The organism is Nocardia tengchongensis, assembly GCF_054781395.1.
This window is the reverse complement of the sequence record NZ_BAAGUM010000006.1, coordinates 1649136-1761782: the sequence shown is the minus strand read 5'-3', so window position 1 is coordinate 1761782 and position 112647 is coordinate 1649136. Positions and strand designations below refer to the sequence as shown.

The 112647-nt window shown below is 68.5% G+C and carries 110 protein-coding genes, 2 tRNA genes and 1 riboswitch (1 of these 113 cut by a window edge); of the genes, 66 read left to right on the top strand and 46 right to left on the bottom strand.

From position 1 onward, the window contains the following. A protein-coding gene (locus ACYVKL_RS19115; RefSeq protein WP_379165090.1) for a helix-turn-helix domain-containing protein crosses the window boundary here: on the top strand, positions 1-827 show its 3' portion. Its footprint begins 424 nt before the window's first position; the window shows 827 of its 1251 coding nt (coding positions 425-1251); its start codon lies off the left edge, out of view; its stop codon occupies positions 825-827. Between the two features lie 18 nt (positions 828-845). Here ACYVKL_RS19115 and ACYVKL_RS19110 read toward each other — a convergent pair whose 3' ends face one another. Next, the gene (locus ACYVKL_RS19110; protein ID WP_379165088.1) at positions 846-2198 is read right to left on the bottom strand and encodes a serine hydrolase domain-containing protein; all 1353 of its coding nucleotides are present in this window, start codon (positions 2196-2198) and stop codon (positions 846-848) included. Positions 2199-2447: 249 nt separating this feature from the next. Between ACYVKL_RS19110 and ACYVKL_RS19105 the strand changes: the two genes are divergently transcribed. The 3 genes from ACYVKL_RS19105 to ACYVKL_RS19095 all read left to right on the top strand — a co-directional run bounded on the left by ACYVKL_RS19105 (position 2448) and on the right by ACYVKL_RS19095 (position 6347). Further along, the gene (locus ACYVKL_RS19105; RefSeq protein WP_379165086.1) at positions 2448-3716 is read left to right on the top strand and encodes an AAA family ATPase; all 1269 of its coding nucleotides are present in this window, start codon (positions 2448-2450) and stop codon (positions 3714-3716) included. Positions 3717-3734: 18 nt separating this feature from the next. Next, on the top strand, positions 3735-4808 hold the full coding sequence (locus ACYVKL_RS19100; RefSeq protein WP_379165084.1) for a tetratricopeptide repeat protein: 1074 nt from the start codon (positions 3735-3737) through the stop codon (positions 4806-4808). Between the two features lie 84 nt (positions 4809-4892). Further along, the gene (locus ACYVKL_RS19095; RefSeq protein WP_213558919.1) at positions 4893-6347 is read left to right on the top strand and encodes a catalase; all 1455 of its coding nucleotides are present in this window, start codon (positions 4893-4895) and stop codon (positions 6345-6347) included. A 43-nt stretch (positions 6348-6390) separates the two neighbouring features. Here the strand turns inward: ACYVKL_RS19095 and ACYVKL_RS19090 are convergent, their stop codons facing one another. Further along, positions 6391-6993, bottom strand: coding sequence for a TetR/AcrR family transcriptional regulator (locus ACYVKL_RS19090; RefSeq protein ID WP_379165082.1), 603 nt, complete (start codon positions 6991-6993; stop codon positions 6391-6393). Between the two features lie 101 nt (positions 6994-7094). Between ACYVKL_RS19090 and ACYVKL_RS19085 the strand changes: the two genes are divergently transcribed. Then, the gene (locus ACYVKL_RS19085; protein ID WP_379165080.1) at positions 7095-7820 is read left to right on the top strand and encodes an SDR family oxidoreductase; all 726 of its coding nucleotides are present in this window, start codon (positions 7095-7097) and stop codon (positions 7818-7820) included. Between the two features lie 18 nt (positions 7821-7838). Here ACYVKL_RS19085 and ACYVKL_RS19080 read toward each other — a convergent pair whose 3' ends face one another. Then, the gene (locus ACYVKL_RS19080) at positions 7839-8579 is read right to left on the bottom strand and encodes a TetR/AcrR family transcriptional regulator (protein ID WP_379165078.1); all 741 of its coding nucleotides are present in this window, start codon (positions 8577-8579) and stop codon (positions 7839-7841) included. 156 nt (positions 8580-8735) lie between these two features. On the opposite strand from ACYVKL_RS19080, the gene ACYVKL_RS19075 reads away from it, so the two are divergent. Beyond that, positions 8736-10277 (top strand): MFS transporter, encoded by a 1542-nt coding sequence (locus tag ACYVKL_RS19075; RefSeq protein ID WP_379165076.1) that lies wholly within the window; start codon positions 8736-8738, stop codon positions 10275-10277. A 78-nt stretch (positions 10278-10355) separates the two neighbouring features. On the opposite strand, the gene ACYVKL_RS19070 is transcribed toward ACYVKL_RS19075, so the two are convergent. The 3 genes from ACYVKL_RS19070 to ACYVKL_RS19060 all read right to left on the bottom strand — a co-directional run bounded on the left by ACYVKL_RS19070 (position 10356) and on the right by ACYVKL_RS19060 (position 12754). Then, positions 10356-10547, bottom strand: coding sequence for a hypothetical protein (locus ACYVKL_RS19070; RefSeq protein WP_379165074.1), 192 nt, complete (start codon positions 10545-10547; stop codon positions 10356-10358). Between the two features lie 63 nt (positions 10548-10610). Beyond that, positions 10611-11636 carry a phosphotransferase family protein gene (locus ACYVKL_RS19065; protein WP_379165072.1) on the bottom strand — a complete coding sequence of 342 codons (1026 nt, stop codon included), beginning with the start codon at positions 11634-11636 and terminating at the stop codon, positions 10611-10613. Positions 11637-11638: 2 nt separating this feature from the next. Then, positions 11639-12754: an Rv3169 family protein gene (locus tag ACYVKL_RS19060; protein ID WP_379165070.1), complete on the bottom strand. Its 1116-nt coding sequence runs from the start codon at positions 12752-12754 to the stop codon at positions 11639-11641. Positions 12755-12853: 99 nt separating this feature from the next. Here ACYVKL_RS19060 and ACYVKL_RS19055 point away from each other — a divergent pair, with 99 nt between their 5' ends. After that, on the top strand, positions 12854-13459 hold the full coding sequence (locus ACYVKL_RS19055) for a TetR/AcrR family transcriptional regulator (protein WP_213558925.1): 606 nt from the start codon (positions 12854-12856) through the stop codon (positions 13457-13459). A gap of 432 nt (positions 13460-13891) precedes the next feature. Here the strand turns inward: ACYVKL_RS19055 and ACYVKL_RS19050 are convergent, their stop codons facing one another. Further along, the gene (locus tag ACYVKL_RS19050) at positions 13892-14656 is read right to left on the bottom strand and encodes an MFS transporter (RefSeq protein WP_379165067.1); all 765 of its coding nucleotides are present in this window, start codon (positions 14654-14656) and stop codon (positions 13892-13894) included. A gap of 124 nt (positions 14657-14780) precedes the next feature. On the opposite strand from ACYVKL_RS19050, the gene ACYVKL_RS19045 reads away from it, so the two are divergent. Continuing rightward, positions 14781-16445, top strand: a complete 1665-nt coding sequence (locus ACYVKL_RS19045; protein ID WP_379165065.1) for a PKD domain-containing protein — start codon at positions 14781-14783, stop codon at positions 16443-16445. 1 nt (position 16446) lies between these two features. On the opposite strand, the gene ACYVKL_RS19040 is transcribed toward ACYVKL_RS19045, so the two are convergent. Together ACYVKL_RS19040 and ACYVKL_RS19035 are read right to left on the bottom strand one after the other, a co-directional pair. Continuing rightward, positions 16447-17442 carry a TIGR03617 family F420-dependent LLM class oxidoreductase gene (locus ACYVKL_RS19040; protein ID WP_379165787.1) on the bottom strand — a complete coding sequence of 332 codons (996 nt, stop codon included), beginning with the start codon at positions 17440-17442 and terminating at the stop codon, positions 16447-16449. Between the two features lie 152 nt (positions 17443-17594). Then, positions 17595-19229, bottom strand: a complete 1635-nt coding sequence (locus ACYVKL_RS19035) for a GMC family oxidoreductase (RefSeq protein ID WP_379165064.1) — start codon at positions 19227-19229, stop codon at positions 17595-17597. A 205-nt stretch (positions 19230-19434) separates the two neighbouring features. Between ACYVKL_RS19035 and ACYVKL_RS19030 the strand changes: the two genes are divergently transcribed. Continuing rightward, positions 19435-20667: a cytochrome P450 gene (locus ACYVKL_RS19030; protein ID WP_357190062.1), complete on the top strand. Its 1233-nt coding sequence runs from the start codon at positions 19435-19437 to the stop codon at positions 20665-20667. A gap of 62 nt (positions 20668-20729) precedes the next feature. Further along, on the top strand, positions 20730-21194 hold the full coding sequence (locus tag ACYVKL_RS19025) for a glutathione peroxidase (protein WP_246598590.1): 465 nt from the start codon (positions 20730-20732) through the stop codon (positions 21192-21194). Here the strand turns inward: ACYVKL_RS19025 and ACYVKL_RS19020 are convergent, their stop codons facing one another. Both ACYVKL_RS19020 and ACYVKL_RS19015 read right to left on the bottom strand, forming a co-directional pair. Continuing rightward, entirely contained in the window at positions 21195-22559 is a 1365-nt protein-coding gene (locus tag ACYVKL_RS19020; RefSeq protein ID WP_379165061.1) for a cytochrome P450, read from the bottom strand. A gap of 106 nt (positions 22560-22665) precedes the next feature. Then, complete coding sequence (locus ACYVKL_RS19015; protein WP_379165786.1) at positions 22666-23229, bottom strand: TetR/AcrR family transcriptional regulator; 564 nt, start codon at positions 23227-23229, stop codon at positions 22666-22668. A 119-nt stretch (positions 23230-23348) separates the two neighbouring features. On the opposite strand from ACYVKL_RS19015, the gene ACYVKL_RS19010 reads away from it, so the two are divergent. Then, complete coding sequence (locus ACYVKL_RS19010) at positions 23349-23762, top strand: hypothetical protein (RefSeq protein ID WP_379165059.1); 414 nt, start codon at positions 23349-23351, stop codon at positions 23760-23762. Here the strand turns inward: ACYVKL_RS19010 and ACYVKL_RS19005 are convergent. From ACYVKL_RS19005 to ACYVKL_RS18975, 7 genes are all read right to left on the bottom strand, one after another. Beyond that, positions 23759-24817, bottom strand: coding sequence for a hypothetical protein (locus ACYVKL_RS19005; protein WP_379165057.1), 1059 nt, complete (start codon positions 24815-24817; stop codon positions 23759-23761). The two genes, ACYVKL_RS19010 and ACYVKL_RS19005, sit on opposite strands and share 4 nt — an antisense overlap. A 105-nt stretch (positions 24818-24922) precedes the next feature. Beyond that, the gene (locus tag ACYVKL_RS19000; RefSeq protein ID WP_379165055.1) at positions 24923-25789 is read right to left on the bottom strand and encodes an LLM class F420-dependent oxidoreductase; all 867 of its coding nucleotides are present in this window, start codon (positions 25787-25789) and stop codon (positions 24923-24925) included. Positions 25790-25804: 15 nt separating this feature from the next. Beyond that, positions 25805-27277 carry an FAD-dependent oxidoreductase gene (locus tag ACYVKL_RS18995; protein ID WP_379165053.1) on the bottom strand — a complete coding sequence of 491 codons (1473 nt, stop codon included), beginning with the start codon at positions 27275-27277 and terminating at the stop codon, positions 25805-25807. 33 nt (positions 27278-27310) lie between these two features. Next, a complete protein-coding gene (locus tag ACYVKL_RS18990) occupies positions 27311-27637 on the bottom strand; it encodes a carboxymuconolactone decarboxylase family protein (RefSeq protein WP_379165785.1) in 327 nt (108 codons plus the stop codon). A 95-nt stretch (positions 27638-27732) separates the two neighbouring features. Further along, positions 27733-28611 carry an NAD(P)-dependent oxidoreductase gene (locus tag ACYVKL_RS18985; protein ID WP_379165051.1) on the bottom strand — a complete coding sequence of 293 codons (879 nt, stop codon included), beginning with the start codon at positions 28609-28611 and terminating at the stop codon, positions 27733-27735. Further along, positions 28608-29360 carry an SDR family oxidoreductase gene (locus ACYVKL_RS18980; protein ID WP_213558936.1) on the bottom strand — a complete coding sequence of 251 codons (753 nt, stop codon included), beginning with the start codon at positions 29358-29360 and terminating at the stop codon, positions 28608-28610. The genes ACYVKL_RS18985 and ACYVKL_RS18980 overlap by 4 nt, the downstream gene beginning before the upstream one ends. An 11-nt stretch (positions 29361-29371) precedes the next feature. Then, complete coding sequence (locus tag ACYVKL_RS18975; protein WP_379165049.1) at positions 29372-30844, bottom strand: aldehyde dehydrogenase; 1473 nt, start codon at positions 30842-30844, stop codon at positions 29372-29374. Between the two features lie 232 nt (positions 30845-31076). On the opposite strand from ACYVKL_RS18975, the gene ACYVKL_RS18970 reads away from it, so the two are divergent. The 9 genes from ACYVKL_RS18970 (at position 31077) to ACYVKL_RS18930 (ending at position 40247) form a co-directional block, all read left to right on the top strand. Next, entirely contained in the window at positions 31077-32282 is a 1206-nt protein-coding gene (locus ACYVKL_RS18970) for a cytochrome P450 (protein ID WP_379165047.1), read from the top strand. After that, positions 32283-33077, top strand: coding sequence for an SDR family oxidoreductase (locus tag ACYVKL_RS18965; protein WP_379165045.1), 795 nt, complete (start codon positions 32283-32285; stop codon positions 33075-33077). It begins immediately after the preceding gene. A gap of 2 nt (positions 33078-33079) precedes the next feature. Then, on the top strand, positions 33080-33283 hold the full coding sequence (locus ACYVKL_RS18960; RefSeq protein ID WP_379165043.1) for a ferredoxin: 204 nt from the start codon (positions 33080-33082) through the stop codon (positions 33281-33283). After that, positions 33280-33843 (top strand): nuclear transport factor 2-like protein, encoded by a 564-nt coding sequence (locus ACYVKL_RS18955; protein ID WP_357190080.1) that lies wholly within the window; start codon positions 33280-33282, stop codon positions 33841-33843. Before ACYVKL_RS18960 ends, ACYVKL_RS18955 begins: the two co-directional genes overlap by 4 nt. Next, complete coding sequence (locus tag ACYVKL_RS18950) at positions 33840-35093, top strand: hypothetical protein (RefSeq protein WP_460772298.1); 1254 nt, start codon at positions 33840-33842, stop codon at positions 35091-35093. Before ACYVKL_RS18955 ends, ACYVKL_RS18950 begins: the two co-directional genes overlap by 4 nt. Positions 35094-35118: 25 nt before the next feature. Continuing rightward, a complete protein-coding gene (locus ACYVKL_RS18945; protein ID WP_379165039.1) occupies positions 35119-36729 on the top strand; it encodes an acyl-CoA synthetase in 1611 nt (536 codons plus the stop codon). A 65-nt stretch (positions 36730-36794) separates the two neighbouring features. Then, entirely contained in the window at positions 36795-37508 is a 714-nt protein-coding gene (locus tag ACYVKL_RS18940; protein ID WP_379165037.1) for an acetoacetate decarboxylase family protein, read from the top strand. Further along, a complete protein-coding gene (locus ACYVKL_RS18935) occupies positions 37505-38275 on the top strand; it encodes an SDR family NAD(P)-dependent oxidoreductase (RefSeq protein WP_379165035.1) in 771 nt (256 codons plus the stop codon). The genes ACYVKL_RS18940 and ACYVKL_RS18935 overlap by 4 nt, the downstream gene beginning before the upstream one ends. A 190-nt stretch (positions 38276-38465) precedes the next feature. Then, positions 38466-40247 carry an ABC transporter ATP-binding protein gene (locus ACYVKL_RS18930; RefSeq protein ID WP_379165033.1) on the top strand — a complete coding sequence of 594 codons (1782 nt, stop codon included), beginning with the start codon at positions 38466-38468 and terminating at the stop codon, positions 40245-40247. Between the two features lie 85 nt (positions 40248-40332). Here the strand turns inward: ACYVKL_RS18930 and ACYVKL_RS18925 are convergent, their stop codons facing one another. Beyond that, a complete protein-coding gene (locus ACYVKL_RS18925; protein ID WP_357190090.1) occupies positions 40333-41154 on the bottom strand; it encodes a crotonase/enoyl-CoA hydratase family protein in 822 nt (273 codons plus the stop codon). Positions 41155-41291: 137 nt separating this feature from the next. Here ACYVKL_RS18925 and ACYVKL_RS18920 point away from each other — a divergent pair, with 137 nt between their 5' ends. The 4 genes from ACYVKL_RS18920 (at position 41292) to ACYVKL_RS18905 (ending at position 45906) form a co-directional block, all read left to right on the top strand. Next, positions 41292-42881, top strand: coding sequence for a succinic semialdehyde dehydrogenase (locus ACYVKL_RS18920; protein ID WP_379165030.1), 1590 nt, complete (start codon positions 41292-41294; stop codon positions 42879-42881). A 204-nt stretch (positions 42882-43085) separates the two neighbouring features. After that, positions 43086-43271 (top strand): hypothetical protein, encoded by a 186-nt coding sequence (locus ACYVKL_RS18915; protein WP_379165028.1) that lies wholly within the window; start codon positions 43086-43088, stop codon positions 43269-43271. A gap of 29 nt (positions 43272-43300) precedes the next feature. After that, on the top strand, positions 43301-44719 hold the full coding sequence (locus tag ACYVKL_RS18910) for an N-6 DNA methylase (protein WP_379165026.1): 1419 nt from the start codon (positions 43301-43303) through the stop codon (positions 44717-44719). After that, positions 44716-45906 carry a restriction endonuclease subunit S domain-containing protein gene (locus ACYVKL_RS18905; RefSeq protein WP_379165024.1) on the top strand — a complete coding sequence of 397 codons (1191 nt, stop codon included), beginning with the start codon at positions 44716-44718 and terminating at the stop codon, positions 45904-45906. Before ACYVKL_RS18910 ends, ACYVKL_RS18905 begins: the two co-directional genes overlap by 4 nt. A 32-nt stretch (positions 45907-45938) precedes the next feature. Here the strand turns inward: ACYVKL_RS18905 and ACYVKL_RS18900 are convergent, their stop codons facing one another. Beyond that, a complete protein-coding gene (locus ACYVKL_RS18900; RefSeq protein ID WP_379165022.1) occupies positions 45939-46550 on the bottom strand; it encodes a YbhB/YbcL family Raf kinase inhibitor-like protein in 612 nt (203 codons plus the stop codon). Positions 46551-46686: 136 nt separating this feature from the next. On the opposite strand from ACYVKL_RS18900, the gene ACYVKL_RS18895 reads away from it, so the two are divergent. Together ACYVKL_RS18895 and ACYVKL_RS18890 are read left to right on the top strand one after the other, a co-directional pair. Then, positions 46687-47547, top strand: a complete 861-nt coding sequence (locus tag ACYVKL_RS18895) for a helix-turn-helix transcriptional regulator (RefSeq protein ID WP_379165020.1) — start codon at positions 46687-46689, stop codon at positions 47545-47547. 54 nt (positions 47548-47601) lie between these two features. Further along, the gene (locus ACYVKL_RS18890; protein ID WP_379165018.1) at positions 47602-48048 is read left to right on the top strand and encodes a nuclear transport factor 2 family protein; all 447 of its coding nucleotides are present in this window, start codon (positions 47602-47604) and stop codon (positions 48046-48048) included. A gap of 74 nt (positions 48049-48122) precedes the next feature. On the opposite strand, the gene ACYVKL_RS18885 is transcribed toward ACYVKL_RS18890, so the two are convergent. The 6 genes from ACYVKL_RS18885 to ACYVKL_RS18860 all read right to left on the bottom strand — a co-directional run bounded on the left by ACYVKL_RS18885 (position 48123) and on the right by ACYVKL_RS18860 (position 53993). Further along, a complete protein-coding gene (locus ACYVKL_RS18885) occupies positions 48123-48647 on the bottom strand; it encodes a hypothetical protein (protein WP_379165016.1) in 525 nt (174 codons plus the stop codon). Between the two features lie 303 nt (positions 48648-48950). Further along, a complete protein-coding gene (locus tag ACYVKL_RS18880) occupies positions 48951-50402 on the bottom strand; it encodes an amidase (RefSeq protein ID WP_379165014.1) in 1452 nt (483 codons plus the stop codon). 283 nt (positions 50403-50685) lie between these two features. Continuing rightward, positions 50686-50759 (bottom strand) — tRNA-Pro (locus ACYVKL_RS18875). 64 nt (positions 50760-50823) lie between these two features. After that, positions 50824-51615: a DUF8017 domain-containing protein gene (locus ACYVKL_RS18870; RefSeq protein WP_379165012.1), complete on the bottom strand. Its 792-nt coding sequence runs from the start codon at positions 51613-51615 to the stop codon at positions 50824-50826. 284 nt (positions 51616-51899) lie between these two features. Beyond that, a complete protein-coding gene (locus ACYVKL_RS18865; protein ID WP_379165010.1) occupies positions 51900-52949 on the bottom strand; it encodes a DUF8017 domain-containing protein in 1050 nt (349 codons plus the stop codon). 78 nt (positions 52950-53027) lie between these two features. Next, complete coding sequence (locus ACYVKL_RS18860; RefSeq protein WP_379165008.1) at positions 53028-53993, bottom strand: metallophosphoesterase; 966 nt, start codon at positions 53991-53993, stop codon at positions 53028-53030. Between the two features lie 83 nt (positions 53994-54076). On the opposite strand from ACYVKL_RS18860, the gene ACYVKL_RS18855 reads away from it, so the two are divergent. Beyond that, a complete protein-coding gene (locus ACYVKL_RS18855; protein ID WP_379165007.1) occupies positions 54077-54541 on the top strand; it encodes a GatB/YqeY domain-containing protein in 465 nt (154 codons plus the stop codon). A 72-nt stretch (positions 54542-54613) separates the two neighbouring features. Here ACYVKL_RS18855 and ACYVKL_RS18850 read toward each other — a convergent pair whose 3' ends face one another. After that, entirely contained in the window at positions 54614-56983 is a 2370-nt protein-coding gene (locus ACYVKL_RS18850) for a penicillin-binding protein (protein WP_379165005.1), read from the bottom strand. Positions 56984-57284: 301 nt separating this feature from the next. Between ACYVKL_RS18850 and ACYVKL_RS18845 the strand changes: the two genes are divergently transcribed. Continuing rightward, positions 57285-57608, top strand: a complete 324-nt coding sequence (locus ACYVKL_RS18845; protein ID WP_033089817.1) for a WhiB family transcriptional regulator — start codon at positions 57285-57287, stop codon at positions 57606-57608. A 126-nt stretch (positions 57609-57734) separates the two neighbouring features. Here the strand turns inward: ACYVKL_RS18845 and ACYVKL_RS18840 are convergent, their stop codons facing one another. Together ACYVKL_RS18840 and ACYVKL_RS18835 are read right to left on the bottom strand one after the other, a co-directional pair. Beyond that, positions 57735-58910 carry an ATPase BagB gene (locus ACYVKL_RS18840; protein ID WP_379165003.1) on the bottom strand — a complete coding sequence of 392 codons (1176 nt, stop codon included), beginning with the start codon at positions 58908-58910 and terminating at the stop codon, positions 57735-57737. A 2-nt stretch (positions 58911-58912) separates the two neighbouring features. Beyond that, positions 58913-59932, bottom strand: a complete 1020-nt coding sequence (locus ACYVKL_RS18835) for an ATPase BagA (RefSeq protein ID WP_379165001.1) — start codon at positions 59930-59932, stop codon at positions 58913-58915. Between the two features lie 182 nt (positions 59933-60114). On the opposite strand from ACYVKL_RS18835, the gene ACYVKL_RS18830 reads away from it, so the two are divergent. The 3 genes from ACYVKL_RS18830 (at position 60115) to ACYVKL_RS18820 (ending at position 61645) form a co-directional block, all read left to right on the top strand. After that, positions 60115-60279, top strand: coding sequence for a Sp36 family protein (locus tag ACYVKL_RS18830; RefSeq protein ID WP_213558954.1), 165 nt, complete (start codon positions 60115-60117; stop codon positions 60277-60279). Continuing rightward, positions 60279-60734 (top strand): RidA family protein, encoded by a 456-nt coding sequence (locus ACYVKL_RS18825; protein ID WP_357190111.1) that lies wholly within the window; start codon positions 60279-60281, stop codon positions 60732-60734. Before ACYVKL_RS18830 ends, ACYVKL_RS18825 begins: the two co-directional genes overlap by 1 nt. Before the next feature lie 104 nt (positions 60735-60838). Then, on the top strand, positions 60839-61645 hold the full coding sequence (locus ACYVKL_RS18820) for an MBL fold metallo-hydrolase (RefSeq protein ID WP_379164999.1): 807 nt from the start codon (positions 60839-60841) through the stop codon (positions 61643-61645). Between the two features lie 68 nt (positions 61646-61713). Here the strand turns inward: ACYVKL_RS18820 and ACYVKL_RS18815 are convergent, their stop codons facing one another. Together ACYVKL_RS18815 and ACYVKL_RS18810 are read right to left on the bottom strand one after the other, a co-directional pair. Then, a complete protein-coding gene (locus tag ACYVKL_RS18815) occupies positions 61714-62388 on the bottom strand; it encodes a Crp/Fnr family transcriptional regulator (RefSeq protein ID WP_213558957.1) in 675 nt (224 codons plus the stop codon). 271 nt (positions 62389-62659) lie between these two features. Beyond that, complete coding sequence (locus ACYVKL_RS18810) at positions 62660-62887, bottom strand: hypothetical protein (protein ID WP_081986109.1); 228 nt, start codon at positions 62885-62887, stop codon at positions 62660-62662. Between the two features lie 307 nt (positions 62888-63194). On the opposite strand from ACYVKL_RS18810, the gene nth reads away from it, so the two are divergent. The 4 genes from nth to ACYVKL_RS18790 are packed head-to-tail and all read left to right on the top strand — an operon-like array spanning position 63195 to position 66490. Continuing rightward, on the top strand, positions 63195-63875 hold the full coding sequence (nth, locus tag ACYVKL_RS18805; RefSeq protein ID WP_213560782.1) for an endonuclease III: 681 nt from the start codon (positions 63195-63197) through the stop codon (positions 63873-63875). Beyond that, positions 63872-64531 (top strand): TlpA family protein disulfide reductase, encoded by a 660-nt coding sequence (locus ACYVKL_RS18800; protein ID WP_379164997.1) that lies wholly within the window; start codon positions 63872-63874, stop codon positions 64529-64531. The genes nth and ACYVKL_RS18800 overlap by 4 nt, the downstream gene beginning before the upstream one ends. A 40-nt stretch (positions 64532-64571) precedes the next feature. After that, positions 64572-65300: an NUDIX hydrolase gene (locus ACYVKL_RS18795; RefSeq protein ID WP_379164995.1), complete on the top strand. Its 729-nt coding sequence runs from the start codon at positions 64572-64574 to the stop codon at positions 65298-65300. After that, on the top strand, positions 65297-66490 hold the full coding sequence (locus tag ACYVKL_RS18790; protein ID WP_379164993.1) for a MarP family serine protease: 1194 nt from the start codon (positions 65297-65299) through the stop codon (positions 66488-66490). Before ACYVKL_RS18795 ends, ACYVKL_RS18790 begins: the two co-directional genes overlap by 4 nt. Positions 66491-66560: 70 nt before the next feature. Here ACYVKL_RS18790 and ACYVKL_RS18785 read toward each other — a convergent pair whose 3' ends face one another. The 4 genes from ACYVKL_RS18785 to acs all read right to left on the bottom strand — a co-directional run bounded on the left by ACYVKL_RS18785 (position 66561) and on the right by acs (position 71458). Next, positions 66561-67511: an alpha/beta fold hydrolase gene (locus ACYVKL_RS18785; protein ID WP_213558960.1), complete on the bottom strand. Its 951-nt coding sequence runs from the start codon at positions 67509-67511 to the stop codon at positions 66561-66563. Between the two features lie 23 nt (positions 67512-67534). Beyond that, positions 67535-68044: a phage holin family protein gene (locus tag ACYVKL_RS18780; protein WP_213558961.1), complete on the bottom strand. Its 510-nt coding sequence runs from the start codon at positions 68042-68044 to the stop codon at positions 67535-67537. A 41-nt stretch (positions 68045-68085) separates the two neighbouring features. After that, the gene (gene nhaA / locus ACYVKL_RS18775; protein WP_379164991.1) at positions 68086-69312 is read right to left on the bottom strand and encodes a Na+/H+ antiporter NhaA; all 1227 of its coding nucleotides are present in this window, start codon (positions 69310-69312) and stop codon (positions 68086-68088) included. 199 nt (positions 69313-69511) lie between these two features. Next, entirely contained in the window at positions 69512-71458 is a 1947-nt protein-coding gene (acs, locus tag ACYVKL_RS18770; protein WP_379164989.1) for an acetate--CoA ligase, read from the bottom strand. A gap of 180 nt (positions 71459-71638) precedes the next feature. Between acs and ACYVKL_RS18765 the strand changes: the two genes are divergently transcribed. The 5 genes from ACYVKL_RS18765 to ACYVKL_RS18745 all read left to right on the top strand — a co-directional run bounded on the left by ACYVKL_RS18765 (position 71639) and on the right by ACYVKL_RS18745 (position 77694). After that, a complete protein-coding gene (locus tag ACYVKL_RS18765; protein WP_379164988.1) occupies positions 71639-73246 on the top strand; it encodes a peptide ABC transporter substrate-binding protein in 1608 nt (535 codons plus the stop codon). Positions 73247-73250: 4 nt separating this feature from the next. After that, on the top strand, positions 73251-74177 hold the full coding sequence (locus ACYVKL_RS18760; protein WP_213558963.1) for an ABC transporter permease: 927 nt from the start codon (positions 73251-73253) through the stop codon (positions 74175-74177). Positions 74178-74190: 13 nt separating this feature from the next. Continuing rightward, entirely contained in the window at positions 74191-75150 is a 960-nt protein-coding gene (locus tag ACYVKL_RS18755; RefSeq protein WP_246598288.1) for an ABC transporter permease, read from the top strand. Continuing rightward, positions 75147-76817 carry a dipeptide ABC transporter ATP-binding protein gene (locus ACYVKL_RS18750; protein WP_379164985.1) on the top strand — a complete coding sequence of 557 codons (1671 nt, stop codon included), beginning with the start codon at positions 75147-75149 and terminating at the stop codon, positions 76815-76817. The genes ACYVKL_RS18755 and ACYVKL_RS18750 overlap by 4 nt, the downstream gene beginning before the upstream one ends. Before the next feature lie 130 nt (positions 76818-76947). Beyond that, a complete protein-coding gene (locus tag ACYVKL_RS18745) occupies positions 76948-77694 on the top strand; it encodes a Fic family protein (RefSeq protein ID WP_379164983.1) in 747 nt (248 codons plus the stop codon). A 469-nt stretch (positions 77695-78163) separates the two neighbouring features. Here the strand turns inward: ACYVKL_RS18745 and ACYVKL_RS18740 are convergent, their stop codons facing one another. Further along, positions 78164-78964, bottom strand: a complete 801-nt coding sequence (locus tag ACYVKL_RS18740; protein WP_379164981.1) for an HAD family hydrolase — start codon at positions 78962-78964, stop codon at positions 78164-78166. A 437-nt stretch (positions 78965-79401) separates the two neighbouring features. On the opposite strand from ACYVKL_RS18740, the gene ssd reads away from it, so the two are divergent. The 8 genes from ssd to ACYVKL_RS18700 all read left to right on the top strand — a co-directional run bounded on the left by ssd (position 79402) and on the right by ACYVKL_RS18700 (position 84825). After that, positions 79402-80820 carry a septum site-determining protein Ssd gene (gene ssd / locus ACYVKL_RS18735; protein ID WP_379164979.1) on the top strand — a complete coding sequence of 473 codons (1419 nt, stop codon included), beginning with the start codon at positions 79402-79404 and terminating at the stop codon, positions 80818-80820. Beyond that, positions 80817-81011 (top strand): hypothetical protein, encoded by a 195-nt coding sequence (locus ACYVKL_RS18730; RefSeq protein ID WP_379164977.1) that lies wholly within the window; start codon positions 80817-80819, stop codon positions 81009-81011. Before ssd ends, ACYVKL_RS18730 begins: the two co-directional genes overlap by 4 nt. Further along, positions 81004-82200, top strand: coding sequence for a TadA family conjugal transfer-associated ATPase (locus ACYVKL_RS18725; RefSeq protein WP_379164975.1), 1197 nt, complete (start codon positions 81004-81006; stop codon positions 82198-82200). Before ACYVKL_RS18730 ends, ACYVKL_RS18725 begins: the two co-directional genes overlap by 8 nt. Before the next feature lie 375 nt (positions 82201-82575). Further along, positions 82576-83244: a hypothetical protein gene (locus ACYVKL_RS18720; protein ID WP_379164973.1), complete on the top strand. Its 669-nt coding sequence runs from the start codon at positions 82576-82578 to the stop codon at positions 83242-83244. Further along, positions 83241-83837 carry a type II secretion system F family protein gene (locus tag ACYVKL_RS18715; protein WP_379164971.1) on the top strand — a complete coding sequence of 199 codons (597 nt, stop codon included), beginning with the start codon at positions 83241-83243 and terminating at the stop codon, positions 83835-83837. Before ACYVKL_RS18720 ends, ACYVKL_RS18715 begins: the two co-directional genes overlap by 4 nt. Positions 83838-83912: 75 nt before the next feature. After that, on the top strand, positions 83913-84107 hold the full coding sequence (locus ACYVKL_RS18710) for a DUF4244 domain-containing protein (protein WP_246598591.1): 195 nt from the start codon (positions 83913-83915) through the stop codon (positions 84105-84107). Positions 84108-84142: 35 nt separating this feature from the next. Then, a complete protein-coding gene (locus ACYVKL_RS18705; RefSeq protein WP_379164969.1) occupies positions 84143-84457 on the top strand; it encodes a TadE family type IV pilus minor pilin in 315 nt (104 codons plus the stop codon). Next, positions 84454-84825, top strand: coding sequence for an Rv3654c family TadE-like protein (locus tag ACYVKL_RS18700; RefSeq protein ID WP_379164967.1), 372 nt, complete (start codon positions 84454-84456; stop codon positions 84823-84825). Before ACYVKL_RS18705 ends, ACYVKL_RS18700 begins: the two co-directional genes overlap by 4 nt. A 359-nt stretch (positions 84826-85184) precedes the next feature. Here the strand turns inward: ACYVKL_RS18700 and ACYVKL_RS18695 are convergent, their stop codons facing one another. Next, positions 85185-87518: a DEAD/DEAH box helicase gene (locus tag ACYVKL_RS18695; RefSeq protein WP_379164965.1), complete on the bottom strand. Its 2334-nt coding sequence runs from the start codon at positions 87516-87518 to the stop codon at positions 85185-85187. A 498-nt stretch (positions 87519-88016) separates the two neighbouring features. On the opposite strand from ACYVKL_RS18695, the gene ACYVKL_RS18690 reads away from it, so the two are divergent. From ACYVKL_RS18690 to ACYVKL_RS18670, 5 genes are all read left to right on the top strand, one after another. Next, positions 88017-88220 (top strand): cold-shock protein, encoded by a 204-nt coding sequence (locus tag ACYVKL_RS18690; RefSeq protein WP_029925108.1) that lies wholly within the window; start codon positions 88017-88019, stop codon positions 88218-88220. 243 nt (positions 88221-88463) lie between these two features. Next, positions 88464-91448 carry a type I DNA topoisomerase gene (gene topA, locus ACYVKL_RS18685; RefSeq protein WP_379164963.1) on the top strand — a complete coding sequence of 995 codons (2985 nt, stop codon included), beginning with the start codon at positions 88464-88466 and terminating at the stop codon, positions 91446-91448. Positions 91449-91509: 61 nt separating this feature from the next. Next, entirely contained in the window at positions 91510-92016 is a 507-nt protein-coding gene (locus ACYVKL_RS18680) for a DinB family protein (protein WP_379164961.1), read from the top strand. 42 nt (positions 92017-92058) lie between these two features. After that, positions 92059-93273 (top strand): DNA polymerase III subunit delta', encoded by a 1215-nt coding sequence (locus tag ACYVKL_RS18675; RefSeq protein ID WP_379164959.1) that lies wholly within the window; start codon positions 92059-92061, stop codon positions 93271-93273. An 82-nt stretch (positions 93274-93355) separates the two neighbouring features. After that, positions 93356-93431, top strand: a tRNA-Thr gene (locus ACYVKL_RS18670). Positions 93432-93501: 70 nt separating this feature from the next. Here the strand turns inward: ACYVKL_RS18670 and ACYVKL_RS18665 are convergent. The 3 genes from ACYVKL_RS18665 to ACYVKL_RS18655 all read right to left on the bottom strand — a co-directional run bounded on the left by ACYVKL_RS18665 (position 93502) and on the right by ACYVKL_RS18655 (position 95965). Next, positions 93502-93885, bottom strand: a complete 384-nt coding sequence (locus ACYVKL_RS18665; protein WP_379164957.1) for a hypothetical protein — start codon at positions 93883-93885, stop codon at positions 93502-93504. Between the two features lie 202 nt (positions 93886-94087). Then, a complete protein-coding gene (locus tag ACYVKL_RS18660) occupies positions 94088-95152 on the bottom strand; it encodes an NAD(P)H-dependent amine dehydrogenase family protein (RefSeq protein ID WP_379164955.1) in 1065 nt (354 codons plus the stop codon). A gap of 24 nt (positions 95153-95176) precedes the next feature. After that, complete coding sequence (locus tag ACYVKL_RS18655) at positions 95177-95965, bottom strand: SDR family oxidoreductase (protein ID WP_357190147.1); 789 nt, start codon at positions 95963-95965, stop codon at positions 95177-95179. Between the two features lie 133 nt (positions 95966-96098). On the opposite strand from ACYVKL_RS18655, the gene ACYVKL_RS18650 reads away from it, so the two are divergent. From ACYVKL_RS18650 to ACYVKL_RS18640, 3 genes are all read left to right on the top strand, one after another. After that, positions 96099-96728: a TetR family transcriptional regulator gene (locus ACYVKL_RS18650; RefSeq protein WP_357190149.1), complete on the top strand. Its 630-nt coding sequence runs from the start codon at positions 96099-96101 to the stop codon at positions 96726-96728. Between the two features lie 112 nt (positions 96729-96840). Next, complete coding sequence (locus ACYVKL_RS18645) at positions 96841-97305, top strand: DUF2752 domain-containing protein (protein ID WP_213559006.1); 465 nt, start codon at positions 96841-96843, stop codon at positions 97303-97305. Between the two features lie 18 nt (positions 97306-97323). After that, the gene (locus ACYVKL_RS18640; RefSeq protein WP_379164952.1) at positions 97324-97527 is read left to right on the top strand and encodes a hypothetical protein; all 204 of its coding nucleotides are present in this window, start codon (positions 97324-97326) and stop codon (positions 97525-97527) included. A gap of 18 nt (positions 97528-97545) precedes the next feature. Here the strand turns inward: ACYVKL_RS18640 and ACYVKL_RS18635 are convergent, their stop codons facing one another. Both ACYVKL_RS18635 and ACYVKL_RS18630 read right to left on the bottom strand, forming a co-directional pair. Continuing rightward, the gene (locus ACYVKL_RS18635) at positions 97546-98859 is read right to left on the bottom strand and encodes an aminotransferase class V-fold PLP-dependent enzyme (RefSeq protein WP_379164951.1); all 1314 of its coding nucleotides are present in this window, start codon (positions 98857-98859) and stop codon (positions 97546-97548) included. A gap of 68 nt (positions 98860-98927) precedes the next feature. Continuing rightward, positions 98928-99041, bottom strand: a riboswitch (SAM riboswitch). Between the two features lie 63 nt (positions 99042-99104). Then, positions 99105-99953, bottom strand: a complete 849-nt coding sequence (locus tag ACYVKL_RS18630) for an SAM-dependent methyltransferase (protein ID WP_379164949.1) — start codon at positions 99951-99953, stop codon at positions 99105-99107. A 54-nt stretch (positions 99954-100007) separates the two neighbouring features. Here ACYVKL_RS18630 and ACYVKL_RS18625 point away from each other — a divergent pair, with 54 nt between their 5' ends. The 3 genes from ACYVKL_RS18625 (at position 100008) to ACYVKL_RS18615 (ending at position 102150) form a co-directional block, all read left to right on the top strand. Continuing rightward, positions 100008-100469, top strand: coding sequence for a MarR family transcriptional regulator (locus ACYVKL_RS18625; protein ID WP_379164947.1), 462 nt, complete (start codon positions 100008-100010; stop codon positions 100467-100469). A gap of 165 nt (positions 100470-100634) precedes the next feature. Continuing rightward, complete coding sequence (locus ACYVKL_RS18620; RefSeq protein WP_379164945.1) at positions 100635-101303, top strand: biliverdin-producing heme oxygenase; 669 nt, start codon at positions 100635-100637, stop codon at positions 101301-101303. Positions 101304-101517: 214 nt separating this feature from the next. Beyond that, complete coding sequence (locus tag ACYVKL_RS18615) at positions 101518-102150, top strand: LysE family translocator (protein ID WP_379164943.1); 633 nt, start codon at positions 101518-101520, stop codon at positions 102148-102150. Between the two features lies 1 nt (position 102151). Here the strand turns inward: ACYVKL_RS18615 and ACYVKL_RS18610 are convergent, their stop codons facing one another. The 3 genes from ACYVKL_RS18610 to ACYVKL_RS18600 all read right to left on the bottom strand — a co-directional run bounded on the left by ACYVKL_RS18610 (position 102152) and on the right by ACYVKL_RS18600 (position 103595). Continuing rightward, the gene (locus tag ACYVKL_RS18610; protein WP_379165784.1) at positions 102152-102616 is read right to left on the bottom strand and encodes a flavin reductase family protein; all 465 of its coding nucleotides are present in this window, start codon (positions 102614-102616) and stop codon (positions 102152-102154) included. A gap of 150 nt (positions 102617-102766) precedes the next feature. Further along, positions 102767-103240 (bottom strand): YbaK/EbsC family protein, encoded by a 474-nt coding sequence (locus ACYVKL_RS18605; protein ID WP_357190161.1) that lies wholly within the window; start codon positions 103238-103240, stop codon positions 102767-102769. A 40-nt stretch (positions 103241-103280) separates the two neighbouring features. Beyond that, on the bottom strand, positions 103281-103595 hold the full coding sequence (locus ACYVKL_RS18600) for a 2-oxo-4-hydroxy-4-carboxy-5-ureidoimidazoline decarboxylase (protein WP_460772262.1): 315 nt from the start codon (positions 103593-103595) through the stop codon (positions 103281-103283). A 149-nt stretch (positions 103596-103744) separates the two neighbouring features. On the opposite strand from ACYVKL_RS18600, the gene ACYVKL_RS18595 reads away from it, so the two are divergent. Then, complete coding sequence (locus tag ACYVKL_RS18595; protein ID WP_379164939.1) at positions 103745-104566, top strand: crotonase/enoyl-CoA hydratase family protein; 822 nt, start codon at positions 103745-103747, stop codon at positions 104564-104566. Positions 104567-104648: 82 nt separating this feature from the next. Further along, positions 104649-106304: an MDR family MFS transporter gene (locus ACYVKL_RS18590; protein ID WP_379164937.1), complete on the top strand. Its 1656-nt coding sequence runs from the start codon at positions 104649-104651 to the stop codon at positions 106302-106304. Between the two features lie 48 nt (positions 106305-106352). Here ACYVKL_RS18590 and ppa read toward each other — a convergent pair whose 3' ends face one another. Continuing rightward, entirely contained in the window at positions 106353-106844 is a 492-nt protein-coding gene (ppa, locus tag ACYVKL_RS18585; protein WP_357190166.1) for an inorganic diphosphatase, read from the bottom strand. 134 nt (positions 106845-106978) lie between these two features. Between ppa and dacB the strand changes: the two genes are divergently transcribed. The 5 genes from dacB (at position 106979) to ACYVKL_RS18560 (ending at position 112594) form a co-directional block, all read left to right on the top strand. Further along, positions 106979-108439 carry a D-alanyl-D-alanine carboxypeptidase/D-alanyl-D-alanine endopeptidase gene (dacB, locus tag ACYVKL_RS18580; RefSeq protein WP_379164934.1) on the top strand — a complete coding sequence of 487 codons (1461 nt, stop codon included), beginning with the start codon at positions 106979-106981 and terminating at the stop codon, positions 108437-108439. 13 nt (positions 108440-108452) lie between these two features. Further along, positions 108453-109526 (top strand): zinc-dependent metalloprotease, encoded by a 1074-nt coding sequence (locus ACYVKL_RS18575; protein WP_379164932.1) that lies wholly within the window; start codon positions 108453-108455, stop codon positions 109524-109526. A gap of 60 nt (positions 109527-109586) precedes the next feature. Then, the gene (locus tag ACYVKL_RS18570; protein WP_379164930.1) at positions 109587-110714 is read left to right on the top strand and encodes a tRNA lysidine(34) synthetase; all 1128 of its coding nucleotides are present in this window, start codon (positions 109587-109589) and stop codon (positions 110712-110714) included. A gap of 55 nt (positions 110715-110769) precedes the next feature. After that, on the top strand, positions 110770-111327 hold the full coding sequence (gene hpt, locus ACYVKL_RS18565) for a hypoxanthine phosphoribosyltransferase (protein ID WP_213559014.1): 558 nt from the start codon (positions 110770-110772) through the stop codon (positions 111325-111327). A 379-nt stretch (positions 111328-111706) separates the two neighbouring features. After that, positions 111707-112594: a LysR family transcriptional regulator gene (locus tag ACYVKL_RS18560; protein ID WP_213559015.1), complete on the top strand. Its 888-nt coding sequence runs from the start codon at positions 111707-111709 to the stop codon at positions 112592-112594. Positions 112595-112647: the final 53 nt, after the last annotated feature.

The following is a 112647-nucleotide window of genomic DNA, read 5'->3' as shown; positions in this document are numbered from 1 at the left end:
TCGAGGTGGGCGGCAGCCTGCTGGAACTGATTCCGGACCTCGAACACGCCGCGCGGGCGAACACCCCGCGGCGGGCGGAGGTGCTGACCCAGCTCTCGCGCGCCTATCAAGTGGCCGCGACCGCGTTCACCCGTCAGGAAGAGGTCGACGCGGCGTGGGTCGCGGCCGATCGCGCATTGTCCGCGGCCGAGGAATCCGGTGACGCGCTTAGCGTCGTGGCCGGAACCTACCGCATGGCGCAGGCCTTCCTGCGCCTGCAACGACTGGAGCAGGCCGAACAGGCGGCACGGGTGTCGGTGGCGGCGCTGGCCGCGCGGGCGGCGGCCGAGCATCCGCAGCCGGAAGTGCTGTCGCTCTACGGATCCCTGCAGCTCATGCTGGCGGTGATCGCGGCGACCGACGGGAATCGCACGGCGGCTCGCACCGGGCTGGCGGCGGCGCGCTCCGCCGCCGACCGGCTGGGCGAGGGCCGCAACGATTTCGACACCGAGTTCGGTCCGACCGGGGTCGCCGTGCACGCGGTGGCCGTGGCCGTCGAACTGGGCGACGCCGGTGAGGCGCTCGATACCGCGCGCACCGTCGACGCGTCGATCCTGTCGCCGGAACGCCAGGCCCGCTTCCTGGTCGATGTCGCCCGCGCGCACGCGCAGCGGCGGCAGGCGGCGGAGGCCTTGGAGGCGTTGCTCGATGCCGAGCGACTAACTCCCGAACTGGTGCACACCGATCACCGCGCCCGCGAAGTGGTGCGAGATCTGCTGCAGTTCGCCGGTCGCCGACCGGCAGAGGAATTACGGGAGCTGGCCGGGCGGGCCGCGGTCACTCCCTGACGGGGCTGTCGTCGGAGGTCAGCGCACACCCGGTGTGCGCGGGTCGGAGCCGACGCATGCCACCAGCAGGCAGCCCGGGGGCGCGTCGCTGAAAGGTGGGGCGAGCGGAATGTTCAAGCAAGAGAGCGCGGTACAGCCGGGATAGGCGTCCGCGCCGACGCCGAACACGGCCAGCGCGATATCGGTGTCGAAGTAGGAGCCGTAGTTCACCTGCAGCGGCGTCTCCACATAGGGACCCGGATCCGGGATGGGGTTGTCGCGGAACGCGGCCAGCAGGCGACGGAAGAACTCGTGCGCCGGTTCGGCGCCATACTGCAACAGTCCGCCGGGGCCCTGCGAACTGTGGACGCCGAAGGTGCCGGTCCACACCACCATGAGATCCAGGCTGGGCACCACGAAGACGTGCTGCAGGCCGAATCCGGACATGGAATAGGTGTCGGCGGGCAGGAATTCGGGATTCTCCGCGCAGCCGGGGCCGACCCAGAACAGGTAGCCGTAGCAAGAGTTGGTGTCCGACGGGGTGAGGGCCCGATCCAGGTAGGCCCCGGACACGATGGTGCGACCGTTCCAGCGGCCGTGTCCGGCGACCAGCATGCCCAGTCGCGCCAGATCGACGGGCGGGATGAACAGGTGCGCGTAACCGTAGGTGTGGCCGGACCGGTCCCGGGCCCAGTAGTAGTCGTCGCGTCGAATACCCAGGGGGTCGAACAGTTCCCGCTGCGCGAATTGCTGAAGGGGCTCGCCGACGGCCAATTCGATCACGTAGGACAGCAGGTCCACATTGCGCTGACTGTATTGGAAAGCGTTGCCCGGTGGGGTGTCGAACGGTACGCCCAGGGCTTGGATCGCGCTGAACGGATCGATGGGGATGATGCCGGTGATGCCCTCGGTGGCGACGCCGACGCGCAGTCCCGATGTCTCCTGCAACAGATTCCGCACCGTGATGGCGCGATGCCCCGCATCGCCGACACCGGGCGGGAGATACCGGTCCAAGGGCGCTTCGAGATCGAGTTTCCCTCGGTCCCAGGCGATTCCGGCGAGCAGCGAGACGACGCTCTTGGTGACGCTCCAGACATTCCACGGCACGGAATCGGTTTCGGCATTCGAGGGGCCGGTGCCGATCAGGCAGTTGTGCCGGAACACCTGGACGTTCAAGCGATTTCGGGAGGCGGCGAAGTCGAGGGCGTTGGCCAGCAGGCCGGCGTCGACCCCGGTGTCCTCGGGTGTGGCGCGTTCGAAGGCGCGGCCGCTGGGTGCGGCGCAGCCGACCGGCTCGGTCGCCGCGGTCGCGACGCCACCGCCGGTCAGCACGCTGCCCGTCATCAGTGCCGCCGCTATCGCGGCGGCCATCCCCCTGCGCATGCGCCGCATGGGGTTCAGGCTATCCCGGAAAGTTGAAGCCGACGCCCAACAAGCGCCTCTCGGCGAGTGGTCGCTCGTAGCGACGAAGGGTGCGGCCCGGGGCTGTTCCGACGCCGGCAATGGTGATCAACCGGGGGCCCGCCGGATCTATTCCGGCTCCGGCATTGTGATCTGGGTGACGGCGGCTCGATGGTGTCGGCTGTCACCCGGAGCGTTTAGCATTCGGCGAAGAAAACTTGCGTATCTCTTGGGGGAGCTGTGACCGACGATCCGGTGATCGCCAATCTGCTGACCGTGCTCGACGCCAATCCCGAGCTGTTGCCGGTGCGGATCAGCGTGATCGAACTGCTGGCCGCTCGCGGGCAGTATGCCGAGGCGCTGTCGCAGTGCGCGACGGCGCTGGCGCAGGATCCGGTGAATGCACAGGTGAAAGCGCTGTTGCAGCGGTGCACGGCGGCGCTGGCGGGTGCCGGATCCGAGGAATCGGCCGCGGCCGCAGCGGTTTCCGCGGCCGCGCCGGCCGCATCCGATTCGGGTTTCCGCGACGCCTCCGGTTATGACTGGGACGCCGCGGAGGAGCAGGTCGGCGATATCATCCAGCCCGCGTTCGTGAACGAGCAGCCGGAGCCGTACGCGGAGGGCGATGTCGGTCTGTTCGAGCGCCCCAAGCTGACCCTCGCCGATGTCGGTGGCATGGAGCAGGTCAAGCAGCAGCTGGAGTTGTCGCTGCTGGGCCCGGTCCGAAATCCGGAACTGGCCAAGGCCTTCGGCACCAGCGCGCGCGGCGGCCTGCTGCTGTACGGCCCACCCGGCTGCGGCAAGACCTTCGTGGCGTCGGCGATCGCGGGCGAACTGGGCGCGAACTTCTACGCCATCGAGATCGCCGACATCCTGAACTGGTACACCGGCCGTAGCGAGCACAATCTCAAGCAGGTCTTCCGGACCGCGCGCCGCAAGGCTCCCTGTGTCTTGTTCTTCGACGAGATCGACGCCCTCGGCCACAAGCGCAGCCACCTGTCCGGCTCCAGTTCCCTGCGTTCCACCGTCAATCAGCTGCTCACCGAAATGGATTCGATGACCAGCGACAACGAGGGCGTCTACATCATCGGCGCCACCAACCACCCCTGGGACGTCGATGTGGCTCTGCGCCGTCCCGGCCGCTTCGACCGCATGGTCCTGGTCGCCCTCCCCGACCTCGAGGCCCGCGTCTCGATCCTGCGCCACCACCTGAAGGACCGCCCGATCGAGGGCATCGACCTCAACGCCATCGCCGCCCGCACCGAGCACTACTCGGGCGCCGACCTGGCCCAAATCTGCAAATCCGCAACCCAACTCGCCATGGCCGACTCCATCCGCACCGGCGCCGTCCGCCCGGTCCGCATGGACGACATCGCCGCCGCCCTGACCCACACCCGCCCCAGCACCGGCGCCTGGTTCGAATCCGCCCGCAACGTGGTCGAATTCGCCAACAACGACGGCAGCTACGACGAACTCGCCGCCTACATGCGCGCCCGGAAAGACCACTGATCCGGAATTGCTGATCGGATGAGCGAGAAGATCGAGAAGGCGCGGGTGCTGGCGGATCTCGGGCGGTATGACGGGGCCCGGGAGATGTTGGGGGAGGTGCTGGCCAGTGAGCCGGAGCATCCGGTGGCGTTGGCGGAGATGGCCAGTCTGGCGTATCGGGAGGGGGAGTACGGGCGGGCGCTGGAGTTCGCGGGGGCCGCGCTGCGGGTGTCGCCGGACGAGGTGTTCGTGTGGCGGGTGCGGGCGCTGGCGGAGTTGCAGGCGGCGCGGGGGCTGAGTGGGGACGCGGCGGTCGAGGGGCGGGGGCGGGCGGTCGCGGCGGCTCGCCGGGCGGTCGAGTTGGAGCCGGAGGATGCGGACAATCTGCGGATTCTGGCTGCTACACAACGGGATACCGATCCGGCGGCGGCGCTGGCGAACCTGGACCTGGCGCTGGAGCTGGATCCGGACGACACGCACGCACATCTGCTGCGCGGATTGACGTTGCGGCGGAACGTGCACGGACCGGAGGCGCTGGCACAGGCCGAGGAGGCTTTCCGGGAGGTGCTGCGGCTGGAGCCGGAGAACGCGGAGGCGCTCTACGAGCTCGCGGGCATCGCCTTGGATCGGGGTGATCGGGAAGCGGGTACGGAGCAATTGCGGCGGGTGGCGCAAGTGGATCCGGACTACGGGGACGCGGTGCGTGAGCAGCTGGCCTGGCTGGCCGAGCAGGATGCCCTCCGAGCTCGGGCCGCGCAGCAAGCGACCACCGCGGGTGGTGCCGGCAACCCCTACGTGAAGCGGAAAGTCGTTGCGCCGGTGCCTGTTCCGGCGACCAGCTCCGGCGGAGGCAGCCGCTTCGGCCGGTGGATAGCCGCGATCGCGGTGCTGGCGGTGATTCGCCTGGGGGTCGCCGCCATGGGCGCGGACCACGATTCGGCGCCGGCCACGACGCATCACCCGCCGCCGCTCTACACCGCGCCGCCGACGTTCCCGTCGTACCTGCGGCAATACCCGCTCACCGTCCCCCCGATGCCCAGCTGGCTCGAGCACCCGCCCACCTACATCCCGCCGCCGAACTTCCCGACCTATCGCCCGCCGGCTCCGCGTTAGGGCCCGGACTGTATACACCTTTGTTTACTCAGTCCCTGCTCAGTTTTCTTGACTAGTTCCAGAAAACTGGGCAGGCTCGGATTCATGACCAAGGCGACGACCACCAATTCCGGCGCCCCGGTGCCCAGCGACAACGAATCGCTCACCGCGGGCGCCCAGGGCCCGATCCTGCTGCACGATCACTATCTGATCGAGAAGCTCGCGCACTTCAACCGGGAGCGGGTCCCGGAGCGGGTGGTACACGCCAAGGGCACCGGCGCGTTCGGTGAGCTGGTGGTGACCGGGGATGTGAGCCGGTACACCAAGGCGGCGCTGTTCCAGCCGGGCACGCGGACCGAGTCGCTGGTGCGGTTCTCGACCGTCGCCGGCGAGCAGGGCAGCCCGGACACCTGGCGCGACCCGCGCGGATTCGCGGTGAAGTTCTACACCACCGAGGGCAACTACGACATCGTCGGCAACAACACCCCGGTGTTCTTCATCAAGGACCCGATCAAGTTCCCCGACTTCATCCACTCGCAGAAGCGGCTGCCGGGTTCGGGCCTGCGCGACGCGACCATGCAGTGGGACTTCTGGACCCTGCGGCCCGAGACCGCGCACCAGGTGACCTGGCTGATGGGCGACCGCGGCATCCCGGCCACCCTGCGCCACATGGACGGCTTCGGCTCGCACACCTACCAGTGGATCAACGAGGCGGGCGAACGCTTCTGGGTGAAGTACCACTTCAAGACCGATCAGGGCATCAAGACCCTGACCCAGGCCGAGGCCGACGAGCTGGCCGGTAAGGACGCCGACTACCACCGTCGCGACCTGTACGAGGCCATCGAGCGCGGCGATCACCCGAGCTGGACGCTGAAGGTCCAGATCATGCCGGTCGCCGAGGCCGACAACTACCGCTTCAACCCCTTCGACCTGACCAAGGTCTGGTCGCAGCAGGACTACCCGCTCATCGAGGTCGGCCGCTGGACCCTGAACCGCAACCCCGCGAACTTCTTCGTGGACATCGAGCAGGCCGCCTTCGCGCCCTCGAATGTGGTTCCCGGCATTGCCTTCTCGCCCGACAAGATGCTGCTGGGTCGCGTCTTCGCCTACGCCGACGCGCACCGCTACCGGATCGGCGCCAACCACGCACAGCTGCCGCCGAACCGCGCCAAGGCCGCGCCGGTGAACTCCTACTCGCAGGACGGCGCCATGCGCTCGGGCCACAATGCCGCGAGTGTCCCGGTGTACGCGCCCAACTCGTTCGGTGGTCCGCACGCCGACCCGGCCCGCGCCATCGACGACGGTGCGTGGGCGTTCGACCCCACCATGATCCGCGCCGGATACGTCACCCACCGCGAGGACAACGACTTCGCGCAGGCGGGCACCCTGGTCCGTGAGGTCATGGACGACGACCAGCGGGATCGCCTGGTGGGCAACGTGGCCGGGCACATCCTGGGCGGCGTGCGCGAACCCGTGCTGAGCCGCGTCTTCGACTACTGGAAGAGCGTCGACGCCGAACTCGGCAAGCGCATCGAAGTGGCGGTCCGCGAACAGCTCTGACCAACTCTCGAGGCCCGCGTCGCCCTGGGCGGCGCGGGCCTTTTCATGTGTTCCCGGCCAGCATCGAGTCGGTGAGCCGTTCGGCCACGGCGGTATCGAGGGGTGCGTGGCCGAGCAGGAAGCGATACCAGAACATGCCGTAGAACTGATCGACCATGAGGTCGAGGTCGGCGTCATCGGACAGTTCACCGCGGTCGCGTCCCCGCTCGAGGAGCGCACGGACGGCCTGACGTCGTTGCGCGGTAAAGGTTTCCAGTAGTTCGGCCAGGTGCGGGTCGTGCGCCGCCTCGCGAACCAGGGTGCGCAGGGCGGGCGCGGTCGAATCGCTCTGCGCGCCACGGAAGGTCGAGTCGATGACCGTGAGCAGGTCGGTGCGCACCGAACCGCTGTCGGGCGTCGGCACGTGCAGGGCTGATCGTTCGGTGAGCGCGTCCAGCAGCAGTGCGCCCTTGGACGGCCACCAGCGATAGACCGTCTGTTTGCCGACCCCGGCCGCCCGCGCGATGGCGTCGATGGTGACGGGCGCGCCCCCGGATTCGCCGAGCAGCCGGAGTGCCGTGTCGAGGATGGCCTGGTGGGTGGCCTCGTTGCGGCGGCGGCCGGTGTGGGGTCGCTCGGGGTTCGGCTGCGGCCCTGTGGTTTTCATCGACATCCTCCTGTGGCGCAGCTCACTCGATTGTCGAGACTAAAAGTCTCGGTTCCACTGTTGTCGAGACTATCAGTTCCAACAAACTGGAGGTTCCGGCAATGACCACAACACAGCGCGTCGTCATCATGGGTGGCAGCTCCGGCATCGGCGAGGCCACCGCCGCCGTCTTCGCGGCCGCGGGCGCCGAGGTCGTCATCACCGGCCGCGGCCGGGACAAACTGGACGCCGCCGTGGCCCGCATCGGCGGCGATACCACCGGCTACGTGGTGGACGCCACCGATCAGGCCGCCGTCGACGCCTTCTTCGCCCGGGTGGGGACCATCGATCACCTGGTGATCTCGGTGAGCGGCTCCGCGGGCAGCGGCCCCTTCGCCGAACTCGATCTGGAGCAGTTGGCCGCCGGCTTCGACGGCAAGTTCTGGCCGCAGGTGCGCATCCTGAAAGCGGCGCTCCCGCACCTGGATTCGCGGGGTTCGGTCACGCTGGTGACCGCTGGCTCGTCCCGCTCGGCCTTCCCCGGCACCGCGGGCCTGGCCGCCATCAACGGCGCACTCGACGCCATGGTTCCGCCGCTGGCGGTCGAACTCGCCCCGCTGCGCATCAACGCGGTCTCCCCGGGCGTGGTCGATACCCCGTGGTGGGACCGGGTTCCCGAGGCGCAGCGCACCGCCCTGTTCGACGGTCTGGTGGCCACCACCCCGGTGGGCCGGGTCGGCCGCCCTGAGGACATCGCCCGCGCCATCCACCTGCTGGCCACCAATGGCTTCATCACCGGCGTCGTACTCGATGCCAACGGCGGCACCAGCCTGGCGACGGGTCGCTGAATCCGCCTGCTCGGCAACCTATTTCCCGGTTGCCCGGGCGCGTCGCACTTCCAGCCCGTCGAGGATGAGCCCGAGTTCGTCATCGAAGAAGTCCTCCCTGGACTGGGCGACGTCGATGTCGCTCATGGTCCCGTGGCGCTTGCTGATGTGCGGATAGCTCTGTGTCGCTTGCACGGCCATGGTCATGAAGTTGGCGAACCACTCCTGCTGGTCCTGGCCGCTGCGGGCGATGGTGGTGACCATGGCGGTCTCGCCGCTGGTGGTGCCGAGCACGTAGGACCAGATGGCGTTGGCGGCACGGTCGGCGGAGTAGTCGTCGAAGCCGACCGCCTCGAGCAGGGCGAGCATGGTCTCGGACAGGCGCAGCAGGTTCGGGCCGAGATAGGCGAGTCCGGCGCCGGTCATGGCGGTGCTGATCCACGGGTGCCGCAGGATGGCCGCCCGGATGTCGCGGCTCAGGGTGAGCAGTTCGGCGCGCCAGTTCTCGGCGACGCCGGGGAGCATGGGTACGTCGCCGAAGGCCTCGTCGATGGCGAGTTCGAGGATCTCGTCCTTGTTGGTGACATGGGTGTAGAGCGAGGTCGCGCCCGCGTTCAGGCGGCTGCCGAGGCGTCGCATGCTGAGGGCGTCGTAGCCCTCGGTATCGAGCAGGGCGAGTGCCTCGGTCACGATCTGTTCCCGGCTCAGCGCGGGTTGATCCTTGCGCTGTCGTTCCGGCCGGGTCCATACCGACGAGAACTCCTGTGCCTTGGCCGCCATGGCTCTTCCTCCTTCGTCTGTGGGACAGCATAACCCCAGCTAGAACGCCGTTCGTTCGAACGCACGCTGTTCCTTCTTGCGAACAGTGTACGGAGGTCGTACAGTGTTCGACAACGCCGCACAGTGTGCGGAACGGCTTCTCGAAGGGGACTCGAAATGACTGCGAAGGAAATGGCCGAGGCGCTGACAGCGCCTGTGGCGCAGCGCGATCCGAAGCGCTGGCTGATCCTGGTGGTGCTCTGCCTGAGCTCGCTGGTGCTGGTGATCGACAACATGGTCCTCACCGTCGCCCTGCCCCAGATCGCCACCGACCTGCACGCCGGCCCGCAGGCCCTGCAGTGGGTGATCGACTCCTACATCCTGGTCTTCGCGGGCCTGCTGCTCACCACCGGCAGCCTCTCGGATCGCTTCGGCCGCAGGCTGGTGATGGTGCTGGGCCTGGTCCTGTTCGGCGCGGCCTCGCTGCTGGCCGCCTATGCGAGCAGCCCCGAGATGCTGATCGCCGGACGCGTGGTGATGGGCATCGGCGGTGCGCTCATCATGCCGAGCACCCTGTCCATCCTGATCACCGTCTTCGATGAGCAGGAGCGGCCGAAGGCGATCGCGGCCTGGAGCAGTGTGGCCATGATCGGTATGGTCGGTGGCCCGGTGCTGGGTGGCGTCATGCTCGAACACCTCTGGTGGGGTGCGGTTTTCCTGCTGAACGTGCCGATCGCGGCGGTCGCCATCGTGGCGGCCATGACCCTGATGCCGGAGTCCAAGGGTCCGGCCCGCCCGACCGATCTGCCGGGCATGGCGCTGTCGATCGTGGGCACCGTCGCCCTGGTGTGGAGCATCATCGAGTTCCCGACCAAGGGCCTTGCCGGAACCTGGGTTTCGCTGCTGGTCTCCGCGATGTTCCTGCTGGCCTTCTTGATTCGCGAACTGAAGGCCGAGCACCCGATGGTGCCGATGCAGCTGTTCCGCAACCGCGTTTTCACCGGGTCCAGCTTCTCGCTGGTGCTGGTCACCTTCGCCAATGCCGGTCTGCTTCTGTTGCTCACCCAGTACCTGCAGTTCGTGCTCGGCTACTCGCCGACCAAGACCGCGCTGGCCTTCACCCCGCTGGCCTTCGCCGCACTGGTGGCCCAGGGCGTCGGCGCGGGTCTGGTGCAGAAGCTGGGCGTCCGTCCCCTCACCCTGCTCGGCATGCTGGTGCTGGCCGCCGGTTCGGGTGTGCTGGCCTCGCTGGGCACCGACTCCGGCTTCTGGAGCGCGGCCCTGGCCATGGCGCTGGTCGGTGCGGGCGCCGGTCTGGCCATGCCCGCCGCGATCGGTGCGCTGATGGGCGCCATCCCGCCGGAGCAGGCCGGGGTCGGCTCGGCGCTGAACGACACCATCCAGCAGACCGGTGGCGCGCTGGGCGTGGCGGTACTGGGCGCGGTGCTGGCCGGAACCTACACCGACGGAATGCCTTCCGACGCTCCGGCGGCGGCGCGCGACAGCATCGCGGGAGCCTTCGCCACCGGTGACGGCGCGCTGCTGACCGCGGCCCGCGAGGCCTTCACCCACGCCATGTCGACCACCTTCCTGGCCGGCGGTGCGGCGGTGCTGGCCGCCACGGTGATCGCCTTCTTCCTGATGAAGGGCGCGAAGGCGGCCACGCCGGAAGGGATTCCGGCCGAGGCGACCGAGCCGGAACTGGTCGAAGCCCGGTAACCGCGACAACCTCCGAAACAAGAATCCGCCCCCGGCTGTAGGCCGGGGGCGGATTCGTTGTCGCACTTGCTCCGTGACTTATGCCTGCTTGTCCTTGGCCTGCATGCCCACCGCGACCAACGCCACCAGCACCCCGACGGCGCCGAGCACGATGCCGAAGCCTGGCTGCATGTTGTCGGCCCAGGCCAAGATGATGAAGTGCATGTTGGCCTTTTCCAGGAACAGCGAGCCGAAGCCGAGAATCGCCATCCAGACACCCAGACGCAGCATTGAGGAACCCCCCCGATCGAAATGAAATGTGCCGCGACAGCGTATCGGGACGGCGCGGAACTTTCAGCCCAGTAATTCCTCGATGCGGGCGGTGCAGAATCCGGTGATGTTCATGTCCGGCGGCAGCTGCACGCGATGGGTCATGCGCAGCAGCGGAATCGACAGCAACGCGGCCGAGAAGATCTCCTGATACTCGAGATTGCGGACCGGGGTGCCGGTGCGCTGCTCGTAGTAGGCGATGGTCTCCGCGCGGGAGGGCGTGCCCGGCAGCGCGGGATGGCCTTCGTAGGTGCTGCTCGCCCAGTCCAGGAACAGCAGCCAGGCCAGATCCGATTCGGGCGCGCCGAGGTGCGCGATCTCCCAGTCGAGTACGCCCCGAACCTGGAAGTCCCGGTCGTAGAGGATGTTCGACATGCGGGCGTCGCCCCAGCAGAGGCAGGGCGCGTCCGGCTCGTAGAGATGTTCGCGCAGGTACGCGATGGCGCGTCGGTAGGTTTCCGGCGGCTCGCCCTCGCAGGCCCAGGTCAGCGCCGCGTCGAGATAGTTGACCCCCTGTTCGACGACCCCCGCGCCGTGTTGCGGATAGGCGAGGAAGTCCAATCCGAGTGCCCGCCAATCCAACTGGTTGACCTGGGCGATGGTGTCCACGCATCCCCACCACATGCGGGCCCGCTGCTCCGGCGTGGCCTCGAAGTAGTTTCCGGCGGCGTGATACGACGGATAGTCGCTGGGCGCCTGCCCTTCGAGGCGATTCATGACGAAGTACGGGCTGCCGAGCGGATTGTCGTCGCGTTCCAGCCACGCCACCGTGGGCACCGGCAGCCCGGTGCTCGCCAGCCGCTGCATGACCAGCACCTGGCGCAGCAGGTCGTAGTCGGGGAACAGCGACATGTCGGGTGGCCGCCGCAGGACCAGGGGGGTGGCGCCGGAATCGTCGTCGACGGTGAAAAGGTAGGTCTCGGTGGCGAAGCCGCGCTCGGTGCGGGCCAGATCGCGGACCCGTGCCTCGGCGGACACCGAAAGATGTTTGCGCAAGGCCGGTTCCAGAGCTGCGCCCAGGTGCTCGGCGGGAATTCGGGTGGCGCTCAACGTCAGTACCCCGCGTATCCGTAGCGCGCGTTGCGGCCCAGGAACACCATTTCGACCAGCCCGTACCCGACCTTGCCGGCGGTCTCGATGCGGCAGAAGGTCTCGCTGAGCATGCTGACCTGTTTCAGATCGGCGGTATCGGTGAGGTCGGCGGTGAAGCCGTCGCTCCAGTCGCGGCCTTTCCACAGTCCGGAGGCGTAGCCGCGGTAGTTGTCGTATCCCGCGAGGCCGGGCCAGAAGTCGGAGACGGGCGTGATGGTGAATTCGCGATCGCTGCCGTCGGCGGCGCGCACGGTGAAGCTGCCGCCGCTGACGATGCGGAAGTCGTCGCGGAAGGTGAGGGCGTGGTTGGTGGTGGCGATCGGCGCGGGCGGCCGCCCGGAGTCGATGGGCGCGAGGACGGTCCCCTCGAAGTGCCAGCGTTGTCCGTCGGCGGTCTCGCGCTGCGCGAAATGCACCAGCTCGTCCTCGAATTGGAAGATTCCCATGTAGTAGAGGACGCCGTCGGGGATGTCGCCGGGCTGCAGGCCGTCGCCCTCGCCGAGGCTGCCGCCGCCACCGCCGTGCCGGGTGCCCCAGGAGTGGTCGCGCCCGAACCACCAGGTCTCCGGATCGATCTCGTAGCGGGTGCTCGCGACCTCGATCCAGCCGGACACGCGCCCGTTCTGGTAGTAGCGCCGCGCGTCCTCGCGGACCCGGCCGCGGCTGCGGAAGAAGGCGGGCTCCTGTTCGTAGGCGGGGAACTGGGCGTCGAAGTCGAGTTGGAGCCGGACGCCGTGCTCGTTGTCGCCGAGGGTGGCGCGCACCTTGCGCAGCGGTTCGACGATCTCGTACTTGTAGGGCCCGACCTGCCAGTCGGCGATGCCGTCGTAGCGGTCGCCGATCTCGCGGGAGAGCCGGACCACGTGCGCGGTCTTGCCGCCGACGGTGACCATGGCGTACGCGTCGAGCACATTGCGGTTGGGGTAGCGGGCCATGCCGGTCATGACGCTGATCTCGCCGGTGGTGTCGAAGCCGTACAGGACGACGCGTTCGGTCCAGCGCAGGTCGCTCTGCTGGACGTGGTCGAAGGTGGTGGGGAGCTGGTGGGCGAGGAGTTCGTCCTGGGGCGTCAGCATCGGTGCCTCCTGAATTAGAATACGAGGCGTAGCGTATTTCAAATACGACAGCGATGTAACCTGTTTCAGAATTTGCCACCGAGCGAGAGGGGAGCCCCGTTGACCGCAGCCGGGACCACCCGTACCGGCCCCGGCCGGCCCCGTGACCCGCAGTTGGACGCGCAAGTCCTCGCCGCGACCCAGGAACTGCTGGTGCGGGACGGCTACCAGGCGACCACCATCGCGGCGGTGGCGCGGCGCGCCGGTGTCGTCACCACCTCGATCTATCGCCGCTGGCCCGGGAAGCGGGCGTTGGTGGAGGACGCGATCTTCGCCCTGGACACCGAGAATCACCCGGCCGCGACCGGTGATCTGCGTGCCGACCTACTGGCGTGGACGCGCCTTTTCCTGCAGGCGGCCGCGCACCCGGCGGCCCGCTCGGCTATTCCGGGTCTGCTCTCGGAGTATCACGATGACCGGGAGAGCTATCGCCGTCTGCTCGACGGCGGTGAGCGTCCCACCATCGCGGCGCTGCGCGAGTTGCTCGGGGCGGCCGCCGAATCCGGTCAGGCGGCCGGGGATTGCGACGTCGAGGCGATCTTCGAATTCCTGCGGGGTGCAACCTTGATGCGCGCCCTCACCCATGGGACCGAGGATGCGGACCACTTCAGTCGCCGGATTGCCGACGCCCTGTACGCGGTCGCGCAAACTCCCACGTCAGATTAGGCCCCACCAGTAAATCAAGCAGGCCAGTGCCAATACGACCAACGTTTCCATCGTCAATCCCAATCTTCTTGGCGCTCCGGCCTTCCATGATGCCGTGGGCAGGCGGCGAAGGCCACATATCGGACTATCAAGATCACCGACTGTTGCCTGATCGCAAAGAACCCGCCGTATTCGTCACCCCTCGTGGACGGACTCGGCGGGTTCTCCGGCGGCCTACCACCCCCTTCGCGGCAGGCCGGCTCCCAACGACATGCCGGTTGGTTGGTTTGCTGTGGGCGGCCCGCCACCCCTCGTGGACGGGCCGACCCCAGCGTTTCCCGCCTCCGGATGGTGGCTCGTTGGGTCCGCCGGTGTGATCCGGCGATGGACACAACGATGCCCAGCCGCGCTTGGCACGGCCTTAACAAGATCTTGTAATAGTGAAAAGCCCTGCTAATAGCTGATTTTCGCGACCACGAGCTCCGCATTCCGGCGCAGGTCGCGACCGATCCTCAGGGTGAAGAGCAGGACCGCCACGGCGGTGAGAGCCAGCAGTATGTAACCGACGGTGTATTCCTCGCCGGCGCTGTACACCGCGCCCATGACCAGCGGCGGGAAGTAACCGCCGAGTCCGCCGGCCGCGCCGACCAGACCGGTCACCGTGCCGACACGCGCGGGATCGACCAGCTTGGCGATGAGCGCGAACACGCCGCCGGTGCCGAGGCCGAGGAAGAAGGCCATGAGGATCAGACTGAGCCCGGCGGGGATCTCGGGTTGGGGCTCGAACGCCGGCACGATCGCCATCACCGCCGCGCCCGCGAACGATATGACCAGCACCCGGATCGGTCCGATCCGGTCGGACAGGGTGCCGCCGAGCGGGCGGGCCAGCACGCCCGCGATGGAGAAGCCCGCGGTGCGCAGACTGGCCTCGGACTGCGAGAACTCGTACACGTTCCTGAGCACCGTCGGCAGGTAGGTGGAGAACGCGACGAAACCGCCGAACGCGAGCGCGTACAGGATGGAGCCCTGCCAGGTGGCCTTCTGCTTCAGCGCGTCCATGATCCGCGGCAGGGCCGGGGTGGCGACCAGCAGCGATTGTTGGCCGGGCGACAGGTCCAGTTGCTTGGTATAGCTGCTCGATAGCGGACCGATCAGATTCCAGGCCCAGAAGGTCAAGGCGAAGGCGATTGTTGCGAGTGTCAGATTTCTCGCATTCATCCCTTTTGTCTAACAGATGCGCAGGTAGAGCGGACTAAATTCGGCCATTTCGGCGCGCCTCACGGTGCCGTGCGGCCCCGTCCGCACCATGTCTGCTGTCAGCTTGCGGATCCAGGAGGAGCATGTGAAGTTGTGGCGATCCCGCCGGTGCCCGGCGGCTCTGCTGCCGGCCCTGGCGGGCGTGATCGCGGTCGCCGGAGTCGTGGCCCAGGCCGGGCAGCCGTTGCCCGCGCGGGCCGAGCCGTCGAGCGACCTTCCCCTCGTCATCGACGTCAGCGCACCGCAGGACGGCCAGTGCACCGGCCCGCTGCGCGGCACCACCGCCGTCTACTTCCCGCCGGGCGTCGGCTCGCACGCCGAGGTGGAGTGGCGGATTCTCGGTGGCGGCCAACCGATTCGGAGCGGTATCACCGTGGTGCAGAACGACGTGATGACGGTCGGCTTCGACATCCGCCACGACGAGCTGCCCGCCGACGGCCTGCTCCGCGTGGACGCCCGCGCCCGCGTCCCGGGCGGGGAGGTCGGCGGCTACGGCAAGCCGTGGAACTTCCGGGTGAACCGGGATTGCCGTCCGCTGCACGTGGTCTCGGTCGGCGACTCGGTGCTGTGGGGCCAATCGGTGCTCGGCGGCGCGAGCCAGGACCGCAAGCACCGGTTCGCGACCGTGTTCGCGGACGCCCTGGGCGCCCGTACCGGGCGCGGCGCCACCCTGCACGACTACACCGCCTCCGGCGCGGCCCTGGACGCGCCCGCCGAGCACCCGAGCGGCAAGTGTCCGGGCGGCGACGCCACCCTGGACGTGTTCTGCCAGCTCGCCAAGGCCACCGCCGACGCCACCGCCAACGGGTACCCGGTCGACCTGGTGCTGCTCGGCGGCTGCCTCAACGACCTGGACCCGGTCTTCGGCATACCGGTCGGCGTCACCCCGGGCACCCAGGATCTGGCGGCCGCGGTGCACCGCGAATGCGGCGGCGTGGGCGCGGACGCGGTGAACCCGGCGGCCGCCGTGCCCTACTTCAGCGGGGCCGCCCTCGGCTACGGCGGGCGCGGCATGCGTGATGCCGTCCAGGCCGCCCACCAACTGCCGGGCATGCCGAAGGTGCTGGTGGGCAACTACTTTCACGGCTACGACGGGGAGCGGGTGCCGGAGTCGCTGACCCAGCGCTGGTCGGAGTTCGTGCGGGTGTCCTCGGAGTTGTTCCGGCAGGCCGCCGCAGATGCCAATGCGGCCGCGGGGGAGGAGTACGCCGCCGCCGCGGATGGGCTCTTCACCCAGGAAGCCGTGCCGGTCGTCCCGGATGCCGCACCCGGCGCCCGGGACATCGCCCAGCCCGTCGACCGCACACCGGCCATGAACCCGCTCGGCGACGAGGCGGTCTCGCTGCGCCTGCTGGCCTGCCCGCCTGCCAACGAGCTGCCGCAATGCCGGGCGATCCCGTCGGTGACACCCGCCGACCTGGACGCGGCTCGTAAATACGCGGAGGCGTTCCTGTTGAACCCGCGTATCAGTGAATGGTTCGGCGGCAGCGAACCATTCGGTGACGGCTTCACCGCTTCGAAGGTGACCGCCCCGCCCGGGAACGCGGTCAGTTTCGATGCCGCGCGGGCGGGCGGCGCCATCCGCCGCTACGACTGGTACTTCGGTGACGGCTCGCACGAGACCACCGTCGATCCGGCCGCCTCGCACGTCTACAACGGTCGCGGCCCGAACCTGCCGCGGCTGGTGGTCACCGACATGACCGGGCACCGCAGTCTGTACGAGCTGGCCCAGCCCATCACGGTGGGCTGAGTCAGGAGTGGAGCGCGGCTACCAGGGCGGCGATGGCGTCATCGCTGACCTGGTAGCCCGGGAAGTAGCAGCAGACGCGAGAGGCGGTGTCGCCGAACCGGGTTCGGATCTGCTCGGCGCAGGCGGCGGGCGTGCCGCTGACGGTGAGGGCGTCCACCATGGTGTCGTCGATCAGCCCGGCCATCTCCCGCCAGCGCCCCTGCTTGGACAGCAGGTTGAGCTCGGGTTGCAGGTCCGCCCAGCCCTCGACTTCCAGCACCGGGCGGTAGGCGGGCGTGGAACCGTAGAACGCCAGCAGGTTTCGCACCGCCCGGCGGGCCGTGGCCAGCTCCTCGTCCGTATCACCCATGGCCACAATGGCTTCCACGATGATCTCGAACGGCCGGGTGGAGTCTCCGCGTCCCTTGCCGACCGCGGCGAGGGTCCGCTCCCGGAAGTGCCGCTCGGTGTTGAACGGCATGACCAGCAGTCCGTCCGCGACCTCGGCCGCCATCGCGGTCATGCGCGGACCCAGCGCGCCGACCAGCACCGGTGGCGCGCCGAAGGGATTCGGCCCCGGATCGAACTGTGGTGGCATCAGCGTGTGCTGCCAGAACCGCCCGCGATAGTCGAGGCGCTCCCCGTGCTGCCAGGCGCGCAGGATGGCCTGCACCGCGAGCACCGCGTCGCGCATTCGCTCCACGGGCTCGGACCACACACTGCCGTAGCGCTTTTCGATGTGCGGCCGGATCTGGCTGCCCAGGCCGAGCCGGAATCGGCCGCCCGACAGCGCCTGCAGATCCCACGCGGTGTGCGCGAGGTGCATGGGGCTGCGCGGGAACGCCATGGCCACATTGGTCATGATGTCGGTCCCGGCGGTGGCGGCCAGGGTGAGCGGCGCGAACACGTCGTGCGCGCCCTCGAAGGTGAACACGCCGTCCACCCCGAGGTCGCGCAATCGCGCGGCGCGCGTGGCGGATTCGGCGAGTGGCGCGTTGAGCCACAGATCGACGGGCAGGGACACCGCGGACTCCTCGGGAAAAAGAGAACAGCCCCGGGCCGAGAGGTAGGAGGCCCGGGGCTGTTCCGGATCAGCGATGGTCGTGTGCCGCTGACCCGCGCGTCGGAGCTACCAGGGAAGTAGCAGTCTCCGGCACGGCTTGGTGGGGATTACTGGCCGGCGAGGATGAACTCCGCGGCCTTCTCGCCGATCATGTAGCTCGGCGCGTTGGTGTTGCCACCGGTGATGCTGGGCATGATCGAGGCGTCGGCGACGCGCAGGCCCTCGATGCCGTGCACCTTCAGGGTCGGGTCGACGACCGCGCGCTCGTCCACGCCCATGCGGCAGGTGCCGACCGGGTGGTAGATGGAGTGCACGCGGTTGGGCAGCTCGCGGCGCAGCGCGGTGTCGTCCGCGAACTGCTTGCCGGGGAAGAAGTTCTCGGTCCAGTCGCCCGCGATGCTCTTGTGCGACATGACATCCTGGATCATCTTGATGCCCTCGACCAGGAACTCGGTGTCCCACGGGTCGGTCAGGTAGCCCGGGTCGATGAGCGGCGCGGCGAACGGGTCGTTCGAGGCCAGCTTCATCTCGCCGCGGCTCTTCGGGTAGATGAGCGACGGCATGATGGTGAAGGCCGGGCGCCGGTCCACCAGGTGCAGCTTGTCGGCGTCCTGGTTGGGCGTCGGGTAGCTCCACGGCAGGGTGTGGATCTGCAGGTCCGGGTGGTCGCCCTCGGCGAACTTGGTCTTGACGAAGCCGGCGGCCTCGAAGACCGTGCGGCCCATGAAGGAGCTACCCGGGTTGCGCATCTCCTTGAGGATGCCGCGCGCGAAGTAGGTCGGGATGCCGCGGTGGATGGCCTTCTTGGACACGAAGGTCATCGGCACGAAGAGGTGGTCGTGCAGGTTCTGGCCGACCGGCAGGTCCGCGACCACGTCGATGCCGTGCTCGCGCAGCTGCGCGGCCGGGCCGATGCCCGAGAGCATGAGCAGCTGCGGGGAGCCGATCACACCACCGGAGACGATGACCTCCTTGGCGGCCTTCACGATCCGGCGGGTGCCGTTCTTCTCGGCGATCTCGACGCCGGTGGCGCGGCCGTTCTCGATCACGACGCGGGTGGCGTGCACGTGCGTCAGCACGGTCAGCTCCGAGTTCGGCATGTTGGTGATGAAGCCGCGCGAGGAGCTGTAGCGCACGCCGTCTTTCACGCTCTGCTGGAAGATCGACAGACCCTCCTGCGACTCGCCGTTGTAGTCCTTGATGATCGGCGCGCCGAGGGTCTCGGAGGCGGCGGTCATGAACTCTTCGGCAATGGGGGTGATCTCGCGGGGGCGGGTCACCTCGATCGGGCCGCCGGTGGCGCGGTAGTCGTCCGCACCGTCGACCCAGTTCTCCAGCCGCTTGTAGGCGGGCAGGACCTCGTCGTAGCTCCAGCCCTTGTTGCCCTCGGCGGCCCAGGAGTCGAAGTTGGCCTTGTTGCCGCGCACGTAGAGCATGCCGTTGACCGAGGACGAGCCGCCGAGCACCTTGCCGCGGGTCATCGGGATCTTGCGGTCGTTGGCGTGCTTCTGCGGGACCGAGTACTGCTTCCAGGTCACCAGCTTCTTCAGCTGCGGGACGGTGTGAACCATCGAGATCATGCCGGGCCGGGTGACGAGCTGGGTGTTGTCCTTGCGCCCGGCCTCCAGCAGAATCACGCTCGCGCCGGACTGGGCGAGCCGCCCGGCCAGAACCGCGCCGGCGCTGCCCGCGCCAACGACGACGTAATCGGCTTCGGACGTGGAGCCCGGGGAAGCGGTCATATCAGTTACCTCATCTTCGAGTGTGCCTGGCATCACTGTAGAACAGGTTCTAGTCTGCCGACTCGGTGGACATGCTGTCCAGTCCCAAGATCGACTTCGGCTCGGAGGCCGGAAACCCTGCCCAGGCACAGGTCGGCATGGTTAAATTCCTGTGAAACACGTTCCAATTTCGTGATCATAGCGGCACCCTGCCGAAGGAGGAACAGTGTCTGTTCCGTCACTGCCCGCCGGCTTCGATTTCACCGATCCCGCGCTCTGGGCCGACCGTAGTCCGGTCGCCGAATTCGCCCAGCTGCGACGCACCGCGCCCGTCTGGTGGAACGCGCAGACCCCCGCCCAGGCCGCGCCCATGGACGACGACGGATACTGGGTGATCTCCCGGCACGAGGACGTCAAGGAGATCTCCCGGCGGCCCGAACTCTGGTCCTCCAACCGCAAGGGCTCGATCATCCGGATGCCCGCCGACTCCGAACCCGAACAGCTCGAGCTCGGTCGCGAAGCGCTGCTGGTGAACATGGATCCGCCCAAACACACCAAGATCCGGCGCATCGTGTCCAAAGGCTTCACCCCGCGCGCCGTCGAGGGACTGCGGGCCGCGCTGACCGAACGCGCGGAAAAGATTGTGCGAGAGGCGAAAGCGGCCGGCAGCGGCGATTTCGTGCAGCAGGTGGCGTGCGAACTGCCGCTGCAGGCCATCGCCGAACTGCTCGGGGTGCCGCAGGACGACCGGTACAAGCTGTTCACCTGGTCCAACCAGCTGATGAACTACGACGACCCGGAATTCGCGGGTCAGAATATGGCCGCCAACGCCGAACTGCTCGGCTACGCCTACAACATGGCCGAACAACGCCGCGCCTGCCCGGCCGGCGATATCGTCAGCCAGCTGGTGAATGCCGACGTCGACGGCGAGGCGCTGGGGTCGGACGAATTCGGATTCTTCGTCATCCTGTTGTCGGTCGCGGGCAACGAGACCACCCGCAATGCCATCGCGCACGGCATGAAGGCCATGGTCGACAACCCCGAGCAGTGGGAGCTGTACAAGCAGCGCCGCCCGCACACCGCGCCCGACGAGATCGTGCGCTGGGCGACGCCGGTGACCGCCTTCCAGCGGACGGCCACCCAGGACATCGAGATCGGCGGGCAGAAGGTCCTCGAAGGGCAGCGGGTCGGGTTGTTCTACAGCTCCGCCAACTTCGACGAGGACGTCTTCGAGCGGCCCTTCGACTTCGACGTGCTGCGCGATCCCAATCCGCATGTCGGGTTCGGCGGGACGGGCACGCATTTCTGTGTGGGCGCGAACCTGGCCCGGCTGGAAATCGACCTGATGTTCAACGCCATCGCCGACGCCATGCCCGATATTCGCGAGGTCGCGCCGCCGCAGCGGCTGCGCTCCGGCTGGATCAACGGGATCAAGCATTGGCAGGTCAGCTACGCCTGAACCGGTGACCCCGCCGAACCCGTTCTATATTCGTGCTTGTGACCAATCTTCGCGAGATTCCGCTGCGCACCCTGACCGACAAGCCCACCTCGCTGGCCGAGCTGGCCGACAACCAGGTCGTGCTGCTGGTCAATGTCGCCTCCAAGTGCGGGCTCACCCCGCAGTACTCGGGCCTGGTCGAACTGCAGCAGACCTACGGGCCGCGCGGCTTCACCGTGGTCGGCGTGCCGAGCAACCAGTTCATGGGCCAGGAGCCCGGCACCGCCGAGGAGATCGCCGAATTCTGCTCGACGACCTACGGCGTGGACTTCCCGCTGCTCGAGAAGAGTGACGTGAACGGCGACGGCCGGATTCCGCTCTACACCGAGCTGACCCAGGTCGCCGACGCCGACGGCGCCGCCGGGGACATCCAGTGGAACTTCGAGAAGTTCCTGATCGGCCGCGACGGCTCGGTGCTGGGCCGTTTCCGCCCGCGCACCGAGCCCAAGGACGCGGCGATCGTCGCCGCCATCGAGGCCGCGCTCTAGTCAGTCCTGTGACGGCCGGGCGCGGCGGCGGTACCGCACCGCGCACGGCTGTTCCAGCTGCACCACCATCTTCGAGTGGTCGTTGCGGTAGCTCTCGGACGGCTGGGCCAGCTCGAATTCCCAGTCCCGCAACAGGATCGAGAAGATCGCCTTCAACTGCATGAGCGCGAAGGCCGCGCCCACGCAGCGGTGCCGGCCCGCGCCGAACGGGATCCAGTTCCAGCGGTTGGCCAGATCCTCCTGATTCGGGTCCAGATAGCGGCCCGGATCGAAGTGCTCCGGATTCGGGAAGGCCTCCGGAATCCGGTTGGAGACAGCGGGACTCGCCGCCACCAGGTCGCCCGGATCGATGCGGTGGCCGCACACCTCGAACTCCTCGCGCGCCACCCGCATCAGGATGATGAGCGGCGGGTGCAGGCGCAGCGCCTCCTTCAGTACCGCCTCCAGATTCGGAATCTGGCGCAGCGCATGGAAACTCACGTCCGCGCCGTCGGCGTAGAGGGTGTCCAGCTCGGTGACGACCTGCCCGAGCACCTCGGGGTGCCGGAGCAATTCGATGATGGTCCACGCGGCCGTTCCGGACGTGGTGTGGTGCCCGGCGAACATCATCGAGATGAAGATGCCGGTGACCTCGCTGGCCGAGAAGCGCGGCCGGCCCTGCTCGTCGCGGACCGACACCAGCACGTCGAGCATGTCCCGATCGTCCTTGCCGGTCGGGGGATCGGCCATCCGCCCGGCCATGATGTGGCGGACCAGTTTGACCAGCTGATGGCGGGCCTCGTCGCGGCGGCGGAAGCTCTCGATGTCGGCGTGCGGGTCCACGTAGCAGTAGGCGTCGGTGCCGCGCTCCAGCTCGTGGTACAGGTGCGCGAAGCGGTCGTCGAGTTCCTCGCGGAACTTGGTTCCGATCAGGCAGGCCGAGGACGTGTAAATGGTGAGTTCGGCGAAGAATTCGAGGAGATCGATCTCGCCTTCGTCGCCCCAGCGGGCCAGCATGCGCTCCACCTCGCGGGCGATGGTGGTGGCATGGCCGCGCATCTGCTCGGCGCGCAGTGCGGTGTTGTGCAGCATTTCCTTGCGCCGTTCGGGTGGCGCGTCGAAGACCACGCCCTCGCCGAAGATCGGTTTCATGAACGGATATGCCGCGGCCTGATCGAGTTCGTCGTCGCTCGCGCGGAAGAAGAACTCGTTGGCCTGCGCGCCGGTCAGCAGGATGACGTCGCGATCCGCCAATCGGAACGAGCCGATATCGCCGCATTCCTCGCGCACCCGTGCCATCAGGGCGATGGGATCGGTGCGGAATTCCTCGAGGTGGCCGTGCTCATGCTCGCCACCGGATACCGCGCGCGGTTTGACCAGGGTCATCTGTGACCTCCCGGGTAGACACCTGTCCAGACGGTACTACGGAAGGGATTACGCAGCAAGGGATCTCGCGGATTCGCGCGAAATCAGGGAATGGTGGATCGGATTATCAGCCGCGCAGCACGCGCAGCGCGGATTTCTTCATCAGGTCGGCCATTTCGGCATAGGACGCATAGCCCATGCCCGCGCGCACCAATGCGCCCGCGTAGATCATTTCGAGGGTTTCCACGGTTTCGGGATCCGAGTCCGCGCCCAGTGCGTCGATCAATCGCTGGCGGATCTCGCCGCCGATGCGGAGCCGCAGATGCGCCACGTCCGGGTCGGTGCCGAGCAGCGCGGCGGTCACCGCGCCGGCCAGCGTGGGCTCGTCGGCCAGCAGCAGGGCGATCTGCCGCAGCACCTCCAGGACCCGTTCGGTCGAATCCTTCTCGTCGCCCGACGGCGCCTCCGTTGCCGCGAGGCGTCGCCAGAACATCTCCGCGACCAGGTGTTCCTTCGAGGAGAAGTAGGTGTAGGCGGTGGCCGTGCCGACCCCGGCCTGGGCCGCGACCATTCGCACGGTCAGCCCCGAGAACCCTTCGCGCGAGAGCACGTCCATGGCCGCCCGGGTCAGCTTGTCCACGGTGTCGGCCTGCTTCTCGGTGAGCCGTCGGCGCGTGGCCTCCATGTTCACCGCTGAGCGGGCGGAAGGGTTATCAGACACGTGTCCGGATGCTACTATGGCTCGGCCCTCCGAGCAACTCGCGGTATGCGCGTTCGGTATGAATGGGTGCGCCCCAGAAAGGCTTTCGAATGCTGCCCGTCGCGCTCTCCGCCGCCCCGCGGGAATTGCCTGAACTCATCGAGCAATTCGACCGGACGCTGCCTTCCGGCGAAGCCGAAGCGTTGTCCGAGGCGGCCCGCACGTACGCCGGCAAAGGCGCGATTCTGGAAATCACCGCCGGTCCCGCGGACTCCGCCGACGCGTACGCCGACGCGGTCCGCGCCTGGCGCACCCCCTTGCGGCTGCTCCTGATCACCACCCCGGACGCCGCTGCCGCCTACCGCGCCTACGGCGACTGGTCCCACTGGGTCGCCGGCGGCGGCCTGCTCGCCCTGCGCGATGCCGAGGACCTCTACCGCCGGGCCGCGGCCACCGGAAAATTCCGCACCCTCGCCACCGCCGGGTCCCTGCGGATACTCCAGCGCATCGCCGCCTGCAATTAGCGGCTCGCGGCCACCTCCGCGTTCAGGGCGTGGATGTAGGCGATCACGGAGTCCGGGAACAGTTCCCGCGGGTACACGCCGCCGTCGATGCCGGCGAGTTCGACGACGCCGTCCTCGACGACGATGTTCTTGATCCATTCGTACTGGATCCTGGTCCGGAGGCTGCCGACATGGAGGTCGGCAGCCTCCGGTCCGAAGCGGGCCGCGAATGCCGTCCCCGGCGGAAACCGCTGCGCCAGTAGCCTTTCGCGCTTGTTCCGGTCGATGACATACGCGATGGAGAAGCCGGTGGCGAGCACGAGGATGCCCGCGGCGGCGGGCGGCACCGCCGCCCCACCGCGGATCAGGTACAGCGCGGCCAGGTAGATCGCCGCGAGCACGGTGAACACGATCGCCCGGCGGACGCGATACCTCCGGGCGGGCACCCTGACCAGCCGTGAGGTGGTGCCGGGCTCCACGAAGTAGACGGTCGTCGGTTCGGTGAGCGATGGAATCGGCGGGAGCGCGGGGAGGCCGGAATCCGTGGACGCGGCCGGGGTGGTACCCGGCGCGGGAGCCACCAAGAGTTCGAGTGTGTTGTCGGGGAACAACTCTCGGGGATAGGTGTGATAGTGCCAGCCCTCGCGGAAGGTGACCGCCTCGGTCGTCACCGCGAGGTCGCGGATGCTCGCGTAGCGGATGCGGCGGTGCGAGTCGGCGCCCAGCTGGATGTCGAAGGCATCCGGGCCGAATCGGGTCGCCATCACCGTGCCCGGCGCGGCCACCGAGGAGAACATCGCGAAGGTGCGGGCGGGATCGGAATTCCAGCGGCGCCGGTAGACGCCGACCAGCGCGGCGCACGCCGCCAGCCCGATCAGCAGTCCGCTCAGCGACCACAGCGAATACAGCACGCCCGCCGTGATCAGCCAGCGCAAGGCATTGCGGCGGCGGCGGTGCGAATGGCGCGGCACCCAGTCGAGGGTCGCCTCGGTCAGGGCCCGCGGCGTGTCCTCGTGCGTGATGAACACCGCGTGCGGATCCGGCAAGGCGGGCATCGGCGGCAGGGGTGCGAACACGGCTCGAGCGTACGGATGTTCCGGCCTGTCCGAATCCGGCTACGTATCGGCCACTGTCACCGCCGACGGCTCCGCGACCCGCCGGGCGGCGGGTCGCGGACCGGGTCAGGCCGACGGAGCGCCGAGGCCCAGCGGGGCGAGCTTGGCGGCCAGCCGGTCCAGGTAGGCGAGGACCTCGTCGGCGGATTTGTCGGGCAGGCCGAACACGGCGTCGGTGACACCGGCCGCGGCCCAGGCCGACAACTGCTCGGGGTCGGGCTTGCCGGCCAGGGCCACCACGCGCGGCGTGCCCTCGCGACCGGCCTCCTGCCAGTGCTTCATCAGCAGGGTGGTGGACGCGGAGACGTCGGACTCGTAGGGCGTGGTGATCCAGCCGTCGCCCGACCGCGCGATCCACTTGAAGGTCTTCTCGGTGCCGCCCGCGCCGATCAGCAGCGGGATGTGCGACTGGACCGGCTTGGGCCAGGCCCAGCTGGGGCCGAAGGAGATGAATTCGCCGCTGTAGGCGGCTTCTTCCTCGGTCCACAGGGTCCGCATGGCCTCCATGTACTCGCGCAGCACGGTGCGGCGCTTGTTGCCGGGGACGCCGTGGTCGGTGAGTTCGTCGGTGTTCCAGCCGAATCCGGCGCCGATGGTGACCCGGCCGCCGGACAGGTGGTCCAGGGTGGCGATGGTCTTGGCGAGGGTGATCGGGTCGCTCTCGGTGGGCAGCGCCACCGCGGTGGACAGCTCGATGCGGGAGGTGACCGCGGCGGCCGTGCCCAGCGCCACCCACGGGTCGAGGGTGCGCGTGTAGCGGTCGTCGGGGAGCTCCGAGGTGCCGGTGTGCGGGTGGGCGGCGTCGCGCCGGATCGGAATGTGGGTGTGCTCGGGCACGTAGAAGGAGTCGAAGCCGCGCTCCTCGGCGGCCCTGGCGGCGTCCGCGGGCGTGATGCCCCGGTCGCTGGTGAAGAGAACGATACCGAAACGCATGGGGGACAGGTCCTTTCAGAGCTGCTTGGCAGCGGAGACGCCGGCGCGGCGGCCGAAGAAGCTGCCGTCGCCGAGGGAACAACCGGAGGCGTATCCGCCGGCGCAGATGCCGGAAGTGACGCGACCCGCGGCGTACAGGCCGGGGATCGGTTCGCCGGAGACGTGCAGCACCCGCGAGTCCAGGTCGGTGCGCAGGCCGCCCAGGGTGAAACCGCCGGTGTAGCCGCGCAGGTCGTAGGCGCCCAGCGGGGTGCGGATGGGCTTGACCCACTCGGTCTTCTTGTTCAGGAACGGATCCGAGCCCTGCTCCGCGTGGTGGTTGTAGAGGTCGATGGTCGACTGGAGCGTGTGCTCGGGCAGCCCCATCTCGCTCTCCAGCTCCGCGACCGTCTCCGCGACCCAGGTCGGCGCGATGCGCAGGAACGACATGGACGACTTGGTCTCCATCGCCTCCTCCAGCGCGAGCTCGTCGATCACCAGGTACGCCTTGTTGTCCTGATCCTGCAGCACGGCCTGACCCATGCGCCCGGGGTAGGTGTCCTCGGTGATGAACCGCTGCCCGTGCCCGTTCACCAGGATGCCGCGCGCCACCAGCTGCGGGTCCACCACCAGCGCCACCTCGGTGGCGTCCATGTGGGCGAGGTCCGCGCCGAGCGCCTGCGCGACCCGGATGCCGATGCCGTCGTGCTCCTCGACCGTGGCGGCCGGGCGGCCGGCGATCTTGGGCGCGAACTGTTCCACCATCTCGTGGTTGTAGGCGAAGCTGCCGGTGGCCAGCACCACGCCGCGCTCGGCGCGTACGTGCACCGGCTTGCCGTAGCGGGTGGCCGCGACGCCGACCACGCGCCCGGTCTCGTCGACGATCAGCCGCCGCAGGCGCACATCGTATTCGTGGCGCACGCCCAGCTTTTCGGCCTGCTCGGCGAGCGGCTCCATCAGCATGTAGCCGCCGCCCTTCTCACCCAGCTTCTTGTCCTTGGTCCAGGCCAGGTGGCCGCGCGGGGCGGGTGGGATCTTGTCCTTGAACGGCGCCGCGTTCTCGCCGCCGGAGAACATCAGGCCCTCGTCGGCGGGCGGCTCGTAGCCGGGTTCGCCCCAGAACACCTCGTTGAACGGGACACCCTGCGCGACCAGCCAATCGAAGTGCTCGACGCTGCCCTGGCAGTAGTCGTGGATCTTGGCCTTGTCGACGCCGGGGCCCAGCGCCGCGGTGAGGAACGCCTCCATGTTCTCGGCGGTGTCCTCGAAGCCCAGCTTCCGCTGGAGCGCCGTGCCACCGCCGAGATAGATGAAGCCGCCGGACATGGCGGCCGCGCCGCCCCAGCCGCCGGTGCGTTCCAGCACCAGGACATCGGCCCCGGAGCGGGCGGCCTCTAGGGACGCGCACACCCCGGCGATGCCGAATCCGACGACCACGACGTCGGCCTGGTAGTCCCAGGTCTCGACCTCACTGGCCAGAAGCGGCCGGACGCTTGCGGTTTCCACCATTGTCTCTGTATTCCTCACTGCGGGTTGGGATTACTACTGCTTCTTGTCTTTGGCGAGCGTCTTGCGAACGGCGCCGTCGAGTTTGGTCGCGCTCGGCCAGCCCACGTAGTGGGCCAGGAACACGGTGATCTCGCGCAGCTGACCGGCGTCGAGCTCACCGTTGCGCAGGGCCGCGCCCACCTGGATCTCGAGGATGTCCGCATGCCCCTGCGCGGTGATCGCGCCGAGCAACAGCAGGCGCCGGTCACGCATGGAGAGGCCGGGCCGGTTCCAGATATCCGCGAAGAGATGGTCGGCGGTGACCTCGAAGAACGGGTCGCCGGAGAAGTTCGGCAGATCGAAGCCGTACACCTCCGACATCTTCTTCAGGCCCCGCTGACGCTGCTCGGAAGGCTGTTGGTCGGGCCCGCCCGTCGCCCCACCGCCGCCCCCAACGGAATCGCTACGCGATGCATTCATTTCTGCTCCTTCGCAATGGATCCGGGACCCACGCCGAGTCCGTCTCCCAAGTTGTGCAATGCCTGCCGCGCCAGCGGTAGGTCGAGATCCAACCGGCCCGCCAGATCCAGGGCCAAGGACAGGTCCTTCTCACCGAGATCACGCACATGGCCGAGGATGGGGAACCAGAAATCGGCCGCCTCGACCGGCGCGGTGGTCTTGCGCAGCATGATCGCGCCCGGCCCGCCGGTATGCGAGTCGGAATGCCGGACCACCTTGCCGAGCGCGGAGATGTCCAGTCCGGCGGCCTCCGCCAGCCGCTGCGCCTCCGACGCCGCGGTGAAGGCGACGAAGTGGAGCAGGTTGCGCGCCAGCTTCATTCGAGTGCCGGAACCGACCTCGCCGGCGTGGATGACGAGCGATCCGAAACGCCCGAACGGCTCCCGCACGGCCTCGAAGGCGGCGGTGCTGCCGCCCACCATCACCGCGAGCGCGCCCTTCTGGGCGGCGGGGGCGCCACCGCTGATCGGCGCATCCACGAATTCCACTCCGTGCGCGGCGCATTCGGCGCCGAGCTCGACGGCGGTGCGGTCGGAGATGGTGGAGTGCACGGCGATCACGGTGCCGGGCTTCGCCGTCCGGAGCAGTCCGTCGGGGCCGGTCACCACCGTGCGGACCTGCTCGTCGTCGAGGACGACGACCGAGATGACGCGGCAGCGTTCGGCCAGGTCGGCGGCGGTGGCGGCGGCTGTCGCCCCCGCATCGGTGAAGGGCTGCAACGCATCCGCGCGCATGTCGCACACCACCAGCCCGCCCGGCCAGTCCACCAGCCGCTGCGCCATGGGGGCGCCCATATTGCCGAGTCCGATGAACCCGATCGAGATGTCGTCGCTCATGGCCGGAACACCTGCCCGCCATCGACATTCAGCACCTGACCGGTGACCCAGGCGGCATCGTCGGACAGCAGGTACAGGCACGCCCCGACCATGTCCTCGGTGGTGCCCAGGCGCTTGAGCGCCATCTGCTTCACCAGCTGATCCACGAACTGCTCGGGCACGATGCTGCGGGTGGCCTCGGTGTCGGTGGGTCCGGGCGCGATGGCGTTGACCCGAATCTTGGAGTGCCCCAGCTCATGTGCGAGCTGCTGGGTGAGGCTGTTGATCCCGGCCTTGGCCAGCCCGTAGAACCCGGAGTAGGTCCAGGCGGCGGTGGACGACTGGTTCACGATGGACCCGCCGCCCGCCTTCGCGATGTGCTTGTAGACCGCCCGAGTCACGTTCAGCGCGCCGTCGAGATTCACGCCCATGAACTTCTTGTAGTAGTCCCACGGCACGGATACCAGCAGGTCGAGCTTCATGTCGCCGTAGATGGCGGCATTGTTGACCAGGTGGTTGATGCCGCCGAACTCGGCGACGGTGAACTCGGCCAGCGCCTTGGCGGACTCCGGATCGGCCACGTCGACCGGCGCGAAGACCGCGACCCCGCCGTCGGCGGTGATCTCCTTGGCGGTGGCTTCGCCCAGTTCGCTGTTGAGGTCGGCGACAACGACTTTCGCGCCCTCGGCGGCCAGCGCCTTCGCGTACGCCGCCCCGATGCCGCGCGCGGCGCCGGTGACGATGATCGACCTGTCGGTGAATCGGCTCATGTCAGTACTCCTCAGACGCCGGTCGCGATGAGTTTGGTCTCGGTGTATTCCTCGAAGCCGAGGACGCCCATTTCCCGGCCCACGCCGGACTGCTTGTAGCCGCCGAAGGGCGCGTCGGCCGAATACCAGATGCCGCCGTTGACGCTGAGCGTCCCGGTGCGTACGCCGTTCACGACGGCGCGCAGCCGCTCGGGATCGCTGCCCCACACCGTGCCGGACAGGCCGTAGGGGGAATCGTTGGCGATGCGGACGGCATCGGCGTCACCGTCGTGCGGGATGACGGTGAGGACGGGCCCGAAGATCTCCTCCTGGGCCACGGTCGAGCTGTTGGGCAGCCCGGTGATCAGGGTCGGCTCGACGAACCAGCCGCGCTCGCGGTCCGGACGCCCGCCGCCGGTGACGATGGTGCCGCCCTCGGCGCGCGCGATCTCGAGGTAGCGCTCGATGCGCGCCCGCTGGCGTTCGGAAATGACGGGGCCGCAGACGGTTCCGGGTTTGGCGGGGTCGCCGGGCCGGATGTTCGCCATGGTGCGCGCGGCCGCTTCGACGGCCTGATCGTGCAGTTCGCGCGGCACCAGCAGCCGGGTGCTGATGGCGCAGCCCTGGCCCGCGTGCACGCACACCCCGAAGGCGGCGTAACTGGCGGCGGCCGCGATATCCGCGTCGTCCAGCACGATGAACGCCGACTTGCCGCCCAGCTCGAGGAACACCTTCTTCAAAGACGCTGCCGCCGCGGTCATCACGGCCTTGCCGGTCTGCGTGGATCCGGTGAACGAGATCATGTCCACCCGCGGGTCGGTGACCAGCTGGGTGCCGAGGCCGTGATCGTCGGAGGTGACGATATTGACCACCCCGGCCGGAATGTCGGTCTCCTCGGCGATGATCCGGCCCACGGCGGCCGCACACCACGGGGTGTCGGGTGCGGGCTTGAGCACCACGGTGTTGCCGGCGGCCAGCGCCGGACCCAGCTTGGCGAAGTTGATCTGATGCGGGAAGTTCCAGGGCGTGATCGCGCCGACCACGCCGATGGGTTCGCGCCGCAGCCGGCGCGAGCTCTTGATCCCCATGGGCGCTGCGACCCCGAGATCGGTTTCCCACGCGTAGTTCTCGGCGAGGTCGGCGAAGTAGCCGAGATCCCCGACCGGGCCCTCCAGCTGCGGTCCGCTGGTGAGCATGCGGGGTGCGCCCGCCTCGGCGATGGTGATCTCGCGCAGTTCCTCGATGTGCCCGCGCAGCGCGTCCCGCAGCTGCCGCAGGCAGGTCGCGCGGAAACTCGGATCGCGGGACCAGTCGGTGGTGTCGAAGGCCGTGCGGGCCGCGGCGATGGCCGCGTCCATATCGGCGGAGTCGGCATTGGCGGCGTAGCCGAGGGGTTCCCCGGTGGCCGGGTCGGCGGTGGTGAACACACCGCCCCCGCCGGGCGTCAGCTTGCCGCCGATCAGCAGCTGCGAACCGCCGTCGGGGACGAGATCGCTCGGGCTCATAGGTAGCTCCCATGCTGTCCGGACACGTGTACGGACTATAGGTTCGCGGCTCGGAAACGCGCAAGAACAGGTTTCAGTTTCTGCGGTCCGGCCGATTTTCTTCGCGGGATTCCGTTGTGGCGTGATCCCGTCGCTAGTACCGTACAGACACATGTCCAGCTACGTGTCTTCGTTGCTGGAAAACGTTCATCAGAGCCGATGAACGCGTTATCGAATACGAGGTGCACCCGCCATGACCGCAGCCTCCCTAGAGCCGCTGCTGTTCGACCCCTACGACTACCGCATCCACGAGGACCCCTACCCCGTGTACCAGCGGTTGCGCACCGAGGCCCCGGTGTACCACCACCCCGAACTGGACTTCTGGGCGCTCTCCCGGCACGTCGACGTCTCCGCCGGATTCCGCGACAACGTGCGTCTCTCCAGCGCCAACGGCGTCTCCCTGGACCCCGCGGCCTGGGGCCCGCACGCCTGGCGGACCATGTCCTTCCTGGCCATGGACGACCCCCGGCACCTGCGCCTGCGCAAACTCGTCTACCAGGGCTTCACCCCCCGCCGCGTCACCGAGATGGGCGACCGGATCCGCGAGATCACCCGGCGCTACCTCGAACCCGCGCTGGCCGGTGGCGACTTCGACTGGATCGACGCGGTCGCGGGCCAGGTCCCGATGGACGTCATCTCCGAACTGCTCGGCGTCCCCGACGCCGATCGCGCCGAACTGCGCCGCCTCGCCGACCTGCTGGTGCATCGTGAGGAGGGGGTACTGGACGTGCCGATCGCGGCCATGGAGGCGGCCATGCAGCTGGCGGGCTACTACAACGAGATCCTCGCCGAGCGGAAACGCAAACGCGCCGACGATCTCACCTCCGCCCTGCTCGACGCCGAAGCCGACGGCGACCGGCTCACCGACGAGGAGATCCTCGGCTTCATGTTCCTCATGGTGGTCGCCGGCAACGAGACCACCACCAAACTGCTCGGCAACGCCCTGTACTGGGCCGGCCGCAATCCCGAGCAGTACGCCAAGGTCGCCGCCCACCCCGAACTCGTCGACGACTGGGTCGAGGAGACGCTGCGCTATGACGCCTCCAGCCAGATCCTGGCCCGGACCGCCGCCGAGGACCTCGAGTACTACGGGCAGACCATCCCGCGGGGCTCGAAGGTGCTGCTGCTCATCGGCTCCGCCAACCGCGACGACGCCGTCTTCCACGACCCGGACCGCTACGACCTCGAACGCGGCGACAAGGGCGGCCTGATCAGCTTCGGCCGCGGCGTGCACTTCTGCCTGGGCGCGCACCTGGCCCGGCTGGAAGCCTCGATCGTGCTGCGCGAGTTCGGTGCTCGCGTCAAATCTTTCGGCATCGGTGAGAGCGGAATCCAGCGTGTGCATTCGGTGAATGTGCGCGGCTTCGCTCACCTGCCCGTCTCCGTGGAGGTTCGCTGAATGGCCCGCTTCGCACCGCATCCCGCCCGCCGGCCCGCCATCGTCGCGGGCGCGTCCTCCGGCATCGGGGCCGCCACCGCGGAAGCCCTTGCCGCGCTGGGGCATCCGGTCGCCCTCGGCGCGCGCCGGGTCGAGATCTGCGAGACCCTCGCCGAGAAGATCCGCGCCGAAGGCGGTGAAGCCTTCGCCGGACGGCTGGACGTCTGCGACACCGTGTCGGTCGACGAATTCGTCAGCGCCGCCGAAGCCGCCCTCGGCCCGGCCGAGATCGTGGTCTCCGGCGCCGGCGACCTCGAGTTCGGGCAAGCCTGGGAAATGGATCCCGACCTGTTCGAATCCCAGGTCCGCGTGCACCTGGTCGGTGCGCAACGCCTCGCCCACCGGTTGCTGCCCGGCATGATCGAGCGGCAGCGCGGCGACTTCGTGGTCATCGGCTCCGACTGCGCGGTCCGGGTGCGGCCCGGCGCGGGCGCCTACAACGCCGCCAAGACCGGCGTCGAAGCCTTCGCCACCCAGCTGCGCATGGAACTGGAGGGCACCGGCGTCCGCTCGTCCATCGTGCGACCCGGCCAGACCCTCACCGGCATGGGCATGCAGGCCACCCCCGAGGTGGTCGGGCCGCTGCTGGAGAACTGGGTGAAATGGGGCTTCGCCCGGCACCCGCAATTCCTGCGGCCCTCCGACCTCGCGGCCGCCGTGTCCGCGGTCGTGTCCACCCCGCGCGGCGCGCACCTGGTGCTGGTGGAGGTCCAGCCGGAAGCGCCGCTGCGCGAACCGAACCCGGAAGGATCCTGACCATGCGCCTGGTCGTCGATCTCGACCTCTGCCAGGGCCACGCCGTCTGCCAGGACGAAGCCCCCGGCCTCTTCCAGGTGCCCAAGACCGGTCAGGTTCAGATCCTGCGCCCCGACCCCGGCACCGACCTGGACGCGGCCCGCGCCGCCGTCCGCTACTGCCCGACCCAGGCCCTGTCGCTCGTAGACGACAGCGCTGTCGAATGAAGGAGACAGCCGTGAGCTGGTCCCGCGACGAACTCGACGAAATGATCCGCCGCTGGGTGGACGAGAACAAACAGTGTGAAGCGGCCGGGGACTGGAAACCCTTGGAGCACTTCTACACCGACGATGCCACCTACGGCTGGAACTACGGGCCACAACAGGAGTTCATGGCCGTCGGCCGCGACGAGATCCGCGATATCGCCCTCGGCCAGGAGATGTTCGGGCTCGAAGGCTGGACCTACCCGTATCAGGAATTCGTGGTCGACGAGCGCAACGGCAGCGTCATCGGATTCTGGAAGCAGGTCAACGAGCAGCAGCGCCCCGATGGGCGGCCCTACAGCCCGGAAGGGCTGGGCGGCAGCTGGTTCCGCTACGCCGGGAACTTCCAGTGGTCCTGGCAGCGCGACTTCTTCGACTTCGGCAATGTGACCGCGCTGTTCGTCGAGATGATCTCGAACAACGCGCTCTCGTCCGGCATGCGCAAGCGCATGGAGCGGTCCATGTCGGGCGCGGCGCTGCCCGGCTGGTACCCGATCGGGAAGGGGCCGGTGCCCCTGTGGTGACCAGCAGATACGCGTCACTGACCAGATCCGAACTGGCCCTGCTGGTTCCGGAACTGCTGCTGTGCGGGCACCTGATCGACCGCTCCGGCATGGCGCACGTGCTCGGCGCGCTCGGCCGGGAGGGCATGACCGCGGTCGCCATCGACGAATGGCAGCTGGCCAGCCCGGTCTACACCCGGCGCATGCGACGGGCGCTCGACATCACCGGCGACGGGGTGGACGCCATCTTCAAAGGCTTCCAGCTCGACATCGGCGCGCCACCGCAATTCATGGACTTCCGGTACAAGGTGATCGACCACGATCACGGCGAATTCCATCTCGACCACTGCGGCGCCCTCGCCGACGTGGAACCGATGGGGACCGAATACGTGGTGGCCATGTGCCACGACATCGAGGACCCCACCTTCGACGCGACCGCGCTGGCCACCAATCCGCACGCCCAGGTCCGGCCCATCCACCGGCCGCCCCGCGAACCCGCGGATCGGAAACCGGTCTGCGCGTGGACGGTCACCATCGACCCCGCGCACGAACCACCCAGCCCGCACCCGGACGCGCAGCTGGTGGCCGGGTCCGAGGCCGCTGCCACGGTGCTCGACCCGATCGACCCGGAAGACCCGGGGCAGCACAACTATTCGGGCCCATTGCTGAGCGATCTGCGCTTCGAGGACTTCTCGCGGTCCGCGCTCATCCGGATCGCCGACGAGGTGAGCCTGCAACATCACCTGCTCACCCTCGGCTACCGGACCGCCGTCGAGTCGCGGACCAAACCCGAAGTGGCGCTGGATATCCTGCGCAAACAGTTCACCGGCATCGCGGGCCTCACCGCCGCCCGTATCCGCGCGGCGCTCGGACTCGGCGACGATATGGCGGCGCTGGCCAAGGTGCTGCGCCTGCACCCGGCGCTGAATCCGGCCGCCTACGTCGACATCGAGGTCTCGGCCGAGACCACCGGCGGCGAGCAACTGGTCGAACTGCGCATCCGACGCGGCTGCGGGGCGGTCGACGACGGCGCGTGGCCCGCACTGCTCGACCCCGAACACCTCGCGCCCCTCGACGCGCTGGTGCGCGGGGTGAACCCGCGCTTCCACACCCGCGTCCGGGAGGCCGCCGAATGCGGGCTCACCCTCGAAATCGGTTGCGCCGACCTGCCGTACCGGGAAGCGGACGAGGTCGCCATCACCCGGTTCAGCACCGGGGCGGCCTTCGCCTTCACCGACCGGGGCACCCCGCTGCCGCTCACCGTCCTGTAGCCGGAACACACCAGGAGACACGGCCATGGCGTGCAATTTCGCCGACCTCTACGAACACTCGGCCGACGCGGTGCCGGACCGGATCGCCGTCATCGAAGGGGCGCGGCGGCGCACCTTCGCCGAACTCGACGCGCGCGCCGACCGGCTCGCCCACCACCTGGCCGACGCCGGCGCGGGACCGGGCACCCACATCGGGTTCCACATGCACAACAGCATCGAGAGCCTCGAAACACTGCTGGGCTGCTACAAGATTCGCGCGGTGCCGGTCAATATCAACTACCGGTACCGGGCCGAGGAACTGCGCTACGTCTACGACAACGCCGACCTCGAGATGGCGGTGCACCACCGCTGCTACGCGCCGCTCATCGAGGAGATCCGGCCGCTGCTGCCGAAACTGCGGCACACCCTGGTCGTCGAGGACGACCAGGGCGGCGCGGGACTGGACAGCCGATCCGTGGCCTACCAGGAGGCCCTCGAATCAGCCGCTCCGGGACGGGATTTCGGGCCGCGCAGCGCCGACGACCACTTCATCATGTACACCGGCGGCACCACCGGCCTGCCCAAAGGCGTGATCTGGCGGCAGGAGGACATGTGGCGGGTGCTCGGCGGCGGCATCGACTTCTACACCGGTGAACCCGTCGCCGACGAATATCAGCAGTCCCGGGCGGCGGCGCAGAATCCCTCGCCCATGACCTGGTTCGTGCTGCCGCCGCTGATCCACGCCGCCGCCATGATGCCGACCTTCACCGCGCTGTGGTCGGGCAACGCGGTGCTGTTCCAGCCGCGCTTCGACCCCGACGAGGTGTGGCGGGTGGTGGCGCGGGAACGGCCGCACGTCCTGGTCGTCACCGGCGACGCCATCGCGCGGCCGCTGGTCGACTCCTACCGGGCCGCGCCCGTGGACGCCTCCTCGCTCATCTCGATCGGGTCGGGGGCCGCTCAGCTCACCCAGCCGGTGAAGAACGCGCTGCTGGAACTGTTCCCGAACACGCTGGTCACCGAATCCATCGGATCCTCCGAAACCGGTTTCGGCGGAATCGGATTCGCGCACAAGGACGACGACCCCGCCCGCGCGCCCCGGGTGAACACCGGGCGCGGCGCACTGGTCGTCGACGACGCCGGGCAGCCGGTCGCGCCGGGCGGGGAGGGCTGGGTGGCCAAGACCGGCAATGTGCCGATCGGCTACTACAAGGACCCGGTGAAGACCGACCAGCTGTTCCGCACCGTGGACGGGGTGCGGATGGTCATCACCGACGATCGGGCGCGCGTCGAGGCAGACGGGTCGGTCACCCTGATCGGGCGCGGCAACATGGTCATCAACACCGGCGGCGAGAAGGTTTTCCCCGAGGAGGTCGAGGCCACGGTCAAGGCCCATCCGTCGGTCTACGACGCGGTCGTGGTCGGGGTGGCGCACGAGCGCTGGGGGCAGTTGGTGGCGGCGGTGGTGTCCCCGGTCGACGGCGTCGTCGACTTCGCGTCGCTGGAAGCCCATGTGCGGGATCGCCTCGCCGGATACAAACTGCCGCGCCGGATCTGGGTGACGGAGACGGTGGCGCGGACCCCGAGCGGGAAGCCCGATTACCGGTGGGCCAAGGCATACGTGGCCGAGCGGGCGCCAGACCATGAAAGTGGGTGACCGGTGAGCGGACAAACTGCGCGAAACCGCCGCCGGGCCTCACTGAAACCTGTTCTAATTCGAGCATGGTAGAGGCCCACACCGTCCTCGGTGAGCAGGTCAGGATGCCGGTGCAGATCCGGCAGGCGGACGCGTCGTCGGCGCTGTTCCTCGTCGACGCCGGCGCGGCGAGCGACCTGCTCGCCGGCACCGGCCTGGAACCGCTCACCCTGTGGCCCGGGAAGGCCGTGCTCTCGCTGGCCTTCGTTCGCTACATCGACGGCGACCTCGGCCCGTACCACGAATTCGCCTTCTCGATCATGGCCCGGCAGCCCGGCCGCAAGGACAGCACCGGCGCCTACATCCACTGGCTGCCGGTCAACCAGAGCTTCACCTGCGAAGCGGGACAGTCGATCTGGGGCTTCCCCAAACTCATGGCCGACATCGACATCACCCCCGACGGCCGCGGACACCGCTGCGAGGTCCGCGTCGACGGGCAGTTCGTACTCGCCCTGCGGATCGCCGACGGGCTCCCTATGCCGGCCGGTGCGGGCGGGGCGTCCATCGACGCCTACACCGCCCGCAACGGAATCCTGCGGCGCACGCCGTGGATCATGAACCCAGGCCGCGTCCGGGGCCGGCCCGGCGGCGCCCGCCTCGAACTCGGAGACCACCCGGTCTCCAGCCAGCTCCGTGCCCTCGGACTACCCGGGCGCGCACTGTTCTCCAGCCGGATCGGCGCCCTCCGCATGACCTTCGAGGACGCCGCCACCGTATTGCAGACCCGGGAGGTCCGATGAGCCGCACAGCTCTCGTCACCGGCGCGGCCAGCGGCATGGGCCGCATCGTCGCGCAACGCCTCGCCGCCGCCGGCTGGCAGGTCGCCGCGGTCGACCTGAACGCCGACGGGCTCGCCGCCACCGCCGCGCGCTCACCCAACACCCACACCTACGAGTGCGACGTCTCCGATGCCGCGCAGGTCCGCGCCGTCGTCGAGAAGGTGCGCTCCGAACTCGGCACCATCGACCGGCTGGTGCACGCCGCCGGCATGTGCCACGTGCACGCCTCCGTTCTGGACCACGACGTGGCCCAGATCCGGAAGATGATGGACGTCAACTACATCGGCACCGTCAACCTGTGCCAGGCCGTCATCCCCGCCATGAAGGACGCCGGCGCGGGCACCGTGGTGCTGTTCGCCTCGGTGGCCGGCTGGCTGCCCTCACCCGGCATGGCCGGATACACCGCCTCCAAACACGCGGTCATCGGATTCGCCGACAGCCTCTCCTACGAACTGCACGACAGCGGCGTCCGACTGCTGGTGCTGTGCCCGCCCATGGTCGAGACCCCCTTCCTCGACGCGGTCCGCGAGGAGAACGCCAGCGTGCTCGGCGGCTCCGGCGGCGTCAGCCCGGAATTCGTCGTCGACACCCTGGAAAAGGCGCTCGCCAAACCGAAATCGCCGCTCTACGTGTTCCCGGGGCAGGCCCGCCCCGCCTACTACATGCGGCGCTTCCTGCCCGGCGTGGCGCGCGCCATCGTCCGGCGCTCCATCCATCCGACCGGATAGCACCCCCCGAATGTGGATGCCGGCACGTGCTCCGATCGGCATCCGCTCCGGTGCTGGGCGGCCGGGCTCTGCGGCCGCCCAGCACCTGTATTCCGGCAACCACCCGGCAATAATTCAGTAGCGCCATCAGTCCCCACCAGGCACTCTGGGCTGTCTGCACAGCTCGAAGCATCTGGTCGAGAGGGGATGAATGAGTACGCGCACGTCCGCGGTCAGGCTGGTTCTGCGCTACTACGGCCGGGAGATGGCCCGGCGCAAGGCGATCACGACCACGGCCATGCTGGGGCCCGCCCTCGGCAATATCTGCCAGCTCTACATCGCGCCGCTACTGGTAGCGATGATCGTGGGCAAGGTGGCAGCCACCGGAGACTCCTCGATCGGCACCCTCGCGCCGTACGTGGTCGGGTTCGGCGTGCTGCTGTTCATCGCCGAGGTTTTCTGGCGCGTCGGCATCCACTTCCTGAACCGGTTGGACGCCAACGGCATCGAGAACCTCTACAACACCGCCATGGACGAACTGCTGGCCAAGGATTCGGCGTTCTTCCACAACAACTTCGCGGGCTCGCTGACCAAACGCGCCCTCAGCTTCGCCACCCGGTTCGAGGACTTCGCCGACACCTTCGCCTTCGAGATCGTCGCCGCGTTCGTGCCGCTGACCTTCGCGTCGGTGGTGCTGTGGCGCTACGACCCGATGCTGGTGATCGTGCTGCTCGGGCTGATCGCGGTCAGCGGCGCCGTCGTCACCCCGCTGATCCGGCGGCGCCAGCACCTCGTCGACGACCGCGAGGCCGCCATCGCCCTGGTGTCCGGGCACGTCTCCGACACCCTGTCGAACATGCAGGCGGTGCGGGCCTTCGCGGCCGAACCCGAGGAGGTCGCCGAACATCAGCGGCGGGTCGCGGTGCAACGCCGAAAGTCGTTGCTGTCCTGGGACTACAACAACCTCTACATCGACACCGCCATCACTCCGCTGATGGTGATCGTGAACGTGGCCGGGTTGCTCATCGCCCTGGGCATCGGCGGCGGGCACGCCTCGGTCGAGGTGATCATGGTGGCCTTCACCTACTACTGGAACGCCACCGGGATCATGTTCCGGTTCAACCAGATCTACCGGCGGCTGGAGAGCACCACCACCGAGGCCGCGCAGTTCACCGAACTGCTGCTCGAATCGCCGACCGTGCTGGACGTGGCCGAACCGGAACCGTTGCAGCCCAAGGGATCCGATATCCGATTCGAGCGGGTGGACTTCGCGCACGCGGGCGCGAAACCGCTGTTCCGCGGGCTGGACCTGGAGGTGCCCAGCGGTGCGCGCATCGGCCTCGTCGGGCGGTCCGGCGGCGGCAAGAGCACGCTCACCCAGCTGCTGCTGCGCATGATGGACATCGACGGCGGCGTGATTCGCATCGGCGGCCAGGACATCTCGCGCCTCCGGCAGCGGGATCTGCGCAGCCTGCTGTCCTACGTGCCGCAGGACCCGGCCATGTTCCACCGGTCACTGAGCGACAACATCCGCTTCGCCCGGCCCGACGCCACCGACGCGGAAGTGCGGCGCGCCGCGAAAGCCGCGCACGTCACCGAATTCGCGGACGGACTGCCCGAGGGCATGAACACGCTCATCGGCGAGCGCGGCGTGAAACTGTCCGGCGGACAACGCCAGCGGGTCGCGCTCGCGCGGGCCATCCTGCGTGACGCCCCGATCCTGCTGCTCGACGAGGCCACCAGCGCCCTCGACTCCGAGAGCGAGAACCTGGTGCAACAGGCGCTCTGGGAGTTGATGGAAGGGCGTACGGCGCTGGTGGTCGCGCACCGGTTGAGCACCGTGGCCGGCATGGACCGGCTCATCGTGCTCGATCGCGGGCGGATCGTCGAAGAGGGCAGCCACGACGAACTGCTACGCGGCGAAGGTACGTACGCGCAGCTGTGGCGGCACCAGTCCGGCGGGTTCCTGGGCGAGGAACTGGCCGCCCGCTGACGGTGAGGTGGCGACGCGAGAGGGTCGTCGCCACCTCATCTCCGGGGGAGCAGTCCCCGGAATTCTTCAGGGCTTCCCGAATTCCTCAGTTGCCCTGGAAGTTCGGCTTGCGCTTCTCGGCGAAGGCGCGGGGGCCCTCCTTCGCGTCATTGCTGCGGAAGACCGGCAGGCCGACCTTGGCGTCGATCTTGAAGGCGTCCTCTTCGTGCAGGCCCTCGGTGTCCCGGATGACCTTCAGGATCGCCTGCACGGCCAGCGGGCCGTTGTTGTTGATCAGCTCGGCGATCTCGAGCGCCTTGTCCAAGGCGGTGCCGTCCGGCACCACGTGACCGATCAGGCCGAAGTTCAGCGCCTCCGCGGCGGTGATGTGGCGGCCGGTCAGCAGCAGCTCCGCGGCCACGGTGTACGGGATCTGGCGGGGCAGGCGCACCGCCGAGCCACCCATCGGGAACAGGCTCCACTTCGCCTCGGACACACCGAACTTGGCGCTCTCACCGGCGATGCGGATGTCGGTGCCCTGCAGGATCTCGGTGCCGCCCGCGATGGCCGCGCCCTCGACCGCCGCGATCAGCGGCTTGGTCAGGCGGCGGCCCTTGAGCAGGCCGGGCATGCGGGACGGGTCGAAGGCCGACCCTTCCTTCATGCCGTCCTCGGGCTTGTTCTTGTTCATGTTCTTCAGGTCCGCGCCCGCGCAGAACGCGCCGCCGGCACCGGTGAGGATGCAGGAGCGGATCTCCGGATCGTTGTCGACCGTGTCCCACGCCTCGGTCATGATGGCCAGCATCTCGCCGGTCAGCGCGTTCTTGGACTTCGGGCGGTTCATGGTGACGATGAGCGTCGCGCCACGCTTCTCGACCAGCGCGTGCGGCTCGGTGTTGGCGGGGGTTTCAGCAGTCGTCGCGGTCATCGCCGACCCTTCTTTCGCTATGGACGATCCAAGATTCCGGCACGAAAGTACCCCGCGCCGTTGTCCTAAACAATAACGTGTTCTAGTTTGGATCATGGTGACCGCCGTCACGGGCGGCAAGTAGTGGAGAGAGTCCCATGAGCACAACGAGCAAGGCGAAGCTTCCGCCGCGCGTCACGGAATCCCTCATCAACCGGCTGACCGCGATGGTGACCGCGGGCAAGGCCGGCGAGGCCCGCGAGCCCTTCGAGATGACCGAGGTCTACACCGGCGACGTCGTCGGCTACCTGCCGCAATCCTCCCCCGAGGACGTGATCGCCGCCGCCGAAATGGCGCGCGCCGCGCAGAAGGAATGGGCCGCCCGCCCGATCAAGGACCGCCTCGCCGTCTTCGAGCGCGCCCACGAGCTGCTGCTCACCGAAATCGAGACCCTCGCCGACCTGATCCAGATCGGCTGCGGCAAGGCCCGCCGCATGGCCATCGAAGAAGTCTGCGACACCCCCATGGTGATGGCGCACTACATCAAGACGGCCGAGAAGACCCTCAAGCCCAAGAAGCGCTCCGGGCCCATGCCGGTCATCACCTCCTCCACCGAGGAGCACCGGCCCAAGGGCGTCATCGCGGTCATCGCGCCCTGGAACTTCCCCTTCGCCATCTCCATGTCCGACTCCACCCCCGCGCTCATCGCGGGCAACGGCGTCATCATGAAGCCGGACAACAAGACCGCCCTGTGCACCCTGTACGGCATCGAACTGCTGCACAAGGCGGGCCTGCCGCGCGGGCTCGTCCAGGTGGTCTGCGGCGGCGGCCCCGACGTCGGCCCCACCCTCATCGACAACGTCGACTTCGTCATGTTCACCGGCTCCACCGCCACCGGCCGCACCATCGGCGAACAGTCCGGGCGCAACCTCATCGGCTGCAGCCTCGAACTCGGCGGCAAGAACCCGATGATCGTGCTCGACGACGTCAACCTCGACGAGGCCATCCCGTCCGCCGTGTTCGCCGTCTTCGGCAACACCGGCCAGGCCTGCATGCACATCGAGCGCATCTACGTGCACGAACGCATCTACGACGAGTACCTGCGCCGCTTCACCGCCGCCGCCGAGGAACTCGCCGGCAAGATGGGCGCCAGCTACGACTTCGAACCCGAGATGGGCTCGCTGGTCTCCGTCGACCACATGAAGCGCGTCGCCGCCCACGTCGACGAATGCCGCGAGAAGGGCGCCACCGTCGTCACCGGCGGCAACCCGCGCCCCGACATCGGCCCCGCCTTCTTCGAGCCGACCATCCTCACCGGCGTCACCAAGGACATGGCGCACGCCACCATGGAGACCTTCGGACCCGTCGTCAGCGTCTACAAGTACAAGACCGACGACGAGGCCGTCGCCCTCGCCAACGACACCGCCTACGGGTTGAACGCCAGCATCTGGGCCGGAAACATCGACCGCGCGGTGAAACTCGCCGAGCGCATCGAATCCGGCGCCATCAACATCAACGACGGCTTCGTCACCAGCTACGCCGCCAAGGGCACCCCGTCGGGCGGCGTGAAGCAGTCCGGCGTCGGCACCCGCCACGGCGCGGCCGGGATCCTGAAGTACACCGACACCATCAACGTCGGCGTGCAGAAGAAGCAGATCATGGCCGCCCGCGCGTCCATGCCGTACGAGAAGCAGCTCAAGTCGACCCTGGTCACGCTGCGGCTCATGCGTCGCCTGCACCTGGGCTGACATCAGACGAAAACAGCTCCACCGCAACAGCCCCGGACCCGCGCCGGGGCTGTTCGCTTTTCGCCGCGCGATCTTGCTCGATTCAAAATCCCAAACGGGCTTCTGTCGTCCTCCGTGGTGTGCAGACCATACCGTTGACTGTGTACCGGGGACGACCGGACACAGAGCGCGGACCGGCACTGACCGGCGTGGGAGGGATTCGTTATGCACTACAAGGGTTTTGTCGTCGCGATCGTGGCGTTGTCCGCGATCATCGTGGCGCTGTCGGCCGGCATACTCGCCCGAATCGCTGGCGGCACCTATGTGAAGGCGGTACAGAGCGGAGCGGTGTCGTTCGCAGGTGCCATGACTCTCGGCCTTGCGGTAGTGACTGCATTGGGGGGCCTGTGAATTCCCCGGTGCGTCCGACGGATCTAGACATGGATGAACGGCTGCGGCAACACGAACAGCTCTGGGCCGGTCTGGATTCCCTGGCTGGCTCGATTGGTCCGATTCCTGCACACCGGATTCTCTTGCAGCTCTTGGTGGTACGGAGTCTGGTCCCGGACAAGGATCCGCGCTGGGATCGACTCAGGACGTGGGCCGCGGGGGCGCGGGCGCCGGAGGCTTCCATCGATCAGCGGCTGCACGATGAACTGGTCGAATTGGTCGGTGCCGACAGATTCGCCGCCGAAGCGTGGCTCGACCAGGACCGAGTAGTCCGGCCCAGCAAGTCGACTTGGGCGATGTTCCAGCTGGTCGTCGACGGCGTAGCCGCAGAGAAGTTCAATCCATCCGAGACTTTCGAGCTGGTCCTGCATCGTTTCTCACAGCAGCATGGGACTGGGGGGAATTATTTCACGCCGCGATCCATCGTGCGTTTGATGGTCGGGCTGGCCGCACCGACCGCGACTGATGCGGTGACCGATCCTGCCTGCGGGTCGGGCGGGCTCCTGGTCGCCGCCGCAAATTATGTCCGTGCGATCGATCCCACCGGGGAACTGCCGGCGCTGACCGGCCGGGATATCGCCCCATGGGTTGCCTACATCGCCCGCTTGAACATGGTCCTGCAGGACTTGCAGGCAGATCTGGGTGGTGAGAACCGCAGCAGCCTGCTCGACTTCGATAGTGAGCCACGCGGCCAGGACGTGGTATTGGTCAACCCTCCCTTCAATCAGGCAAACTGGGCCACAGAGGATGAAATTCGCTCGGGAACATGGGAATTCGGCAGACCCCCCCAATCGAATGCCAACTTTGCATGGCTGCAACAAGCCACTCGGCGGCTGTCAGTTGCTGGACGGGCGGTCGTCCTCATGCCTGCAGAGAGCACACGTGATAGTCGCCGCGTACCGCGAGAGATCATGACACAGATGGTCGATTCGGATCTCGTGGACGCGGTGGTTTCGCTCCCTGCGCGACTGTTTTCTCACACGCGAGGTGCTTGCAGTGTGTGGGTGCTCGCCAAGGACAAGCAGGGGAAGTTCGGCGGCCGATACCGTCGCGATCAGATCTTGTTCATTCATGCAGTGGATATGGTCGAGCAACTCCCTCGAAAGCGGAACCGGCTACCGGATTCCGCTATCGAACGGATCGTCGCTGCAGTTGATGCGTGGCGCGGCGTCGATTGGGACGACTTCCGGCCGGATGACAGCTGGCCCGGCCGACAGTGGTGCGTAGCCGCGACGGCCGAGCAGATCCGTGCCTGCGATGGCGATTTGACGCCCTCTCGATATCTGACTGCCGGGCCGCTGAGTGCTGATGATGAAGGCTTCGAACGGCTCGTACAACGTTTGGAACAACGGAGCGCCAGAGTTCGTGAGTTGGATCAGATCATCCTGCAGGAGTTGCGGGGCATATGAATACGGTGCAGCCAGCTGAAGGTCCCGAACTCCAGCGGATCCGGTTCGGCGATCTCGAAGGTGTCACCGTCACCTACGGAGTGGTGAACACCGAGCGGTTTGACAACCACGGCATTCCGATGCTTCAGGTGCAGAACATCACGGGCAATCGAATACAACCCGCGGTGACAATGCGTATTGGCCCCGACGTGCACCGGAAGCACCTTCGGACGGAACTCAGGTCGGGGGATCTGGCGCTGGTCCTGGTCGGGCGAGTCGGCGAACTGGCACTGGTCACCGAAGAGTTTGCGGGCTGGAACGTGTCCCGAGGGATTGCTGTAATCAGATGCGAGCGGTCGGAACCCTGTCATCTGCTCGATTGGTTGAGGTATTGCTTTGCCGCGCCGTCGATGCGGGAATGGTTCGCCGCCCAGGCGCGCCGATCTGCCCAGCCGACGCTCAGTCTCGAATCACTCAGGGGGTGTGAGGTTCCGGTCCCTTCCACCGTGGAACAAGCACGATACGTTGAGCTATTCGAACACATGGAAAGGCGGGCGGCCGCGAGTCTTGAAGCCGCGACGATTCATCTGGGTGTGGCTGATGCACTGTTCGAACAATGGGTGCATGAGGTGGGGACGTCGCAGGTAGCGCTGCGTGAGTTGTGTCAGACGGTGACGGGCTCCCGGCCCGACCGCCCGAAAACATCGCAGTCGCAAAAGACTTTGAAGGCCCCGACCTACACCGTGCGACCCGAGTGGGTCCTCAACGCCAGGTCGCCTTGTGCCGACCCACGGGGCCCACACGCGGTCGAAGTCTGGTCTCGGGGCGCACCGGGTCAGCTGATCATCGCGACTAAGAAGGGAACGGCGCAGGTACTTCTCGATCTGACAGACACCATGACGGCAGCTCGTGGAACTCTCGCTGTCCGAGTTTCTGATGTACGCGATCAATGGTGGCTGCTTCACGAACTGCGCTCGCGCCGAGCCGAACTATGTGCCCTCGCACGCGGCTCTCGGGAACCGAGCGCCCGTGCGCTCGGCACGCTGAGAATTCGATGGCCGGAACCGGAAGTCCGGCATGCCTTCGCCAGCCTCGCCGCGCTGTTACACGAGCGCGCGATCGTAGCACTGGAAGACCACGACGACATGGGGCAATTGATCGGTCTGACGGTGGAGCGGATCATCCGAAGCCGCACTCCGTCCCCGTGACTGCGGTGGACGGGCCGGTGTGATTCGCTCGATCAGGGGCGCTGCGCGGTCAGCGACAGGTGGGCGACGCCGATGATGTGCGAGCCCATGCTGAAGGACGCGACCGCCGGGGTGGCGGTGGGGGGCAGGCCCAGGGTCGGGGTGTCCAGGGCCAGGACCGAGATCTGATAGGTGTGCGCGCGATCCCCGGCGGGCGGGCACGGGCCCAGGTAGCCGGGTGCACCCGCGTCATTGGTGCCCGCGACACCGGCCGCACCCGTCGTGAAATCGGTTGCGGTGGAAGGTATATCCCAGTTCACCCAATGCCAGAAGCCCGCGCCGGTCGGGGCGTCCGGATCGAACATGGTGACCGCGAAACTCTTCGCGCTCGCCGGAGCGCCCGACCATTGCAGCCGCGGCGCGTGATTGGCGGCGGTGCAGCCGAAGGCGCCCGCGTAGAAGTCGGCGGGGAAGGCGTGATCGGCCGTGCCGTCCGGGGTGGTGACCGTGAACTGTGCGGCCGAAGCCGGAACGACCGGCCGAACCTGAACGGACGCAACCGGAGTCGCGGTCTCCGTGGCGGGCTCGTCGCTCCCGCAGGCGGCGGCGGACAGCAGGGCCGCCACGGCGAAGGTCGCGGGAACAATGCGTGCGATGCGAGTCATGGCGATTCTCCTCGGTGTTCGAATGACACGACGAGCATCCCGAAATCCGGAACCCCCAGGGAGAGCCTCCGCACCCTGGTATCCCGCATACCACCCAGCCGCTCCTAGGCTGGGAGCCGAAGATTGGAGTGCGAGCGTGGACCCTACGGCATCCGGAAGCGAGCTGGGCGCGTTCCTGCGCGCCATGCGAGAACGCCTGACCCCCGCCCAGGCGGGTCTCCCTAACGTCGGCCGCCGCCGCACCCCGGGCCTGCGCCGCCAGGAGGTCGCGCAGCTCGCCGCCGTCAGCATCGACTGGTACATCCGCCTCGAACAGGGCCGCGTCGGCACCCCCGGAGCCGCCGTCCTCGACGCCCTCGCCGCGGCCCTCCACCTCACCGACGCCGAACGCGCCCACCTCCACCTCATCGCCCGCGGCGCGACACCCCCGGCCCGCACCACCCCCAGCGCCCCACCCGCGTCCCTGCTCGCCATCCTCGACGGCCTGACGGCACTCCCCGCCTACCTGACCGACTTCCGCCTCGACGTGCTGGCCCGCAACACCGCCGCCGTCGCCCTGTTCGGACCCGACTTCGGCCCCGGCGTCAACACGGCCCGCCTGACCCTCCTGGACCCCGGCATCCGCGCCACTCAACTCGACTGGGAACGCGTAGCCCGCGAAACCGTAGGCAACCTTCGTCGCAACGACGCCCGCCACCCCGGCGACCCCCGCCTCCGCGACCTCATCACCGAATTACGCACCGACAGCCCCGAATTCGCCACCTGGTGGGAAGACCACACCGTCCAGGACCGCAGCCACGGCACCAAACGCATCCGCCACCCCGAAGCCGGCGACCTCACCGTCACCTACGACAACCTCACCAGCCCCGACGGCGCCGACCACACCATCACCGTCCTCACCCCCGCCGACCCCGCCACCACCACCGCCCTCCGCACCATCCTCACCACCCACGCAAACCGCCTGGGCAGCACCAGACTTCACCCCGTCGCAGGCTGACAGCCACCCGAACCCGCCCAGCCACGAGCAGCCGAACGCGTATCGTCCCGCTCCATGAGCACAGCCGCTGACACCACCGCCGTCACGAACCTGATCGCGCAGTACGCCGAACTCGTCGACGCCGGAGACTTCACCGGAGTCGGCGCACTGTTCGCAGACGCCGAATTCATCGGCGACGGCGGCTCTGTCCGAGGCAGCGCAGCCGTCGAAGCGATGTTCCACGCCATGGTGATCCGCTACGACGACGGCACCCTCCGCACCCACCACGTCACCACCAACATCGCCATCGAATTCGACGAGGCAGCGCACACCGCGACAACGCGTTCCTACTTCACGGTCTTCCAAGCTCTGCCCGACCTGCCTCTCCAGGCCATAGCCGCAGGCCGCTACCACGACCGATTCGAACGCCTCGACGGACAGTGGCGATTCACGGAGCGCCGGGTAGGCATCCAATTGACCGGCGACCTCAGCCACCACCTTCGTATCCGTTTGCCAGACTGACGGTCTGGGCCCCGGGCTCCCGGAACGCAAAACCCTCGGCTCTGGAAAAAGCCGAGGGTTTCAACCACGTGATGCTACTTCTGAGCCGACAGGCTGCTGAGGAGCCCGCCGATCACCGGAATCGAGCTCGCGCTGCCCGTTCCGCCCGTGGACGGGGCGGGCGGGGTGCAGCTTGTCCCCGTGGGTGCGCTCTGGACGACGTCGATCATCCCGGTCGATACGGTTTTGGGCGTGTAGGCGTACGGATTGAAGGAGGCCACGGCATAGACCTGGTGCTGTCCTGCATCGGTCGGGGTCCACTGGATGGTGACATTCTGTCCGGCTACATATGTCGCGACGTCAGTGAGGTAGGTGTTCTTCTGGGTCGCGAACGAGTAGTCGAAGAACGTGAACTCCCAGAAGCCCGGAGCCTGCGCGTGCAGGGTTTCGGCGTCGGCGGCAGGCAATGTCGCCGTATAGGTCGAACCCACGCAGTAGGCGGGAGACTTGGCGATGGACATATCTGCCGATGCGGTCGTAGCGGAGACGATGGTGGCCACCCCGATCGCCGCTCCTGCGGCGATCCCGACGGTCGAACGAGCAAGGACCGACATTTTCATTGCACTTTCCCCTCTATCGAAATCCCCGTGTGTCAAGGGGACTTACGCAGGCTAACGTAAGTGACTGACATGCGTTTCAGAGTGGTGTCGCACGGCGCGGAATCGCTGGTCAGCAAGCGGCAAGGGTGGATGCGAGGAAGCTGCGGACCGCACCGAGAATCAAGATTCCCAATAGTCCTGAGAGCGAGCAAGGCCCTGACAAAGTGAACTGGTCAGGGCCTTCTGCTGTGTCTCAACCACGGTCGGGGTCACAGGATTTGAGCCTGCGACCTACTCGCCTGGTTGGGTACCCGGTGGGGTGCCTTATTTCGGTGGCTGGAAGCCGCCGATCTTTTGCTCGAGTAGTTCGGCGAGGCGTAGCGGGGTGCGGTCTTCGAACATCGGGCCGATGAGCTGGACTCCCACCGGGAGGCCCTCGAGGGAGCGGCCTGCGGGGATGGCGGTGGCGGGGAGGCCGGGCATGGTGGCCATACCGGCCCAGACGAGTTGGTCGAAGTAAGGGTAGTCGACGCCGTCGATGTCGATGTGGCGGTTCTCCAGGCCTCCGGAGTGATTGTGCGGGAAGGCGGGGGTGGGGGTGATGGGGCAGATGACGGCGTCGAACTCGGTGAAGAGTTGGCGCCAGGATTGGCGGTGGAGTTCGCGGCGGTTGTTTGTTTCGACCCAGTCGCGGTGGCTGAGGACCATGCCGCGCAGCCGTGCCGCATCGAGGCTGCGGTCGTCCGGGCTCAGGGCGGCGGCGTGGGTTCGGAGCTGGTCGTATGCGTCGATGGGGAGACTTGCGGCGGCGTTCGACAGCATCAGGCGCATGTAGAGGGTCGCCGCCTCGGTGGGATCGGGCAGCAGCGGACTGTGTCGTTCGACGCGGGCGCCTTCGTCTACGAGCGCCTCGGCGACCCGGTTCACGGCTGCCCGGACCGCCGAACCGGTCGGGATGAGGGGATGGTCCTCGATGATCAGGACGCGGAAGTCCGACAGCCGCTCGTGGCGGGCGGGAGGTAATGCGACGTCGTAGGCGATGCCGTGGGTCAGCGGGTCCGGGCCGGCCATGACGTCGAGCAGCAGGGTGAGGTCGCGGGCGGTGCGGGCCATCGGGCCGACGACGGCTAGGTCGAGGTCGGTGGGCAAGGCCTGGGTGGGCGGCGGGGCCATGCCGCGGGTCGGGGCCAGCCCGAGTGTCGGCTTGTGTGCGTAGATGCCGCAGAAATGCGCGGGGGTGCGCAGTGAACCGGCGAGGTCGGAGCCGATGGACAGCGCGCCGAATCCCGACGCCAGGGCCGCCGCCGACCCGCCCGAGGATCCGCCCGACGTGCGGCTGTGATCCCACGGATTGTTGGTGGTGCCGTAGATCTCGTTGAAGCTCTGGATATCTCGCAGCATCAACGGCACGTTCGTCTTACCCAGCAGCACCGCGCCGGCCGCCTTCAACCGCGACACCTGGACCGCGTCCTCGGTCGGCAGAAAGTTCGCGTGCTGCGGCATGCCCCAGGTCGTGGGCAGCCCGGTCATGTTGTACGACTCCTTGACCGTCACCGGAATACCCAGCAGCGGTCGGTCCTCGCCGCGGGCGAGCGCCTGGTCGGCCCGGCGCGCGGTGGCTCGCGCACGGTCGAAGTCCGCCACACAGATCGCGTTGATCACCTTGTCGTCCCGCTCGATGCGGGCGATCGCCTCATCCGTCAGTTCCACCGAGGTCACCTCACCGGCACGCAATGCAGCTGAAAGCTCCTCGGCCGAACGCAAATTCCACTCCATGAATTCGACGTTATTGGCCTGCTTCGGAGGGCATAAAACACCGCTTCGCACAACGAAAAGGTCGAACAGGCCGCCTGCACCGGCACTGTCACGCACCCGATCTGCCATCCCACCCCAGGTCACGGCGTTGACAGGGTGCTGACGTCATCGGCGCGAGCCATGAAATGCCTTTTCGCACAACGGGAGAGATATCTCAGTTGGTGGGTGAACAGCCCTGGAAAACGAGGAAGGCCCTGACCAGATGAACTGGTCAGGGCCTTCAGCTGTGTTCTCAACCACACAGTCGGGGTGACAGGATTTGAACCTGCGACCTCTTCGTCCCGAACGAAGCGCGCTACCAAGCTGCGCCACACCCCGTGAAGTGAACGTGCAGTAGCTTAGCGCACCCGGTGTCCAGGTGTTAAATCGGCTGGTCAGGGGGCTAAAGGAGGCGGAAAGAGGCGAAGAGTTTGCGGGCGAAATCGGAGGTTACGGAGCGGTCCACGCCGGTGTCGGCGACGATCACCAGGACCAGGGAACCATTGGTGGGGCCGGCGCTGACGGCGAAGGTGTAGACGGAGAACGTGGTGGCACAGCCGGTGGGGGCGGTGAAGGCGCCGGTGGTTTCCAGGAAGGTGCCGTGGAGGGTGTTGTCGCCGGCGTCCAGGGGTTGGGGGGTGCCCGCTTGGGACGAGGTTCGGGTGGACCAGCCGAGACGGGCGGCGTGGGCGCCCACATCGGTGGCGGCGGCCGTGGCGTCGGAGATGTCGGAGGTGGACAGAAACATGTTGGTGCGCACGTTGTTCGGGCAGTAGTCGACACCCTCCTGGCTGAAACCGGCGGCGGCGAGATGGTCGGCGTCGGTGCCGTACTTGGTGGTCGAAAGATCGATGGTCCAATCCGGGGGGATGTCCCAGGCGGCCTTCAGGTCCTTGGGAACCACCACCTGATAGCCGGGGATGCGGGGCTGCAACGTCGAGGCAGGGGTCGTGGTGACCGGGGCGGTGGTGACCGGCTTCGTGGACGGTACCGGCAGGGCGGTGGGGGAGGGCGTCGAGCCGGAATCGCGCATCACGACCACGGTCGCGACGATGGCGACGATCGCCACCACCAATGCGCCTATGCCCGCCAGCAGCCACAGGCGGCCACGATCGCCGGGCGGCGGTGGGTAGGTGCCCGGCGGTGGAGACGTCGCCGGGAAAGGGGCGGGGCCGGTGCCGTACGAATTCGCCATCGGGGGAGTCGGATTCGGTCCTGACGCATAGGGACTCGGGCCCGGCACATACGGATTCGGCCCGGAGGCGTACGGGTTCGGCGCTGACACATACGGATTCGGGCCGGAGACCGGAGGATTCGGATGTGGTGGCGGGTTCGGGGGAGGGATCGGGTTCGGGGCGGGCCGGTCGTGGACCGGGCCCTGCCACCAGTCGCCACTGGACGTTGTTTGCTCCGGATCGATGTCCTGGCCGTCCTGTCCGCTGCTCACCGGCGGACCCCCTGTCTGACGAGTCGGGTCGCCTACTGGATCGGGCGAATGCCGGCGAGAATCTTCTTCGCCAGGGTCGCGTCCACCGACTGGTCCACACCGGTGTCCGCGGCGATGGTGAAGACGAAAGCGCCACTGTCACCGGGGAAAGCGAAGGTGTAGATCGAATAGGTCGAGGCGCAGCCGGCGCCGGAGGGCGCGGCCGTGCCCTTGGTCTCCAGGAACACGCCCTGCAGCTGCCCGTCGGAGGATTGGAACGATTCCGGGGCGCCGGGCGTCGTGCCCGTGGAACCCGACCAGCCGATCCGGCCCAGACGGGTACCGATATCGGCGGCCGCCTTGGCCGGGTCGGTCTCGTCGGACTGCGTCAGGAAGACGTTGGTGCGCACGTTCTTCGGGCAGTAGTCGACGCCGTCCTGCGCCAGCCCGGCCACCGGAATGGTGTCGCTGCCCTGGCCGAAGACATCCTGGCCGGAGCGATCCAGCTTCCAGTTCTGCGGAATATCGTAGGCCGCACCGTTATTCGGGATCGTGATCACCTGATAGCCGGGAATCACCGCGGCGGGCGTGCTGGTCGCCTTCGGAGCCGTGGTCTTGGTGCCTGTCGGCTTGGCCGAGGACGACGGCTTGGCCGTGGTCGAGGTGAGGGCGCTGATCAGCGACGGCGTCGTATTCGACTGCGCCGAAGGCGAAGTCGAGCTGTTGTGCACCAGCGCCGCGATCGACACCACCGCCACGATCGCCACCACCAGCGCGCCCAGACCGGCGAAGAGCCAGACCCGGCCCTTGCCGCCGCCCGAGGGCGGGGGATACGCGGGCTGCTGACCGTAGCCCGGCGGCCGGTTGAACGCCTGCGTCGGCGGGTACTGCGGCGGCACGTACGTGCCGCCGGGCATCGGTGTGGTCGGCTGATACCCGGGCTGCGGCCAGGGCTGACCGGGCGGCGGCTGGTTCGGTGGGGGCTGCTGTGCCGGATAACCCGGCTGCGCCCAGCCCGGCTCGGCCGCGGGCGTGCCCTGCCACCAATCCGGATCGGGTTCCGACCCGCCGCCTTCGTTGCGGTGGTTGTCTCCACTGGTCACGACGTGGCCCCCTGACTGACGACTACATACCGCGCTGTATATCGCGGCAGACGCTCAGGGCATATCGCCGCGGCACATTCAGCGTGCGACAGCCTCCGAGGACGCGGTGCGACCGCGACCCGACTCGGCCACCGGCTTCTTCGGCGGCGCGCCGACCAACGTCAGCAACGTCGCCTCCGGACGGCAGCAGAACCGGTACGGCGCCCACGGCGACGTCCCCAGCCCCGCCGACACGTGCAGCCGGGTGTGCGCGCCCCAGCGCGAAGCACCCTTCACCCGCGCCCGGTCGATACCGCAGTTGGTGACCAGCGCGCCGAACCCCGGCACGCACAGCTGCCCGCCGTGGGTGTGGCCCGCCATCACCAGGTCGTAACCGTCGGCCGCGAACCGGTCCAGCACCCGCGGCTCCGGCGAGTGGGTAAGCCCGATGCTCAAGTCCGCCAACGGATTCGGCGCACCCGCCACGGTCTCGTAGCGGTCCCGCTTCAGGTGCGGATCATCGACGCCCGCGGTGGAGATCTTCACGCCCGAGACCTCGATATCGCGGCGCACATGGGTCAGATCCAGCCAGCCGCGCTCGGTGAACGCCGCCCGCATGTCCTGCCACGGCAGCGGCTCGCCGTACACCCGCTTGTGGTCCTTCTTGAAGTACTTGAGCGGATTCTTCGGCACCGGCGCGAAGTAGTCGTTCGAGCCGAACACGAAAATGCCGGGGCGCGCGAGCAATCCGCCCAGCGACTGCACCACCGACGGCACCGACTTCAGGTGCGACAGATTGTCCCCGGTGTTCACCACCAGATCCGGCTCCAGCCGGTCCAGCTCCCGCAGCCACGCCTGCTTCAACTGCTGCCCGGGCATCATGTGCAGATCGCTGATGTGTAGCACCCGTAGTGACGGCTTGCCCGGTTCCAGCACCGGCAGCGTCGCCTCACGCAGCGTGAAGGCATTGCGCTCGATGAGCGTCGCGTATCCGATTCCGGCGACCGCGGCCCCGGCGGCTCCCAGTGCGGCACGGCTGAGGGCGGTGGTCGAGAAGACGGGCATTTGCCCAGAATAGGCGACCCGGCTGAGAAACATCGAGTCAAATGAGCTGGACCACGATAGAAGTCCCTCGTACCGTGGCGATCATGTCGGAACTCAAATCCAAGCTGCGGGCGGACATGACCACCGCGATGAAGAGCAAGGACAAGCTGCGCCTCGGCACCCTGCGCATGCTGCTGTCCGCGATTCAGAACGCGGAGGTCGCCGGATCCGAGGCCCGCGAGCTTTCCGACCCGGAGGTCATCGTCGTCCTGCAGAAGGAGGCGAAGAAGCGCAACGAAGCCGCCGTCGTCTACGAGCAGGCCGGGCGCGGCGAGCTGGCCGCCAACGAGCGCGCCGAGGAATCGATCATCGAGGAGTACCTGCCCACCCAACTCACCGAGGCCGAGGTGGCCGAGGTCGCCGACACCGCCATCGCCCAGGTCGCCGAACAGCTCGGGGAGCGGCCCGGCATGCGGCAGATGGGTCAGGTCATGAAGGCCGCGACCGTGCTCGCGGCCGGCCGCGCCGACGGGACCCGGATCTCCGCGGCCGTGAAGGCCCGGCTCTGACCCTGTATCAGTCGATACGGAAAAGGCCCGGAGTGAGAACCTCACTCCGGGCCCTTTCTTGTACCTGCCGCGCTAGCGCGGGATGGGGATCGGGATCGGGATCGGCGGCAGCGCGGGAATCGTGATGCCCGGCAGGCCCGGCACCGTCGGCGGCGCGTTCGGCGGCGGCGTCGGTACCGGCAGCTGCGAGCCGTCACTCACGTACATCGTGATCACCGAGCCCGGGATCGCCGACCCGTTCGGCGACACGTTCATGACCGTGCCCTTGCCCGCGCCCGGCTGGGTCACCACCGTCACCTGGAAGCCCGCACCGACCAGCGCCGCGTTGGCCTCGGCCTGCTGCATGCCGATGACGTCCGGGATCTGCGAATTGTTCGATCCGCGCACGTACTTGTCGTCGACGGGCGGCAGACCCGCCGGCGGGAAGCGGTCGAGCACGTTCTTCATCGCGCCCAGGTAGGTGCGGGCCGGCTCGTTACCGCCGTACAGGTTTCCGCTGCCGCAGCTGCGCAGCGGGAACGAGCAGATCTCACCGGGCGTCGGGCTGTCGCCGTAGACGTAGGACGCGCCCGCGAAGCCGTTGGTGAAGGCCAGGAAGGCCGAGGACCGGTGACTCTCGGTGGTGCCGGTCTTCGCCGAGGTCGGAATGTTCCAGCCGACGGCATGCGCGGAACCGGCACCGGTACCGCTCACCACGTCCTGGCCCAGCGCCACCGCGAGAGTGTTGGCCAGACCCGGATCCACCACCTGCTCACACGCCTGCTGGGTCAGCGGCACCGGCTTGCCGCTGCGGTCCACCACCTCCTTGATCGGGGTGGGCGGGCACCACTTGCCTCCGGAGGCCAGGGTGGCGGCCACATTCGACAGCTCCACCGGGTTGATCGCGACCGGTCCCAGGGTGAACGAGCCCAGGTTCTGGTCCTTGACCATGTCCGCGAGGCTCTGGTTCCCGTGGCCGGAGGTGCCGGGCAGGGTATACGAGCGCATGCCGAGCCGGACCGCCATGTCCACGGTCGGGGCGACGCCGACGGCCTGGATCAGCTTGACGAAGGCCGTGTTCGGCGAGGTCGCCAGCGCTTCGGTCACCGACATCGAACCCTTGTAGGCGCCCGCGTTCTTCACGCAGTACGTCTCGGGCGGACAGCCGGGCGTGCCGGAGTTACCCATGCCCTTGGCGGAGAAGAACGCCGGCACATCCAGGGTGGCGTTGATGCCCAGGCCCTTCTCCATGGCGGCGGCCGTGGTGAAGATCTTGAAGATCGAGCCCGCGCCGTCGCCGACCATCGAGTACGGCTGCGGCTGCACGGTCTGATGCGCGCCCGCGTCCAGGCCGTAGACGCGGCTGGAGCCCATCGCCAGCAGCGGATGCGAATCCTGGCCGGGGGCGATGATGTTCATGACCTCGGCGATGTCGTCGAGATTCGGGTTGGTGTTGGCGGCCAGCGAGTCCCGCACCTGGTCCTGCACGGCAGGGTCCAGGGTGGTCTTGATCAGGTAGCCGCCCTTCTCCAGCTGATCGCGGCTGATGCCGGCGTTGGTCAGATACTGCATCGCGTAATCGCAGAAGAAGCCGCGGTCGTTGGCCGCGATGCAGCCGCGCGAGAGGCTCTTGGGCTCGGGCAGCACGCCCAGCGTCGTGTCCTTCGCCTTACGGAACTCCTCCGCCCGGCTGGGCACGTTCTGGATCAGGGTGTCGAGCACGGTGTTCCGGCGCTCCAGCACGCCCGCGGCGTTGGTGTACGGGTTCAGCTTGGAGCTGGACTGCACCATGCCGGCCAGCATCGCCGACTGCACGATGTTCAGGTCCTTGGCGTCCACGCCGAAGTACGTCTGCGCGGCGTCCTGGATGCCGTAGGAGCCGTTGCCGAAGGGCACCAGGTTGAGATACCGGGTGAGGATCTCGTCCTTGGTGAGCCGCTTGTCCAGCGTCAGCGCCATGCGGATCTCACGGATCTTGCGGGCGGGGGTGGTCTCGATGGCGGCCCGGCGCTCGGCGTCGGTCTTGGCCACCACCAGCAGCAGGTAGTTCTTCACGTACTGCTGGTCGATGGTGGAACCACCCTGGGAGACCTGGCCGCCGGAGGTGTTGGTCAGGAAGGCCCGGAAGGTGCCCTGCCAGTCCACACCGTGGTGGTCGGCGAAGCGCTTGTCCTCGACCGAGACAAGGGCCAGCTTCATGTTGTTGGAGATCTTGTCGCTGGGGACCTCGAAGCGGCGCTGCTCGTACAGCCAGGCGAAGGGCGTCCCATTCGTGTCCACCATGGTCGAGACCGCGGGCACGCTGCCCTCGACCAGTTCGGCGGAGACGTTGTCGACGGCGTCGGCTGCGCGGTTGGAGATGAACCCGAAGCCACCGGCCAACGGGAACAGCAATCCGGCCAGCAGCACGGCTGCCAAGACGCACGCGCCTGCCAGTCTCCAGAGCGTTCGTGTGATCGGCACGGGCCCTAGCCTAATTGGCCTTTCGGACACTCGGTGTTCGCCCGCCACGGGTGTCCTTTCGTCCCCAAAGGTACGGACTGCCCGGTTCCATGCACGGAATGCGTGGACGGACGTACCAGAAAATCTCGGGACGGTCTTGCGCAGCCGATACACCACTATCTAGATTGAGAACCCAGTGTGATAGAGCTAACACTCAAAGTGGAATGTGGTGCAGAACGCAGTGGGGTTGGGTAACTGCGCGCTGCACTCGCGATTCTGGAGCGCCGTGACCCGGTGTTCGGACTGCAAAGGGGCACACCAAATGCACATGACTACCCCGATCGCTCGATTGGACGTGGAGCAGGCCGAAGCGAGAATCGCCTGGGTTTCCCAGGCCCGATGCAAGGAAGTGGATCCCGACCAGCTGTTCGTGCGTGGCGCGGCACAGCGCAAAGCCGCCACCATCTGCCGGCACTGCCCGGTGCTGATGGAGTGCGGAGCGGACGCCCTCGACAACCGAGTCGAGTTCGGTGTGTGGGGCGGCATGACCGAGCGGCAGCGCCGCGCGCTGCTCAAGCAGCACCCGGAGGTGACGAGCTGGGCGGACTTCTTCCGCGTCCAGCGATCACAGAAGGTAGCGATGTAAGCGAGTATCCCTTACCCAGATCCCCCCTATAAGCAGAACGGATCGAGCCCGCGGGAGCGGGCTCGATCCGTGTCCGGGGTCGGATCCGGGCATTTCAAACCAAAGGGTCGAAAGCCCTGCCACGTGTCAGGCGGGCTTGCCGCCTGCCTCGACCAGCTGATCACCGACGGCGCGCAGCGCCTCCAGATCGGCGACCTCGAAGGGCAGCGCGGTGACGGCCACGATGGGGACACTCGGGTGCGCGCCCGTGAACCGGTGCAGCAGATGCTGCTCCCGCTTCGCGGTGGCGGCCCGATGAGCGTGGATGCGCAGCACCGCGGCCGCGAGCGCCTCGGGCGTGCCGGCCTCGGCCTCCGGGGCCGCGCCGTTCTCCGATGGCGGGACCAGCCGATCCGCCGCGACCTGAGCCTGCTCGGCGGACAGCGAGCTCAGCACCGGGTGCGTGCGATTGAGCACCAACCCGGCCATCGGCATCTTGTCGGTCGAGAGCCGATCCACGAAGAAGCTCGCCTCGCGCAGCGCGTCCGGTTCGGCCGCGGCCACCACCAGGAAGTGGGTGCCCGGCCGCGACAGCATGGCGTAGGTGCGGTCGGCCCGATCCTGGAAGCCGCCGAACATGGACTCCAGTGACTGCAAGAAGACACTGGCGTCTTTGAGAAGCTGACCGCCGACGATGGTCGAGACGCCCCGCAGCGCCAGGCTCATGGCGCCGGCGACGAACTTTCCGACCCCGCGGCCCGGGGCCATGATGACCCGGATCATCTTGCCGTTGAGGAAGTTGCCCAGCCGCTTGGGCGCGTCCAGGAAGTCGAGGGCGTTCCGCGAGGGCGGGGTGTCGACCACGATCAGGTCCCACTCGCGTTTGGCGGCGAGCTGACCCAGCTTCTCCATCGCCATGTACTCCTGGGTGCCACCGAAGGAGGACGCGACGGTCTGATAGATCGGGTTGGCGAAGATTTGCTCGGCCTTGTCGGCGGTGGTGTGCTCGAGCACCATCTCGTCGAAGGTGCGGCGCATGTTCAGCATCATGGCGAACAGTTCGCCCTTGGCCTCGGGCCCGAGCTCCACCTTCTGCGGCTTGTTGCCGAGATCGCTGACGCCCAGGGATTGGGCCAGCCGACGTGCGGGATCGATGGTCAGCACCACGACCTTGCGGCCCGCCTCGGCGGCCCGCAGCGCGATGGCCGCGGCCGTGGTGGTCTTGCCGACGCCGCCGGAACCGCAGCACACCACGATCCGGGCCGAGGAGTCGGCGATGATCTTCGAGACATCCAGGGGCACAGTGCCTGCCGGAACGACCATGACTAGCGAACCCCCTGCGCGCTCAAGACTTCGGCCAGCTCGTAGAGCCCGCCCAGATCCATGCCGTCGGCCAGCGCCGGCAGGTACAGCCGCGAGATGTCGAGCTGGGACAGCTCGGCGGCGCTCTCGTCCTGGGCGGCCAGTCGCGCGGAGTGCTCCACGGTCTCGGCGACCAGGCCCTGGAAGTCGGCCTCGGACAAGGTGACTCCGGCCTCGGCCAGCCCGGCCCGCAGGGCCTCGACGTCGACCTCACCGACCGCGGCGCGTTCGCGCGCGGTCTGCGGCAGGTAGCCCTCGCTGGCGCGGTTCACGATGACCGCGCCGATGTTCATGTCGTTGGCGGTGAGTTCGGCGACCGCGTCGGCGGTCTCCTGCACCGGCAGCGCCTCCAGCAGCGTGACCAGGTGGATCATGGTCTGCTCGGAGTGCAGCAGCTTGGACACGCCCTCGGCCTGCGAGGCGATCGGCCCGCCGCCGGCGATGTCGGCCATGGCCTGGGTGACGTCCAGGAAGCTGGCGATGCGTCCGGTCGGGGGCGCGTCGATGACGATCTCGTCGTAGGCGGGCTTGCCGGACTTGTCGGCGCGCACCGCGCATTCCTTGATCTTGCCGGTGAGGATGACGTCTCGTAGGCCCGGCGCGATGGTGGTGACGAACTCGATCGCCCCCACCCGGCGCATGGCCCGGCCGGCGAAGCCGAGGTTGTAGAACATGTCGAGGTATTCCAGGAAGGCGTGCTCGACATCGAGGGCCAGGGCCATCACCTCGCCGCCGCCGTCCGCGGTGGCGATGCGAGTCTCGGTGGGCGGCAACGGCGGCAGATCGAACAGCTGCGCGATCGACTGTCTGCCCTCGACCTCGACCAACAGCACCCGGCGCCCCCCGGCGGCCAGTGCGAGCGCGAGCGCCGCGGCGACCGTCGACTTCCCGGTGCCCCCCTTCCCGGACACGTAATGCAGGCGGGCTTTGTCCGCCCGCTCCGGCCAACCTGCTTCGACCCCCGGCTCAACCGAAACGGGCACTGCTATCGGTACTCCCACGCTCGCGAGCCTATAACTCGTTCCGAATTCCTGCCCACAGGACTTGGCAACTGTCTGATACACCACTCCGGCCGAGACTCTGCCAGACCCGTATGTCCCAATCCCGCAGCGTAGTCGGAGGGTCTGTGGGACTGATGGAACCGGGCCGGGGCTACTCTCAGCGCATGAGTGAAGTGACCGTGTGGGAGTACGCGACGGTGCCCCTGTTGACCCATGCCACCAAGGCCATCCTGGACCAGTGGGGTTCCGACGGCTGGGAACTCGTCACCGTGCTCCCCGGCCCGACCGGTGAGCAGCACGTCGCCTACCTGAAGCGGGCGAAGAGCTGATGGGCTGGGCCGAGAACCTGAAGGAACTCGGGCTCGAACTGCCGCCGGCTCCGAAGCCGGTCGCGGTGTACGTACCGGGCGTCCGGTCCGGCAATTACGTCTACACCTCCGGCCAGCTGCCGTTCGTCGACGGCGCACTGCCGCTGACCGGCAAGCTCGGCGCGGAGATCACCATCGAGCAGGGCGCGGAAATGGCCAAGCTGGCCGCGCTCAACGCGCTGTCGGTGGTGAACGACCTGGTCGGCCTCGACAATGTGGTGCGCATCGTCAAGGTGGTCGGGTTCGTGGCCTCCGCGGCTGGTTTCAACAGTCAGCCGCTGGTCATCAACGGCGCGTCGGAGCTGCTCGGCGCGGTGCTCGGCGAGGCCGGGGTGCACGCCCGTTCCGCCGTCGGCGTCAACGAGCTGCCCCTGAACACCCCCGTCGAGGTGGAGCTCATCGCCGAGGTGCGCTGACCCCACTGAAATCCTTTGGGGCACAGCAAGGCTCGAGGCACAGTTGAAAGCGTGATGCGTTCGACACTGGACGCATCACGCTCGGTCCATTAGGACGGAAAAGTATGACGATCACCCACCCCGCGTACGAGCAACTGCGGCAAGTGACTCCGTCCGCCGCCGTCGTGCTGGCCGACAATCCCAGCGGAATGACGTTGCAGGGCACCAACACCTGGCTGCTGCGCGCCCCCGGCGCCACCGAATACGTGCTGGTCGACCCGGGTCCGAAGGACCGCAAGCACACCGAGGCGCTGGTCCGCGCGACCGGCGGCGAGATCGTGCTGACCCTGATCACCCATGAGCACGCGGACCACACCGGCGGCATCGACCACCTGGTGAAGGCCACCGGAACCCCGGTGCGCGCCAAGGGCTCCGAGTTCCTGCGGGGCTCGGGCACGGTGCTGGCCGACGGCGAGGTCATCGAGGCGGCCGGGCTGCGCATCACGGTGCTCGCCACCCCCGGTCACACCGGGGACTCGCTCAGCTTCGTGGTCGACGGACCGGACGGCGAACGGGTCCTGCTCACCGGTGACACCGTGCTGGGCAGTGGGACGACGGTCCTGGAATCCTCGGACGGCGCGCTGGCCGACTACCTGGATTCGCTGAATCGCTTGGTGGCCGTCGCCCCGGGGCGCACGCTGCTGCCGGCGCACGGTCCCGATCACCCTGATGCCGAACCGGTCATCCGCTTCTACATCGCCCATCGCGAGGAGCGCCTGAACCAGGTCCGCGCCGCGCTGGAGAAGCTCGGCCCGAAGGCCAAGTCCCTGCAGATCGTCGCCGAGGTCTACGCCGACGTCGACAAGCGGCTGTGGCCCGCGGCGCACAGCTCGGTCAAAGCCCAGCTGGCGTACCTGCGTTCGCGGGGCTAGAACCACGGAAGGACCGGGCATCACCGCTCTGGAGGTGATGCCCGGTCCTTCGTGTTGTTCTGGTCGCCCTAGCGGGCGCGGCGGGCCAGCCGCTCCGAGTCGGAGATCAGCACGCTCTTGCCCTCGAGTCGCAGCCAGCCGCGGTGCGCGAAGTCGGCCAGGGCCTTGTTCACGGTTTCGCGGGAGGCGCCGACCAACTGGGCGATCTCTTCCTGGGTCAGGTCGTGGGTCACGCGCAGCGCGCCCGCTTCCTGGGTGCCGAAACGCTGGGCGAGCTGCAGCAGCGCCTTGGCGACACGACCCGGCACGTCGGTGAAGATCAGGTCGGCCAGGTTGTTGTTGGTGCGGCGCAGGCGGCGGGCGAGCACCCGCAGCAGCTGCTCGGCGATCTCCGGCCGCTGGTCGATCCACGCCTTGAGGGCGTCCCGGTCCATGGTGACCGCGCGGACCTCGGTGACGGTGGTGGCCGTCGAGGTGCGCGGGCCCGGGTCGAAGATCGAGAGCTCGCCGAACATGTCGGACGGGCCCATGATCGTCAGCAGGTTCTCCCGGCCGTCGGGGGAGCGACGGCCGATCTTCACCTTGCCCGAGGTGATGATGTACAGCCGGTCGCCGGGCTCGCCCTCGTTGAAGATGACGTGGCCGCGCGGAAAGTCAACGGGCTGCAGCTGTTTGGTAAGAGCGGCGACCGCGGTGGGCTCGACGCCTTGGAAGATGCCTGCTCTGGCGAGGGCCTCGTCCACGAATGTGCTCCTTATGGGAAATGGCTCTGTCCTGGACCGAAACGACTCGGCCGACAGTGCAGTCTACTTTGCATTACCGCCGGGTAGTGATAGACACCACGCGCCGAGCTCATTCTCAGACACGCGGAGCCGCAGTACGCGACGCACAACGCAAGCTTGCGACACGCTTTCTACGAATCTACGACACGCCGTGAGACCGGCGTCATGAAGATCGTAAAAAGTGGTCCGGGGCTCGTTGCCACCGGACCACTCGACCGCCGACCCGCCCGGGTCAGCTGGCTTGCGCGACGTCCATTCCCTTGGCCGCGGGCCGGGCGCGCCGCGGACGCGCCGCCGCGGCCGGCAACCCCAGCTTGGTCAGATCGCTGACCTCGGCGTTCGTGGCTCGGTCGAGGTACTGCTGAACTTCCGGGTCGGGTTCGAGAAGCTTGCGAAGTCGATTCTCGACCCGTTCCATCACCAACGCGAACAGCATCAGCGCTATCGGAAACAGCACCACAGCGAGTCCTTGCATAGGCAGCAGTAAACACGCCGAAGGTCTCAGATGGAACACGGCAGGCCCGCTGGCCGGTTGTGACGTAGTACCGGTTCCGTAAGGTGGACGCGTGCGTGTCTCTGAATCCAACGCGGCCCTGAGCGGGGCAGACCCGGATAATTCGGGCCTCGCGACAGCAAAAACGGGCACTGTCGCGGCGCCCGGCGGGACCGCGGCCGATGTCGCGGATGCGCCACGTTTCGTGCGCCCGGCCAAAGCGCGCAAGCGGGACAAAGAGACTCGGACCGGCCTCGTTCGGCGCGCGCGCCGCATGTATCGGGAAATGACGGTCGAGTTCCCGGATGCGCACTGTGAGCTTGATTTCACTACGCCGCTCGAATTGGCGGTCGCCACAATTCTTTCCGCGCAGTGCACCGATGTGCGTGTGAACCAGACCACACCCGCGCTGTTCGTGAAGTACCGCAGCGCACGCGATTACGCCGAGGCCAATCGGGCCGAGCTGGAGGAGTACATCCGGCCCACCGGCTTCTACCGCAACAAGACCAATTCGCTGATCGGGCTCGGGCAGGAGTTGGTCGAGCGCTTCGACGGCGAGCTGCCGGGCACCCTCGACGAGCTGGTCACCCTGCCCGGCATCGGGCGCAAGACCGCGAATGTCGTGCTCGGCAATGCCTTCGGCGTCCCCGGCATCACCGTCGACACTCATTTCGGCCGGTTGGTGCGGCGTTGGGGCTGGACCGCGGAGGAGGATCCGGTCAAGGTCGAGCACGCCGTCGGCGCGCTGATCGAACGCAAGGACTGGACCATGCTCTCGCACCGGGTGATCTTCCACGGCCGCCGCGTGTGCCATGCCCGCAAGCCGGCCTGCGGCGCCTGCCTGCTGGCCAACGACTGCCCGTCCTTCGGGGAGGGGCCGACCGATCCGGCCGAGGCGGCCAAACTCGTGAAGGGCCCGGAGACCGAGCATCTTCTCGAACTGGTCGGCCTGTGAGCGCGGAGGCGACGCGGGGCAACACCTGGTGGCGGTGGGTGCTGGCGGCGGTGATCGTCCCCGTGGCGGCGGTGGTCGCGCTGTGGCCGCAGCTGGACCGCTCCGACGATCACGGCACCGCCACCGGTCCGGCGACCGCCACCCCGGTCGAACCGGCTGTCTCCGAGGCGGATCGGACCGCGGCCGCCCTGGCCGCCTGCCCGCGGCCCACCGGCGCGCCCGTCGGCGACAGCCCGCTGCGCGGCATCACCCTGGACTGCCTGGCCGACGGCGCACCCGTGGACCTGGTCGCGGCGCTGGCCGGCAAGCCCGCGCTGATCAACCTGTGGGCGTACTGGTGCGGCCCGTGCGCGGAGGAACTGCCGCTGCTGCAGCAGTTCTCGCAGCAGGCCGGGACCGCGCTCACCGTGCTGACCGTGCACAGTGATCCCGGCACCGGCAAGGCGCTGGCGCGGCTGAGCGGGCTGGGCATCCACCTGCCCGGCGTCGAGGACCCGAACGCCAAGGTCCGCAGCGCCGTCGGGGCGCCGGCCGTGCTGCCGATCTCGGTGCTGTTGCGCGCCGACGGCACCGTTGCGAAAGTCGTGGTGCGCCCCTTCCACAGCGTCGAGGACATCGCCGCTACTGTCGCCGCCGAGTTGGGTGTCAGAGCGTGAGGGCGGCGGGTCGGTTGTGGTTTTCGGCGAGGGTGTGGTGATGAGACTCGAGGCGTCCGGCAACGGAATTCCGGCGTGGCTACGCGGGGTGGCCGAGCACGATCCGGCCGATCCCACCGGTGTGAACCCGGTGCTGCGGCGGAATGTCATGCGGCGCTTCGCCGCTGCGGCGACCAATCCGCGCGACGCGGCGGTGCTGGTGCTGTTCGGCGGCTCCCCGGACGCGGATCCGACCGCTCCGGGCGGGCTCCCCGGCGACGCCGATGTACTGCTCACCCAGCGTGCCGCCACCCTGCGCCAGCACGGCGGCCAGGTGGCGTTCCCCGGCGGCGGGGTGGAGCCGCAGGACGACGGCCCGATCAGCACCGCCCTGCGCGAGGCCAACGAGGAGACCGGCCTCGACCCCGCGAGCGTGGAGCCGATCGCGGTGCTGCCCAAGATCTTCGTGCCGCCGTCGCGGTTCGATGTGACGCCAGTGGTCGCCTATTGGCGCACCCCCGGCGCGGTGGGGGTGGTGAGCGAGACCGAGGCGGCCCGCGTGGCGCGGGTGCCGGTGTCGGAGCTCATCGATCCGGCCAATCGTTTCGTGGTGCGGCATCCGCTGGGCTATATGGGCCCGGCGTTCGCCGTGGACGGAATGCTGGTGTGGGGGTTCACCGCCGGCGTGCTCGCCGGACTGCTGGCGGTATCCGGGTGGGAACACGAATGGGACCATCACGATGTACGTGATCTGCAGGCCTCCTTGGCCGCGGTAGGGATGACATTATGAGCGCCTCTGGCTGGCTCGATCTCGGCATCATCATTCTGGCGTTGCTGGCGGCCACCTCCGGGTGGCGGCAGGGCGCGGTCGCCTCGGCGCTGGCCTTCCTGGGCGTCATCCTGGGTGCGGTGGCCGGCATCCTGATCGCGCCCCACATCCTGCGACATCTGAGCGAGGGCCGCACCCGGGTGCTGGTGGGCGTGCTGCTCATCGTGGCGCTGGTGATCATCGGCGAGGTCGCGGGCATGGTGCTCGGGCGGGCGGCGCGCGGCGGCATGCGCGATCCGTTCACCCGCAGCGTGGACAGCGTGGTCGGCGCGGGCCTGCAGGCGGTGGCGGTGCTGGCCACCGCGTGGCTGCTGGCGCTGCCCCTGACCAACTCGTCGCAGCCCGGCATCGCGGCCGCGGTCACCAACTCCCAGGTGCTGCGCAATGTCGACCATGTGGCGCCGGACTGGCTGCGCCGGGTGCCGACCGACTTCTCCAACCTGCTCAACACCTCCGGGCTGCCGGACGTGATCGGCCCGTTCGGGCATGTCCCGATCACCGCCGTGGAGCCGCCCGACGCCAGCGTGCTGCAGCTGCCGATCGCCCAGCAGCTGCAGGGCAGCGTGCTGCGCATCCGCGGGATCGCGCCCAGTTGCCAACGGCAGCTGGAGGGTTCGGGCTTCGTGGTCGCCCCGGAACGGGTGATGACGAACGCGCACGTGGTGGCGGGCACCAACAGCGTGAGCGTGGACACCGCGCGCGGACCGCTCACGGCCACCGTGGTGTTGTTCGACTCGAACAAGGACGTGGCGATCCTCGCGGTGCCGGGCCTGACCGCCCAGCCGCTGGCCCTGGCCCCGTCCGACGCCTCCTCGGGGGAGAGCTCGATCGTGCTCGGTTATCCGGGTGGCGGGCGCTACACGGCCAGTGCGGCGCGCGTGCGTGAGACGCTGAACCTGAAGGGCCCCAACATCTATCGCGACTCCGACGTCAAGCGTGAGGTGTACACCATCCGCGGGCAGGTCCGGGCCGGTAACTCCGGCGGGCCGCTGGTGGACACCGACGGCCGGATCCTGGGCGTGGTGTTCGGCGCGGCCGTCACCGACGACGACACCGGCTACGTGCTGACCCTCGACGAGGTGAAGCCCGAACTGGATTCGGCGACGAGCCAGTCCAACGCCGTCGGCACGGGCAGCTGTGTGCTGAGCTGATTCCCGGCTGATCCGAAACGAGCGGCGGCCCCCGGCGACATGATTCGCCGGGGGCCGCCGCGTAGCTCGTCTAGGTCAGCAGTTTCGCGATCTCCGCGGTCACCGCTTCCGGGTTCTCCTGGTGCGCATAGTGACCCGCTTCGGGGATCTCGACCAGCCGCCGCTGCGGCGACAGCTGCCGTCCGCGGTGGATGGTGCCGGGCAGGATGTAGCGGTCTCGATCGCCGTACATGGCGAGCGTGGGCACCCGCACCGGTTCGCTCATGGCCGACATGAAACGTCGGCCGTCGGGCCGCCATTGGCTGCGGAAGGCCCAGCGCTGGTATTCCAGCGCACAGTGTGCCGCCCCCGGGATGCGGATGGCGGTGCGCATGCGGCGCGCGGTGTCGGCGAATTCCTCGGTGGCCGAGAACCGTTCGCCGACCCGGTCGCGCAGCAGCAGTTCGATCTCGATGCCGTCGTCGCGGGTGAGCCGGTGCTCGGGCAGCCGCGGCAGCTGGCAGCGCAGGAAGTTCGGCAGCCAGGCGGTGCGCTGCGCCTCGTCGCGCAGCACGGCCCGCTTCAGGGCCACCGGGTGCGGGGAGCTGATCAGGCCGATGGAGCTCACCACCCGCGGGTGCAGGACGGCGGTGGCCCAGCACACCAGTCCGCCCTCGGCGTGGCCGATCAGGGTGGCTTCGGTGTGTCCCAGGGCCCGGACGAGTCCGGCGACGTCACCGGCGAGGGTCCAGCCGTCGTAGCCGCGCGGCGGCTTGTCCGTGTCGCCGTAACCGCGCAGGTCCACCGCGACGGTGCGGAAGCCGAGCTCCGCGAGCCCGGTCAGCTGATGCCGCCACGACCACCAGAAGTCGCCGAAGCCGTGCAGCAGCACCACCAGCGGCGGCGCGGCGCCCGCCTGGGCGGTCCCGGCGGGCGTGGCCTCGACGACATGGAAGCGAATGCCGTTGGCGCGCACGTCGCGATGGGTCCACGGCCCGTCATAGCGGACTGCGGACGGATCCGGCTGCGAATTCGACGACACGCCGAAGGAGCGTAATCGAAGGTCTAGGACCGCGGCTTGCCGACCGTGGCGTCCACGGCCGGCTCGTCGGAGTGGCTGAAGCTGCTCGCCAGCAGGGTCTGCGTGTCCTTCAGCGAGCCGATGGTCTTCTCGGGCGCGCGCAGCTTGCGCACCTTCAGGTAGCCCAGCAGACCGCAGGCCGCGACCGCCGCGATCATCAGCAGGAACACCACCAGGAACGCGGCCCAGCGCGGCATCCACACGTCCAGCAGTTCGGCGAGGAAGAAGAAAAAGAAGAAGGAGCTGAACAGCAGGATGGTCAGCGCCAGGATGAAGAAGACGCTGCCCTGCAGGCCCTTCTTGATCTCACCGGTGACCTCGGTTTTGGCGAGCTCCACCTCGGCGCGCACCAGCGTCGACATCTGTTCGGTGGCGTCGCGGACCAGACTGCCGATGGTGGCCGACTGGTGGGCGTCGATATCGGACAACGGAATCGAGGTGACGGTGCGGGTGCGGTTCCCGTCGTAGCCGTTACCGCCCTGTGTGAAGCTCAATTGCTCGACCCTTCTCCATGTCCCGGTAGTACTGTCCGGTGTCACTCTTGACTTTGCAGTGCGCGCTCGTCACGTCGTGCCTGGTGAGCACGGCCACGACGCAACAGTAGCGCCGAACCGGCCAGGGAAGCCGCCAAAGACGTGAGCAACACCGCCGCTTTCGCGAGTTCTGCCGCCGACCCGTCACCGACGTCTTCCAAGGCCAGTTCTGCCACCAAGAGGCTAACGGTGAAGCCGATCGCACCCAGTACCGACAGGGCGAACATGTCCCGATACCCGAGATCGCCCGGTCGTTCCGCGATGCCCAACCGCACCGCGAGCCAACTGAATCCGAAGATACCGATGGTCTTTCCGACCAGCAGACCCAGGATGATCGCCAGTGACAGCCGGTTGGTGAACAGCTTCGACAGCACCTCGGAATCCAGCGGGACGCCGGAGGCGAACAACGCGAACAGCGGCACGCACAGCGCCGCGGAGATGGGCTGGAAGAAATGCTCGAGCCGGGCGGCGGGCACACAGTGCTCGTCCTCGTCCGGGTCCGGGCGCACCCGGGTCAGCAGACCGCACGCGACGCCGGCCAGGGTGGCGTGGATCCCGGCCTCGTGCAGCGCGTACCAGGAGAGCAGGCCGAGCGGCACATAGAGGAACGGGGTGCCGATCCGGAACTTCTGGCCCAGCGCCCAGCCGGCGAAGCAGGCGATCGCGGTCAGCAGCCACAGCATCTTCAGGGTGGTGGTGAACAGCACCGCGATCAGCAGGATGGCGATCAGGTCGTCGACCACGGCCAGGCTGAGCAGGAACACCCGGGCGCTGGCCGGGATCCGCGACCCGGTCATGGCCAGCACCGCCAGCGCGAAGGCGATGTCGGTGGCGACCGGGATGGCCCAGCCGCGATCCATGCCGTCCACCCCGTGCCCGACCGCCATGGCGATGAGCGCGGGCATCACCACGCCGCCGAGCGCGGCCACGATGGGCAGGGTGGCGCGTTTGCGGTCGGCGAGTTCGCCGACCACCAGCTCGCGTTTGAGCTCCAGACCGGCGACGAAGAAGAAGATGGCGAGCAGGCCGTCCTTGGTCCAGTCGGCCAGCGTGAGGTCCAGGTGCAGGGCCGGGATCGCGAGCTTGGTGTCGACCATGGTGGTGTAGCTCGCGCCCCACGGCGAGTTGACCCAGATGAGCGCACCCGCGGCGGCGATGAGAAGGAGTGCGCCACCGAAGGTTTCGGTTCTCAGATAGCGCGCGAGCTCCGATCGGACCTGAGCGATCACAGGGGTGCACCTTTCAGCCGTCGACAGAACAGCGGCGTGCACACCACTGACGGGATTCTCGGCACAACCGCATGCCGACCAGACTTCCCGGCACACCTTTTTGCGCAATTCTAACGGTTTGCCTGGAAATTCTTGACCACCCCACAGCGGCGAGGCCCCCTGATCATCGATCAGGGGGCCTCGCTCCGGGTCTTCCGATCTACGCCTTACCGGCCCGGATGGACTCGAAGACGTTGGGATCCACCAGGGTTGAGGTGTCACCCAGCTCGCGGCCCTCGGCCACGTCGCGCAGCAGGCGGCGCATGATCTTGCCCGAGCGAGTCTTGGGCAGTTCCGGCACCACGTGGATCTCGCGCGGGCGCGCGATCGGGGAGATCTCCCGCGAGACCTCGGCCTTGAGCTCGGCGACCAGATCCGCGCCGGTGTCCTTGGCCTCGGCGGTCAGGATCACGAACGCCACGATGCCCTGACCGGTGGTGTCGTCGGACGCGCCGACCACCGCCGCCTCCGCCACGCCCGAATGCCCGACCAGCGCGGACTCCACCTCGGCGGTCGAGATGCGGTGGCCCGACACGTTCATCACGTCATCGACGCGGCCGAGCACCCACAGGTCCCCGTCCTTGTCGAGCTTCGCGCCGTCGCCGGCGAAGTACCAGCCCTTCTCGGCGTAGCGCGACCAGTAGGTGTCCACGTAGCGGTCGTTGTCGCCCCAGATGCCGCGCAGCATGGACGGCCACGGCTCGTCGAGCACCAGGTATCCGTTGGCCTCGGTCTCGCCCAGCTCGACCGGATTGCCTTCCTCGTCAACGACTTTCGCCGAGACGCCCGGCAGCGGGGTCATAGCCGCGCCCGGCTTGGCCGCGGTCACGCCCGGCAGCGGGGAGATCATGATGGCGCCGGTCTCGGTCTGCCACCAGGTGTCCACGATGGGAGTCTTGTTGCCGCCCACCACATCCCGGTACCAGCGCCAGGCCTCCGGGTTGATCGGCTCGCCGACCGAACCCAGCAGCCGCAGGCTCGACAGGTCGTGCGAATCCGGGATCTCGCGACCCCACTTCATGAAGGTGCGGACCAGCGTCGGCGCCGTGTAATAGATGCTGACGCCGTACTTCTCGATGATCTGCCAGTGCCGGTGCTCGTCCGGGAAGTTCGGGGTGCCCTCGTAGACGATCTCGGTGGCGCGGTTGGCCAGCGGGCCGTACACGATGTAGCTGTGCCCGGTCACCCAGCCGATGTCGGCGGTGCACCAGTACACGTCCTGGCCGGGCTTGTGGTCGAACACCTGGTGGTGGGTGTACGCCGCCTGGGTCAGGTAGCCGCCGGAGGTGTGCAGGATGCCCTTGGGCTTCCCGGTGGTGCCGGAGGTGTAGAGGATGAACAGCGGGTGCTCGGCGTCGAAGGCCTGCGCCTCGTGCTCGGGGGAGGACAGCGAGACGGTCTCGTCCCACCAGATGTCGCGGCCCTCGGTCATCTCGGTGTCGAGGCCGGTGCGGCGCACCACCAGAACATGCTCGACGGTCGAATCACCTTCGGCGAGAGCCTCGTCCACGGCCGCCTTGAGCGGGGCCGCGGCGCCACGCCGCCACTGGCCGTCGGTGGTGATGACCAGCTTGGCCGCGGCGTCGTCGACGCGCTGGCGCAGGGCGCTGGGGGAGAAGCCGGCGAAGACCACCGAATGGGTCAGACCCAGGCGGGCGCAGGCCAGCATCGACACGATGGCCTCGGGGACCATCGGCATGTAGATGGCGACCCGGTCGCCCGCGACCAGGCCCAGCCCGGTCAGGTAGTTCGCCGCCCGCGACACCTCGGCCAGCAGTTCGGAGTAGGTGAGATCGCGGGAATCGCCGGGCTCACCCTCCCAGTGGATGGCGACCTGATCGCCGTGCCCGTCGATGACGTGCCGGTCCACACAGTTGTAAGCGACATTGAGCTTGCCGTCGGCGAACCACTTGGCGAAGGGGGCGTCATCCCAGTCCAGCACCTGGGTGAAGGGCTGATGCCAGTGCAGCCGTCGCGCCTGCTCGGCCCAGAAGCCCTCACGATCCGCTCGGGCCCGAGCGTGGAGCGAGGCGTCGCCATTGGCGGCGGCCGCGAACTCAGCGCTGGGCGGATAGGCATCCAGGTGGTCGGCGGATGTCTCGGTCATCTCGTCTCTTCTTCTCTCGCGTGCATGCCGCGTGGGGTGACGGCGGCCACGTCCGACCCTAACCGACTGTGACCTGGGCCGGGACTCGCTGTCTCGATCGGTGGGGCGTTACCGCTGACAACCGGGGTGCGGGTGGCTACTGTCCCTTTCACCGACAGCGGCTCGAGGCGGGAGAACGCGTTGAGAATCAGAGGGATCGCCGTACTGGCCGCGGTGCTCGCGCTGATCGCCGCCGCGGGACTCACCGGATGCGCCGTCACCCCGGCCTACGGGGACATGATCGCGGTCAACGGCAGCGAACCGCAGAATCCGCTGATCCCCTCCAATACCAACGAGAACGGCGGCGGGCGCATCGTCGACCGGCTCTTCGCGGGACTGCGCTACATCGACCAGCACGGTGCCCTGCACGACGAGGTCGCCCAGTCCATCGACACCACCGACCAGCAGCACTACCGGATCACCCTGAAGCCCGGGTGGACCTTCAGCGACGGAACACAGGTCACCGCACACTCTTTCGTCGACGCCTGGAACTACGGTGCGCTGGTCACCAACGCGCAGTTGCAGAGCTACACCTACGGGCCGATCGTCGGATTCGCGGACGTGCAGGCGGATCCGCCACGCGCGCAGACCATGTCGGGGCTGAAGGTGGTCGACGATCTGCACTTCACCGTCGACCTGGTGGCGCCCACCATCGACTTCCGGACGCGGCTGGCGTACGCGCCGTTCTATCCGCTGCCCGCCGCCGCCTTCAAGGACATGAAGGCGTTCGGGCAGCACCCGATCGGCAACGGCCCCTACCGATTCGCCGACGGCAACGCCTGGCAGCACGACGTCCAGCTCACCGTGGTCCCCAACGAGAGCTACCGGGGCGGGCGGCCGCCCCGCAACAAGGGCCTGACCTTCGTGTTCTACTCCAACTTCGACGCCGCCTACTCCGACCTGCTGGCCGACAACCTCGACGTGCTCGACACCATCCCGGACAGCGCCATCGCCGTGTACAAGCACGATCTCGGCGACCGCGCCATCGAGGCCCCGACCGCGCAGAACCAGTGGCTCGGCTTCCAATCGAACCTGGCGCACTTCGGCGGCGAGGAGGGGCGGCTGCGGCGCCAGGCGCTCTCGATGGCCATCGATCGCGCGCAGATCGGGCGGAAGATCTTCCACGGCACCAGAATTCCCGCCCGCGACTTCACCTCCGCGGTACTGCCCGGATTCGATCCGAACCTGCCCGGCTCCAACGTCCTCGACTACAACCCGGCCGAGGCCGTCCGGCTGTGGAACCAGGCCGACGCCATCGCCCCCTGGAGCGGGAGCTTCGAGATCGCCTACAACGCCGACGGCGGCCACCAGGCCTGGATCGACGCCCTGGCCAACAGCATTCGCAACACGCTGCACATCGACGCCGTCGGCGCGCCCTACCCGACCTTCAAGCAACTGCGCGACCAGGTCGTGCACCGCACCATCGGCAAGGCCTTCCGCTACGGCTGGCAGGGCGACTACCCGACCATGCTGCAATTCCTCGAACCCGGCTTCGTGACCGGCTCGGAATCCAACGACGTCGACTACAGCAACCCGGAATTCGACCGGCTGCTCACCGCCGCCGAAGCCGCGCCCACCGAAGAGGAGTCGTGGAAGCTGGTGGGGCAGGCCCAATCCGTGCTGCTGCGCGACCTGCCCACCATCCCGGTCTTCGACTACATCAACTCCGCCGGCTACTCCAAACGCGTGCACAACGTGGTCATGACCTGGAACGGACTGGCCGACTTCGAGAACATCGAGCTGAGGTGACCTGATGGCCTGGTACATAGCGCGGCGGCTGCTGCAGATGATCCCGGTGTTCTTCGGCGCGACGCTGCTCATCTACTTCCTGATCTGGAAGGTCACCGGCGGCTCGGTCACGGCACTGGCCGGACAGCGCACGCTGACACCGGCGCTGGAAGCGCAGCTGAAGGCGCAATACGGGCTGGACAAACCGTTCTGGTGGCAGTACCTGCACTACCTCAAAGGCATCGTCACCCTCGACTTCGGCACCTCGTACTCGGGACGGCCGGTGCGTGAAGTGCTCGCCCGAGCCTTCCCGATCACCTTCCGGCTGGCCCTGCTGGCCGTGTTCTTCGAAGCGGTGTTCGGCATCGCGTTCGGCGTCGTCGCCGGACTGCGCAAAGGCGGCTGGTTCGACTCCACCATGCTGGTGCTCAGCCTGCTCGTGATCGCCATGCCCATCTTCGTGATCGGCTTCCTCGCCCAGTTCCTGTTCGGCGTCACCTGGCACCTCGCACCCGTCACCGTCGGCTCCGACGTGAGCATCCCGCGACTCGTCCTGCCCGCCCTCGTCCTCGCCTCCCTGTCGTTCGCCTACGTGCTGCGACTGACCCGGAACTCGGTGGCGGAGAACAAGGATGCCGACTTCGTGCGCACCGCCACCGCCAAGGGACTACCGCGCCGGCGCGTCGTCGTCGTGCACATCCTGCGGAACTCGCTCATCCCGGTCGTCACCTTCGTCGGCGCCGACCTGGGCGCGCTCATGGGCGGGGCCATCGTCACCGAGGGCATCTTCAACATCCCCGGCGTCGGCGGCACCCTCTACCAGGCCGTGGTGCGTGGCGAAGCGCCGACCGTGGTGTCCTTCGTGACCGCGCTCATCGTCATCTTCCTGCTCTCCAACCTGATCGTGGACCTGCTCTACGCCGTGCTCGACCCGCGGATCCGCTATGCCTGACGGGAGCGCCGACATGACCGAAACCCCACAGCCACAGCACGATCCGCGCCCCGGACAGGAACGCTGGGTGGCGCCGCCCGACGCCGTCGAAGTGGTCGCCACCGACAAGGTCGACGTGCGCGGCACGCCCGCCGGCTTCTGGGGCTCGGCCTGGCGGCAGCTGCGACGCAAACCACTGTTCCTGGTCTCGATCGCCATCATCGTGCTGGTACTGCTGGTCGCCGCGTTCCCCGGCCTGTTCACCGGACAGGACCCCCGGCACTGCGTGGTGGATTTCAGCCTCGCGCCGCCCGATCGGCACCACTGGTTCGGCTACGACCTGCAAGGCTGCGACATCTACGCCCGCACCATCTACGGGGCGCGGGCCTCCGTGCTCACCGGCGTCGGCGCCACCCTGCTGTTCCTGCTCGTCGGCGGCAGCCTCGGCGCGCTCGCGGGATTCTATGGGGGACCACTGGATTCGATCATCTCCCGGATCGCCGAGATCGTGTACGCCATCCCGCTCATGCTCGCCGCCATCGTCCTCATGCAGCTGGCCGGGCACCGCACCATCTGGGTGGTCATCGCGATCCTCGCGGCCTTCACCTGGCCGCAGGTGGCGCGCATCGCCCGCGGCTCCGTACTCGCCGCCAAAGGCAACGACTACGTGCTCGCCGCGACCGCGCTCGGGGTGTCACGCTTCCGGATCCTGCTGCGGCACATCATCCCCAACGCGCTCGGGCCGGTCATCGTGGTCACCACCATCTGGCTGGGCGTCTTCATCGTCACCGAGGCCACCCTGTCGTTCCTCGGCGTCGGCCTGCCGCCCACCGAAGTGTCCTGGGGCGCCGACATCGCCGCCGGACAACGGCAACTGCGCGCCGGCTCGCTGATCCTGTTCTACCCGGCCACCGCGCTGGCCCTGACCGTGCTCGGCTTCATCATGCTCGGCGACGCCCTGCGCGACGCACTCGACCCGAAGGAGCGGCGATGAGCGAGCCCCTGCTCGACATCCGGGACCTGCGAGTGTGTTTCGGCGCCGGAGACGACCGGGTCGAAGCCGTGCGCGGCGTCGACCTCACCGTGTACCCCGGACAGACCGTCGCCATCGTGGGGGAATCCGGATCCGGGAAGTCCACCACCGCGCACGCCGTCATCGGACTGCTGCCCGGCGGCGGACGCGTGGAATCGGGCAGCATCCGCTTCGCGGGCCGCGAGCTCGCCGGAGCCTCCGCATCCGACCTGGTCGCGGTGCGCGGCAACGGAATCGGATTCGTGCCGCAGGACCCCATGTCCAACCTCGACCCGGTCTGGAAGGTCGGCTTCCAGATCTCGGAAACCCTCGCCGCCAACGGGATCGCGCGCGGCCGGGCCGCCCGGCAGCGGGCCGTCGAACTCCTCGCCGAGGCCGGCATCAAGGAACCCGAACGCCGCGCCGGGCAATACCCGCACGAATACTCGGGCGGCATGCGGCAACGCGCGCTCATCGCCATCGGGCTCTCGGCGCGGCCGCGACTGCTCATCGCCGACGAACCCACCTCCGCGCTCGACGTCACCGTGCAACGCCAGATCCTCGACCACATCGACGAACTGACCCGCGAACTCGGCACCGCCCTGCTGCTCATCACCCACGACCTCGGCCTCGCCGCCGAACGCGCCGAACACCTCGTGGTCATGTACCGCGGCCGCGTCGTCGAATCCGGTCCGGCCGCCGAGATTCTGCGCGAACCCCGCCACGAGTACACCCGGCGGCTGGTGGCCGCCGCACCCTCGCTCGCCGCCCGGCGCAGCGCCACCACCACCGAACGCGCCGCCTACCGGGACCTCGCCATCGATGTGGCCGCCGCCGAGGCTGCCGGCGAACCCGACGACATCGTGGTCGCCGACGGACTCACCAAGCGGTATCGCGTCCGGGGCTCGGTGCCGTGGAAGCACACCGAATTCACCGCCGCCGAGGACGTCTCGTTCCGGCTGCGCCGCGGGACCACAACCGCACTGGTCGGCGAATCGGGGTCGGGCAAGACCACGGTCGCCTCGATGGTGCTCGGATTGGACACGCCCACAGCGGGTTCGGTCGCCTTCGACGGCAAGGATGTCGCCGAGCTGGCCCGGCGGACACCGCTCGCCTTCCGTCGCCGCATCCAGCCGATCTTCCAAAACCCTTACGGGTCACTGGATCCCACCTACTCCATTCACCGCGCCATCGCCGAACCGCTGCGCACCCACCGCATCGGCAACCGGGAATCTCGCGACGCCCGGGTCCGGGAGCTTCTCGACCTGGTCGCGCTGCCGTCCGCGGTCGCCGCGCGCTATCCGCGCGAATTGTCCGGCGGCCAGCGGCAACGCGTCGCCATCGCCCGTGCGCTGGCCCTGGAACCCGAACTGATCGTGTGCGACGAAGCGGTCTCCGCCCTCGACGTGCTGGTGCAGGACCAGATCCTGAACCTGCTCAACACCCTGCAAGCCGAGTTCGGGCTCTCCTACCTGTTCATCACCCACGACCTCGCCGTGGTCCGCCAGATCGCCGACTCGGTCCTGGTCATGCAGGACGGCAAGGTGGCCGAATCGGCCTCGACCGCGGACCTGTTCGACCATCCGCAGTCGCCCTATACGCAGCGTCTGCTCGAAGCGATCCCCGGTCGCGACCTGCTCGTGGGCTGACGCGGATTTCCGGGCCGCCTCGCACGACCCGCCGCGGGCGGATCGGAACATTGCCGTCGGGGGCATCGCCCCGGAGTCGACGGCAGGTGGTGGCCGGGGCGCGGGGTACCAGCCAGTAGCCTCGTATCTCGTGACCGACCCGCTGCAGCCCCTCGTCGACCTGCCCGGCGTGCTCGAAGCCGCCGACAAGGCTCGTGACGCGCTCGCCGAGGTGCACCGCCACCGGGCGAACCGCCGCGGCTGGCCGACCACCGCCGCCGAAGCGGCCGTCCGCGCGGCTCGCTCCTCGGCCGTCATCGAAGGCGGAACCATCGACCTGCCCGCCGACGGCAATGTCGAGGACCCTATTTTGGCGGGTTCACTGCGGGTCGGCCAGGCCCTGGACGCCGAGGCCCTCACCAACTTGGTCGGAGTCTGGCAACGTGCGCCCTTGCAGGCGCTCGCCCGGCTGCACCTGCTCGCTGCCGCCGACCTGGTCGAGGATCCGCAGCAGCTGGGCCGCCCCCGCGCTGTGCCCGGTGTCGCCGAACGGCTGGACCTGCTGGCCCAGACCGTCACCACGAGCAAGGCTCCCGCCCCGGTGCTCGCGGCCGTCGTGCACGGTGAACTGCTCTCGCTGCGACCCTTCGGCACGGCCGACGGCATCGTCGCCCGCGCCGCCTCCCGGCTCGTGGCGGTATCCAGTGGCCTTGACCCGCGCAGCCTCGGAGTCCCCGAAGTCTTCCTGCTCCGCCGCCGCCAGGCCTACCTCGACGCCGCGGCCGCCTTCGGCATGGGCACGCCGGAAGGGGTGGGCGGCTGGGTGATCTTCATCTGCGGCGCGCTCGAGGACGGCGCGCGCGAAGCCCGCTCGATCGCGGATTCCGCTTCGGGGTAAATGCCCCTATCGGTGAAAAGTATTGCGCGCCATGGGATTTCAATGACCCTGCACGCGTAAGAGCGGGCGGCGTAGTCGCTGTTCTGCGACCTCACCGCCCGCTAGCACGGACCACCCGGTTACCAAGCGTGCTTTTCGGGTTGTGTCTCTTCGGCCTCGGCGAGCTCTCCGGGATCCGGTGGTTCATCCCCGCATGGATGCGAGGCCCTCGCCGTCGAAATCTCGGATAACGCAGGCCCACAACTACTCTTGCCCTTGTCGCGGCGTGCTCCGCGTGGGTGCCTGGCGTCCGTGCTGGGAAGGGTGGGATGGGAGGTCGAATCTTCTCTTCCGATCCGATCTTGGCCTTCCGTCCTTCCGTGCCTCCATTGTTACCCCGTGACCGCCGTCACAGCAAGACCTGGGGAAACATTCCAATACTCGGCGTTTCGGGGTGGTTTCGGGCTCGGCGATTCGGACAGATGACCGGTCAGCGCCGGCGGCGCAGCAGCCGGTAACTGAGCGCCCCGGCGGCCACCGCGCTCAACCCGACCGCGAGCGACGCCGCCACCGTGGTGGTGGTCGGGGCCGGGATCCGCGCCCACAGCGACACCGGATTCGTGAAGGCCAGAATGGGCCAGCCGCGCGCGGCGGCCTCGCGGCGCAGGCCCCGGTCCGGGTTCACCGCGGTCGGATGGCCGACCACCTCCAGCATCGGGAGGTCGGTCACCGAGTCGGAGTAGGCGTAGCAGCGGGCCAGATCGTAATCGTATTGCGCGGCAAGCTTTTCGATCGCCTCGACTTTGCCCGGGCCGTAACAGTAGAACTCGACTTCACCGGCGTACCGGCCGTTCTCGATGACCATGCGGGTGGCGGCGAAGTGGTCCGCGCCCAGGGCGGCCGCGATCGGGGCCACCACCTCCTCGCCGGAGGCGGACACGATCACCACGTCATGGCCTCGAATCCGATGGTCCGCAATGAGATCCGCGGCCTCGGCGTAGATCAGCGGGTCCACGATGTCATGCAGTGTCTCGGCCACGATCGACCGCACCTGATCGACATCCCAGCCCGCGCACATCTTGGTGAGATGCTCCCGCATCCGCTCCATCTGATCGTGATCGGCGCCGGACAGCAGGAACAGGAAATGCGCGTAACTGCTCTCCAGCACCGCGCGGCGGCTGAGCAGCCCCTGATCCAGGAACGGCTTGCTGAAGACGAAGGCGCTCGATCGGGCGATCACCGTCTTGTCGAGATCGAAGAAGGCGGCGACTCGTCCGCGTTCGGCTGTCACGCGTCCAGGATATGGTTCCGGGCCGCGCGGCGGGCGGCATGGGCCTCCCGCGCGGGTCCGGGGCGCTCTCCGGACCGGTCATTCGGTGCGCCGGACCGCGTGTCGAAGCTCACGTTTCGAAGCGTGTCCATCGGGGTTAGCCAGGCGGAAGCCGAGCCGTCAGGACGGGAAAAAGACTCGCCGGGCGGACTTGCAATGCGGCCGGGGCTTGGGTGTAGTATCGCAGTTACCTGGACTAGTCCAGGCGCGTTCAGCCCGACCCCCCGGGGCTGAACCCGACGGCCCCAGCCTCCTCCCCCCCCGGCTGGGGCCGTCCTCTATTTACGGACAGGTTCCGAATCCCCACGCGCTCCTCGAGTTATGCACAGGCCGCGTGTTATCCACACTCGCCGCAGGGCCGCTTTCGCCGGTGCGCCGAACGGTCGACGCTGACCTGCATGAACTCCGAAGCCGCCACCCCGCCGGCGCTCGCACTGGTCGCCGATCCCCATCTGCGCGACGAGATCCGGCGCATCGCCGCCGCGGCCGACCGCCCGCTCGACGAGCGCCGGCCACCGCCCAGCCGCCACGCCTGGACCGCCGCGTCCGTGATCATCCTCGACACCGCCGCCGCGCATAGCTGTGTATCCGCCGGCCACCCCCGCCGCCCCGGGATCCTCCTGGTTACCGACGGCGAGCCGAGTTTGCTCGACTGGCAGACCGCCACCGCGGCCGGCGCCGAACAGGTGCTGCCGCTCCCGTCCGCGGCCGACGCACTGATCGCCGCCTTCGCCGCCCACGACGGCCGCCGCCCCGGCGACGGCGCCGTCCTCGCGGTGGCCGGAGCGGGCGCCGGAGCCGGCGCGTCCGTCCTCGCCGCCGCCGTAGCCCTCACCGCCGCAGGCCGTTTCCGCGACCGCACCCTCCTGGTCGACTGCGCCCCCTACGGCGGCGGCCTCGACCTCCTCCTCGGTCTGGAGAAAGCCCCGGGCCTGCGGTGGCCGGACCTCACCATCGAACACGGCCGCGTCTCCGCCCCCGCACTGCACGCGGCACTGCCCACGGTCTCGGGACTGGCCGTGCTCTCGTGTGGACGGGGAACTCCCGCAAGGGAGTTCGATGCGGCGTTCGGAGTCGATGGTTCGCCGGCAGGAGAAGATGGCGGCGGACGCGGTACCCGATCGGCCGGCGCGGGAGGATGCGAAGCGGCCTCGGCAGGGCAACCAGGCGGGGCGGCCGACTGCGTGATCGACCGCGGCGGGGTGGCCGACGCGGCTGGAATCGGCGGTCCGGCAATGGAACTCGGTGACACCCTGAACGGGTTCCGTGCCGGCGACGGGCCCGACCGGCCACTGGCGCCGGTAGCGGTTCGCGCCGTCCTGGAGGGTGGCCGTGCCGCAGGTGATCTGGTGGTCGCGGATCTGTCCAGCGACCACGGCGCGCACACGGACGAGGTTCTCGACACGGCCGATCTCGTGGTGCTGGTGACCCAGGCTCGGTTGCGGTCGATCGCCTCGGCCGAGTCCGCCTCGGCGTACCTGAAGGCCCGAAATCCCCATGTGCGCTTGATCGTTCGCGGACCGGCTCCCGGCGGGCTCGCTCCCTCGGACATCGCCGAGGCCCTGGCACTGCCGCTGCTGAGCGCGGTCCCCTCCCAGCCCGGCCTCACCGAGCGCCTGGAGCGCGGCGGCCTCACCGTGCGCCGTCGCGGCCCCCTCCGCACCGCCGCCGAATCCGCCCTCACCGCCCTGTTCTCCGGCCACCCCGCCCCGGTCCGCGCTACCTGCCAACCCGGGCCTTCCTGGTGGAGCCTCGCCCGGGCGCGCGGCGCACACCGCACGCCGGAGCTGTCGCACCCCACCGGAGCCCGGCGATGACCGCCACCTCCGCCGCCCGGCCGTTCCGGCAGACCGCGGGTCTGGTCGGCGTCTGGCCGGACGTGGGTGGTTCACGTTCGGTGCGGGGCAGCTCCGGGCGCTCGACCCCAGCGCGATCGGCATACTGCCGCATCGGATCCGGGGCGGGCTGCCGGTGGCTCGTGGTCGACGTCGAGGTGCGCGATGAGTGAGCTGGTGACGGCCGAACTGCTGGAGCGGGTGCGGGAGCGCTTGGCCGAGGGCGCCGCCGATCCGGATCCCGCGCGGGTGGCCACGGCCATTCGGGCCGAGGCGGGCGGGGTGCTCGCGGACACGGATCTGCTGCGGGTGCTGCGGCTGCTGCAGACCGAGATGACGGGGGCGGGGGTGCTGGAGCCGTTGTTGCATGATCCGGAGGTGGCCGACGTGCTGGTCACCGGGCCGGATTCGGTGTGGGTGGATCGCGGGCGGGGGTTGCGGCGGACGGCGGTTCGATTTCCGGACGAAGCGGCGGTGCGCAGGCTGGCCCAGCGGCTGGCGCTGGCAGCCGGGCGCAGGCTGGACGACGCACAGCCGTGGGTGGACGGCCGGTTGCCCGGAAGCGGAGCGGCACAGGGGCATTCGTTCGGGGTGCGGCTGCACGCGGTGCTCGCTCCGATCGCGCACGGCGGGACCTGCCTGTCACTGCGTGTACTGCGGCCCGCCACGCAAGGACTGGATGCCCTGGCAGCGGCGGGCGCCGTGCACCCGGACGCGAAGTGTCTGCTGGAGCACATCATTCGAGCCCGCCTCGCCTTCCTGGTGGTCGGGGGAACCGGCGCCGGCAAGACGACCTTGCTGTCGAGCCTGCTGGCCGAGGTCGATCCGGCCGAGCGCATCGTCTGCGTGGAGGACGCCGCCGAGCTCGCACCGCCGCATCCGCATGTGGTCCGGCTGGTCGCCCGTCCCGCCAATGTCGAAGGCGCGGGCCAGGTCACCGTGCGCGACCTGGTGCGCCAGGCGCTCCGCATGCGTCCCGACCGGATCGTCGTCGGGGAGGTCAGGGGAGCCGAGGTGGTGGATCTGCTGACCGCCCTGAACACCGGGCACGACGGTGGGGCGGGCACCGTGCACGCGAATTCGCCCGGCGAGGTCCCGGCCCGGCTGGAGGCGCTGGCCGCGCTCGGCGGTATGCCCGCGGCCGCCCTGCACAGCCAGCTGGCGGCCGCCGTCCAAGTGATCCTGCACGTGCACCGGCGGCCCGACGGCGGTCGCGTGCTCCGTGAAATCGGCCTGGTCACCACCGATGGCGGCCGAGTGCGCTTCGTTCCCGCGTGGACAGCCGATGCCCGTCCCGCCCCGGCGGCTCCCGCCCTCCTGACACTGCTCGACGAAAGGACTCCCGATGCTTCCCGCCGATGAGAATTGCCACGGATCGTGTAGTTGCCCTGGGCCCCACGCGAATCCGAAGGTCAGGCTGACCAAGTCGTATCCGGTACCTGGAGGTGATCAACCGTGCTGCAGCCCTTTTCGGGCACACGGGTCACGATTCCCCGGGCTCGGGTTGGCGTGGCGAGCGACATGCGGTCGATGCAGTTCCACCGATTCGACTGGGGCCGAGTGTGATTCGTCCACGGCGCTGAGTGATGGTGACTGATGACCGCCGGTTCGAGCGCGGCCGCTCCAGTGGCATGCGTCGCGCTCGCTGTCCTCCTGCTGCCTCCTCCGATAGCTCGACGGCGGATGAGCCGCCTCTTCGCCCATGCCTGTGACGTCCGAAAAGTAGAGCCCCGCTGGATGATTGGGGCTATCCCGTTCATCGTGGGACCCCTGCTGTTGCTCGCGGGTCCGGGTCCGGTGCTGGCGGCCCTGCTGGTGGCAACGACCGCCTGGGTCCGCCATCGCCGGACGCGGCGGGCGCGGCTGCGGACCGCCGCCACGGCGCAGCTGCTGGAGGGTTTGGAGGCGGTGATCGGGGAGCTGCGCATTGGCGCGCATCCGAGCGCCGCGGCCGCGGTGGCCGCCGCCGAGACCGAGGGTGAGGCGTCCCGGGCCTTCGCCGTGAGCGCGGCGCGCAGCCGATTGGGCGGCTCGGGCGCGGAGGGCCTGCGGTGCCCCGACTCGGTGGTGGCGCGGGAGCTGTCCGGAGTGGCCGGGGCCTGGCGGGTGGCGGAGCGACACGGTCTCGCCCTGGCCGAGCTGCTGACGGCCGCGCGACTGGATCTGCTGGGCCGCAAGCGCTTCCGGGATCGCACCGCCGCGGCCTTGGCGGGAGCCAGGGCGACGGCGCTGGTGCTGGCCTTGCTGCCGGTGCTCGGTATCGGGCTCGGCCAGCTGATGGGCGCGGCCCCGCTGCACGTGCTGTTCGTGTCCCCGGCGGGAACGGCCCTGCTGCCGTTGGGTTCCGCGCTCACCTGCGCCGGCCTGCTGTGGTCCGACGCCATCGCGGACAAGGCACTGCGATGACCGCGGCCGCCGCGGTCCTCGCCGCAGTCGCGTTGGTGATCCTGCCGGGCCGCGTCGGGGCGGTGCGCAGGCTCCGCCGGTTGCACGATTCGGCGCACCGCGATGTGTCACCGCTGCAGGCATTCCCGGCACAGCTGGACGCGCTGGGCGTCGCCTCGGCGCTGGACCTGCTCGCAGCCTGCCTGCGCGCCGGCTTGCCCACCGCCCGGGCGGCGGCCGCGGTCGCCGTCGAGGCGCCGGAGCCCTTGGCCTCAGCCCTGTTCCGGGCGTCGGATCTGCTGATGCTGGGCGCTGATCCGGCGAGCGCCTGGGCGCAGGCCACCGCAGGAGTCGCCGACGACTCGGTGACCGCGCTGGCCCGGATGGCCCGCCGCTCGGCGCGCTCGGGGACCGGATTGGCCACCGCCGTCGCCGAATTGGCCGAGCGCCGCCGCGGCGAGCTCGAGGATGCCGCCGCCGCACGGGCCGAGCGGGCCGGAGTACTGATCGGCGGTCCGCTCGGCCTCTGCTTCCTGCCCGCCTTTCTGTGCCTGGGCATCGTCCCGGTGGTGCTGGGCCTGGCGGGCCGGGTCCTGGACGGCGGCCTGCTGTGACCGAGAACCGCACCGGCGCGGATCCGCCGCGCCGGACCGAGGAAGGGAGTGACCGTGGGAACGAGCGTCCGACACCTGTGCTGGGAGCTGCGGGCCAGACTGCTGCACGCCCTGACCGCCGACTCCGGCATGAGCACCGCGGAGTACGCGATCGGCACGATCGCGGCGGCGGCCTTCGGGGCGGTGCTGTACACGGTGGTGACCGGGAACAGCATCGTGAACGCCCTGACGGCCATCATCGACCGGGCCCTGAAGACTCCCGTCAAGTGACGTATGACACACCACCTGATCATGCCGAGGCGGGTATGGCGACCGTTGAGGCCGCCATTGCGCTGGCCGCGCTGGTCGCGGTACTGGTCCTCGCGGTCGGCGCGCTGCTGGCGGTATCGGCGCAGGTGCGTTGTGTCGATGCCGCCCGCGAGGCGGCCCGGCTCGCGGCGCGGGGCGAGACCGAGTCGGCGGTCGCCACGGCCCACCAGGTGGCGCCGCCGGGTGCGCGGGTCGCCATCCACCTGGAAGGGGATCTGGTCGTCGCCGAAGTCACCGCCCGGGCCGCGCTGGTTCCGATCACGCTGCGCGCGGCGGCGGTCGCGGCGCAGGAACCGGGGGAGTCGCGATGAGACGCCTGGCGGGGCCCGGCACTGCGCGGGAGGAGGGCGGGGTGACGGTGGCCGCGTGCCTGGCGCTGATCAGTGTGTTCGCGGTGACCGTCTTGCTCGCCCAGGTCGGGGTGGCGGTGGCGGCCCGGCATCGGGTGCGGGCCGCCGCGGATCTGAGCGCACTGGCGGCGGCCGCCGCGCTGGACGGCGGTGCGGCGGGCGCGTGCCGCCGGGCCGCGGATATCGCGAGCCGGATGGGTGTCCGGTCTGCCGGATGTGAGGTGCGGGGGTGGGACGTGACGGTGACGGTCGCCGGGCGGGTCTCGCTAGGGCCGTTAGGGGATCGGGAAGTCCGGGCGGCGGCCCGGGCGGGCCCGGTGGATGACTAGGGGTTGCGAGGGGATATCTCGTACCGAGCGGTTGGTAAGAATGGTGATGGCGCGGGCCACATCAGTGGTCGATCAATGTCGAAATTCGATGAATGGCATAGGCGAATTGATTGGGCCTCGAACGCTTTCCTATTCGCGCCCCGAGACTCATTCGAATGAATGCACTGGTAAATCCCGGAGTGACATATTCGAGTGGAGCAACCCCTCAGTTAACAGGATCACATCCCTTTTTAATCGACTTGACCCCTCGGCGTGTCGCCGCCACCCTCCAGCATCCGGATTCCACCCGATATCTACCAGTTGACAGGCCCAACCGGTTGGTCGGGTGGCGGTGCGATATCGCCGCGGCGACGGCGGCGTCACGGTTCGGGACTGTCGCCGTCACCTTCGCCCAGATCGGCCAATACCGCCCGCAATAAGCGGGCCGCCCCGGCCTTGTCCAGGGGGTTGTTGCCGTTCCCGCACTTGGGTGACTGCACGCAGGACGGGCAGCCGCTCAGGCAGGCGCAGGAGTCGATGGCCCCCAGCGTGGCGGCCAGCCAGTGCCGCAGTCGCTGGAAGCCGCGCTCGGCGAAACCGGCACCGCCGGGATGTCCGTCGTAGACGAAAACTGTGGGCAGGCCGGTGTCGGCATGTTCAGCCGTCGACACGCCGCCGATGTCCCATCGATCGCAGGTCGCGACCAACGGCAGCATGCCGATGGCGGCGTGCTCGGCCGCGTGCAGGGCGCCCCCGGCGTGTCGCGCGTCGATTCCGGCTCTGACCAGCAGCTCCGGCGTGACCGTGTAGTACACGGCCCGGGTCGGCAGGGTTTGGGCGGGCAGGTCCAGCGGAATCATGTCCAGCACCTCGCCGCTGGGCAGTCTGCGCAGGTAGCCGACCACCTGCCGGGTGACCAGCACCTGGGCCAGACCCGTGGTGACCGAGCCGTGCCGGTGCTCCTCGGTGACCGCCTCGATCTCCAAAGACGTGACCGCCCGCGCGCTGGTGTTCCACCCTGGCGTGTCGGCGTGCACGAGCGCCACGCCGTCCTCCAGGTCCAGCTCGTCGACCACATAACTCTCGCCCTGGTGCAGGTGCACCGCGCCCGGGTGCAGGGTGGCGGGAGCGCGTCCGGCGTCGGTGGTGCCGAGCATGCGGCCCGACTCGACGTCCACCACCGCGATCGCGGTTCCGATGCCGCCGCGCACGTCCACCGCGTCGTGCGGGTGCGCGTCGGCGGTTACGAACCACCGTGCCGACCCGTCCCGAGCCACCCCGGCGCGCCGCCGGATCAGACCCTGTTCGGCCAGGTCGGACAGCAGTTCCCAGGCTTGGAAGGCGTGTACTTCGGCATCGCTGAGCGGCTGTTCCAGGGCCGCGCACAGCAGGTGCGGGCCGAGCACGTACGGATTGTGCGGGTCGGTGATGGTCGCTTCCAGCGGGCGTCCGAGCAGGGCTTCCGGGTGGTGCACGAGGTAGGTGTCCAGCGGGTCGTCACGGGCGATGAGCAGCACCAGCGAGCCCTGGGTGCGTCGTCCGGCGCGCCCGGCCTGCTGCCAGAACGAGGCGACCGTCCCCGGGTATCCCGCTACCACGACGGCGTCCAATCCGGCGATGTCCACGCCCAGTTCCAGGGCATTCGTGGTGGCAGCGCCCAGTAGCGTGCCCTCCGACAGGGCCGTTTCCAGGGCGCGCCGATCCTCGGCCAGATAGCCGGCCCGATAGGCCGCGACACGCCCGGGAAGTCCGGCGTCCACATCGGCCAGCAGCCGCCGGGTGTCCATGGCGATCAGTTCCGCGCCGCGCCGGGAGCGCACGAAGGTCAGGGTGCGGGCGCCCTCGGCGACCAGATCGGCCATCACCGTGGCGGCCTCGGCCCCGGCCGAACGACGCAGGGCCGCACCGTTTTCCCCGGTCAAGCCGCTGCCGAGGAGCGGTGGCTCCCACAGCGCCACGGTCCGCGCGCCCTGCGGCGACCCGTCGTCGGTGACCGCGACACACGGTGCGCCGATCAGTTTCTCGGCGGTGGCGGCGGGGTCGGCGGCGGTCGCCGAGCACAGCACGAAGACCGGATCCGCCCCGTACCGCTCGGCGAGTCGCCGGAGCCGGCGCAGCACCAGGGCCACGTGCGACCCGAAAACGCCGCGGTAGATATGGCATTCGTCGACCACGATGTATTTGAGCTGCCGAAACAGCCGAGCCCAGCGCTGATGCGACCGCAGCATCCCGACGTGCAGCATGTCCGGATTGGTGAAGACCCAGCGTGCGTGCGCCCGGACCCACTGCCGGATCTCCGCCGGCGTGTCCCCGTCGTAGGGGGCGGGATGGATGCCGCGCAGTGGATCTTCGCTGGTCAGCTCGTTGACCATGCGGAGCTGGTCGGCGCCGAGGGCTTTGGTGGGCGCGAGATAGAGGGCGGTGGCCCGGGGGTCGGCCTGCAGCGCGGTCAGCACCGGGAGCTGGTATGCCAGCGACTTTCCGGACGCCGTTCCGGTCGACACCACCACGTGCCGACCCGCCGCGGCGAGGTCCGCGGCCCGGCTCTGGTGGCTCCAGGGCTCCGCGACTCCGGTCGCCTGAACTGCGGCGATGACGTCGGGAGAGGTCCATTCAGGCCATTTCGTGACCTGCGCCGCGCGGGGCGGCAGCTCGGTGACGTGAGTGAGCCGGGAGTCGCCTGAAACAGAGCCGTTTAGGACACGATTCAGCAACGATCTCCCGTAGCTGATGTCGCTGTTGTCTCCGGATCGTCGCGCCGGATCTCCGTCATTCACCGCAGCGCCATCGCGACACGCCGAAGGGGTGCGAAAGGTGTGTGCGTCCGCCGCTCTACCTGCCATTTCACTACAGGGTAGCGACCTGCCTCACACCCCGTTTGCCAGATGCTCGCTCTGTTATCCGGAAGCAAACCAACTTCAAGTACAGATTTGGGCATTATGCCCCTCACCTGCGCATTCGCAAGATCAACTTTTTTGCAAATTGTGGGTAACTCCGCTGTTGAATTGCCCGAAGACATGGTTCACTGGTCCCTGGTCGCAAGCTTCTGTGTTCGAGGGAACGGATCTAAAGTCCAAACCATCAGCAGGATCGATGTTGCGAACGGTGTACTAGGTGCTTTCCTGCAGGGGGAACAGAGTACAGCGGTCTCAACGGACCCGGTGGATGAACCTACTTGTCCGCCGTTCCGGTATGGAAAGAGAAGGAACAGAATGGCACAGGGAACTGTGAAGTGGTTCAACGCGGAGAAGGGGTTCGGCTTCATCGCGCCCGAGGACGGCTCCGCTGACGTCTTCGTCCACTACTCCGAGATCCAGGGGTCGGGCTTCCGCACCCTCGAGGAGAACCAGAAGGTCGAGTTCGAGGTTGGTCAGGGCACCAAGGGCCCGCAGGCCACCGGTGTTCGCGCGCTCTGAGCGAGCCAACCCCTAAGGTTCCGTCCCCCATCGCCCCCCGGCGGTGGGGGACGACCCATATCTGGACCCATTACACTCGATCACGATCAGGGGCTACATCGTCGCCGCGCACCAGCCGCGGCCTTTGAACACGGTATAAACGTTGCTGGCAGCGATATCGGACATCGCAGCCGCTTTGCCCCAGCCGCGTAGAGCGCGTTCCCCAAGCTCCGGCGCGGATCGAGACGAAAGGTGTGTTCGCCGGTGGCAACACGAGACCGCGGTGCAGCGCCGAACCCCGAGGCAGCGCCCGACCAGGGCCGCTCCCTGCGTCGTCTCGTGATCGTCGAGTCGCCGACGAAGGCCAAGAAGATCGCGCCGTATCTGGGCCGCGGTTATGTGGTGGAGGCGTCGGTCGGCCACATTCGGGACCTGCCGCGTGGCGCGGCGGATGTGCCCGCCAAATACAAAGGACAGCAGTGGGCGCGACTCGGCGTCGATGTCGATCACGACTTCGAGGCCATCTATGTCGTCAGCCCGGAAAAGAAGGGGAAGGTCAGTGAGCTGAAGAGCCTGCTGGCCGACGCCGACGAGCTCTATCTCGCCACCGACCCCGACCGCGAGGGCGAGGCCATCGCCTGGCATCTGCTGGAAACCCTGAAGCCCAAGGTGCCGGTGCGGCGCATGGTCTTCCACGAGATCACCGAGTCCGCCATTCGCGCGGCCGCCGCCGATACCCGTGAGCTGGACAAGGATCTGGTCGACGCGCAGGAGACGCGGCGCATCCTGGACCGGCTCTACGGCTACGAAGTGTCGCCGGTGCTGTGGAAGAAGGTCATGCCGCGTTTGTCGGCGGGCCGCGTGCAGTCGGTGGCGACGCGCGTCATCGTGCAGCGGGAGCGGGAGCGCATGGCGTTCCGGTCCGCGGAGTACTGGGACATCGCGGCCAAGCTCGACGCCGGCGGGAAAGAAGACGGTGGGAATCCGCGGGTCTTCGGCGCGCGCCTGGTCACCGTCGACGGTTTGCGCGTCGCGTCCGGTCGCGATTTCGGATCCGACGGGCAGCTGAAGTCGCAGGCCGCCGACGGTTCCGCACCGACCGTTCGGGTTCTGCGGGCCGCCGACGCCCAGCATCTGGCCGAGTCGCTGCACGGCGTGAATCTCGCCGTCACCTCGGTGGAGTCCAAGCCGTACACGCGAAAGCCGTACGCGCCGTTCATGACCTCGACGCTGCAGCAGGAGGCGGCCCGCAAGCTGCGTTTCACCTCCGAGCGCACCATGCGGGTGGCGCAGCGGTTGTACGAGAACGGCTACATCACCTACATGCGTACCGACTCGACGACCTTGTCGGAGTCGGCGATTCAGGCGGCGCGGTCGCAGGCCACCCAGCTGTACGGCGCGGAGTACGTGAGCCCCACGCCGCGGCAGTACACCCGCAAGGTCAAGAACGCGCAGGAAGCACACGAGGCGATTCGTCCCGCGGGTGACACCTTCGCCACCCCGGGCCAGCTGCACAACAAGGTCGACAACGACGAATTCCGTTTGTACGAGCTGATCTGGCAGCGCACCGTGGCCTCGCAGATGCAGGACGCGCGCGGCACCACGCTGACGGTCCGCATCACCGGTGTCGCGAATTCCGGTGAGGAGTGCGTGTTCTCGGCGTCGGGCCGGACCATCACCTTCGCGGGTTTCCTCAAGGCGTACGTGGAGAGTGTCGACGAGGAGGCGGGCGGCCAGTCCGATGACGCCGAATCGCGGCTGCCGGCGCTGACCGAGGGCCAGGGCGTCACCGCCATCGAGCTGCTGCCGGACGGGCACACCACCAATCCGCCCGCGCGTTTCACCGAAGCCTCGCTGATCAAGGCGCTGGAAGACCTCGGCATCGGCCGTCCGTCGACCTACTCCTCGATCATCAAGACGATCCTGGATCGCGGGTACGTGTACAAGCGCGGTAGTGCGCTGGTGCCGTCCTGGGTGGCGTTCGCGGTGATCGGGCTGCTGGAGGTGCACTTCGGGCGGCTGGTGGACTTCGACTTCACCGCGGCCATGGAGGACGACCTCGACGCCATCGCCGGCGGTCGCGAACAGCGCGGAAACTGGTTGTCCTCCTTCTATTTCGGTGGCGATCACGGCGCGCAGGGTTCGGTCGCGCGCGAGGGCGGCCTGAAAAAGATGGTGGGCGAACGACTCGACGGCATCGACGCGCGAGAAGTCAACTCCATCAAGCTCTTTGCCGACGACGAGGGCCGCGACGTGGTGGTCCGGGTCGGCAAGTTCGGGCCGTACCTGGAGCGCATGGTCGTCAATCCCGATGACCCGGACGGGGATCCGGTTTCGCAGCGCGCCAACCTGCCCGACGATCTGCCGCCGGACGAGCTGACCCCGGAGGTCGCCGAGAAGCTGTTCGCGACTCCGCAGGACGGTCGTTCGCTGGGTACCGATCCGGTGTCCGGGCACGAAATCGTCGCCAAGGAAGGACGTTTCGGCCCGTACGTCACCGAGGTGCTGCCGGAGCCGACCGAGGACGCGGACGCCGCCGCGAAGAAGACCAAGAAGGCGGCCGACAAGCCGAAGCCGCGCACCGGATCGCTGTTCAAGTCCATGAGCGTGGAGACGGTGACGCTCGAGGAGGCGTTGCAGCTGCTGTCGCTGCCGCGCGTGGTCGGTGTCGACCCGACGTCGGGCGACGAGATCACCGCGCAGAACGGGCGCTACGGGCCGTACCTGAAGAAGGGCACGGATTCGCGCTCGCTCACCGGCGAGGACCAGATCTTCACGGTGACACTGGAGGACGCGCTCAAGATCTACGCCGAGCCCAAGCGGCGCGGCGGGCAGGCGGCGAGCGCGCCGCCGCTTCGTGAGCTGGGTGTGGACCCGGTGTCGGAGAAGCCGATGGTGATCAAGGACGGGCGTTTCGGCCCGTACGTCACCGACGGCGAGACCAATGCCAGCCTGCGCAAGGGCGACGAGGTCGAATCCATCACCGACGCGCGGGCTTCGGAGCTGCTGGCGGACCGGCGGGCGCGCGGCCCGGTGAAGAAGGCCGCGAAGAAGACGGCCAAGAAGGCGGCGGCGAAGAAGACCCCGGCCAAGAAGACCGCGGTGGCCAAGACCGTGGTCAAGAAGGCGGCCGCGAAGAAGGCGGCGGCCAAGACAGCCGACGGTGTCACGACCAAGAAGGCCGCGGCGGCGAAGAAGACGCCGGCCAAGAAGGCCGCGACGAAGAGCGCCGCGCCCGCGCAATCCTGATGGTTGTCGGTTCCCTGCCGTAGCGTGCTGTCCGGAACACGCACCAGCGGAAGGGCATTCGATGACGATCGAGCACGAGCGTGAAGAACTGATCAAGGTTCTCGCCGGCCAGCGTGAGCTGTTCCGGATCACGGTCCGGGGTATCGACGACGAGCAGGCGCGCCAGCGCACCACGGTCAGTGAACTCACCCTCGGCGGTCTGCTCAGTCATTGCGTGAATACCGAGCGGCACTGGACGACCGTCCTGGCCGAGCGGGACCCGAACTCCGAATTCGATGTCTCCCGAATGGATTCGGAGTATCGGCTGGACCCGGATCAGACGGTCGCGGGTCTGCTCGCCGAGTGGGACGTGGTGGCCGAGCACACCGCGAAGCTGATCCGTGAGCTGCCGAACCTCGAGGATGCGGTGCCGACGCCGACCGCCCCGTGGGCGCCGGAGCGCGTGTGGCTGACCGTGCGCTACATCCTGCTGCACATTCTCCGGGAGATCGCGCATCACTCCGGGCACGCGGACATCATCCGCGAGGCCTTGGACGGTGCGAACACGACATATCAGCGCGCGAACTGACTGTCGGCGGAGCTGTCGGGGCCGGCGGCTAAGGTGGTCGGCGTGGCGGGTGTCTTCGATCGGCTGGTCGGCCAGGGTGCGGTCGAGTCCGAGTTGACGGCTGCGGCGGTGGCGGCCCGGGACGGGGCCGGATCGTCGTCGGCCATGACGCATTCCTGGTTGTTCACCGGTCCGCCCGGTTCCGGGCGGTCGGTGGCGGCGCTGTGTTTCGCGGCGGCCCTACAATGCACCGACGCCGGGTCGCCCGGCTGCGGTCGCTGTCACGCCTGTACCACCACCATGGCCGGAACCCACGGTGACGTGCGCCGGGTGGTGCCCGAGGGGTTGAGCATCGGCACCAAGGAGATGCGCGAGATCGTGCAGGTGGCGTCCCGTCGCCCGAGTACCGGCCGCTGGCAGGTCGTGGTGGTGGAGGACGCCGACCGGTTGACCGAGGCCGCGGGCAATGTGCTGCTCAAGGTGGTCGAGGAGCCGCCGGCACGGACCGTCTTCCTGCTCTGTGCGCCTTCGGTGGATCCGGAGGACATCTCGGTGACGCTGCGATCCCGTTGCCGCCACGTGCATTTGGCGACGCCGTCGGTGGAATCGATCGCCAGGGTGCTGCGTGAGCGGGACGGGCTGGACGACAAGGTCGCCGGGTGGGCGGCGTCGGTGAGCGGCGGTCACGTCGGCCGCGCCCGGCGGCTGGCCACCGATGACGACGCCCGCGCCCGCCGGCGCCGGGCCCTGGCCCTGGTCGCGGCGACCGCTCGCCCCGCCCAGGCCTATGCGGCCGCCGACGAGCTGGTGAAGTCCGCCGACGACGAGGCCAAACTGGTCAGCGCCGACCGCGACGAGAAGGAACGCGACGCCCTGGCCACCGCGCTCGGCGCGGGCGGCACCGGCAAGGGCACCGCCTCGGCGACCCGCGGTTCCGCCGGAGCGTTGAAAGACCTGGAGAAACGCCAGAAGTCTCGTGCCACCCGCACCGGCCGCGACGCCCTGGACCGTTCCCTTATCGATGTGGCGGGCCTCTACCGCGACGCCCTGGCCGTCCGTTTCGGCGCGGCCGCCGCCGATTCTTCGTCCGGCGTCACCCTCACCCACCCCGATATGTCCGACCAGATCCGCGAACTCGCCACCGACGTCCGCCCCGAAGGTCTGCTCCTCTCCATCCAGGCCGTCCTCGACTGCCGCGAGGCTCTCGAGACCAATGTGAAGCCCCGCTTCGCCCTCGCCGCCATGGTCGCGGCCCTGATGGCAGCCCGTTCCGCCTGACCGCCCAGTGTCATTGGTCACCGTGAACACACGTTTTCGCGATTCGGGCACGAGACGATAGACTCGCAGCGCCGGAAGGCACGCCGCCTTAGCTCAGTCGGTAGAGCGCTTCACTCGTAATGAAAAGGTCGGGGGTTCGATTCCCCCAGGCGGCTCCAAAACAACAGGTGGAGAGCGATCGTCGCTCTCCACCTGTTGTCGTTGTGGCGGTCGCCGGATCATCCACGGCTACCTCCCGATCACCAGGGACGTCCCCGGGGCGTCCTGGATTCCGCGGGCATTGGCGACGCCTGGTCCACCTCCGGTCCCGCCGTGTTCGCCGTTGTCGGTGCAGCCGTTCCCGGTCTGGCTGGGATCGGTGCAGGTCTTCTGGCCCTCATCGCTCTGCCCGCATTCTGGGTTGTCACAGCCATGGGGCGGGACCGGCGGAGGAACTGGCTCGGCGTGATTACCGGACCACCCTCGAGTCTGATCGACCTGCATGACGCCGGACGCCGTGCCCGACGTGGCCATGGCTGGAACCGCCGTCGCGGGAACTGCCATCACCACCCCTGCCAGCACGAAGGTGGTGAACAGCTGACGTGTGACACTGCGGTAAGTCTCGTTGGTCATGATCATTGCCTTTCCGGCGGACTCGGTGCCGACTGCTGCGACTAATCGATTTCGTCACCTCGCACGTCTCGTTCGCAGATACCCCCATCTGCGTTTGCCCTGATCAGAATCCTACTCAGGTGATCAACAGCGGAAAACAATCGTTTGGGCGGCAAAAGAAAAGGTGAGGACCATCGTGGTCCTCACCTTTGTTATCGGTGGGTCAGGAGACCAGGCCGCGGCCGGTGGTCAGGGGGAGGTCCATCGCCGTGAGCAGGCCCGGGCGGGCTTGGACGACGGAGGGGATGGTGCTGACCAGGCGGGCTGCGGTGCCGACCACTCCGGCTTCGGCGTGGTCGCCGTTGCTGTAGAGCTGGAGGTCGAGGAGGTAGTCGGGTTCGCCCTTGATTTCCACTCGGTAGCAGCCCGATCCGGCGGGTTGGGGCCAGTCGGGGGCCAGGTCGGGGTGCAGGCGGGTGACGTGTTCGAGGGTGAGGATTTCGCGGCCGTCGCGGATGCCGTGGACTTGGAAGCGGAGGGCGGCAGCGGTGCCGGCCTCGATGGTGTGGGATCCGATCCGGATGGGATCGGTGGCCGCGAGTCGTTCGAAATGCTGTGTGACGGAGTCGAGTTCGATGTCGAGGGCGGCGGCGAGCTGGCGGATGACGCTGCCCCAGGCGAGGGTGAGGATGCCGGGCTGCAGCAGCATGGGGAGGTCTTCGAGCTTGCTGCCGAAGCCCATGATGTCGAAGACGACCTTCGGGTTGTCGTAGGTGGAGTAGTCCATGATCTCCGAGCAGATGACCCGGTCGATGCGTTCGGAGCCGCTGGACAGCAGCAGCGGCAGCCAGTCGTTGGCCCAGCCGGGGTCGATGCCGTTGACCCAGAGGGATGCGCCGCCTTCCTCGGCGGCCTCGACGATGGGGGCGATGACCTCGTCGGGGAGGGTGCCGTAGGGGAATTGCAGGAAGACGGGGCTGCTGGAGACGACGTTGATGCCGGCGCGTAGGAAGGTTTTCAGGTCCTCGACGGCCTCCATCAGGCGGTCGTCGGCCATGGCGGTGTGGACGATGCAGTCGGGCTTCAGGCCCAGCAGGGCCTGCGCGTCCTGGGTGGCCAGGACGCCGGTCTCGTGGTCGAGTCCGGCGAGTTCACCGGCGTCCTTGCCGGCCTTCTCGGCGCTGGACACCCAGACCCCGACCAGGTCGAGTTCGGGGCGGGCGATGATGTTGCGCAGGGCGCGGCGGCCGACATTGCCTGTGCTCCACTGGACTACGCGGTACTTCATGGAAAACTCCTGGGACGCGGGGGATTACAGGTCGGGGATGGGGAGGTCGAGGTTGGGGCGGTCGATGCCGCCGTCCACCTCGAGCACCTTGCCGGTGATGTAGCCGCCCGCGCGGGAGCTCAGGTAGACGATGGCGGCGGCGATCTCCCACGGCTCACCGAGGCGGTGCAGCGGGGTGGCGTCCTCCATCTGCTTCTTGATCTCCGGTTGCTGCGCAACGACTTCCAGCGCGGAGGTCAATACCGAGCCGACCGCGATGGCGTTCACCCGGATGCGCGGGGACAGGTCGGAGGCGGCCATCTTGGTCCAGTGCGCGAGGGCGGCCTTGGCGGTGCCGTAGGCCAGGAAGCCGCGGCCCGCGCTGATGCCCATGCGCGAGGAGATGTTGACGACCGAGCCGCCGTCGTTCTTCAGCATGTGCGGTACCGCGGCCTGGGTGAGGGCGTGCGCGGTGGACACGTTGAAGCGGAAGGCCTCTTCGAGGAAGTCGGGGGAGGTGGTGAGGAAGGTGTTGGGCATGGTGCCGCCGACATTGTTGACCACGATGTCGAGGCGGCCCAGTTCGGCGGCGGTGGTCTCGGCGAGGGCGGTGATGGCCGACAGGTCGGACAGGTCGGCGGGGACGGTGACGCAGCGGCGTCCCAGGGCGTGGATCTTGCCCGCGACCTCGTCGAGCTGGGCGGGGGTGCGGGCCGAGATGGCGACGTCCGCACCGGCTTCGGCGAGGGCGAGCGCGGTGGCGGCGCCGATGCCGCGGCCCGCGCCGGTCACGACGGCGACGCGGCCGTCCAGTCGGAAAGTGTCCAGGATCATCGCTAATGCAGTCCTTCCGGAGGTGACGACAGTCACTCGACACTTTTAAGCATTAGTTCTTAACCGTCAAGGACGAGTTCTTTATCCGCTGGTGAGCGGCTACAGTCCAGACTGTGGCCAGTAGGGAGTGCAGGTGGCAGTGACGGGCGCGCGCGAGCGCATCATCCTGGCGGCGGAACAGCTGATCGCCGAGCGCGGTCCGGCGGTGCCGCTGCGCGATATCGCCGCGGCCGCCGAACAGCGCAACAACTCGGCGGTCCAATACCATTTCGGTTCCCGCGACGGCCTGATCGAGGCCGTGGTCGAACACCGGCTCGTCACCCTGGAGATCCGGCGGCTGGAACTGCTCGCCGAGCAGGCCGGGACCGGTGAGACGAACGTCCACGACCTGCTCGAAGCCCTCGTCATCCCCATGCTCGAGCTGGGTGAACGGCACGGTATCCACCACTACGCGCGATTCCTCGAACAGATCCACACCCATCCGGCGGTCACCGATGCCGCGAATCTGGCCTCCGCGCAGCGCACCTCGGTGCGCGTGATCATGCAACAACTCGACCGGGAACTCGCCGACCTGCCGAAACGCTTGCGGCTGCGGCGGTTGCGGGCCTTGCCGACGGTGCTGTTCGCGCTGCTGGCCGATCACGAACGGGCGGTCGAAGCCGGCAAGGTCGCCGTGGGCGACGTGGCCGCCTGGGGTGAGATCGTCGACATGCTCGCGGGCGTGCTCACCGCCCCGGTCGTGGAACGCGCGCCGATCCGCTGACCGGCACGCGAAAACGGCTGCGGGGGCTCTATGTCCGGCGTTGCCGGCCGCCGGGGTGCGAAGTTCGCCGCGACCTGGCAGGTGGTCGGCGCTGCGGCTACCGTTGATGGTCGTGGACATCACGGCACCAGTCACGGCGGCGGAAGCCGAAGCACAGCCCGCGGGCTCGCGATGGCTCGGCGTCGGGCTACCGCTGCTGAGTGGCGCCGCCGTCGCCGGTGGGCTGGCACTGCTGCACTTCCGGGACCCGCACGTGCAGGGGGCCTACGGGTTCTGCCCGTTCTACGAGCTCACCGGGTATTGGTGTCCCGGCTGCGGTGGTCTGCGCGGCCTGCACAATCTGACCGACGGCCGGATTCTCGACGCCATCCACAGCAATGTGCTGCTGCTGCCGTTGACGCTCGGCTTCCTCGCCTGGTGGGGCACCTGGCTGGTGCGCGGCTGGCGGGGCCGGGCGGTGCCGCCGCGACTACCGCGGGTGCTGCCCAGGTCGGCGCTGTGGGTGGCGGTGGCCTTCCTCGTCCTGTTCACGGTCGTGCGGAACACACCGTGGGGTACCTGGATCGCGCCCGTCTAGACGGAGCATGCTCTTGTTATGAGCGAATCATGGCTGGGCGAATCGCTGAAGGAGCGGGTGCGCGACAAGCTGATCCGTCAGCTCGAGGAGGACGGACCGCCCGATCCGGATCAGGAGGACACCCGGCAGGTGTCCGTCCAGGCCGATCTGGATGCGCTCGAGTCGGTCGCCGACGACGATCCGCTGGTCGAGATGCTCGCGGCCCGCTACGTCGTGCCCTGACCGACTCTCACCGGTGAGTCAGAATCCGCAGGGCGCCGCGCCTTCCGCAGACACGCCGAACGGGCGGGTCTCGGGGACCGGGTTCCAATGGCCTTCGGTGCGGGCGTAATTCCACGCCGGCCCGTGCCCGACCAGGGTGGCGATGGCGTCGACGAGACGGTCCACGTCGGCGGCGGTGGTGCCGAGACCGATGCTGGCGCGCAGGGCGGCGTCCACGCCGAGGCGGGCGAGCAGCGGGTGGGCGCAGAATCGGCCGTCGCGTACGCCGATGCCGTGTTCGGCGGACAGGTAGGCGGCGACCTGGCCCGGTTCGAAGCCGTCGACGGTGAACGCGACGATGCCGACGGCGTCGCTGCTGTCGCGCCAGATGCGCAGGAAGTTCACGCCCGGAACGGTTTTCAGGCCGTAGCGCAGGCGGTGGGTGAGGTACTGCTCGTGCTCGACGACGGTGGTCTCGTCGAGTTCGGTGAGGGCGTCGCAGGCGGCGGCCAGCGCGGCCACGCCGAGCACGTTGGGGGAGCCGGCCTCGTGGCGCTGCGGTGCGGGCGCCCAGTCGACGCCGTCGGTGGTGACCGAGCGGACCGCGCCGCCCCCGGCCAGGTACGGCTGCGCCGCGTCCAGCCAGTCCCGGCGGCCGACCAGGACGCCCGCGCCGAACGGGGCGTAGGCCTTGTGCCCGGAGAAGGCCAGGTAGTCGATGCCGGTGGTGCGCAGGTCGATGCGGCGGTGCGGGGCCAACTGGGCGGCGTCCACCAGGATGCGGGTGCCGCACTGGTGCGCGATCCAGGCGAGTCGTTCCAGCGGCAGCAGTTCGCCGGTCACGTTGGAGGCGCCGGTGATGGCCAGCAGCGCAGCGGGTTTCGAGCACAGCTCGGCGACCAGGCGCTGGATGGTCTCCTCGATGGTGTCGGCGACCGGCACCACCCGGCGGCCGTGGCGGGTCCAGGGCAGGAAGTTGGCGTGGTGTTCGACGTCGAGCACCACGGTGTCGCCGGGCACGCAGGCGGCCAGCAGGTTCAGCGAGTCGGTGGTGTTGCGGGTGAACACGACCACCTGGTCGTCGGCCGCGTTCAGGAAGCGGGCGACCGAGCCGCGGGCCGACTCGTAGCAGTCGGTGGAGACGCGGGAGGCGTAGCCCGCGCCCCGGTGCACGCTGGCGTAGAACGGGAGCAGCGCCGCGACGCGGTCGGTGACCTGCTTCAACGCGGGGGCGCTGGCGGCGTAGTCGAAGTTGGCGTACCCGGTGGTCCCGCCCTGGACGAGTGGAACCTGCAGGTCACAGCCGGTTACGGTGGCGAGGGGGGTGCAGGTCTGGTCGGCGAATGCGGTCATCACGAAATCCCATCGGATTCATGGACGCGCGATCGGCTGTGCTGCCTGGAGCAGAAAGAACGATCGAGAGTCCGCGCTTGCCGCGCCCGGTCGGGCGACGGCCCGGTCGTCACCCGGAGCACCCCGCCGCGGTGGAGGGTTGCCGACCAGCTAGCCGGGGCTTGACGCTGGTACTCATGACCTGATTGCGAGACTGGCAGACCCATCGCGGGCTTGTCAACCCTGCCCGGCGCCGGCCTGTCGGGTCAGATCTTCGTGGCGGTGACGCAGCGTTCGATGTCGGGGACCCGCTCGCCGCCGCGGCCGAGCGGTGTCAGGAAGCGCTCGGTGTACTCCCCTCCGCCGACTTGTTCGACCTCGCGCCAGCCGTGTTCGGCGAGCAGTCCGGACACGCTGCCAGGGTGCAGCCCGAAGCGCCAGATGCCCTGTCCGGCAACGAATCTGCGATGGGCGGCCGGGCAGCCGTCGAGGTTCGTCCCGGCGATGAAGTCCTGACGGATATAGCTGAAGATCAGGTGGCTCCCCGAAGGCGCGGTAGCGAGAGTTTTCAGGGTGGCGTGCACCGCCGTCTCGGTGAGGTATTGGGTCACGCCCTCCCAGAGAAACAGGGTTTTCGCGTCGGTGCGGTAGCCGGATTCGGCGAGTCCGGTGGCGAGGTCCTGCCGCTCGAAGTCGATCGCCACCGGAACAACGTTGCCGGGCAGGGGGATTCGGCGCTGTTTGAGCGCGATGTTCACCGGTAGGTCCACCTCGAAGGCCGGTATCGCGGCGGGTGCGGCGAGGCGGCAGGCGCGGGTGTCGAGGCCCGCGCCGAGTACGACGAGGGCTTCGGTGTCGTGCAGCAGGGCGGCGGTCTGCTCGTCGAAGTACCGCTTCCGGCAGGCCAGGCTGTTCCAGATGCCGGGGTCCTGCCGGTCCATGAGCCGGCGCAGCCAGCGCCGGGTGCGCTGCCGGCGCACCAGCGGGCGCAGTCCCGCGGGCAGTGTGCGAATGGCCAGATCGTCTGCCAGTAGCCGCTTTTCCGCCGGCATGGCGCTCTCGGTGGCGGCGATGAGCATGGGGATCAGGGAGGTGCTCGCGGCGTTGTCGACCATGACGGCGTTACTCTTTCTGCATCCGACAAGTATCTGAATGAGGACAGTAGTTGCATGGATGCAGATAAATCTACCCTGCTGTCACAGGGCAGTGCCGCCTACCGCGAGTACCTCACCGCGCAGGCGGTGGCCGCGCACGTCACCGCGCAGGCGCTCGGGCTGGGCCCGACCGACTTCTTCGGGCTCAATCTGATCGCCCTCGCGGGCTCTATGACCGCCGGTGAGCTGGCCGAACGGACGGGGTTGTCCACGGGCGCGGTCACCCGGCTCATCGACCGGCTGGAACGGGCGGGCTATGTCCGGCGCGCGCCGGATCCGGCCGATCGCCGCAAGGTGGTGGTCGAGCCCACGCCCGATCCCGACGGCCGGATCGACGCGGTGCTCGCGCCACAGCGGACCCGGATGGGCGAGGTGTTCGCCGACTTCGAACCGCGGCAGCTGGTGGTCCTGTTCGACTACTTCGCCCGGGCTGCGATCGCGCTGCGCCAGACCGCACACGACCTCCAGGGCGACTGAGGGCGTGTGACCAAGGACACCGGCGAATTGGAAAAATCATCCGAAAGTTGGAGTGGGTGGGCCGCAAAGTTCGAATCGCGCGATCGTTGCTGGGGCGTAGGGTCTATGAGGAAGTTAGGGTAGCCAAAGTGTGGTGCCCCGGAGTTGACCACGAGGAGCCCGACCATGTTGGACACGGACACCAGCGCCCCGTTCTCGACGCTCATTCGCACCGCGACCGAGCAGCAGCACAACGAGGCGGAGCACTCCACGTTCATGCGTGACATGCTGACCGGTCAGCTCGGCGTCGACGCCTTCCTGCGCTACACCGGGCAGCTCTGGTTCGTCTACGAGGCCCTCGAAAAGCATTCCACCGCACTGGCTTCCGACTCGGTCGCGGGTCCGTTCGTGAAGCCGGAGCTGGCGCGCCTGGCCGCGCTCGAGACCGATCTGGCGCACCTCGGCGGCGCGAACTGGCGCGACGAGCTGCAGCCGCTGCCCTCGACCGCCGCCTACGCCGCCCGCATCGAAGAGTGCGCGCAGGAGTGGCCGGCCGGATACGTCGTCCACCACTACACCCGCTACCTGGGTGATCTCTCCGGCGGCCAGGTCATTCGCGGCACCGCCGAGAAGCTGTGGGATCTGCCCAAGAAGGGCGACGGCGTGCGCTTCTACGTCTTCGACGAGATCACCAATCCCGCCGCGTTCAAGCGCGAGTACCGCGAGGCCCTGGACCAGCTTCCCCTCGAAGGTCCCGAGGTCGATCGGGTGCTCGACGAAGCGCGGTTGGCGTTCACGATGAACACCGACCTGTTCCGTGAACTGGGCGCTCTTTCCGCCTCTCCGCGTATTTAGCGGGCGGCTGGGAGCCGTCGGGGTTGGCGACCCGTGCCGGCGGTTGGGTGCCGAACCAATTCTGGACGTACCCGGTGAGTTACCCGGGCCTCACGAAATCAGTCGTCACGTTGGGATATTCGGGTACTGACCCGGCCGTCGGGGGCGGGTCAGCGGCGGTGTCCAGGTAGCCGAGACTTGCGTCGTCACGGCTGCGTGCGTTGCCATGGAGGGCATGAGTTTTCCGCTGCTGCTGAGTTTCGCGGGATTGTGCGTGCTGCTCGCGCTCACCCCCGGCCCCGATACCTTTCTGGTGCTGCGATTCTCGATGGCCGGGCCGCGACCGGGGATCGCGGCGGCGGTGGGTTCGGCGTTCGGCGGGATCGTCTGGGCGACGGTGGTGGCGGCCGGGGTGGCCGCGCTGCTGGAGCAGTCGGCCACGGCGTATCGAACGCTCAAGGTGATCGGCGGAATCTACCTGCTGTACCTGGGGATTCGGGCGCTCATGGAGCATCGGCGGGTGCGGAACGACGCCGCCGAGACGGAAATCGTGGTGTCCCAGGGCAAGCCGGCGTCGATGCGCTCGGCGTTCGCTGCCGGGTTGCTGTCGTGTGTCTTCAATCCGAAGGTGGGATTGTTCTACCTCGCGGTGCTGCCGCAGTTCCTGACCCACGTGACGTTCGCGAACACACTCACCCTCGGCGCCATCGAATCCACCATCGCGGCAATCGAAATGATCGTGCTGGCGGTGGCGGCCGCGCGGGCGGTGGCGTTGTTGCGGCGGCCGCGGATCCGGGCGCGGCTGGAGCAGGCGAGTGCGGCGATCCTGGCGGCGCTGGGGATCGGCACCGCGGCGTCGGCGGCCTGAGTCAGTCGGCGATCTCGGCGCGGTGGTAGGCGCCGTTGTAGTACACCAGCGGGCCGACCGCGGGGGAGTGTTCGGTGTTGTCGTGCACCTGGGTGACCAGGCCGATGATCAGGGTGTGGTCGCCGATCGGGAGCAGCTGGTGGACGGTGGCGCGGACCCAGATCGGGGTGCCGTGCAGGACGGGTTCGCCGGAGCCGAGGGTCGTCCACAGTGACCGGTCGGTGAAGCGGTCCTCGGCGCTGCGGCTGAACCGCTGCGCCAGATGCTTCTGATGTTCGCCCAGGAAATGCACCACCACCGATTCGGCCGCCAGCATGGCCTCGATGCTGGAGGAGTTCTCGGCGATGTTGAACGAGATGAGCGGCGGCTGCGCCGACAGCGAGGCGAACGAGGTCGCGGTGAACCCGACCGGTCCCTGTGCGGAGTTCAGCGTGACGATGGTGACGCCGGCCGGATAGTGCCGCATGGCGGCCCGATATTGCTGCGCGGTGATGCCGCTCAGGTCGTCGGGCACGTGTAGCTCGGTGCCGGGTGTCGGAGAATCGGTCACGTCACGAACCTACGTGGTCGAGTGCCCGATTATTCCGCGCACTCGCAAACCCCGTGGTGGCGGCGCTCAGTCCACGTCGATGGCCAGGCCCGCGGTGATCCGCACCAGCTCCCCGAAGGTCGTGCGGAACAGGGTGTTCGGATGCCCGCCCGCCGCCCACAGCTCCCGATACTGCGCCAGGGCGTTGTCGACGAAAGTGGGCAGGTTGGTGGGGTGGCCGAGCGGTGCCACGCCGCCGATGGGCTGGCCCGTCACCTCCTTCACCATGTCCGCGGGCGCCCGGCTGAGCGTGCCCTCCAGGCGCTGCCCGGTGCGGGACAGGTTCACCTGGTGTGCGCCGGAGACGAGCAGCAGCACGGGATCGTCGTCGAGCAGGAACACCAGCGACTTGGTGATGGCCCCGATGGTGACGCCGACCGCGTCGGCGGCATCGCGCGCGGTGGGGGTGGGCGTGGGCTGGGTGATGATCACCCCGTGATGGCCGCGCGCGATCAAGGTGTCGGAAACCTTCGACGCGACCGGTGGCAGGGACCTGCGCATGGCAACCAGGGTAGAGCGATTGCGGTGGATGCGCGGGGGATCAGTAGTCGGGATAGCCCTCCTCGGGGCCCAGCATGGTGGTGAGGCGGTCGTACACGATCGGGGCCAGCTCGGCGACGGTGCGCTCCGAAACCGGCTGGTGTGCACAGGAATCGAAGACCCGTTCCAGATCGACGGCGGACATGGCGCGCAGTTCCGCCGCCGCCGCCGTCTGGAGTGCGGCGTGGCCCGGGTAGGGGCGGCCGTCAGCGATCTTCTGGGCCCAGGTGACATTGCAGCAGCATTCGTACAGGGCATGAATCGCGCGACGGCGGGGGAGGGTGTTGAAGCGGTCGAGGCCGATTCCGTGGTGCATCATCGTGACCTCACACACAGGAGGAACAGTTTGTGCGGACGCGATAATCGTCCACCTCCGGGTGCCGTGAAAACGCTGGGACGCAGCAGATTTAGCACAGCGTTTACACCGGCCAACCTACTCGCGGGTAACCCCTATACGCTGGACCAATGACCGAATGGAAGGCTTTCGAAGTCGAAAGCAAGGACCACATCGCGACGGTGACGCTCACCGGTCCTGGCAAGGGCAATGCCATGGGCCCCGACTTCTGGCGTGAGCTGCCGCTCATCTTCGGCGAACTCGACGCCGACCCCGACGTCCGGGCCATCGTGCTCACCGGCTCGGGCAAGCATTTCTCCTACGGACTGGACCTGCCGGCCATGAGCCCGCTGTTCGGGCCGCTGCTGGCCGACAAGGCCCTCGCCGGCCCGCGCACCGACTTCCTCAAGCACGTGCGCGGCATGCAGGACTCGGTGACCGCGGTCGCCGACTGCGTGAAGCCGGTCATCGCGGCCATCTCCGGGTGGTGCATCGGCGGCGGGCTGGACCTGATCGCGGCCGCCGACGTCCGCCTGGCCAGCGCCGATGCCAAGTTCAGCCTGCGTGAGGCCAAGGTGGCCATCGTCGCCGACATCGGCTCGCTGCACCGACTGCCCGGCATCATCGGCGAAGGCCATGTCCGCGAGCTCGCCTACACCGGCAAGGACATCGACGCGGCCCGCGCCGAGAAGATCGGCCTGGTCAACGACGTGTACGCCGACCAGGAGGCCGTGCTGGACGCCGCCTACGCGATGGCGCGCGAGATCGCGGCCAACCCGCCGCTGGTCGTGCAGGGCATCAAGGACGTGCTGGATCAGCCCAAGCGCGGGAAGATCGCGGACGGGCTGCGCTACGTGTCCGCGTGGAACTCGGCGTTCCTGCCGTCCGAGGACCTGACCGAGGCCATCCAGGCCGTCTTCGAGAAGCGCGACCCGCAGTTCAAAGGCAAGTAACCCCTTCGGGTTACAACCCATAAAAGGACCCCATACCTCCGGTTCCCGGCCTATCGTTTTTGGCGGGGGCTGGAGGTTTGGCATGGCGACATCCGAAGTGAGCGCGTCGACCGGCGAGGGCGGCTTCACCCATCGGCAGATCCTGGTGATCCTGTCCGGGCTGCTGCTGGGCATTCTGCTCGCGGCGCTCGATCAGACCATCGTGTCCACCGCGATCCGCACCATCGCCGATGACCTGAACGGGTATTCGCTGCAAGCCTGGGCGACCACCGCGTACCTGATCACCGCGACCCTCGCCACGCCGCTCTACGGCAAGCTCTCGGACATGTACGGGCGCAAGCCCTTCTACCTGGCCTCCATCACCATCTTCGTGACCGGCTCGCTGCTGTGCACGTTCGCGCAGTCCATGTACGAGCTGGCGGTGTTCCGGGCGCTGCAGGGGCTGGGCGCGGGCGGGCTCATGTCGCTGGCGCTGACCATCGTCGGCGATATCGTGAGCCCACGCGAAAGGTCCAGGTACCAAGGGTATTTCCTGGCCGTGTTCGGCACCTCCAGCGTGATCGGGCCGGTGCTGGGCGGGCTGTTCGCGGGACAGCACAGCATTCTGGGGATCGCGGGCTGGCGGTGGGTGTTCCTGGTGAACGTGCCCATCGGACTGTTCACGCTGGTCGTGGTGACCCGGGTGCTGCGGTTGCCGCCGCGGGAGAAATCCCGTGACCGCGTGGACTATTGGGGCGCGCTGGCGCTGATCGTCGCCATGAGCCCGCTGTTGATCGTGGCCCAGCAGGGCCGCGAATGGGGGTGGAGCAGCGGGCGAGCCCTGGCCTGCTACCTGGTCGGCGCGCTCGGCATCGCCGCCTTCGTGCTGATCGAGCGCGCACTGGGGGACGCGGCGCTGATCCCGTTGCGCATCTTCGCCAATCGCACCTTCGCCCTGGGCGTGGTCATCTCGTTCGTGGTCGGCGCGGGCATGTTCGGCGGAATCCTGCTGCTGCCCCAGTATTTGCAGGCCGACCGGGGCGCGAGCCCGATGCTGGGCGGATTGCAGATGATCCCCATGGTGCTGGGGATGATGATCGGTTCGGTGCTGTCGGGCCAATTGATCTCGCGCACCGGGCATTACCGGATCTACACGCTGCTCGGCGCGGCCATGATCACCCTCGGACTATTCCTGCTGCACTATTTGAAAGCCGACACCGCGTTCTGGATCGTGGTGCTGTTCATGCTGTGCGTGGGATTCGGGCTCGGCAATCTCATGCAGCCGCTCATCGTGGCCTTGCAGAATGCGTTGCCGCCCAAGGATATGGGCGTCTCCACCGCGTCGGCCACCTTCTTCCGGCAGATCGGCGGCACCCTGGGCGCCGCGGTATTCCTGTCCATCCTGTTCGACCGGCTGGGGCCCAATATTCGCGCTCAGCTGGAGGCGTCCGGCGCCGACCCGAATTTCCAGAAGGCCGTGGTCGACGCCGCGCACGACGGAAATCCGGCGGATATGGCACTGGCGCAGGGATTCCTGCACCACGACACTTCGGCGGCGCAGAGCGTGTTGCAGGACAGTTCGATCATTCAGAAGCTGAATCCGGTCTTGGCGCACCCGTTCAAGGTCGGATTCGCGGAATCGCTGTCCACGGTGTTCCTGACGACCTCCGCGGTCGCCTTCGTGGCGCTGGTGCTGGTGGTGTTCTGGAAGGAAGTTCCCCTCCGCACCACCGCGGGACTCGATACCGTCCCCGAGTAAAGCGAAGGGGCGGCACGGAATCCGTGCCGCCCCTCACTCAGCGTGACCTCAGTGGCCGCCCTGCTCCTGCAGACGGGCGTAGGCCTCGTCGACCAGCTTCTCGGCCTTCTCGCGGCCCTCCCAGCCCTCGACCTTGACCCACTTGCCGGGCTCCAGGTCCTTGTAGCGCTCGAAGAAGTGCGCGATCTCCTTGCGCTGGAACTCCGGGATGTCCTCGACGTCCTGGATGTGGTCCCAGCGCTTGTCCTTGTTGGGGACCGCGACCAGCTTCTCGTCGGTGCCGGCCTCGTCGCTCATGATGAGCACGCCGACCGGGCGGGCCTCGACCAGCACACCCGGGAACACCGGCTCGGGCAGCAGGACCATGCAGTCCAGCGGGTCGCCGTCGCCGCCCAGGGTGTTCTCGATGTAGCCGTAGTCGGCCGGGTACATCATCGGGGTGTACAGGTAGCGGTCCAGCCGCACGCGTCCGGTCTCGTGATCGACCTCGTACTTGTTGCGCTGACCCCGGGGGATCTCGATGGTGACGTCGAACTCCACGTCATCTCCTTCTTCGGTGGGCGGTAAGGCTGCCGACTCGCCAGCACGTTCGGGGGAACGACTGCGCAACGAGGATAGTGTGGACCGCGGTAGAGCCATCAGCCCCACCACAGGTATCAGGGAGACAGCGGCAGGTGTTTGGTCGGAACAAGCAGAACATCGGTGGTCTGGAGGCCAAGCGGCGCCGCAGAACCTGGATCGCGGTGTCATCGGTGCTGGTCGTCATGCTGGTGGCCGCGACGGCCGTGGTGCTGATCCTGAAGCCCTGGACCGAGGAGTTCCAGCACGGGGGCTTGACGATCGCCGACCCGCCCGCGCCCGTGAAACCGATCCCGCAGGTCGCGCCGGCTCCGGTGACCGCGCCCGCGGCCAGCACGCACGGTCTGACCGCCGCACTCGCGCCTGTGGTCGGTAACCCCGACCTGGGCGCCTTCGCCGCGTCGGTGTCCGACGGCGACACCGGCAAGGTGCTGTGGGCCATGGACGCCGACAAGGCCATGATCCCGTCGTCCACCGCCAAGATCCTGACCGTCGCGGCCGCCCTGCTGACCCTGCCCGACGACCACCGGGTGACCACCAAGGTGGTGACCGGCTCGGCGCCCGGCGAGATCGTGCTGGTCGGCGGCGGCGACCCCACCATCACCGCTCAGCCCGATGGCAAGGGCTACTACCCGGACGCGCCGCGCCTGCAGGACCTGGTCGCCCAGATCAAGGCCACCGGGCAGCGGGTCGACTCGATCACCGTCGACACCTCCGCCTACCCCGGGCCGAACTTCGCGCCCGGCTGGGACGCCGCCGACATCGGGGGCGGCTCCATCGCGCCCATGGACGCGGTGATGATCGACGGCGGCCGCCTCGACCCGCTCGTCGAATACTCGCCCCGCACAGCCACTCCCGCCCTCGACGCGGGCCGCAAACTGGCCGCCGAACTGGGCGTGGACCCCGCCAAGGTGAAGGCGGGCAACGCGCCCGTGAGCGCCACCCAGCTGGCCGCGGTGCAGTCCGCGCCGCTGCGGGACCGCCTGCTGCAGGCCATGGTGCACTCCGACAACGTGCTGGCCGAGGCCATCGGCCGCGAGGTCGCGGTGGCCGGCGGGCAGGAAGCCTCCTTCACCGGCGCGGTGACCGCGCTCAACACCGTGCTGCAGGCCGCCGGATTCGACCTGACCGGCCTGAAGATGGCCGACAACAGCGGACTCTCGACCGACGACCGGATTCCGCCGCGCCTGCTCAACCGGGTGCTGACGGTCGCCGCGCTGCCCAACGGCGCTGCTCCGCAAGATAATTCGACCGCCGACCCGGCCGCGGTCACCACCCCCGGCTCCCCGCTGGCGCCGCTGTTGGACTATCTGCCGGTCGCGGGCGGCACCGGCTCGCTGGCGAGCCGCTATGTGGATCGCGATCGTGAGGGCGCGGGTTGGATTCGCGCCAAAACCGGAACTCTGTCCGTATCGAGTGCGTTGGTCGGATATGTGCTGGACCGTGACGGACGGGTCCTGACGTTCGCGCTCATGTCGAACGATCGGCCGCCGGAGGTGAGCCGACCCGCGCTGGACGCCGTCGCCAACGCACTGCGCAACTGTGGCTGCTCCTGACGGGTGGATGAACATGACCGGATCCGAGAACCCCACCGCGCCCGCGCGCACTCGCACCATGCTGACCGGATCGGTCGACTGGAACATGGCCGCCCGCACCGGCGCGGCGCTGGTGCCCGCCGGGCCCCGCACCTCCCGCTACTCGGCCGAGCGGGCCGTCGCCGAGCTCGCGGCGGCCTCGGTGCGCGCCGAAGGACCGGTGCGTGAGGTCAGTGGGCTCGACGATGGATCGGTGGTGCCCGACGCGCTGATCGTGGACCGGCCCGGCTGGATCCGGGCCGCCGCCGACTCCATGTCCCAGCTCACCGGCAGCGGCATCGAACCCGGCGAGAAGGGCAAACTCGTCGGCAAGCCGGCCGGGATGCAGGCCGGGGCGATGCTGGCGTTCCTGTCCACCGCCATCCTCGGCCAGTACGACCCCTTCACCGGGCCAGACGGGACGCTGCTGCTGGTCGCGCCCAACATCATGGCGGTGGAACGCGCACTCGGCGTGCCGCCCAGCGACTTCCGGCTCTGGGTGTGCCTGCACGAGGTCACCCACCGGGTCCAATTCTCTTCCGCCCCATGGATCGCCGGCTACATGCGCAGCAATGTCGACACCCTCGGCGCGGCGGGCGACGAACCCCTGGCCGATATCCTGGCCCGGCTCGCCGAAGCGGTGAAGGACCGCCGCCGTGGCGTCGAGGACCCCGCGGGCGGTGTCATCGGTCTGCTGCGCGCCACCCAGTCCGAACCGCAGCGCGCGGCCCTGGACCGACTACTCATGCTCGGCACTCTCCTGGAGGGGCACGCCGACCACGTCATGGACGCCGTCGGCCCCGCGGTCGTCCCCTCGGTCGCCCGCATCCGCGCCGCCTTCGATCAACGGCGCAAGCGGCCCGCCAACCCCATCCAGCGACTGTTGCGCGCGCTGCTCGGCATGGACGCCAAGGTGGCCCAGTACGTGCGCGGCAAGGCGTTCGTCGACGAAGTGGTCGACACCGTCGGCATGGCCCGCTTCAACACCATCTGGACCGATCCCGAAACCCTGCCCCGCACCGACGAGATCGGCGATCCGCAGCGCTGGGTCACCCGCGTCCTCGGCTGAGCCGCCGCGCCGCACGGGAGCGCTTGCGCCGCGCCGGAATTCGGGACGTACCCGGCAGGAATGCTCGCCGCACGCCGCTGCCGCGCGCCCGCGTGCGACGATCGGGGCGTGAACGATCGGCCCCGACTACCCGAGACGCGCGCCGCGCTGGAGCTGCGCCGGGCCGTCCGGGAATGGCTGGGCCGCTACGCCCCCGACGGCGTGGTCTGCGTGGCCCTCTCCGGTGGCGCGGACTCCCTGGCGCTGACCGCCGCCGCCTGCGCCGAAGCCGATGTGGTGGACGCACTGATCGTCGATCACGGACTGCAGGCGGGATCCGGCGAGGTCGCGGACCGCGCCGCCGCCACGGCACTGCGACTGGGCTGCCGGTCAGCCCAGGTATTGCGCGTCCGCGTCGAGCGCAACGGGTCGGCCGCGGTGGCGGATCGGATGAACGGGCAGTCGACCGCCGAACCGGATGCGGACGGGCCGGATGCCGAGCCCCAGACTCCGCTGGGAGGCGGGTTCCCGGGTGGACCGGAGGCGGCGGCCCGGCGGGCGCGCTACGACGCGCTGCGGGCCGCGCGGCAGGGATTGCCCGTGCTGCTCGGGCACACCCTCGACGATCAGGCCGAGACCGTGCTGCTCGGGCTCGGGCGAGGGTCGGGGGCGCGGTCGATTCGGGGGATGGCGGAGTTCTCGGAGCCGTGGGGGCGGCCGCTGCTCGGGGTGCGGCGGCAGTTGACCCGGGAGTTGTGCGCGGAGCTCGGGCTCGAGGCTTGGGAGGATCCGCACAACAGCGCACCGGAGTTCACCCGGGTGCGGCTGCGCGGGGAAGTGCTGCCGCTGCTGGAGGAGGTGCTCGGGGGCGGGGTGGCCGAGGCGCTGGCCCGGACCGCGGCGCAGCTGCGGGAGGACTCCGCGGTGCTGGACGCGCTCGCCGGGGAGTTGCTGGCGGCCGCGCGGGCGGGGGACGGGCTCGGAATCGAGACGCTCGCCACTGCGCAGCCTGCGATCCGCCGCCGCGTCATTCGCGCGTGGCTGCTCGAGCGTGGCGCGAAATCATTGACGGACAGCAATTTACGTGCGGTGGAAGCGCTGGTCACGCGGTGGCGTGGGCAGGGCGGCGTCGCGGTGGGAGGTTCGCCCAGTGGGACGAGGTTGGTTGCCGCGCGTGAACATGGCAGGCTCATACTCGGGTCGGAGTGAACCCGCTTTTTTTGAAAGATTCACAGTCGGGTCGACTGAAGGGAAACCAGCGGACGTGTACGGGGACGACATCGCGTCGGTGCTGATCAGCGAAGACCAGATCGCCGCCAAGGTCGAGGAACTGGCCGAACTGGTCGCCAAGCGCTATCCCGCCGACGCTCCCGAGGGCGACCTGCTGCTGGTGGGCGTACTCAAGGGCGCGATCTTCTTCATGACCGATCTGGCCAAGAAGCTCACCGTGCCGACGCAGATGGAGTTCATGGCCGTCTCGTCGTACGGCTCCTCGACCTCGTCCTCGGGTGTGGTGCGCATCATGAAGGACCTGGACAAGGACATCGCCGGGCGCAACGTGCTGATCGTCGAGGACATCATCGACTCCGGTCTGACGCTGTCGTGGCTGCTGCGCAACCTGTCCAGCCGCAACCCGGCCTCGCTCGAGGTGGTGACGCTGCTGCGCAAGCCCGACGCGCTGCGCACCCAGGTGGACGTGATGGCCGTCGGCTTCGACATCCCGAACGAGTTCGTGGTCGGCTACGGCCTCGACTACGCCGAGCGGTACCGCGATCTGCCCTACATCGGCACCTTGGATCCGAAGGTCTACGGCGGGGAGTAACCGACGTCGCACCGGTTCTGAACGAAGGCCGCCTTCCACTATGGGAGGCGGCCTTCGGCCTTGATGTGACCAAACTCACTCGAGCGGCCGGTTTCGGCCGCGGGCCGGGGCGGAGTGTTGTTGCTGAAGGTCAGCGTCCGGATCGCTTTCGGGTCGCGGATCGAACACGATCGTGAATCAATGCTGGTCAAGTGTCCGTTCGGGTGCTCGCGGCCGAGTGCTGGTAAATGGCCAAGAATTCGCGGGTCCGGTTAACGGAATGTTTCATTGGAGCCCTATGCTGTCTGTAACAAACCTGACGGCTGTTTTCTGATCCTGTTGCAAACTTCCGGGTCAGATTCGGCTGGAAAATCAAGACCGATTCTGATAGCAAGGGGCTATGGACCCGCATTTGCGCGACCTGCGGTATTTCGTCGCCGTCGCTGAGGAACTGCATTTCACCAACGCGGCGCAACGGCTGCACATCGCTCAACCCACCCTGTCACGACAGATCCGGCAGCTGGAACGCCAGCTGGACGTCGTGCTGTTCGACCGCAACCAGCGCAGCGTGGCCCTGACCGTCGCCGGCAAGGAACTGCTCGAAGGCGCCCGGAAGATCCTGGAGCTCTGGGAAGTCACCAATGTCGCCCTGCAGGAGGCCGGTGAGGTGCTGCGCGTCGGCATCCAGTCCTCCATCGGGCGCGGCCTGATCACGGATCTGGAGAGCGCCAGCGGCCACCGGCTCGCCCTGCACTCCGCGTCCTGGACCGACCCGTCCAGTGGCCTGGCAGGCCGCCAGGCGGACCTGGCGCTGATGTGGCTGCCCGTACCCGACACCAGCCGCTACCGGTGGCAGGTGCTGCGCACGGAGCCGCGCTGGGTACTGCTGCCGGAGAACCACGCGCTGGCCGGACAGGAGAGCATCGACTTCGCCGACCTGCTCGACGAGCCCTTCGTCGCCATGCCCGCCGAAGCCGGTGCGGCCCGCGACTTCTGGCTCGGCTCCGACGCCCGCGCCGGCCGCCAGGCCCGGATCGGGGCGGAAGCCGCCACCGCCGAGGAACGCCTCGAGGCGGTCAGCCTCGGCCTGGGCGTCTGCCTGCTGGCCGAGAACAATGTCCCCATGTACCGCTGGCCGGGCCTGACCGCCCGCCCGGTGACCGGCCTCGCCCCGTGCGAACTCGCGGTCGCCTGGCGTGCCGACGACGACCGCCCGACCATTCTCGAGTTCGCGGCCCGTGTCCTAGACGGCGGCTTCGCCGAGCAGGAGCCCCTCGCGGCCGTCTAGGCCGGCACGATTCGTCCGAACGGGCGGCGGCGGTGGGTCGGAGGTTGCCGCGG

Bases quoted from the DNA above. Each gene is read 5' to 3' on its own strand.
- ACYVKL_RS18720 (WP_379164973.1), top strand. From the start codon at position 82,576: ATGATTGGGGCTATCCCGTTCATCGTGGGACCCCTGCTGTTGCTCGCG.
- ACYVKL_RS18975 (WP_379165049.1), bottom strand. From the start codon at position 30,844: ATGAGCCCGAGCGATCTCGTCCCCGACGGCGGTTCGCAGCTGCTGATC.
- ACYVKL_RS18955 (WP_357190080.1), top strand. From the start codon at position 33,280: ATGAAGGAGACAGCCGTGAGCTGGTCCCGCGACGAACTCGACGAAATG.
- ACYVKL_RS18890 (WP_379165018.1), top strand. From the start codon at position 47,602: ATGAGCACAGCCGCTGACACCACCGCCGTCACGAACCTGATCGCGCAG.
- ACYVKL_RS18700 (WP_379164967.1), top strand. From the start codon at position 84,454: ATGAGACGCCTGGCGGGGCCCGGCACTGCGCGGGAGGAGGGCGGGGTG.
- ACYVKL_RS18825 (WP_357190111.1), top strand. From the start codon at position 60,279: ATGGGCTGGGCCGAGAACCTGAAGGAACTCGGGCTCGAACTGCCGCCG.
- ACYVKL_RS19075 (WP_379165076.1), top strand. From the start codon at position 8,736: ATGACTGCGAAGGAAATGGCCGAGGCGCTGACAGCGCCTGTGGCGCAG.
- ACYVKL_RS18725 (WP_379164975.1), top strand. From the start codon at position 81,004: ATGAGTGAGCTGGTGACGGCCGAACTGCTGGAGCGGGTGCGGGAGCGC.
- ACYVKL_RS18625 (WP_379164947.1), top strand. From the start codon at position 100,008: ATGGATGCAGATAAATCTACCCTGCTGTCACAGGGCAGTGCCGCCTAC.
- ACYVKL_RS18755 (WP_246598288.1), top strand. From the start codon at position 74,191: ATGACCGAAACCCCACAGCCACAGCACGATCCGCGCCCCGGACAGGAA.
- ACYVKL_RS19000 (WP_379165055.1), bottom strand. From the start codon at position 25,789: ATGCGTTTCGGTATCGTTCTCTTCACCAGCGACCGGGGCATCACGCCC.
- ACYVKL_RS18760 (WP_213558963.1), top strand. From the start codon at position 73,251: ATGGCCTGGTACATAGCGCGGCGGCTGCTGCAGATGATCCCGGTGTTC.
- ACYVKL_RS18730 (WP_379164977.1), top strand. From the start codon at position 80,817: ATGACCGCCACCTCCGCCGCCCGGCCGTTCCGGCAGACCGCGGGTCTG.
- ACYVKL_RS18790 (WP_379164993.1), top strand. From the start codon at position 65,297: ATGAGCGCCTCTGGCTGGCTCGATCTCGGCATCATCATTCTGGCGTTG.
- ACYVKL_RS18595 (WP_379164939.1), top strand. From the start codon at position 103,745: ATGACCGAATGGAAGGCTTTCGAAGTCGAAAGCAAGGACCACATCGCG.
- ACYVKL_RS18885 (WP_379165016.1), bottom strand. From the start codon at position 48,647: ATGAAAATGTCGGTCCTTGCTCGTTCGACCGTCGGGATCGCCGCAGGA.
- ACYVKL_RS18560 (WP_213559015.1), top strand. From the start codon at position 111,707: ATGGACCCGCATTTGCGCGACCTGCGGTATTTCGTCGCCGTCGCTGAG.
- ACYVKL_RS18940 (WP_379165037.1), top strand. From the start codon at position 36,795: ATGGTAGAGGCCCACACCGTCCTCGGTGAGCAGGTCAGGATGCCGGTG.
- ACYVKL_RS18965 (WP_379165045.1), top strand. From the start codon at position 32,283: ATGGCCCGCTTCGCACCGCATCCCGCCCGCCGGCCCGCCATCGTCGCG.
- ACYVKL_RS19035 (WP_379165064.1), bottom strand. From the start codon at position 19,229: ATGACCGCTTCCCCGGGCTCCACGTCCGAAGCCGATTACGTCGTCGTT.
- ACYVKL_RS18640 (WP_379164952.1), top strand. From the start codon at position 97,324: ATGAGCGAATCATGGCTGGGCGAATCGCTGAAGGAGCGGGTGCGCGAC.
- ACYVKL_RS18960 (WP_379165043.1), top strand. From the start codon at position 33,080: ATGCGCCTGGTCGTCGATCTCGACCTCTGCCAGGGCCACGCCGTCTGC.
- ACYVKL_RS18705 (WP_379164969.1), top strand. From the start codon at position 84,143: ATGGCGACCGTTGAGGCCGCCATTGCGCTGGCCGCGCTGGTCGCGGTA.
- ACYVKL_RS18905 (WP_379165024.1), top strand. From the start codon at position 44,716: ATGAATACGGTGCAGCCAGCTGAAGGTCCCGAACTCCAGCGGATCCGG.
- ACYVKL_RS18665 (WP_379164957.1), bottom strand. From the start codon at position 93,885: ATGACCAACGAGACTTACCGCAGTGTCACACGTCAGCTGTTCACCACC.
- ACYVKL_RS18575 (WP_379164932.1), top strand. From the start codon at position 108,453: ATGACCGGATCCGAGAACCCCACCGCGCCCGCGCGCACTCGCACCATG.
- ACYVKL_RS18860 (WP_379165008.1), bottom strand. From the start codon at position 53,993: ATGCCCGTCTTCTCGACCACCGCCCTCAGCCGTGCCGCACTGGGAGCC.
- ACYVKL_RS18990 (WP_379165785.1), bottom strand. From the start codon at position 27,637: ATGTCGGAGGTGTACGGCTTCGATCTGCCGAACTTCTCCGGCGACCCG.
- ACYVKL_RS18620 (WP_379164945.1), top strand. From the start codon at position 100,635: ATGTTGGACACGGACACCAGCGCCCCGTTCTCGACGCTCATTCGCACC.
- ACYVKL_RS18715 (WP_379164971.1), top strand. From the start codon at position 83,241: ATGACCGCGGCCGCCGCGGTCCTCGCCGCAGTCGCGTTGGTGATCCTG.
- ACYVKL_RS19070 (WP_379165074.1), bottom strand. From the start codon at position 10,547: ATGCTGCGTCTGGGTGTCTGGATGGCGATTCTCGGCTTCGGCTCGCTG.
- ACYVKL_RS18690 (WP_029925108.1), top strand. From the start codon at position 88,017: ATGGCACAGGGAACTGTGAAGTGGTTCAACGCGGAGAAGGGGTTCGGC.
- ACYVKL_RS18915 (WP_379165028.1), top strand. From the start codon at position 43,086: ATGCACTACAAGGGTTTTGTCGTCGCGATCGTGGCGTTGTCCGCGATC.
- ACYVKL_RS18980 (WP_213558936.1), bottom strand. From the start codon at position 29,360: ATGAGCCGATTCACCGACAGGTCGATCATCGTCACCGGCGCCGCGCGC.
- ACYVKL_RS18970 (WP_379165047.1), top strand. From the start codon at position 31,077: ATGACCGCAGCCTCCCTAGAGCCGCTGCTGTTCGACCCCTACGACTAC.
- ACYVKL_RS18845 (WP_033089817.1), top strand. From the start codon at position 57,285: ATGCACATGACTACCCCGATCGCTCGATTGGACGTGGAGCAGGCCGAA.
- ACYVKL_RS18855 (WP_379165007.1), top strand. From the start codon at position 54,077: ATGTCGGAACTCAAATCCAAGCTGCGGGCGGACATGACCACCGCGATG.
- ACYVKL_RS18925 (WP_357190090.1), bottom strand. From the start codon at position 41,154: ATGACCGCGACGACTGCTGAAACCCCCGCCAACACCGAGCCGCACGCG.
- ACYVKL_RS18600 (WP_460772262.1), bottom strand. From the start codon at position 103,595: ATGCACCACGGAATCGGCCTCGACCGCTTCAACACCCTCCCCCGCCGT.
- ACYVKL_RS19020 (WP_379165061.1), bottom strand. From the start codon at position 22,559: ATGACCCTGGTCAAACCGCGCGCGGTATCCGGTGGCGAGCATGAGCAC.
- ACYVKL_RS19080 (WP_379165078.1), bottom strand. From the start codon at position 8,579: ATGGCGGCCAAGGCACAGGAGTTCTCGTCGGTATGGACCCGGCCGGAA.
- ACYVKL_RS18660 (WP_379164955.1), bottom strand. From the start codon at position 95,152: ATGAAGTACCGCGTAGTCCAGTGGAGCACAGGCAATGTCGGCCGCCGC.
- ACYVKL_RS19090 (WP_379165082.1), bottom strand. From the start codon at position 6,993: ATGAAAACCACAGGGCCGCAGCCGAACCCCGAGCGACCCCACACCGGC.
- ACYVKL_RS18630 (WP_379164949.1), bottom strand. From the start codon at position 99,953: ATGGTCGACAACGCCGCGAGCACCTCCCTGATCCCCATGCTCATCGCC.
- ACYVKL_RS18820 (WP_379164999.1), top strand. From the start codon at position 60,839: ATGACGATCACCCACCCCGCGTACGAGCAACTGCGGCAAGTGACTCCG.
- ACYVKL_RS19100 (WP_379165084.1), top strand. From the start codon at position 3,735: ATGAGCGAGAAGATCGAGAAGGCGCGGGTGCTGGCGGATCTCGGGCGG.
- ACYVKL_RS19060 (WP_379165070.1), bottom strand. From the start codon at position 12,754: ATGCTGACGCCCCAGGACGAACTCCTCGCCCACCAGCTCCCCACCACC.
- ACYVKL_RS18870 (WP_379165012.1), bottom strand. From the start codon at position 51,615: ATGGCGAATTCGTACGGCACCGGCCCCGCCCCTTTCCCGGCGACGTCT.
- acs (WP_379164989.1), bottom strand. From the start codon at position 71,458: ATGACCGAGACATCCGCCGACCACCTGGATGCCTATCCGCCCAGCGCT.
- ACYVKL_RS18795 (WP_379164995.1), top strand. From the start codon at position 64,572: ATGAGACTCGAGGCGTCCGGCAACGGAATTCCGGCGTGGCTACGCGGG.
- ACYVKL_RS19050 (WP_379165067.1), bottom strand. From the start codon at position 14,656: ATGAATGCGAGAAATCTGACACTCGCAACAATCGCCTTCGCCTTGACC.
- ACYVKL_RS18840 (WP_379165003.1), bottom strand. From the start codon at position 58,910: ATGGTCGTTCCGGCAGGCACTGTGCCCCTGGATGTCTCGAAGATCATC.
- ACYVKL_RS18610 (WP_379165784.1), bottom strand. From the start codon at position 102,616: ATGCGGCACTATCCGGCCGGCGTCACCATCGTCACGCTGAACTCCGCA.
- ACYVKL_RS18570 (WP_379164930.1), top strand. From the start codon at position 109,587: ATGCTCGCCGCACGCCGCTGCCGCGCGCCCGCGTGCGACGATCGGGGC.
- ACYVKL_RS18605 (WP_357190161.1), bottom strand. From the start codon at position 103,240: ATGCGCAGGTCCCTGCCACCGGTCGCGTCGAAGGTTTCCGACACCTTG.
- nth (WP_213560782.1), top strand. From the start codon at position 63,195: ATGTATCGGGAAATGACGGTCGAGTTCCCGGATGCGCACTGTGAGCTT.
- ACYVKL_RS18935 (WP_379165035.1), top strand. From the start codon at position 37,505: ATGAGCCGCACAGCTCTCGTCACCGGCGCGGCCAGCGGCATGGGCCGC.
- ACYVKL_RS18615 (WP_379164943.1), top strand. From the start codon at position 101,518: ATGAGTTTTCCGCTGCTGCTGAGTTTCGCGGGATTGTGCGTGCTGCTC.
- ACYVKL_RS18830 (WP_213558954.1), top strand. From the start codon at position 60,115: ATGAGTGAAGTGACCGTGTGGGAGTACGCGACGGTGCCCCTGTTGACC.
- ACYVKL_RS18995 (WP_379165053.1), bottom strand. From the start codon at position 27,277: ATGGTGGAAACCGCAAGCGTCCGGCCGCTTCTGGCCAGTGAGGTCGAG.
- ACYVKL_RS18880 (WP_379165014.1), bottom strand. From the start codon at position 50,402: ATGGAGTGGAATTTGCGTTCGGCCGAGGAGCTTTCAGCTGCATTGCGT.
- ACYVKL_RS19095 (WP_213558919.1), top strand. From the start codon at position 4,893: ATGACCAAGGCGACGACCACCAATTCCGGCGCCCCGGTGCCCAGCGAC.
- ACYVKL_RS18985 (WP_379165051.1), bottom strand. From the start codon at position 28,611: ATGAGCGACGACATCTCGATCGGGTTCATCGGACTCGGCAATATGGGC.
- ACYVKL_RS18635 (WP_379164951.1), bottom strand. From the start codon at position 98,859: ATGACCGCATTCGCCGACCAGACCTGCACCCCCCTCGCCACCGTAACC.
- ACYVKL_RS18590 (WP_379164937.1), top strand. From the start codon at position 104,649: ATGGCGACATCCGAAGTGAGCGCGTCGACCGGCGAGGGCGGCTTCACC.
- ACYVKL_RS18910 (WP_379165026.1), top strand. From the start codon at position 43,301: ATGGATGAACGGCTGCGGCAACACGAACAGCTCTGGGCCGGTCTGGAT.
- ACYVKL_RS18920 (WP_379165030.1), top strand. From the start codon at position 41,292: ATGAGCACAACGAGCAAGGCGAAGCTTCCGCCGCGCGTCACGGAATCC.
- ssd (WP_379164979.1), top strand. From the start codon at position 79,402: ATGAACTCCGAAGCCGCCACCCCGCCGGCGCTCGCACTGGTCGCCGAT.
- ACYVKL_RS19085 (WP_379165080.1), top strand. From the start codon at position 7,095: ATGACCACAACACAGCGCGTCGTCATCATGGGTGGCAGCTCCGGCATC.
- ACYVKL_RS18655 (WP_357190147.1), bottom strand. From the start codon at position 95,965: ATGATCCTGGACACTTTCCGACTGGACGGCCGCGTCGCCGTCGTGACC.
- ACYVKL_RS19110 (WP_379165088.1), bottom strand. From the start codon at position 2,198: ATGCGGCGCATGCGCAGGGGGATGGCCGCCGCGATAGCGGCGGCACTG.
- ACYVKL_RS18750 (WP_379164985.1), top strand. From the start codon at position 75,147: ATGAGCGAGCCCCTGCTCGACATCCGGGACCTGCGAGTGTGTTTCGGC.
- ACYVKL_RS19010 (WP_379165059.1), top strand. From the start codon at position 23,349: ATGCTGCCCGTCGCGCTCTCCGCCGCCCCGCGGGAATTGCCTGAACTC.
- ACYVKL_RS18945 (WP_379165039.1), top strand. From the start codon at position 35,119: ATGGCGTGCAATTTCGCCGACCTCTACGAACACTCGGCCGACGCGGTG.
- ACYVKL_RS18900 (WP_379165022.1), bottom strand. From the start codon at position 46,550: ATGACTCGCATCGCACGCATTGTTCCCGCGACCTTCGCCGTGGCGGCC.
- ACYVKL_RS18680 (WP_379164961.1), top strand. From the start codon at position 91,510: ATGACGATCGAGCACGAGCGTGAAGAACTGATCAAGGTTCTCGCCGGC.
- ACYVKL_RS18930 (WP_379165033.1), top strand. From the start codon at position 38,466: ATGAGTACGCGCACGTCCGCGGTCAGGCTGGTTCTGCGCTACTACGGC.